The sequence below is a fragment of the Ruminococcus bromii genome (genome assembly GCF_928721825.1).
Classification (GTDB): domain Bacteria; phylum Bacillota; class Clostridia; order Oscillospirales; family Acutalibacteraceae; genus Ruminococcoides; species Ruminococcoides bromii.
The window spans coordinates 1,384,116-1,499,458 of the sequence record NZ_CAKMVP010000003.1 but is presented as its reverse complement, the minus strand read 5'-3'; the positions used below and the strand labels follow the sequence as shown (position 1 = coordinate 1,499,458).

Below are 115,343 nucleotides of genomic sequence, written 5' to 3'. Positions count from 1 at the left end.
CTTATGTGTATTGAATTTTTGTTGCAAAAATGGTAAAATTCATCAAAGAAGAAAATATTCTAAAACAGAATTATTTTTTCGACAAAAAATACTATAATTAGTTAGATATGCACAATGAGATTACTATGTATTGATTTCGGAGGCACAAGTTGAAATTAGGATTGGATATTGGCTCAACAACAATAAAATGTGTTGTGCTTGACGATGAAAACAAATTGATATACAGCACATACGAAAGGCACTATTCCCGTATTACCGAAAAGATTGCCGAAATTCTTGCGCTTGTACGAACAAAGATTGACGGCGTTGAAAATGCCGCAGTTGCTCTTTCGGGTTCTGCCGGAATGGGTGTTGCCGAGTCTGTCGGCATCGACTTTATTCAGGAGGTTTACGCAACAAGAGTTGCCGCTAATACTTTTATTCCCGGTACTGATGTTGTAATCGAACTCGGCGGTGAGGACGCAAAAATTTTGTTCCTAACAAACGGACTTGAGGTAAGAATGAACGGCACCTGCGCCGGCGGCACTGGTGCGTTTATTGACCAGATGGCAACGCTTCTAAATGTTAAGCTTGAGGATATGGACGAGCTTGCCAAGCAGCACGAAAAAACATATACAATAGCTTCAAGGTGCGGTGTGTTTGCAAAGACCGATATCCAGCCCCTTCTCAATCAGGGAGCAAGGAAGAGTGACATTGCAGAGAGCATTTTCAATGCGGTTGTAAGCCAGACCGTTGCAGGTCTTGCGCAGGGCAGAGAGATTGAAGGTCAGATTGTATATCTCGGCGGACCTCTTACATTTATGAGCGAACTGCGAAACTGCTTTGACCGCACACTCGGAACAAAGGGAATCTGCCCCGAAAATTCGCTTTACTATGTTGCAAGCGGTGCGGCTTTGTGCGCCGAAAAAACTATAGATTTTGACAAGGTTATCGAAAAAGTAAAGAACTACCGCGGCAGCGGCAACTTTGCCTTCAATCAGCCGCTTTTTAACAATGAAGAGGAGTACAGAAAATTCTGTGACCGTCACGCAAAGGCGGATGTTAAGCAGAAAGAACTCAAGGGCTACAAGGGCAAAGCCTATATCGGTATGGACGCCGGCTCAACAACCGTAAAGGGTGTTGTCCTCAACGATGACGGCGAGCTGCTGTATTCAAAATATCTCCCCTCAAAGGGAAGCCCTGTTGAAATTATGAAGGGATTCCTTGACGAGATTTACGAAATCAATCCCGAAATAAATGTTGTTTCTTCTGCCGTAACAGGTTACGGTGAGGATATTATAAAAAATGCATTTGCGGTTGATTACGGTGTGGTTGAAACAATTGCCCACTTTACCGCCGCAAAATACTTTATGCCCGATGTTGAATTTATCATTGACATCGGCGGTCAGGATATCAAGTGCTTTAAGATACATAACGGTGCAATTGACAATATTTTCCTTAACGAGGCTTGTTCATCGGGCTGCGGAAGCTTTTTGCAGACCTTTGCAAACGCTCTCGGCTATGAGATTGCCGACTTTGCAAAGCTCGGACTTTTTGCAAAGCGACCCGTTGACCTCGGTTCACGCTGTACCGTATTTATGAATTCAAGCGTTAAGCAGGCTCAGAAGGACGGCGCTACAATTGAGGATATCTCGGCAGGTCTTTCACTCAGCGTTGTAAAGAATGCCCTTTACAAGGTTATTCGTGCGTCAAGTCCCGACGAACTCGGCAGGCGTGTTGTGGTTCAGGGCGGTACTTTCCTGAACGATGCCGTTTTGCGCGCATTTGAACAGGAAATGGGCGTTGAAGTTGTCCGTCCTAACATTGCAGGACTTATGGGTGCTTACGGTGCGGCTCTTTACGCAAAGAAAAAGTCAAAAGGCATTGGCAGGAGTACGATTACCGATAAAAAGGGTCTTGATGAATTTGTTCACGAAATCAAGGTTGCAAACTGCGGTATGTGCAACAACAACTGCCGTCTTACAATAAATTCATTCGGCAAGGGCAGAAAGTTCATTGCAGGAAACCGTTGTGAAAGACCAATCACAAAGAAAGCTCCTGCAAACGATATGAATATGTATGCCTACAAGCTGAATCTTATTGATTCCTACAAGCCTGTTGAGGGCTTGAGAGGCAAGCTCGGGATTCCTATGGCGCTCAATATGTACGAGCTTTATCCGTTCTGGTACAGATTCTTTACAGAGCTTAAATTTGAGGTATTCCACTCACCGTATTCGACAAGAAAGCTTTATCAGAGAGGTCAGCAGACAATTCCGAGCGATACTGTTTGTTTCCCTGCAAAGCTTGTTCATGGACATATTCAGACTCTTATTGATATGGGTGCAGAGACAATTTTCTACCCGTGTCTTTCCTATAACTTTGACGAGCATCTCGGTGACAATCATTACAACTGTCCTGTTGTAGCCTATTATCCCGAGGTTATAAAGAACAATATGAAGGACATTCGCAAGGTGCATTTTATCAAGGAATATTTTGGTATTCACCGCCCGAATGATTTTCCGAAAAAGGCTTACGAAAGGCTTTCTTTCCATTTTCCCGACATTACTCTCAATGAAATCAGAAATGCGGCAAAGCTTGCATATCAGGAGCAGGAAAATTACAGAAAAAAGGTTATTGACAAGGGCAATGAGATTATTGCCAAGGCTGAAAAAGAGGGCAAAAAGATTTTTGTTCTTGCAGGCAGACCATATCATATTGATCCCGAAATCAACCACGGAATCGACAGACTTATCTCAGGCTTTGATGTTGCAATCGTCAGCGAGGATGTTATTTCCCCGAGAGTTGAACATTTCCGGACTCATGTTCTCAACCAGTGGACATACCACGCAAGACTTTATGCGGCGGCAAAATATGTTACAACAAGAAAGGACATGGAGCTTGTTCAGCTTGTATCCTTCGGCTGCGGTGTTGATGCGATTACAACCGATGAGGTAAGAGAAATTCTTGAAAGCAAAAATAAGATTTACACTCAGATTAAGATAGATGAAATTACGAACCTCGGAGCAGTTAAAATCCGAATCCGCAGTTTGCTTGCTGCACTTGAAAACGATTGATGAAAGGAAATTCTGTTATGGCAGAGTTGAAGTATGACAAAAAAACAGGTCGTTTGCTATTTACAAAGCAGATGAAAAAGGAATATACAATCCTTATGCCCAATATGGCGCCTATTCATTTTAAAATACTTGAAAAGGTGTTCAACTACTATGGCTATAAGTCTGATTTGCTCAACACAACAGGTCCGGAGATTGCACAGACAGGTCTTAAATATGTTCACAACGACACCTGTTATCCGGCTTTGCTGGTTATCGGTCAGTTCATCAATGCTTTGCAGAGCGGAAAGTATGATGTTCACAAGGTTGCCCTGATGATTACTCAGACGGGCGGCGGATGTCGTGCCTCTAACTACATTTTCCTTTTGAGAAAGGCTCTCAAAAAGGCAGGCTTTGAGTTTGTTCCCGTAATTTCGCTTTCGTTCGGTATGGAACACAACAGCGGCTTTTCGCTCACACTTCCTCTTATCCGCAGATTTGTCGGCGGTCTTGTGTACGGCGACCAGTTAATGTTGCTTTCAAACCAGACAAAGCCCTATGAGGTGAACAAGGGTGAAAGTATGGCGCTTGTTGATGAGTGGACGGATAAGATTTCCAATATGCTCATACAGGGCAAGGGCTACACGCTTGAAGAAATTGACGAAACCCTTGATAAAATTACAAAGTCATTCACAAAAATTGAGCTTAACAAAGTGCCGAAGGTTAAAGTCGGCATAGTTGGTGAGATTTATGTAAAATATTCCAAAATGGCTAACAACGGCCTTGAGGACTTTCTTGCAGAACAGGATTGCGAGGTTTGCGTACCCGGTCTTATGGGTTTTGCATCATTTAAGGTTGATAACCGTATTGAGGATTATAAGATGTTCGGAGGAAGCAGAGTTAAATACAAATTCTGTTCGATGCTTCTTAATTACCTCACAAAGCTTGAGGGACTTATGGTTGATGCCGCTGAAAAGTACGGCTTTGTTCCGCCACACAGATATGCTCACACAAAGGAGCTTGTAAAAGGTGTTATCGGCTACGGCAGTAAGATGGGCGAGGGCTGGCTTCTTACAGCCGAGATGATTGAGCTTGCCGATACAGGCTATGAGAATATCGTATGCACACAGCCCTTCGGATGTCTGCCGAATCATATCAACGGCAAGGGCGCAATCAGAAAAATTAAAGAAATCAGACCGAATGCCAATATCGTTACCATCGACTATGATCCGGGTGCTCCGAAGGTAAACCAAGAGAACCGTATCAAGCTGATGCTTGCTGTCGGCAAAGAGGAACTCAAGAAAAAGCTTGAGGCTGAAAAAAATGCCGAAAAATCCGAATCGTCAGAGAAGTCAGAGAAAAAGTAATTTAATATCAATGCTTATGAGTCATCGCAGAATTGCGGTAATATCAGGAAGAAAAAACTAATACAATTTTACAGGGGTTTATATTATTAAAAAGGGAAAAATAAGTGTAAAAATCGGGGGATATTATGAAAAAACGACTTAAAGGCTTTTTTCAAAGGCTTGCACGGTGGCTGAATGTGCGTGAAATGCGACAGCACAAGGTCAAGGCAGGTGTTTATATAGTGATACGGCTCATACTCGCGTTATTGATTATCTCCGGCATATTAAACGGTAAATGGGAAAATGTCATGACCTGTGCGCTGACGCTCGGTCTGTTGACTCTGCCGTTGTTTGTTGACAGAAAATTGTCGGTGGCTTTGCCGAGTGTGCTTGAAATAATCGTTGTACTGTTTGTATTTGCGGCAAATGTTATGGGCGAACTCGGTGCGTTCTACGAGAAAATCCCGATATGGGATTCGATTCTTCATGCCGTGAACGGGTTTATCTGTGCAGGCGTCGGATTCGGCTTGACTGATATTCTCAACAGAAGTGAGCGGGTGAAATTGAGCCTTTCGCCTATGTTTGTATGCCTGTTTTCGTTCTGCTTTTCAATGACAGTCGGTGTTGTGTGGGAGTTTTTTGAGTTTGGTGCGGATATGCTTTTCGGAAAAGATATGCAAAAGGACACCGTGGTTACGGTGATACATTCGGGCTTGATTTCAGGCAAGCCGAATGTGATAATGCACATCAGAGATATAACTTCAACCGTTGTAAACGGTGAAAATCTCGGCGTCAACGGTTATCTTGACATCGGCTTGATTGACACAATGAAAGACCTGCTCGTGAATTTTGCGGGTGCAATAGTTTTTGACACCGTAGGCTGGTTCTGTCTAAAGGGCAGAAGCGCAGGCTTTTTGCGGAATTTCATACCGGTCAAAAAGCAATGAAGCGTATGAATTGCTTTTTTGACCGTATAATCTCCGCTCCGTCAATCAAAACGGTTGTAAAATCAGCTTTCATTGTTTTGCAACGAAAAAGGGCTGTCACAGAATTTTTCCATTCTGCGACAGCCCTAACTATACTGTGTCACAAATTATTTACATATATAACATTACTTTTTAAAAGCCTTGAAATCCTTGATAACCTGATCGCGGTGCTTGTAGTTATCCTTTGTTTTATCGGGATTTGTCTTATCAATTGAAGCATCAGTATAAATCATAAGATAGTTCCCGTTGTCAGAAAGGTAGGCTGTAACGCTCGGAAGTCCGTAGATACTGAATGTACCGTCAGCCTTAACAGAGTTGAGAATCTTATTTGCAGTATCGTTAGTAGCTTTTGTATCGTAACGGTAAAGTTCAATTATGATATCAGTACCCGAATACTTAGCGGCAAACTTTTTGCCCTCTGCAGCACCGATAGCAGACGCGTCCATCTTAATGCTGTTATCCTTATTGTCAATGTACTGCTTTGCAACAAAATAATCAACAAGACCGTCAAGGTTATCGCTGTACTTTTGGTCGCTGACCGATGATGTCGTTGGCTGAGTGCTGTCCTCGCCATTCTGCGAAGAACTGTTACTGTCTTTATAAAGTGCGTCATTATAGCTGCAGCCTGCTGCAGTAACCGCAAGAATACCTGCACATAAAATTGCTGTAAGAATTCTCTTCATAATATTTTTCCTTTCGGTTCATTCTTTCGTTCTGTCATAAGTACAGTATATTATACCGCATATTTTCCGATAAATCAATATAAATTTCAAAAACAATAGGCAGATACCGAAGTATCTGCCCTGATTATGTCGTAACATTATTAATATCGTAAGATTTGATTATATAGAACTGTCCATTCAAATTAAGTGTGAGGCACTCACCATACAGAGTTAATTTTATCACCAAGTCAAGCTCGGGAATTCATAGTTTAGATTATATCAAACTATCTACACGAACTAAAATTAACCTACTATATACACATTGACATTTCGTCTGCCAAAGTTGACGCATTCATTATATGTGTTGTAGAAGCAGTCAACAATTGCAGTTCCTGCCATAAGCGCACCGCCTGTGTCAACGGCTGTTGCGTAGCCGTAAACAAAGCTGCCGTCTGTTGAAACAATGTAAAGCTTTGAACCGTACGGTATAATGTTCGGGTTTACCGCAACACCGCCGTGATATGCTGTTACACCTGTGGCTGTAAGTGAACCCGCAGGAGCGGTATATGCCGTCCCTGAGCCTGATACAACAGAGGAGTAAGCAACCGTGTTGCCGTTATTATCAGTAAATGTGCCTGCCGGATTGCTGACATTAGAACCTTTTGTTCCCATAAGCACAACCCTGTCAACAGGTTTTTTTGTGATTTTTTTATCGACCGTTTCGGATGACACCTTTTTGCCGTCAATATATTTGCATTTTTCCGTTACAAGAGCCTCACCCTTTTTGCCCTCGGTCTGAACCTTTGTTTTGCCAAGGTCAACATCCTTTGAATTTTTTTTGACTGTTTTAAAGTCAACCGATTGAGTTTTGGTTTCATTCTTGTAAATCACGCGTTTGATAACAATTTTGTCGGCATCTTCAATGTTGCTGTTTCTGTCAACATTAAGAATGTCATCATCAGAAAGCGTGTAGCCGAGCTCGGCAAGAACAGCACAAACATTGCCGTTTGGAGCATATACGCTGTCCGTTCTGCCATCGGCAGTAACCGAAAGCTTTTTGCCCTTGTAAATCTTAACAGTAAGATTCTTTGCAATCGGTGTTGAAAGCGCAGGCTCAACCACCTCGTCGTGCGCAGGCTTGATTCCTGTTCTCTCAAGCACATCGGCAACTGTGCCTTTTGCAAGACTTATACTGCGGCGTTTGCCGTTGCAGTCAATTTTGATTTCAACAGCCTTGAGCATTCTGCTTGTAAAACCTGTTTCATCAAGTCCTGCATAAATAATGTCGCCGTTCGCAAGTTCCACACCTTCCGATGTTACAGCCTGCTTTGCGTCTGCACTAAAATCAGCGGCAGCAGCCACCGAATAAATTGAGCCTGTAATAATTGCAGCTGCAAGTGCAAAAGTCGTTACAGAACGCAGGGGACGAAAGTTTTCTTTCTTTTTCTGCATAATAAATTTCTCCTGACTTGCAATTTTCTTAGGTTGATTTTGCATGAAAATTGCATATTTTATTCATAAACCTTCACTAAAGAGCCGACCTGCTCTTTACAGGCACACATTATAAAACTGTGTTTTGTGAATGTCAAACTGTATAGTAAGAGAAATTTTGTGCAACTTCACGATATTTTCGCCTTTATTTTCTGTATTTGCAATATAACCTTGTTTCTTCACGGGAATTATCCTGCAAATTTATATGCAATTTGCAAGAAATTCACTTTTACCGTTTCGTTACCACTTTGTAACCGTTTTGTAACTGTATTTGCATAGAGAAAAACAGCAGGCAAAACAGGCATTTTTAATACTCATAACGCAAAGAAAGCGAGAACATAAACGCCCCCACTTTCTTTAAAGATAACGCATACCATATATGATACACAAAAAATTATTACACATATATTTTGCCGCAATCGGCAAAAAGCTTCTTGTTCAATCAACATTATCGCTTAAATGCTTTTTACGGTATTCTGTAGGGGTAATGCCGTTGATTTTTTTGAACACCTTTGAAAAGTATAGCTGGTCGGAAAATCCCACTGACAGAGCGACATCTTTAACCTGAGCCGTAGTGCTGCTGAGCATAGTGCAGGCTCTTCTTATTCGGCATTGATTTATGTACCCGATTACCGATGTGCCTGTTTCTTCCTTAAAAAGGCGGTAAAGATAGGTGCGGTCAATCTGAATTTTTTCGGCAACGCTTTTTACGGTGCAGTCTGTTTCACGAAATTTTCTGTCTATATAATCTCTTGCCTGCATAACATAATTTGTTTCGGTTGATTTTCGGCTCGGATAATACTGCAGATAGTACGACAATAATATCAGCACCTTGCCGTTGGTTCGGCAGATCGAATAGGCAGTTTCGCTTGATGAATCGCTGACATCAAAATATTGAAGAAAATTATCAACAGGCAGTTCGGGAGCAATGGGACGGTTTTTTGAAAAATTGGTGCGGCTTATCATTACGGCTATTTCAAATCCCGTAATTTCAACCCATTTGTACTCAAAAATATTGTTCGGATAAGCAACGATTTTTACGCTTGTAAACGGAAAAAGCATTACGGAATTTCCTCTCTTCACAGGATATTTTACACCGTCAATAATAAAAATTCCCTTGCCTGCCGTCACAAGGATTATCACATAGGTTTCGCGCATTGCAGGCTCAATTTCAAAGCTGTCCTTTGAAAATCGCCTACCGCTTGAAACGCATATATTTGACAGTGCCTTATAATTGTCGCTTTTTTTCACAAAACCACCTCGAATACAACATTTGTCCATAATTGCATAACATATTTATATAGATTTTCGAACATCTTCGCGTTATAATTATGTTATTATACAACAATTTCACATTTTTGACAACAGGAAATTCGGAGTGAAACATATTGAATTATAAGTACGAAATAATAAATTATGACCAAAACACACCTGCCAAGGTCATGTATCTTAACCTTTCTTCGGAAACACATAAAACCGAGCTGCATTGGCACAGAGAGCCTGAGCTTGTTTATGTTATCGAAGGTCAGGCGGAATGTCCGAGAAACGGTGAAACAACCATTGTAAACGAGGGGGATTTTATCCTCTTCAACAGCGAAGATGTTCACCTTGTTCGCCCTGTGGCAGGAACAAGAGTGCGTCTTGTATGTATTCAGCTTTCGTTTGAATATATGCGAATGTTTTGCAAGTCGATTGACAGCATTATATTCGATGTTTCGATATCTCCCGAAACAAAGCAGGAGCTTATAGATGTTCTTGATGAAATTGCGGATACAAACAAAAATGACGAGTACAGCACTCTGCTTCAGATTGCCCATGTCAACAAGATTTATTACCTGCTTTTGAAGCATTGCACCTGCTTTAAGAGAGCAAGCAACAATCCGATTATCCCGCGCAGGGATTTTTCGTATGCTAAGACAGCAATCGCATATATAAATGAAAACTACAAGCGAGAGATTCCGCTTAACGAGATTTCATCGGTAGTCAATCTTTCACCGTCATATTTTTCAAAGTATTTCAAAAGCATCACCAGAGTCAGTTTTTCGGAATATCTTGCAAACCTTCGTCTTGAAAATGCAATCAACGATATGCTTGACAAAAATTCAACCGTTTCTGCCGCTGCACTTGAAAACGGTTTTGCAAATGTAAAGTCGTTCATTACACAGTGCAAGAAGGTATACGGACGTACACCGGCGCAGTATAAAAAGAAGCTTCTCAACAGATAAAATTTTAAAGGCTCAGAACTTTGTACAGGTTCTGAGCCTTTTTGCATACGGCATACAGCCGTTTCTTATTGATAAAGTTTATCATTGAAAAATTTCGCCACCATATCCCACAGCTTTTCCTGTGCAAAAAATATGTCGGCGTGTTCCGCTCCGTTAATTGCAACCAATGTGACATCGCAACCGTTTTTCTCAAGCAAATCGTGCAATTCGGCACTTTGCGAAAAAGGAACGGTGGAATCGTCTGTTCCGTGAAAAATCATAAACGGCGGTGCTGACGGGGTTACATACGAAACGGGACAACACTTCATTGCCTTTTCCTTATTGAGTGCAACATTCATTCCGAGCATGAGCGACTCCATACTTGCCGCCGAAGTTAACGGCGATTCATATGGAAATGCCGAAACATCAGTCGGCGGATAAAAGGCACAGCAAGCCTGTACCTCGCTTGAACAGTCAAGATAATTTCCGACATCAAGAGCCTTATCATTATCTAAAGCGCACATGGCAGCAAGATAGCCTCCTGCGGATTCGCCTGCAACACCGATTTTGTTTTCATCTATATTATAACGGTCTGCGTGAGCCTTGATGTAGCGAATAGCCGCTTTTACATCCTCCAACGGCATCGGATATGCCCCTTCATTGCTTGTGCGATATTCAACACTTGCAACTGCAAAGCCCTCGAGTGCCAACTTTGCAAGATAAGCAAAATGGGCAGATTTATCCAGTCTTATCCAACCGCCACCGCAAAACCACACAATACACGGGGATTTTTTGTTTTTTAATTTTGGATAAATCAAGTCGAGTTTCAAGTCTCTTGTGGTGTGTCCGAACCATGCGTCAACCTGTGCATAGGTTATGTCGGATACGGTAAAATATCTCGGCTTTTCAATTTTAAGATTCATTTCAAGCTTCATAATATTATCCCTTATCAGTTGTATTTGCGGAGCAAGCCTATATTATATGTCTCAATCTCCGAAAGGTCGCTTTCGCTGAAATAATAGTTTTCATGATACCAGCTTTGGCTCTCATAGTATTTCTGAATTGATTTTGTTTTAAAAACATATCCGTGACGGGCATAGATTTCGTTGATTGCATCCTGAGCAAGCTCTGAACCAAGTCCCATAACCTCGTTGGCGTTCAGCTTTCTGATTGATGAATCAGGCAAAATAAAATCGTTGTCATAGTTGTAATAACGGGCTGTGGGATAACGGTCACGGCTTTCCTGCTTTACCGCCTGCGTCGGAGCTTCCGTTGAAGGCACGGTGGTTTTCTTTTCTGTATCTTTAACGGTAACCGTGCATGTAGCCTTCTTTCCGTTTTCCGTTTCGCAAGTGATTATTGCAACGCCCTCATTTTCGCCGAGTACCATTCCGTTGTTGTCAACACTTGCGGTTTCAGGGTCTGACGAAGACCACACAATGTTGTCCGACGGCGCATCAACAGGCTTCACCTTTGCCTCAAGCTGAATTTTGCTGCCCTTTTTAACGGAGGTTGAACTTTCGCTTACGGTAATGCCTTCAATCTCTTTGTCAAGGATTGTCACATTACACACCCTTTTAAGACCGCTTTCACTCTCTGCGGTTACAACTGCCGTTCCTTTTGCCTTGCCTGTAACCGTTCCGTCGTCAACGGTTACAATTTTGCTGTCTGATGTTGACCAATTGATTGTGCCGGCATCCGCCCCGTCGGGCTTGATTGTAACAGAAATATGTTTTGTATCTCCCACATGAAGCTCAAGCTCTTCGTAACTGAGTGACATACTCTCTACCTGTTTTGCAAAGCACGAACACAATACAAACGGAACTATTATCAGCATTGCCAAAATCGGCATTATTTTTTTCATAAATACTCCCCCTTACATATATATGTAAAATCCGCAACAGATTCTATCAACATTCTAACCTATTTAATTCGTTTTGTAAATAAATAATCAATCTCCCTGCACAATTTTTTTTAACAGTTCTCTGCTCTTTATAAGTATTCTTCGATATTCGGTAGAAATGCACCCTGCCTTTGCAAATCTGCTCAAGGCTTTGCTGACCGTAACCCTTGATACACCTACCGTGTTGGCAATTTCTTCATGTGTAATTGCAACAGAACCGTTATGTTCGCTTTCAAGCAACAGTCCGGCAATGCGTGCGTCCGCCTGCATAAAGGTCATCGAGTCAAGCTGTGACGACAAAAGTCTTATTCTGTTGGCAAGAATTTCAAGCAATTCAAACGCAAGCGTCGGGTGCTGTGCGATAATGTCGGTCAATCGCTTTTTGTCAATCATTATAACCTCTGTGCCTGTAACCGCCTTTGCGGAGCTGACCCTCGGCTTTTTGTCAAAGAAAGCACCCTCGCCGATAATCTCGCCGCGTCTTGCCGTGTTGAGAGTTTTTTCGTTGCCGTCAACGGAGTTCATATACACCTTTACACTGCCTTTTTTAATGTAGCAAAAGCTTTGCGCCGTGTCGCCCTGAAGATAGATTATCTCATCTTTTGCGTATTTTCTCACGCTTCCCGACTGCTCAATCAGCGACTGCATATTTTCGTGAACAGCACTGTTTGTGTGTCCGTAAGCATTTACCCTTTGTTCCATAACTTACCCCCGTCTATCGGTAATAATTTCCTTAATTGTAACATAGTTTACAATCTTTTTGCAAGGTGTATGCAATAATTAACTTAAAGAAAAGGAGTGATTTATTATGGGTATGACTATGTCACAGAAGATTCTTGCGGCTCACGCAGGACTCAGCGAAGTCAAGGCAGGTCAGCTTATTGAGGCAAAGCTTGATATGGTTCTCGGTAACGATGTAACATCTCCCGTAGCCATCAATGTTTTTGAGGAAAACGGTGCTACCTCAGTATTTGACAACACAAAAATCGCAATGATTATGGACCACTTTACACCTAATAAAGATATTAAGGCAGCCACACAGGTTAAACAGGTTCGCACATTTGCAGACAAATATGATATCAAAAACTACAGAGATGTAGGTCAGATGGGCATTGAACACGCACTTCTCCCCGAACAGGGACTTGTAGGACCGGGTTGTCTCTGCATCGGTGCTGACTCACACACCTGCACATACGGCGCACTCGGCGCATTCTCAACAGGCGTCGGCTCAACGGATATGGCTGCCGGCATGATCAGCGGTAAGGCTTGGTTCAAGGTTCCGTCAGCTATCAAATTCAACATCGTAGGCAAGCCACAGGGTTTTGTAAGCGGTAAGGATGTTATTCTCCACATCATCGGCAAAATCGGTGTTGACGGCGCACTTTACAAGTCAATGGAATTTACAGGCGAAGGTCTTAAATACCTCAACATTGACGACAGACTTTGCATTGCAAACATGGCAATTGAGGCAGGCGCAAAGAACGGTATTTTCCCTGTTGACGACATCACCCGTGAATACTGCAACGGCAGATATCAGGGTGCTCCTGTCGAATACACGGCAGACGAGGACGCTGTTTATGACGAGGAGTACACAATCGACCTTTCAACTCTCCGTCCCACAGTTGCATTTCCGCATCTTCCTGAAAATACAAGAACAGTTGATGAAATCGGCGAAAAAGAAGTTAAGATTGACCAGTGCGTAATCGGTTCATGCACAAACGGCAGAATTTCAGACCTGCGTGCCGCCGCAAACATTCTCAAGGGCAAGAAGATTGCAAAGAACGTTCGCTGCATCATCTTCCCCGGTACACAGCAGATTTGGCTTGACGCTATGCACGAAGGTCTTTTTGATATCTTCATTGAGGCAGGCGCAGTTGTTTCAACACCGACCTGCGGTCCGTGTCTTGGCGGTCATATGGGTATTCTTGCCGCAGGCGAAAGAGCAATCTCAACAACTAACCGTAACTTTGTCGGCAGAATGGGTCATGTTGACAGCGAAGTTTATCTTGCAAGTCCGGCTGTTGCCGCCGCAAGTGCTGTCGCAGGCTACATCATTGACCCCGAAAAGGTATAAGAAAGGCAGGTAACAAACAATGAACGCAAAAGGTACTGTACACAAGTTTGGCGACAATGTGGATACCGATGTAATTATCCCTGCTCGCTACCTTAACACCGCATCTCACAAGGAGCTTGCGGCTCACTGCATGGAGGACATTGACGCAGATTTTGTAAACAAGGTTAAAGAGGGCGACATTATGGTTGCCGAAAAGAACTTTGGCTGCGGTTCTTCCCGTGAACACGCACCAATCGCAATCAAAGCAAGCGGTATTTCATGCGTAATCGCATCAACCTTTGCAAGAATTTTCTATCGTAACTCAATCAACATCGGTCTTCCGATTCTTGAATGTGACGAGGCGGCAAAGGATATCAAAGAGGGCGACACGGTTTCCGTAAACTTTGACACAGGCGTCATCACCAACGAAACAACAGGCAAAACATATCAGGCTGAGCCGTTCCCCGAGTTCATTCAGAACATTATCAAAAAAGGCGGTCTTATCAACTCGATTATGTAATTTGCCGATTTTAATTTTAATTTACGGCAAAACGACAGAGTGGCTGTGAGGAACGAAGTCATAAACCTCAGTTCTTCACAGCCACTTATTTTTCTATATAATATGTATAGCGTTTTTATCTGAGCCTTGTTCCGCAGTTACCGCAGAATTTCATACCGGAGCCGCATTTTGTATGGCAATTCGGACAGATGACCGCGTCGGGAGTTTCGCTTGTATCATCGGCAACAGCCTGTGTGTACGGATTTTCAAACTGAGCAACTTTCGGTATGTTGTCGGAATGTGTTTCCATTGAACCGAAATCAACGCTCTTCGGTTGAAAATCAATCGGCTGCTGAGCAGGCTGACTGTTGTTTGTCGGCATTTCATTTGTTACAGGGGCAACAGGCGGCACAGGAACATTGCTTTGCTCTGCTGTAGGCTCATAAGCCTGAGCTGCACCGAGATTTATACCCATTGTGTATTTCTTAATATACATATGATAGGAAATTGCAAGAGCAGCGAACAGTCCGTAAAAAACAGCAGACAGAACCGAATTGATTACCATAATAATAGTTGCAGCGGAAAGAAATATCGACCCAATGGCGGTATTTCCGTCAAAAGCGTTGTTGTAATGGAAGCTCGGATACTCGTCTGCAAGCTGACGAAGAAGTTCGGAAAATTCGTAGCCGTATAACTTTATATACATAGCCATAGCAATTGTTGTTGCTATTCCTACTACAGCAAGAAGAATTGAAGTTACAGCGAGAAGTATTGAACCTCTGCTTGAAAGATAAACCGTTGTAGCGCCTTTTTTGATTGAGCCGGACCACATAAGCATTGCAATAGAGTGCAGAAGTGTTATCAGAATAAACGGTGAAATAATTATTGCGAACAGCATAAAGTATGCGTCACCTAAAAAGAGCCTAACTGAAATAGCGAGTCCTGCCAATGCAAGAATAGCGATACCTGTTGCAATTATACCTATAATGGCATATATCTTTATAAGCGTTACCATACCGCCAAACGGCATAGGGTCGTTTGAACGGGATTTAACATAAAGAAAGATAAGTGCAATGCACAAGAGAATGGAAAGAGAACTGCCTGCGCCTGCTGATACAGAAATATTTGTACTGCCTGAGCCGGAGTTAAACTTAACCGTTCCGAGTATAGCAGAAAGTCCTGCCACAATTCCGCATATCAATGTAAGCGGTTTTGCAAAGAATCCTTTAAGTATCCGAATGTTCTGATGAAAAGGATAGTATGTGTTTTGGTAATTCATAAAATTTCCTCCGAAATGTTAATTTGTACTTTTATTTTATATTATTGAAAGAGAAAATACAATAGATTTTTTTGAAGCGTAGTATCATATATTTTCAGTTCGCACAACATATTGTGGTAAAAGGAAGAATTTTGTTTGAAAATCCACAAGGCAAAAAGTTTTTTGAAAAAAATTGAATTTTTTTGAAAAAAGGGGTTGACTTTTCTTGAAAAAGGTATATAATAGACAATGTTCCGCGAAGGAAAACAACAAATCCTCTTAAAACAAAAGAGAGAATCAAGTTTTTCTTGTGCAAAGTGAACATAGGACCTTGAAAATTGAACAACGAGATATAGTAAAGAAACCCGTAATGACTTTGAGGAAAGCTCAAAGAATTACAGTGAGATGTACACTAAAAAGCATCATAAATTACGGATATAGTCAGTGACATATTCGTCAATGAGCGATTAAAGCTCTGAAATTGATTTGAACGGTCGAAAGACTGTTGAGATACAAATTTTAGAGAGTTTGATCCTGGCTCAGGACGAACGCTGGCGGCGTGCCTAACACATGCAAGTCGAACGGAACTGTTTTGAAAGATTTCTTCGGAATGAATTTGATTTAGTTTAGTGGCGGACGGGTGAGTAACGCGTGAGTAACCTGCCTTCAAGAGGGGGATAACATTCTGAAAAGAATGCTAATACCGCATGACATATCGGAACCACATGGTTTTGATATCAAAGATTTTATCGCTTGAAGATGGACTCGCGTCCGATTAGTTAGTTGGTGAGGTAACGGCTCACCAAGACCGCGATCGGTAGCCGGACTGAGAGGTTGAACGGCCACATTGGGACTGAGACACGGCCCAGACTCCTACGGGAGGCAGCAGTGGGGGATATTGCGCAATGGGGGCAACCCTGACGCAGCAACGCCGCGTGAAGGATGAAGGTTTTCGGATTGTAAACTTCTTTTATTAAGGACGAAAATTGACGGTACTTAATGAATAAGCTCCGGCTAACTACGTGCCAGCAGCCGCGGTAATACGTAGGGAGCAAGCGTTGTCCGGATTTACTGGGTGTAAAGGGTGCGTAGGCGGCTTTGCAAGTCAGATGTGAAATCTATGGGCTCAACCCATAAACTGCATTTGAAACTGTAGAGCTTGAGTGAAGTAGAGGCAGGCGGAATTCCCCGTGTAGCGGTGAAATGCGTAGAGATGGGGAGGAACACCAGTGGCGAAGGCGGCCTGCTGGGCTTTAACTGACGCTGAGGCACGAAAGCGTGGGTAGCAAACAGGATTAGATACCCTGGTAGTCCACGCTGTAAACGATGATTACTAGGTGTGGGGGGTCTGACCCCTTCCGTGCCGGAGTTAACACAATAAGTAATCCACCTGGGGAGTACGGCCGCAAGGTTGAAACTCAAAGGAATTGACGGGGGCCCGCACAAGCAGTGGAGTATGTGGTTTAATTCGAAGCAACGCGAAGAACCTTACCAGGTCTTGACATCCAACTAACGAAGTAGAGATACATTAGGTGCCCTTCGGGGAAAGTTGAGACAGGTGGTGCATGGTTGTCGTCAGCTCGTGTCGTGAGATGTTGGGTTAAGTCCCGCAACGAGCGCAACCCTTGCTATTAGTTGCTACGCAAGAGCACTCTAATAGGACTGCCGTTGACAAAACGGAGGAAGGTGGGGACGACGTCAAATCATCATGCCCCTTATGACCTGGGCTACACACGTACTACAATGGATGTTAACAGAGGGAAGCAAGACAGTGATGTGGAGCAAACCCCTAAAAACATTCTCAGTTCAGATTGCAGGCTGCAACCCGCCTGCATGAAGATGGAATTGCTAGTAATCGCGGATCAGAATGCCGCGGTGAATACGTTCCCGGGCCTTGTACACACCGCCCGTCACACCATGGGAGCCGGTAATACCCGAAGTCAGTAGTCCAACCTCGTGAGGACGCTGCCGAAGGTAGGATTGGCGACTGGGGTGAAGTCGTAACAAGGTAGCCGTATCGGAAGGTGCGGCTGGATCACCTCCTTTCTATGGAGACCAAATCAGATGAAACAAGCTGGTTTAAATTCCAAGGTCAGCATTACGAAAGATTTCTTTCAAAACTCGTTGTTTAATTTTCAGGGTCCTGCCCGAGATATACGGGGGTATAGCTCAGCTGGGAGAGCACCTGCTTTGCAAGCAGGGGGTCAGCGGTTCGATCCCGCTTATCTCCACCAATAAGAATAGCGCTTGAGTCATCAAGCAACAGCTATTCTTAAAAATACGGCTTAAGAAATAACGAGCCAAAACCAATATGGGCTTATAGCTCAGCCGGTTAGAGCGCACGCCTGATAAGCGTGAGGTCGGTGGTTCGAGTCCACTTAAGCCCACCATATAGAAGAGCCGAGGTTCGGAGCAATAGCGAAGAACAACGGGACTTGACATCATCAAGTCTAAAATCTCTTCTAAAAAGCACCTTGAAAACTGAATAAAGAAGCAGATAAAGCGAGAAAAGTATTAGTTATACAGGTAAACAAACTCAAATGATAATTTGAATGCGTAAACCATAGGTAAAAAATACTACAATTAAGCTTAAGGGTAATAAGAAGATTAGTTATAAATAAACTAAAGGCTTATTAAACTGCAAAAAGAGTAATTAACATTACAAGAAAAAGAAGAACCAAAGATATCTCATAATGGTCAAGCTACAAAGAGCACAAGGGGAATGCCTTGGCACCGAGAGCCGAAGAAGGACGTGACTAACTGCGATAAGCTGCGGGGAGCCGTAAGTGGGCTTTGATCCGCAGATTTCCGAATGGAGCAATCCGGCAAGAGGAAAGTCTTGTCATCATATACTGAATACATAGGTATATGAGGGGAACCGCCTGAACTGAAACATCTAAGTAGGGCGAGGAAGAGAAATCAACTGAGATTCCGTAAGTAGTGGCGAGCGAACGCGGAAGAGGCCAAACCGAGAGTAGTAATACTTTCGGGGTTCGGACAGAAAACGGTATTGTAAAGGTTTAGTGGAATGGAATGGGAAGTCCAACCGAAGAAGGTGAGAGTCCTGTACACGAAAAGCCTGAACAGCCATCTGTATCCAGAGTACCGCCGGACACGTGAAACCCGGTGGGAATATGGGGGGACCATCCTCCAAGCCTAAATACTACTCGGTGACCGATAGTGAAGAAGTACTGTGAAGGAAAGGTGAAAAGTACCCCTGACGGGGAGTGAAAAAGAACCTGAAACCTTGTGTTTACAAGCACCGAAAGCTCATCAAAGAGCGATCGGGTACCTTTTGTAGAATGGTCCGGCGAGTGAATGTAACCGGCGAGGTTAAGCACCTAAGGTGTGAAGCCGCAGCGAGAGCAAGTCTGAAAAGGGCGTATGAAGTCGGTTGTATTCGACCCGAAACCGGGTGACCTACCCATGGTCAGGTTGAAGTAAAGGTAAAACTTTATGGAGGACCGAACCGACTCCCGTTGAAATGGTAGCGGATGAACTGTGGGTAGCGGAGAAATTCCAATCGAACCCGGAGATAGCTGGTTCTCTCCGAAATAGCTTTAGGGCTAGCCTTGAAATAGATTACCGGAGGTAAAGCACTGAATTGGCTAGGGGCCGAGAGGTTACTGAACCTTATCAAACTAAGAATGCCGGATAATCGTTTTTCAGGAGTCAGACAGTGGGAGATAAGTTTCATTGTCAAAAGGGAAACAGCCCAGACCCACAGCTAAGGTCCCCAAGTATAGTTAAGTGGAAAAGGATGTGGAATTGCACAGACAACCAGGATGTTGGCTTAGAAGCAGCCACTCATTAAAAGAGTGCGTAATAGCTCACTGGTCGAGTGACTCTGCGCCGAAAATTTAACGGGGCTAAACTATACACCGAAGCTTGGGATACATCTAATGTATGGTAGGAGAGCGTTCTGTATGGGGAGAAGTCGTAGCGAAAGCGGCGGTGGACTATACAGAAGTGAGAATGCCGGAATAAGTAGCGAGAATTAAGTGAGAATCTTAATGGCCGAAAGTCTAAGGTTTTTGGAGGAAGGTTCGTCCGCTCCAAGTAAGTCGGGAGCTAAGGTCAGGCCGAAAGGCGTAGCCGATGCACATACGGTTGATATTCCGTAACCATCTGTAATTTAAGCAAAGGGACACTTCAAAAGGGTGTGACCCGGGCGTTGGTTGACCCGGGCGTAAGGGACCGAAATTAGAGTAGGGAAGCACACTTGGCTGAAGGCGAGAAAAGCTTTGCGTATAGAAGCAGATGCCCGTACCGCAAACCGACACAGGTGGACAGGAAGAGAATTCTAAGGCCAGCGGGAGAAGGGTAGTTAAGGAACTCGGCAAATTGACTCCGTAACTTCGGAATAAGGAGTGCTCGAAAGAGCCGCAGAGAATAGGCCCAGGCGACTGTTTAGCAAAAACACAGGTCTCTGCCAAATCGAAAGATGAAGTATAGGGGCTGACACCTGCCCGGTGCCGGAAGGTTAAGAGGAGGAGTGAGAGCTCCGAATTGAAGCCCCGGTAAACGGCGGCCGTAACTATAACGGTCCTAAGGTAGCGAAATTCCTTGTCGGGTAAGTTCCGACCCGCACGAATGGTGTAACGATCTGGGCACTGTCTCAACTACCCACCCGGCGAAATTGTAGTACCGGTGAAGATGCCGGTTACCTGCGGCAAGACGGAAAGACCCCATGGAGCTTTACTGTAGCCTGATATTGGGTTTCGGAAATCTATGTACAGGATAGGCGGGAGACTGGGAAACATGAGCGTCAGCTTGTGTGGAGTCGATGTTGGGATACCGCCCTTAGGTTTCTGGAATTCTAACCTGCGGCCGTGAAACCGGTCGGGGGACATTGTCAGGTGGGCAGTTTGACTGGGGCGGTCGCCTCCGAAAAGGTAACGGAGGCGCTCAAAGGTTAGCTCAGCACGGACGGAAACCGTGCCTCTGAGTGTAAACGCAAAAGCTAGCCTAACTGCGAGGGTGACGGCCCGAGCAGTAACGAAAGTTGGAGTTAGTGATCCGGCGGTATGTGAATGGAAATGCCGTCGCTCAACGGATAAAAGCTACCCTGGGGATAACAGGCTGATCTCCCCCAAGAGTCCACATCGACGGGGAGGTTTGGCACCTCGATGTCGGCTCATCACATCCTGGGGCTGTATTCGGTCCCAAGGGTTCGGCTGTTCGCCGATTAAAGTGGTACGCGAGCTGGGTTCAGAACGTCGCGAGACAGTTCGGTCCCTATCTGTCGTGGGCGCAGGATATTTGAGGAGCTCTGTCCTTAGTACGAGAGGACCGGGATGGACGTACCTCTGGTGCACCAGTTGTCATGCCAATGGCACGGCTGGGCAGCTATGTACGGAACGGATAAACGCTGAAAGCATCTAAGCGTGAAGCCGACTCCAAGATTAGATATCCCATCGTATAACGAGTAAGACCCCTTGAAGACTACGAGGTTGATAGGCTGCGTGTGTAAGTGCCGTGAGGCATTCAGCTTGGCAGTACTAATAGGTCGAGGGCTTGACCACAAGATTTCTTTGGTCAGCTCTGTAGTATATACTTTAACCCGATTGGTCATTCCAATATGAATTTAACTAATCTTTCTTCTTAATCTTCTTTCCTTTATTCAGTTTTCAGGGTGTTTACCCTTTTATATACACCGAGTAATCGGTGGTTCATTTGAACTTTCAGCACCACATAATGTGGTGCTTTTTTGTTGCCTTTTATCCATATATTTATTGTATATTAAAACAGCGAAAGCAGAGATTTTCTCTTTGCTTTCGCTGTTTTTGTTTTTCTGTTACTTTCAATTTACTTCCGAAAATCAATTAAGATGATTTTGTCATTTTTCTTGCCTTTAGTTTATTATTTGCTTTAGTAAATACTTTGCCTTGTTCAATGAACAATTGTTGCTGTTCATTTGTCATTGAGCGGAATACACGAAGTAACTCTACTTCCGCAAGACTATTTGTTTTGTTTTCCTGTATGCCCAAAAGATAGTCTGCCGACACATTAAAATATAAGGCTATTCTTTTTAAGGTTTCAAAATCAGGCTCGCTTACACCTTGTACATATCCACCTATTGTTGACGGGGCAATATTAAGGTCATTTGCAAATTGCTTTTGTGTAATGTCAAACTCATCTATAAGCAAGCGTAATTTTTCGCTGAATTTCATAGTAATCACCCATAATTATTTTAATGGAAGATACGCAATAATGGTTAAAAATACTAAATACTAGTTGACAAAACGAGAATACCGTCGTAAAATGAAGTAAAAACATTATTGTATTTTAATTGGGGGTAGAACTATGGAGCAAAATACTGTTAATACTCAAAAATCAGAGAAAAAAGACGGTAAATTTTACAAGATTTTATGTGTATGTCTAATCTTGTTACTGCTGCTCGGTATGATTGGAGTAACTATTTATAAAGGAAATCAAAAAGTTGAAAACGGACTTTCTGCTTACGAGCTTGCTGTGAAATACGGCTACGAAGGCACTGTGCAGGAATGGCTTGATTCTCTTTCAGGCAAATCTGCCTATGATATTGCGGTGGATAACGGCTATTCGGGTACTGAAAAAGAATGGGCATCTGCACTTGAGACTGCATCAAAACAGGATGGTGCAAGCATCAAGACAGCTTCTTTCTCATCAAACGGCGAATTACTTATAACCCTGTCCGACAATTCTGTTTTAAACCTCGGCAAAGCGGTAGGCTCTGACGGTAAAAACGGTTCTGACGGCAAAAATGGCTCAAACGGTGTCAACGGTGCAAACGGCATTAACGGTAAAAACGGAACCAACGGTGCAAACGGTAAGAATGGCATTGACGGCAAAAACGGTACTGACGGAACTAATGGTAAAGATGGTGCGAACGGAAAGAACGGTATAAACGGTCAAAACGGCAAAGACGGTGCAAACGGTAATGACGGTATAGGAATTTCTAATGCAAGTATCAATTCTGACGGTCAGCTTGTTCTTAACTTTTCAGACGGAAAAACCGTTAATCTTGACAAGGTTGTCGGAATGAACGGAGCTGACGGCGTCAGCATAACAAATTCTGAAATAAATTCTGACGGTGAATTGGTTTTAACATATTCAAACGGACAGAGTTCTAATCTTGGTGTGGTTGTCGGTGCAAACGGCAAAGACGGCACTAACGGGCTTGACGGTAAGAACGGAAAAGACGGTACAAACGGTGTTGACGGTAAAGACGGTGCTAATGGTATTGCCGGTATCAGTATTGTAAAGTCAGAAATTAACTCTAAGGGCGAATTAGTTTTAACTTTCTCTGACAATGCAGTTACTAACCTCGGTATTGTGGTAGGTGCAAACGGCAAAGACGGTTCTAACGGTACAAACGGCAAGGACGGTATTAGTGTATCTAATGCAGAAATCAATTCAAACGGCGAACTTGTGCTTTCCTACTCTAACGGACAGCGTTCAAATCTTGGAAATGTAATAGGAGCAAACGGACTTGACGGCAAGAACGGAAAGGACGGAATCAACGGTACTGACGGTAAAGACGGTGCTGACGGTAGTGACGGTATCAGTGTTATTAAATCCGAAATTAACTCAAAGGGTGAACTTGTTTTGACCTATTCTGATAACACTGTTTCCAATCTCGGTGTTGTAGTGGGCGCAAACGGTAAAGACGGTAAAAACGGAGCTGACGGCAAGGACGGCACAAATGGTATAAACGGTCTTGACGGTAAGAACGGCAAAGATGGCATTAACGGTGTTGACGGTCAGGACGGAGTCGGTATTCAGAATATAATAATTAACTCAGATAACGAACTCGAAATCATGCTGACAAGCGGTGCAAAATTAAACCTCGGAAATATTAAGGGTGCCGATGGTACCAACGGTAAAGACGGTACTAATGGTTCTGACGGTAAGGACGGTATCGGAATTACCAAAACAACAATAAATTCCGTTGGGGAACTTGTTATTCAGTATTCAGATGGAACGTCTGCAAATCTCGGTACGGTAGTAGGTGCTGACGGTAAGAACGGTAAAGACGGTACAAACGGAACTGACGGTAAGAATGGTAAAGACGGTACTAACGGCAAGGACGGTATTGGTGTTGCAAAATCTGAAATCAATGCCGACGGAGAATTAGTAGTAACTTATTCAGACGGGACATCTACAAATCTCGGTGTTGTAATCGGTAAAGACGGTGAAAACGGTGCTGACGGTATAAACGGTAAAGATGGCAAGGACGGTGCCAATGGTGCCGACGGTCAGGACGGTAAAGACGGCATTGGCATTTCTGATGTAGTTATAAATTCAAACGGCGAACTGGAACTTACTTTCTCCGATTTATCAAATATCAATCTCGGCTGTATTGTCGGCAAGGACGGTCAGGACGGCAAAGACGGTACTAACGGCAAAAACGGTGTTGACGGAAAAGACGGTGCAAACGGTACTGACGGTAAAGACGGTGTAGGCATATCAAATGTTTCTGTATCCGATGCGGGTGTACTCACTGTTGAACTTACAAACGGTACAAATCTTGAATTAGGTAATATCAAAGGTGCAGACGGTATTGGCATTACAAAGTCGGAGGTTAATTCAGACGGTGAACTTGTACTGACATATACAAACGGTCAATCTACCAATCTTGGAAAAGTTGCAGGAAAAGACGGCACTGACGGTAAAAACGGTGTTGACGGCAAAGACGGTACAGGTATTGTAAATGTAACTGTATCTTCGGAGGGTGCATTAAGTGTTGAACTTACAAACGGAACTGTACTTAATCTTGGCAATATTAAGGGTGCAGACGGCATTGGCATTACAAAGTCGGAGGTTAATTCAGACGGTGAACTTGTACTGACATATACAAACGGTCAATCTACCAATCTTGGAAAAGTTGCAGGAAAAGACGGCACTGACGGTAAAAACGGTGTTGACGGCAAAGATGGTACAGGTATTGTAAATGTAACTGTATCTTCGGAGGGTGCATTAAGTGTTGAACTTTCAAACGGAACTGTACTTAATCTTGGCAATATTAAGGGTGCAGACGGTATTGGCATAACAAAGTCAGAAATTAACTCAAACGGAGAGCTGATACTTACATACACAAACGGCAACAAAGAAAATCTCGGTGTAGTTGTAGGTTCTAACGGAAATAACGGAACAGACGGCAAGGACGGTATCGGTATTAAAACAGTTACCCTTTCGTCAGACGGAAATCTCAGTATTCTTTTGACCGATAACACCGTATGCAACCTTGGCAATATCAAAGGCGAAAAAGGCGACAAGGGCGAAAAAGGTGAAAAAGGCGATAAGGGTGCAGACGGTAAAGACGGAAAAGACGGCAGGGGTATTGCAAAAACAGAACTTGTCAACGGTGAACTTGTTATCACCTATACTGACGGTACAAGTGATAAATTTAAAATTACAAACGACAGTACCTATTCGGAAGAAGCAGATGGATTGATATTTGAATTACTTTCTAATGGAACATACGGAGTCAGAGTCGGAACTGCTGCAAATAACACTGAAATCTCAATTCCTAAAACATTCAATAATAAGGATGTAACCGTGATACTGGAGAATGGATTTGCAAATTGTCAAAATCTTGTTACAATCAGTATACCTGACTCTATAATTGAGATTAGGGACAGCGGATTTAAAAACTGTATAAATTTGACTGATGTAGAACTGCCGGCTAATCTCGAATCTATAGGAAAGTTTGCTTTTAACAAGTGCAAATCACTATCTAATATCACAATTCCGCCAACAACGGAGTTTATTGGCGGATTTGCTTTCTTTCAATCTTCGTTAAGCGAGGCTACCTTTGAAGATACAGAGGGATGGATAGCCGGTATAGATAAATTCTTAGTTTATTATGTAGGAGCAAATTCAGCTGGTTCTCTTCGTTTGCGTGCTGAAGCATATAATGTATTTGATAATCCAAAACAAACAGCCTTATGCCTAACAAGTGGCGTTTCTACAAGAAGTGGATATAAATATTGGTATACGCAAGATTGGGTAAATATTTATAGAACTAAATGACAGGGGAACAGTCATAGTTTGCAATGAACAAGTCCATAAAAATGGATATTAAAAATCCGAAAGAAGCAGCAAATGAATTAAATTATAAATATTCTTTTGCTACATGGGATTATGTAAAAGAATAAAAGGGTGAGAGTTATGAATTTCGATTCAAAAAATGTTATGAGTTTTGCCATAAATGCAATTGACAGCCTTACTCGTACGGCTATGAAAGAAAAGTACGGTGATGACTGCAAAATAATGTTTTGGGAAAATACATATATCAAACATCAGATTGATAACAGAGAAAACGGCAAACATTATACAACCGAGGAACACATAAAGGCTATGGTTTACTCAATGCTCAGCAACGGCGGCAGATGGAGTAAATTCATGGAATATTTTGATATTGATACAGGCGAAATAACAGCAGTTGATGATATTTTCCGCGGCTACAATCCTGACTATATTCTTAGCTGTAATCCTGACGATTTGGCTAATAATATCATGGGTTTTACCCTTGGAAATAAATCTGTCGGAGCTCAGATGAATGCTTTGGTATTTGATAATATACCGAAATTGCTTAAGTTTGAAAAAGAGTACGGCAGTATTGATAATTACTACAATACATTTGTTGAAAAGGATACTTCCCTCAAAAGCCTTGTTAGTAATCTTGCTGACGGTAAAAGTGAAGATAAGATGACTCAAATGGCAGTTTCGCTTGTTGCCGAATATCTCAGAAATGTAGGCTATGATATAGCAAATCCTAATACCTATATGAAGAACGTTTTGGGTTGTAACGGATTGGGATTTTCCGAAAAAAAAGAAGTTCCCGATTACGAGGTGTTTGACATTATTTCAGAAACAGCAGAGCTTATCAGAAAACGCCCCGCTGAAGTTGATTATATTTTATGGTTAGCTTGTTCAGAAAATTTCATTTAGTAACTTTTTCGTGAAATTAAAGCAGAGTATATTTAACTTAATTCCCATTTTTCGTTAATTCCGATTTATGGGATTGTAGGTCAATATACTCTGCTTTTTGTATTTTATAATCGGTTTCTTTTTTTGGTGTCGGCATTAATTTTATTCGGATTATCTTGTAAAGTCGGCGACACACCGGTTATATATGGGTAGAGTTCTTCGTATGAATCAGCCTGTTCTTCGTTTTGTACAGCCGTTGGAATAAGCCCTGTGCAATCCTGATTTGAACAGGTGTTAAGCTCTAAATCACTTGGAGTTAAAATCTTTTTGTAATCGGGTACTTTGCGTTTCATCTGCACACTTCCTTTGTTATAGTGTGCATAACTACAGATAAAATATACACTATTTATGCTAAAAACTGCACCCGTAAATCAGGTGCAGTTGAATTCTTTTATTATTTCACAATAAGTTTCTTGATTTTGAACACATCGCCGTCCATAACCTTATATGTACTGCGGAGTTCGCCGTCAATTTCGGGGGAAATGCTCTGGTGAATGTACAGGCTGTCGATACCGAAATCAGCCGCACCGCCGATATCGCTGATATAGTCGTTGCCAATCATAATTGACTCGCTCTTTTCAAGTCCGTAACGGTCAAAAAGTGTTTTGAAATATTTTTCGTCAGGCTTAGAACATTCTTCGTCAGAGCTGATGCAAATGCCGTCAAAATATTTTGTCAGATCAAACATATTCAGCTCGTTTTCCGTGAATGAACGCTGTGCGTTTGAGAGAAGATAAACCTTTTTGCCTTTTGCCTTGAGAGTGTCAAGAAGATCAAGTACACCGTCATAAAGCTTGATGTACTTTGTTGAGTAGCAACGGAATGCCTCGGCAATAAAAAGTACCTCGGCTTTTGTAACCTTAACGCCTTTCTGTGTGAAAAGCTTACGGAAAACCTTTTCAATTTTAATGTCAACAACTTTTGTGTCGGGAGATTTCTTGAGAACAGCCTTTTTTTCAGCCTGAACAAGTCTGTCGTACTCCTCGTTAAGCTCGTCATAGGTGTAGTGTGCACCCTTGTAGGCATAGAGAATGGCAATTTTCTTCCACAAATCATCGTTCCATTCATCTGTATTAATGTCGATAAGAGTGCCGTATAAGTCAAAAATATAATTATTGTACATTTTTTGTCCTCCGAAACAAATTTCTAACTTTTATGTGTCTATTGTACCAGTTTTTTATCCTGATTGCAATAGCAGAATTTTTGTGTTATACTGAAGAAAACAGTATTTAATCGCATTTTTTGCATTTTTTAAAATTACGGGGTGAATTTATGACTAAAAAAGAAATTGCCGTGAACGCTGTTCATGCCTTGAAAAAAGAATATCCCGACGCAATATGTTCGCTTGTCTACAAAGATCCGTTGCAGCTGCTCATTGCAACAAGGCTTGCCGCTCAATGCACGGACGCAAGGGTTAATATGGTTACTCCTTCGTTGTTTGACAGGTTCAAAACGGCTCAAGATTTTGCTGACTCAACTCCCGAAGAAGTTGCTGAGTATATAAAAAGCTGCGGACTTTATAAGACCAAATCAAAAGATATTGTTGAAATGGCAAGAATGCTTTGTGACGATTTCGGCGGTGTTGTTCCCGATAATATTGACGATTTGACAAAACTCCCGGGAATCGGCAGAAAAACCGCAAATCTTGTGTGCGGTGACATTTTCGGTCAGCCTGCGGTTGTGGTTGATACACATTGCATACGCATTACAAGAAGGCTCGGACTTCACGATTTAAAGGATCAGAAAAAGATTGAATTTGCATTGCGTGAGCTTTTGCCGCCTGATGAAAGCAATGATTTTTGTCACCGACTTGTTCTGCACGGCAGAGCAGTCTGCACCGCAAGAAAGGCAAAATGTGAAGAATGCTGTATGAACGGATTTTGCCCGAAAAAAATCTGACAGAGGGATTTGTATGGATAAGATGAAAGATATTAAGCTGATTGCACTTGACCTTGACGGCACAACTCTTGCCGACAGCGACACCTTGAGCAAACGAACGCAAACTGCCATTGAATCTGCGATCAAAAGCGGAATAACCGTTGTTGCGGCAAGCGGCAGACCGTTTGTAATGATGCCCGACAGCGTGATGAACATTGTCGGTCTGGACTATGCGATTACCTCGAACGGTGCGGTAATAAGCAAGTGCGGTAAAACGGTTCACCGTTCGCTGATTTTACCCGATGATGTGTTGAAAATTCTCGGCGCTGTGCGTAATGACGATGTTATTCTTGAGGGATTTATTGACGGATTCACATATGCCGATGTCAGATATGTGCATAGACCGCTTGACTACGGCTGTGAGCCTGAATATTTTGAATACACCCGTTCATGCCACGGCAAGATTGTCGATATGAGAAGCTTTTTGAGCAGGCATAGAAATGAGCTTGACCTCATCAGCATTATAAGTACGGACGAAAAACTTCGCAACAGGCTGTGGAGCAGTATCGAAAAGGCTTGCAACAGCGTTGAAATTACAACTTCAACCGACCATTTTGTTGAGATTATGTCGGCAGAGGCATCAAAGGCGAAGGCACTCCTGCGTTTGTGTGACTTTTTGAATATCGGCATGGAAAATGTCTGCGCCTGCGGAAATGCCGATAACGATGCCGATATGATTGCCGAGTCGGGACTCGGTGCGGCTGTTGAAAACGCAAGTCAAAAATGCCTTGACCGTGCTGATATTGTAATCCCGTCAAATAATAACGATGGTGTTGCACAATTGATTGAGAAAATTCTTAAAAATTGATTGTAATAATGCGGCGGTACAAGAAAGGCTTTTAAAAGAACTTGGTACAGCTATAAAAATATGGTGTATGTCGGAATGATTGTATTTCTCTCAGTCTTGATAATTTCGCTCATTCTGCAAATCGGAAAATACATAACTTCGTCAAATAGTTATGGAAGGAATAAAATAGAGGAAACGGCCGATACACAACAAGGTGTATCGGCTGTCCTTTTTTGCTGTCATTTGCAATAAAAAATACCTTGAAATTATGCTTATATTGCCGTATATACCGAATTTTATTTGCGGTTATTGACTTAAGGATAATATATTGATAAGCTTAAACAAGTATGAACAAATTTGCGGCAATGTCTGCAAATACGGAGGGTAAAACAATGAAAAATGTAATCAAAAAAATCACCGCAACGGCACTTTGCGGTGTGCTTGCGGCAGGCTCGGCATTTGCTGTAAGTGCTGCCCCGAAAAGTGTCGAAAAATCTCAGGAGAGGTTTGAGGTTACAGGCGAAACACAGCAGATAAATAATAATCAGCTGTTCGTAACAACTACAGGTTACACGAGCAAAACCTCAAGACTGTACGGTGTTTTATTCAAGGACGAACATGAAAACGAATTTAAATTGATGTTTAAAAGCTGTGAGAAATATCCGAAATATATACAGCTGCCTAAGGGTAAGAAGTTTTCAAGATTTATGGCAAATGAATACAACTACGGTTTCGGAAATAGTTTTGCCTGTCATACATTTGACACAACAGGCGGAAAATATGTCAAGGTGAAAGTGAAACTGTCTGATTTTAATGGGTATTTCAATTCTGACGGTACTTTTACAGCACCGCTGAACAACGGTGTGTTAAGAACTTACGATTATAATTACTATGATTACGGAAAGGACAACAGAGGTATGCTGTTGTACGAATCATCGGGTGCGTATGCACACAGCGGCGGAGCGATTACTTCGTTTGTACCCGATAAAAACGGTTATGCGGAAATCTATGTTTCAAGAAATATCGGTGATGATGTAGAGTTAATGATAACCTGTGAAAGCGTACTGAAAAACGGTGTGTTGGGTGATGAAGGCGTAACAAGTGCTTTGCTGAGTAACTTTATCTGCGGCAATACAGACGACGACTGGATGGTTTCCGTATCTGATGCAACCGCAATTCAAAAGTATGTTGTAAATGAAAATAAATTGAGTAAGCTTCAGCTTTTTAACGGTGATGTGAATTCGGACGGTGCTGTCAATGTTGTTGACGCAACTCTTATTCAAAAATATATTGTAAGCGACAAATCATAAATCTGCATTTATAGGGAGAGAACAATGAACAAAAATATTATCAAAAAAATTACCGCAACGGCACTTTGCGGTGTGCTGGCACTTACATCTGTTGTTACGGCAAATTCAGCCGTAAAGGTTAAGGCTGTTACAGATGTCGGAAAATCCTTTACACTTGCGGACGGTCAGCTTGGGGCAACTGCATTTAATCTTGATTCCAACGACAGTGTTTATGCGGAATTCAGAAAAGAAAAAGGCGGACTTACAAAGATAGATTTTGTACCGCTTGTGAACAAGGTAAAAGCTTATAACTTTTCAAAAACCGATAAATACAATGTCATGTATTTAACTAACGGCGGTGGCGGCGGAAGTTCGTCATACAGAAATCTGTTCAGAACAGACCTTTCGGGAAAATATGTAAAAGTCAGAGTAAAGCTCCATGACCTCGACCCTAAGACCTTTTCGGAAAAAGGCACTACCAAGAGGGACAGCTACAACGGCAAATGGGAGTTCAACTACAAAACTCAGCGTTCCGGCAAGGTTACCTATTATTCATATCTCATAATTGAGAGCGGCGGCTTTATGACAGCCTGTGCTCCGAACAAGGACGGATATGTTGAATTTTACCTCAGCCGCAAGCTAGGACATGATACGGTCTATGCAACAAGCTATGGATATGAAACCGATACAGCGTCAGGCGGTGGCGGTGGTACAACAGGTACCTATATTGATAAGCTGACCATGGGCAACGCAAACGGCGACTGGTGGGTTAATATTATGGATGTTACCGAGATTCAAAAATATATACTCGGAGCTGCCGCACTTGATGACTTCGGCATATATGTGTCCGATGTAAATAATGACGGCGTTATCAATATTCTTGACGCCACACTTGTTCAGAAATATATTGTGGAAGCATACAGCTAAAATCCGAACTGTCAGATAATACACAAACAAAAAGTCGGAAAGACATTTACCTGCATATGCAGTCTGTCTTTCCGACTTTAATTTTACATTTTTAGTTATAGAGTTCTGCTCGGGCATTTTATTTTCGCCCTTATAAATACTATCTGCACGAACTGGGAACGGCGGCTCGCCGTCAGTGTCTGTATTCGTTGAGAATATCGTCAATTTCGCTCTCGCTTGAGTCCTGCTTTCTGTCAATGCCGGAAAGGTACTTATCGTAGTCAAAATCATCGTCAATGTCCTTGCCTGTTTCCTGTTGTACAGGTGTGGCTCTGCGTGCAGGCTTTGACGGTCTGCGTTCCTGTCTGTGGGGATTTTTTTCGGTTTTTCTGCTTGATTTTGTCATAGTTTCAAGCTCTTGCTTCTCACGGCGTCTTGCTTCAAGAAGCATTTCTTCTGTTTCCTGTTGTTCAGCCTTTTCTTTCTGACGGCGTTTGTCGCCGAAGGCAAGATCACCGAGAAAAAGACCGAAGATACCTGAAACAAGGTAAACAACAAGAAGAATAAGATTAGTTGAAAGTGTGCCTGAAGAAAATCCGCCGTTGTAAATCAACATACTCGGCAGATAGATGATGGGCGCGATGAGCGCAAAGAGAAAGTCAAGGCCATGCTTTGAGCAATAATGGGCGGCACAGCCGATTGCTGTAAGCGGAAATATACAATCATAAGCAACAGGTGAGAATTTCTGCATTGCTGCAGGAATGAAAATAAGCGGCAAAAGCATATAAACAACGAAAACTATTACCACATAGGGAACATATTTTTTTATCATATCTGACATAATGAGCAAACTCCTATCATTTGTTTTTATTACAGTACCAATTATACATTGATATCGCGCAAAATGCAAGGAATATTAAATAATGCGATTAAAAAGCTGATTGTAATGTGTCTGTAAAATATTTGAAAAGTGCATTTTTAATGTGTAAATCCGTTGACATAGCACACAAAAAAGAATAAAATAAATATATATGGGCTTTGCCCGAATTTTATGCGAATGAGGTGAAAACTTAATGGACGCAGACGGTAATAAAGGCGCTGTACCCGGGCGAAGTTGCAACAGAATGTGCGCTTGTGCGTTCATTTTGTTTTATTGATTTTGCTTTGTATTTTTATTTTGATTTGAATTGATTTAATTTAATACTTAGGGTGACACCGTCTTTACTTCCAATTGAATTAAAAAGGAGGAAAAGATGATGGAACAGGTTAATGTAACCCTTACCGAAACTATCAAGGTGCTGCTTGATGACAAAAAGTTCAGTACCTTGCGTGATATTCTGGTTACGATGAAACCGTATGATATTGCGGCGATTTTTGAAAACCTACAGGATGAAAAAATGCCGATTCTGTTTCGTATTCTGCCAAAAGAACTTGCGGCGGAAACCTTTGTCGAAATGGATGACGAAACTCAGGAATTTCTTATCCACGGCTTCAGCGACAGCGAACTGAAAGAGGTTGTCGATGAGTTATTTGTCGATGACGCCGTTGACCTTATTGAGGAAATGCCTGCCAATGTTGTAAAGCGTATTTTAAGACAGGCCGACAAGGATATGAGAAAGCAGATTAACGAGCTTTTGAAATATCCCGAGGACAGCGCAGGCTCGATTATGACAACCGAGTTTATTGTGCTTCGTCCCGATATGACGGCTGAAATGGCTATTAAAAGAATCAGAAGAACGGGTGTTGACAAGGAAACAATCTACACCTGCTATGTAACCGATGCCAACAACAAGCTTATCGGTATTACCACCGTAAAAGACCTTTTGCTTGCCGAAGATGACGAGCTTGTAAAGTCGATTATGGAGGAAAATGTTATTTCGGTAACTACTCTTGCCGATCAGGAGCAGGTTGCCCAGATGTTCTCAAACTATAATTTTCTTGCACTTCCCGTTGTTGATAACGAAAACCGACTTGTCGGTATCGTAACAATTGATGATGCTATTGATGTCATTCAGGAAGAGGCTACCGAGGATATTGAAAAGATGGCAGCCGTATTGCCGTCTGACAAACCGTATATGAAAACAAGCATTTTCGGTCTGTACAAAAAGAGAGTGCCGTGGCTGCTCATACTTATGCTTTCGGCAACCTTTACAAGTGCGATTATCTCATCATTTGAGGCTGTGCTTGCAAATGTGCTGATTCTCTCATCGTTTATCCCGATGATTACGGGTTCGGGCGGTAACGCAGGTTCTCAGTCGTCGGTTTCCGTAATCCGTGCGTTGTCGCTCGGCGAAATTCAGTTCAAAAGCATTTTTCTTGTGTTGTGGAAAGAATTTAGGGTGTCAATCCTCTGCGGTATTACGCTTGCGGCGGCAAACTTTGTAAAGCTGCTTTTGTTTGACCTCCACGGTCAGGAAAACGCGTTTATGATTGCCCTTGTAATTTCGCTTACGCTTGTCGGCACAATTATTATGGCAAAGCTTGTCGGCAGCAGCTTGCCTCTTTTGGCAAGCAAGGTCGGCTTTGACCCTGCCGTTATGGCAAATCCGCTTATTTCAACAGTCTGTGACTCGCTTTCGCTGCTTATCTATTTTGGTGTTGCAAAGCTGATTTTGCATTTGTGATTTTTTTAAATTGAAAGTTGAAAATGGAAAATTGAAAATTGTGGTCGGGAAGACAGTTTGCAAAATGCAAAACATTGTTTCCCGACCGTTTTTATATATATATAGAAGTTGCGTTTAAATGTAGTGGTCAGTTACAACTAAAACTTTACTTTTCGATATTGATTGAAAATTGCATTTACAAGAATTTTTCTATATATTATATATTATGTTCGTGAAAAATTTGTAAAACATAAAGTTTTAGATTTGCCGCTGTACTACAAAATAATCCAAAAGTTATTATTGTGCCAAAATATAGGCGAATATAAAAATACCAAAAATAAAACAGTCGGGCTGCAATCGTTTGCAATTTGCAAACCGGCCACCCGACAATAATTTTCCATTTTTCACTTTTAATTTTCAATTAGCAAGAGGGCAGTCACATTGTCGTGACTGCCCTCTTGCTTTTGGTGATATTCTTATTAAAATTACTTATCTTCCTGAAGTGTGATTTCAACCTCACCGTTGCCCGATGATGAGCTGTAATATTTAACCTTGATTTTGTCCCCCGGCTTGTGGGTTTCAAGAATCGCATAAACATCTGCAAAGCTTGTAATTGTTTCGCCGTCAACCTCTGTGATGATATCGCCTTCTTCAAGGCTTGTGCCGTCACACGGACCGCCCGAAACAATGCTTTGAACATAAATGCCCTGCGGAATGTTGTAATTTGATGCCTGCTCCGATGTTACCGCAATGCCCGAAATGCCGATTTTTACTCTGCCTTCGACATAGCCGTTCTTTACAAGTGTGTCAACAATGTTTTTTACTGTCTGTGACGGAATTGCAAAGCCCATACCCTCGTAAGTTTCGGAAACAATCTTTGAAGTTGTAATTCCGACAACCTGACCGTAGTAGTTTACAAGCGGACCGCCCGAGTTGCCCGGATTGATTGCGGCATCGGTCTGAATGTACTTTGTGAGGCTTGATGTTGAAAGTTTTCTGTCAAGCGCCGAAATAACACCCTTTGTTGTAGTGTTCTGATAGTCAAGACCGCCGGGATTGCCGACTACGATAATGTCCTGACCGACTTCAAGCTGTGACGAATCACCGAATGTTGCAGGAGTAAGTCCCTTTGCATCGTCCATTTTGAGAACTGCAATGTCGGTTCTTGAATCGTAGCCAACAACACCTGCCTTGTATACCTTGCCGTCAGATGTTACAACTCTGATTGCATAGGCTGTTTTGCTGTTGCCGATTACATGAGCGTTTGTAATAACATAGCCGTCTTGTGAGAAGATGATTCCGCTTCCCTGTGAAGATGCGGTTGTTGTGTCAGCCTGATCGGGAACATCGTCCGAGTAACAAAGAATGCCGACTACTGAGTCGGAAACCTTTTCGGTGGCCTTTGCGGCTGTGTAACTGCCGTTTGTTTTTGCGTCCTTTGGATTGCTTTCAAGCTTCATACCCGAATAGCTTTTGTTAGTTTTGTCGCTGTAGTCCGATTCATCGTGAGTTTTGCCCTGTGATGAGGTGTTAGGAAGGGTTTCAAACGGTGTTGTGCTGTCTTCGTTCGGAAGTCTGAACGAATTGCCCGAATCGCTTCGGTCGTTGTTTGAATCTTCTTTTATGCCAACCGAAAATCCGTATACCATCATACCGATAAAACCGATTGCGAGAAGCGAACAGAGAACGATAATCAATGCAACTATTCCGCCGTTTGTTTTCTTTTGTGGGTACTGTGCGTACATCTGCGGATTGTACTGCGAATTATATTGATTGTATGTACCGTTGTTGCCGTAAGGCGGCTGTCCGTACATGTTTTGCTGATACGGCGGTACATTCTGATTGTATCCTGTGTTGTTTTGATACTGTCCGTACTGCTGACTGTTCTGATTATACTGCGGATTCTGTCCGCTGTAGGGATACTGACCGTAACCGTACTGCCACGGCTGAGTAGAGGGATTTTGATTCTGCGGCGGAACATTTTCGTTCTGATTTGCATTGCCGGACATATTCGGTGTGTTGTTGCCGAAAGCATTACTATTGTACTGTGTGCTGCTTTGAGGCGGAACATTTTGAACCTGCTCCGTATGTGTTTCGGGTTCGGAAACGGGACTTGTCTGTTCCGTGTTCATACTATTGTTTTGTACGGGCTTTTCGGTGAACGGCTTCTGCGGTTCAAACCCACCCATATTGTTGTTGTCAAAATTGTCCATAAAAGTTACTCCTACATTTATTTGTTGCCGTGGGGTACAAACTGCGTTTGTCCTTAAGTAATGAAACAAAATTTTTTGCAAGCAAATTGCCGAAATGAACAAATATTTCGTAGGGGCGGATATCATCCGCCAGTCACTATATCGGTTGTTTTGTTATATTTATAAAACTTTGTTTGCAATAAAATATCTGTCATTACTTGCGGTCGCAAGGCTACCCCTACGGGATAGTTTACAAAAAATATTATCATACAACGCTTGACCAAAATCAAGTATTGTAATTTACAGTTATATTATACCTTTTCATAAAATGAAAATCAACCTTGTTGTGTTACGGAAGTGTGAGTTTATTTTGAAAGTTTAGTGATAATTGACTAAAACAGGACAAAATGAAGAATTTTTCGACTAATTGTTAAAATTTTCACTAAATCTTCTTTTTAGGTCTTTATATTTTCAAAAATATATTGTATAATAAACTTAAATCGGCAGGTGGGGACGCTTGTCTGCTGAAATTTTTTACAAAAGGAAGATTAAAATGCCATTAGTAAACGCTAAAGAAATGCTTACAAAAGCAAAGGCAGGCCACTATGCAGTAGGTCAGTTCAACATCAACAACCTTGAATGGACAAAATCAATTCTTTTAACAGCACAGGAACTCAACTCACCTGTTATCCTCGGTGTATCTGAGGGTGCCGGTAAATATATGTGCGGCTACAAAACAGTCGTTGGTATGGTAAACGGTATGCTCGAGGAACTCAACATCACAGTTCCTGTTGCTCTCCACCTTGACCACGGTTCATATGAAGGCGCTAAGAAGTGCATCAAAGCCGGTTTCAGCTCAATCATGTTCGATGGTTCACACTATCCGATTGAAGAAAACATTGAAAAAACAAAGGAACTCGTTGCAACTTGTAACAAGCTCGGTCTTTCACTTGAGGCTGAGGTTGGTGCAATCGGCGGCGAGGAAGACGGCGTAATCGGCATGGGCGAATGCGCAGATCCTAAGGAATGCAAAATGGTTGCAGACCTCGGCGTAACAATGCTCGCAGCAGGTATCGGTAACATTCACGGTAAGTATCCTGCAAACTGGAAGGGCCTCAGCTTTGAAACTCTTGACGCTATCCAGCAGCTTACAGGAGAGATGCCGCTCGTTCTCCACGGCGGTACAGGTATCCCTGCCGACATGATCAAGAAGGCTATCTCACTCGGCGTTTCAAAGATCAATGTTAACACAGAGTGCCAGCTTGCATTTGCAGCAGCTACAAGAAAGTACATTGAAGAGGGCAAGGATCTCGAAGGCAAGGGCTTCGATCCAAGAAAGCTCCTCGCTCCCGGTGCAGAGGCTATCAAGGCTACTGTTAAGGAAAAGATGGAACTCTTCGGTTCGGTTAACAAGGCTTAATTGTAAGTACGCAAACTTAATCTTTACAAAAATTTCAGGGACAGCAAAACGCTGTCCCTGTTTTTATGTTATGTTCGGTCAACTCGGTTGCATTATAAGACGGTTGTAAAGTCAATTGTTACATCAAAACGGATTGTAATTGTCACTTTAAAATATAAATCGGGTTGACAAATGCGATAATCGGTACTATAATAATTGTCAACCGATAAAATAATTTGGTTGACAATCTGCAAAACAAAAAAGCGGTTTTGCAAAGGAGAGGTAATTTTATGACAGAAGCAAAAACAAACAGTAAATCAAAAAGTAATGTATTAAGCCTTGTGTATATGGCGATGTTCGTCGCAATCATCACAGTGTGCGCACAGATTCAGATTCCGATGACAGTTCCGTTCACACTTCAGACTCTCGGCATCTTTATGGCGGCGGCTATGCTCGGCTGGAAAAGAGGACTCATCAGCGTTGCGGTTTATGTTCTCCTCGGCGCAATCGGTGTTCCCGTGTTTGCAGGATTCTCAGGCGGAATCGGCGTTCTCGGCGGTCCGACAGGCGGTTATATCATCGGTTTCCTCTTTACGGCGCTTATCGTTGGACTTATGACTGATTTTCTCGGCAGAAAGCTTTGGGTGCTTGCGGTTTCAATGGTTGCAGGCCTTGCAGTATGCTACATTTTCGGCACAATCTGGTTTATGATTGCAATGCATACAGACTTTGTTGCCGCACTTCTCACCTGCGTTGTTCCGTTCCTTCTTGCAGATGCTGCAAAGATTGTTGTTGCAACAGTTTTGGTGAATCGTCTTGACAAAATCGTTAAGCTTTAAGTTCAGACCGCATCACAGCCTTTGTGTGCAGTTTTTTGAAGGCAAGGGTTACAGCGATGAATTTGTCTGCGGAATGGCAAAAATAGTGTCGGTTCTTGAAAATAACAACGCAAACCTTACGCTTACGGGCGGTTGTGACGAAATTTGTTCATCGTGTCCGAACCGTGACAACGGCAGCTGCGATGTTACTGGCAAGGCGTCATGCTATGACAAAAGGTGTCTTGATTTACTCGGAATGAAAATCGGCGATACTGCCGATTGGAAAGAGCTTTCGAGAATTGCAAGAGAAAATATAATTTTAAAAGACAGGCTTTCGCAGGTGTGCGGCGACTGCAAATGGTCGCATATATGCCGTGATAAAGCCGATAAAATGAAAAGTCTTCATTAATCCTCATAGATATATCATGATAAAAGACCTCTCGATTTTCGAGAGGTCTTTTGTTAATACTCGCACTTTTGCAAGCGGCGAAACGCTCAACGATAAAAACACTCGCTCTTTAAACAAGTGGCGAAACACTCAACAGATGGATTAACAAATCCTCTGTCAAAGTTATTATAAATTATTGAAGTTAATAAATCAAGGAGTTTAATAAAATTGTATAAAAAAGCACAAACTCGTAGGGGCGTTCATCGGACGCCCGCAAGCAATGGCAGAAATATTGTGATAGAAATAAATTATATGAATGAAACAGAGTTATCGAAATGGTGTAGTGACGAACACGGTTCACCGTTACAAAATAACGCACGGCTTTTATTATGCCAAAACATATGAGCATAAACATAAAATTTCATCAGGACGGGCGGATAATATCCTCCCCTACAGAATTGTTCAAATGATGGCTATACTACGCTCGGGCATTTTTAGTTTTCTATTGTACAAACTATCTTTACGAATTGGCTGCCGAGGCACTCGGCTGAAAAAACTATCTTAATATAGAAAGTCACGCTCGGGCATTTTTAGTTTTCTATTGCACAAACTATCTTCACGAATTGGCTGCCGAGGCACTCGGCTACAAAGTTGCTTCACTTATAATTAGATAGTAACGCTCGGGTATTTTTAGTCTTCTATTGTACAAACTGTCTTCGCGAACTGGCTGCCGTGACACACGGCTATTGACTTTTGGAGGAAATTGGATTATTATTTAAACTGTATAACTTTAAGTATGCTTATTTTTAGGACAGATGATTTGTGAAGGAGTTGAAAAAAGTGCCGGATCTTTCGATAATTTTCGATATGGGTGTTGTTGCACTGCGTTTTCTTATGCCTGTTTATGCAATAATAATTGTGTACCAGTGCTTTGCCGCAATGCGCCGCCGCCGCCGTCCCGAAACTCCTTTGATTTCACTTTTGAACCCTGCAACGGGCGAGATGCTCCCCGTACTTTTCTGGGAAAATTCAATCGGCAGAAGTAAAAGCAGTGATGTAACCGTTGATGACCCGACAGTTTCAAGAAATCATTGTGTACTCCTTCGCCGTAAAGACGGTTGGTATGTAAATGATACCGATTCAAAGAGCGGCACGATGCTCAACGGCAAAAGAACAAGAGGCAGGGCAAAGGTGCTTATTGACGATACAATAACAATAGGCGGTACAAGCCTTATAGTAAAAAGAGGCGAGGAGTTCCAACAGCCGTTGCAGTCGAGCTGGTTTTTCTCAAAGGTAAGTGATAAGCCTGCAATGAAATCGTGGAAGCTTATGCTTCTTATTACATTTTTCCACTTCTTTATGTGCGTTCAGGCTATGTTCTGGAATGACGGCACAAATACAATGGCTCCGCTCGTGCTGTTCGGCGCTCTTGCGGCTGTTGAATGGGGATTCTTCTTTATCTCCTATTTTGTAATCCGCAGAGTAAATTTCGAGCTTGAATCGCTCGCCCTGTTTTTGACGGGCATAGGCGTAATGATGCTTATCAGACAGTCGGAACGCTCGGCTTATGTTCAGCTTGTTGCCGCCGCAATAGGTATGATTTTCTTCTGCATAATCATCAAGCTGATTGAAGATCCCGACAAGGTAAATAAACTCAGACTTCCGGCAATGATTTGTGCGGTCGGCCTTTTGGGCGTAACAATTGTATTCGGTAAGATTACAAACGGCGCCGCCAACTGGATTTATATCGGCTCGTTTTCATTTCAGCCGTCAGAGCTTGCAAAGATTATTTTCATCTTTATCGGCGCAAGTTCTCTTGATGTGTTGATGACAAAGAAGAATTTGCTTGAGTACATTATCTTCTCGGCAGTCTGCGTCGGCCTTTTGGCTCTTATGGGCGACTTCGGTACTGCGCTCATCTTCTTTGTAACATTTTTGCTCACAGCGTTTATGCGCTCGGGCGATTTCAAGACGATTATTCTTGCTGTTGCCGCCGCAATTTTCGGCGTAACCTTTGTCCTCAAGTTTAAACCGTATGTTGCCGACCGTTTTTCGGGCTGGCGTCATGTGTGGGAACATACTCAGGACAACCTCGGTTATCAGCAGGCAAGAGTTCTCACATATATGGCAAGCGGCGGACTTTTCGGCGTAGGTATCGGCAACGGTTTTTTAAAGCAGGTTGCCGCATCCGAAAGTGACCTTGTTTTCGGACTTGTTTCGGAAGAAATGGGAGTTATCGTTGCGTTCACACTTGCCGTGGCAGTAGGTGCAATGTTTATTTATGCAAGGGCAATTACAACCCGAAGCAGAAGTACCTTTTATTCAATTTCAGCGTGCTGTGCGGCAGGACTTTTTGTCGTTCAGCTTTCTCTCAATGTTTTCGGTGCAACCGATGTCCTTCCGCTCACAGGCGTAACATTTCCGTTTGTGTCTGCCGGCGGTTCAAGTATTATGTCTTGTTGGGGACTTGTTGCATTCATCAAAGCCGCAGACGAGAGAACTTATTCGGTAAAAAGATAAGTTTAGTAAATTGAAAACTTGTTTTTCATATATGTACTTTGGTATTAAATAAAATTAGTGCCTTTACTTGCGGGCGTCCAATGAACGCCCCTACTGATACACAGGGTGGTGTAAGGTTTGAAAAAAATACTTCGCAGAAGTACACTTATATATATAGTTGCGCTTGCGTTTATCGGCGGACTTGGCTATCTTGCCTTTGAGCTTGTAACAGGGGCAGACGATTGGGTCGATCAGGCATATAATGCGCATATAGCAGGTGACGGCGGCCTTGCACAGGCAGGAGCGATTTATGACCGCAACGGCACGGCTCTTGCACAGACGGTTGACGGTGCAAGAGTTTATAACGAAAGCGAGAGCGTAAGAAAATCTCTGCTTCATGTTGTCGGTGATGACAGCCTTAACATTTCAACGGCTGTTCAAAGTATGTATCGTTCTCAGCTGATAGGCTATAACCTTGTTTTCGGACTTAATATGCCCGAATCACTGCGTGCCTCTCACGATATAAAGCTGACAGTAGATTCCGCAACCTGTGCGGCGGCTTATGATGTTCTTGCAGCTTATAACAAAAAAGGTGCCTGTGTAATATATAACTACAAAACAGGCGAGGTTATCTGTTCCGTAAGCACCATGGCTTACGATCCGCAGGCTCCTCCCGAAATTACCGAGGACAACGAAAGCGAATACGAGGGCGTTTACCTTGATAATGTGCTTTCGTCAACCTTTACCCCGGGTTCAATCTTCAAAATCGTTACATCTGCGGCGGCAATTGAGAATATTCCCGACCTTTATGACCGCACTTGGGTTTGTAACGGAAGTGAGAACATAGGCGGAAGTGAAGTTACCTGTACGGAAACTCACGGAACGCTGACATATAAAGAGGCAATGGCACATTCCTGCAATATTGTTTTTGCAAAGCTTGCCGTTGAACTCGGAAGTGACACAATGACAAAAACTGCCGAGAAAATCGGCATTAACAGCTCCTTTGATGTTGACGGAATTAAAACCGCAAAAGGTTCATATGATGTCAGCAACGCCAATGAAAATCAGCTTGGCTGGTCGGGTGTAGGTCAGTATAATGACAAGGTAAACCCGATGCAGATGGCAATTATCTGCGGCGCAATCGCAAACGGCGGTAAGGCTACAAACCCTACCCTTATCAAAGATGAATCCATACTCTCCGCACTCGGCATAAACTACAAGAGCAGCGGACAGGAGCTTTTTTCATCCGATACGGCGGCAAAGCTTGACGATGTTATGAGATACACCGTTTCGGATTACTACGGCGACAACCTTTTCGGCGGACTTACAGTCTGTGCCAAAACAGGTACGGGTGAAGTCGGCGATGATAAGAACCCTAACGGCTGGATGGTCGGCTACTCAAAAGATGAGGACTGCCCTCTTGCATTTGCCTGTGTTGTACAGGATTCGGGTTTCGGTTTCCAATATGCAGGTCCCGTAGTTGAGACCGCAATGATTCAGGCTGCAAAAAGCCTTGGAGCGTCTGCGGTGCAGTAAATTAAAATTATATTAAAAATTATATTATTGAAAATACAGTTTGACCGATTTTTTCGGTACATTGAAAGGAAGAACCCTGATGAATTTTTTAAAAGCTATGTTCGGCAACTACAGCAAGCGTGAAGTTAAGCGTGTGCAGCCAATCTGTGACAAGGTGCTTGCACTCGAAGATAAATATGCGGCTATGAGCGAAAGCGAACTCAAGAACCAGACAACAATCCTTAAAGAAAGACTTGCCAACGGCGAAACAACAGACGATATTCTCCCCGAAGCATTTGCAACCTGTCGTGAGGCAGGCTGGAGAGTGCTTGGCATGAAGCACTTCCCCGTTCAGATTATCGGCGGTATCGTTCTTCACCAGGGCAGAATTGCCGAGATGAAAACCGGTGAAGGTAAAACCTTGGTTGCTACCCTCCCTGCATACCTCAACGCTCTTACGGGCGAAGGCGTTCACATTGTAACAGTCAACGATTACCTTGCCCGCCGTGACTCAGAGTGGATGGGCAAGCTTTACAGATACCTCGGTCTTTCGGTCGGCCTTATCTGCCATGACCTTGACAATGACGGCAGAAAAAAGGCTTATGCCGCAGACATTACATACGGAACAAACAACGAACTCGGTTTTGACTACCTCCGTGACAACATGGTGGTTTACAAGGAAAACAAGGTTCAGCGTCCGCACGCATTTGCAATTGTCGATGAGGTTGACTCAATCCTCATTGATGAGGCAAGAACTCCTCTTATTATTTCGGGTAAGGGCGACAAGTCAACAGACCTTTATGCAAAGGCAGATGCTTTTGCAAAAACTCTTAAGGTTCAGCGTTTTGCAGAACTTGACGCAAAAGAGGATATGGAGGAATATTACAAGGAACACGACATTGACTATGTTGTTGACGAAAAGCAGAAAACCGCAACGCTTACACAGAGCGGTGTTAAGAAAGCCGAAGAATTTTTCGGTATCGAAAACCTTACAGACCCTGACAACCTTACAATTCAGCACCATGTAAATCAGGCTATCAAGGCTAACGGTGTAATGAAGCTCGATGTTGACTATGTTGTTAAGGACGGCGAGGTTATCATCGTTGACGAATTTACAGGTCGTCTTATGTACGGCCGTCGCTTTAACGAAGGTCTTCATCAGGCAATTGAGGCTAAAGAGGGCGTAAAGGTTCAGAGCGAAAGCAAGACTCTTGCAACAATCACATTCCAGAACTACTTCCGTCTTTACAAAAAGCTTTCGGGTATGACAGGTACTGCTCAGACAGAGTCGGAAGAATTCCAGGAAATCTACAAGCTTGATGTTGTTGAAATTCCTACAAACAAGCCTGTTTTAAGAAAAGACCTCCCCGATTCGGTTTATAAGACAGAAAACGGCAAGTTCCACGCTGTTATTGACGCAATTGTTGAGGCTCACGAAAAGGGACAGCCTGTCCTTGTCGGTACAATTTCAATTGAGAAGTCGGAGCTTCTTTCAAAAATGCTCAAAAAGAGAGGCATCAAGCACAATGTCCTCAATGCAAAACAGCATGAAAAAGAGGCTGAAATTGTTGCTCAGGCAGGTAAACTCGGTGCGGTAACAATCGCAACCAACATGGCAGGTCGTGGTACCGATATCATCCTCGGCGGTAACGCAGAGTATATGGCAAAGGCCGCAATGCGTAAGCAGGGCTTTACAGAGGAGCTTATCGAAGAAGCTACGGGTTATGCAGAAACCGATGATGAAGAAATCATCAATGCAAGAAATACATTCAGAGAACTGAATGACAAGTATAAGGAAGAAATTAAGGGCGAGGCTGAAAAGGTAAGAGAGGCCGGCGGTCTTTACATTATGGGTACGGAAAGACACGAGTCACGCCGTATTGATAACCAGCTCCGTGGCCGTGCAGGCCGTCAGGGCGATCCGGGCGTCAGCCGTTTCTTCCTCTCAACCGAAGATGACCTTATGCGTCTGTTCGGCGGCGACAGAATGAAGATGATGATGGAGCGTATGAATGTTGCCGAGGATATGCCCATTGAGAACAAGATGCTCACAAGTATTATCGAAGGCTCACAGGAAAAGGTTGAGCTTCGTAACTTTGGCATTCGTAAGGATGTCCTCCAGTACGATGATGTTATGAACAAACAGCGTGAAATCATCTACGGTCAGCGTGATCAGGTTCTTAACGGTGAGGATCTCCACGAAACAATCCTCAAAATGGTTGAGGATACAATCGCAACTTCAATCAAGCAGTATCTCCCCGAAGGTCCTGCAGAGCATTGGAACTTCCAGAGTCTTAAGGATTACTATGCAGGCTGGCTTATCAGAGATGATTCTAAGTACGATTTCAGTCTTGAGGATCTTGAAGATATGGAACCCGAAGAGATTCAGAAGATGCTCGTTGATGATGCTCTCGAAATCTACAAGGAAAACGAAGAGCTTCTTCCCGAGGAAACAATCCGTGAGATGGAGCGTGTTTACCTCCTCAAGAATGTTGATACACATTGGATGGATCACATCGACAATATGGATCAGCTCAAAAACGGTATCAGACTTCGTTCATACGGTCAGCACGATCCTGTTGTTGAATACAGAGTTGAAGGCTTTGATATGTTTGATGAGATGATTGAAAGCATTCGTGAAGATACTGTCAAGATGATGCTCATTATGCCAAAGCGTATCTATGAGATTCAGAAAAGACAGGACGCAATTGCAGCTGCAAAGAGAGCGGCTCAGAGGGCTGCCGCAGCGGCACAGTCTGCAGCCGATGATGAAGGAACTGTTGAACAGTCAGACGCTGTAAAGCAGGCACTCCACCGTGAGCAGATTGCCCGTCCTACAGAAACCTCGGCTGACGGCACAGACACAGCCAACAAAACTATCCGTAAGGGCAAAAAAATAGGCAGAAACGATCCTTGTCCGTGCGGCAGCGGTAAGAAGTATAAGAAGTGCTGTGGCAGAGATCTTTAATATAGTGACACAGAGTAATTTTAACTGCGATTTTATGTAAACAAAACAAGTCGGGAAGACAATGCTTTGCATTTTGCAAACTGTCTTCCCGACTTTCATTTCCCATTTTCAACTTTTCATTTTCAATTTTTTAAGCATTTCCTCATGGTCGGCTTTAAGTGCTTTGATAAGCGTCAGACTGTCCCAATCTTTGCTTGTGGGAGTAATAACCGCCTTAAGCGGAACTCGTCCGACACCGCACTTATTCAGCGCTCTGATTAGCGAGTCAATCGTTTTATTCGTGAAATTGTGCATAACAATCATTTCTTCGTCAAAGCCGTCACCGTCAAACTTTTCTGCCGCAGGCTCAATGCCTTTGATGCCTGCAAGGAAACCGATAGGCTGATTGAAATCTTCTTTTTCAACCTTTTTAACCTGAATTTTCAACGGCATAAGTGCAAACTTTGCCTTGCGAAGTCTTTCGTCCGAAAAGTTGTAAAACATAGCAAGTTCTTTCATATCTTCACCGTTAATCCGTATCAAGTTTGAGAACCGCCATAAATGCCTCCTGCGGAACTTCAACAGAACCGAGCTGGCGCATACGCTTTTTACCTTCTTTTTGCTTTTCAAGAAGCTTTTTCTTACGGGAAATATCACCGCCGTAGCACTTGGCAAGTACATCCTTACGCATAGCCTTTACGGTTTCTCTGGCAATAATTTTACCGCCGATGCAAGCCTGAATCGGAATTTCAAAGAGCTGTCTCGGAATCTTTTCCTTTAACTTCTCAGCCATCTTTCTTGCCCTTGAATATGCCTTATCGGCATGAATGATGAACGAAAGCGCATCGACGACCTCGCCGTTGAGCATAATATCAAGCTTAACAAGGTTGCTCTGAACATATTCTTTAAGCTCGTAGTCGAATGATGCATAACCTCTTGTGCGTGATTTGAGCGTGTCGAAAAAGTCGTAGATTATTTCGGCAAGCGGAAGTACATAGTGTAAATCAACACGGTCGGCATCAATATACTGCATATCGACAAAAGTTCCTCGTCTGTCCTGACAAAGCTCCATAATATTGCCGACATATTCCTTAGGTGCATAGATGTGAGCGTCTGTTACAGGCTCTTCCGCCATTTGAATAAGTGACGGATCGGGGTAGTTTGTCGGGTTGTCAATCATCTCAACCGTTCCGTCTGTGCGTGTGATTCTGTAAATTACACTCGGTGCGGTTGTGATGAGGTCAAGCTGATATTCTCTTTCAAGTCGCTCCTGAATGATTTCCATGTGGAGCAGTCCCAAAAATCCGCAGCGGAAACCGAATCCGAGGGCAACCGATGTTTCGGGATCAAACGAAAGAGCCGCATCGTTAAGCCGTAGCTTTTCAAGTGCATCTTTAAGGTCACCGTATCTTGCGCCGTCAACAGGGTAGATACCGCAGAAAACCATAGGCTGTGCCTCACGGTAGCCGGGGAGCGGTTCTTCTGCGGGATTTGATGTGAGTGTAACCGTGTCGCCGACCTTTGCGTCTGCAAGAGTCTTGATTGAACCCGTGATGTAACCAACCTCGCCTGCATAAAGACCGTCGGTCTTTTCGGGGGCGGTTGCGTGCATAAGTCCGCACTCAACAACATTGAACACACTGCCCGTTGCCATAAGCTTGAATTCATCGCCCGGGTGAATCTGTCCCTCTTTGAGCCTTACATATATAATTACGCCCTTGTAGCTGTCGTAGCAGCTGTCAAAAATCAATGCACGCAGAGGAGCGTTGATGTCGCCTGTCGGAGCAGGAATATCGTGAACAACCTTTTCAAGAACTGCGTGAATGTTGATTCCTGCCTTTGCGGAAATTTTCGGAGCATCCTCGGCAGGAATACCGATTACATCTTCGATTTCCTGAATAACCCTGTCGGGGTCGGCACTCGGCAAATCAATTTTGTTGACAACGGGAACAATTTCAAGTCCGCTGTCAACGGCAAGATATGTGTTTGCAAGAGTCTGAGCCTCAATGCCCTGTGATGCGTCAACAACAAGAATAGCGCCCTCACAAGCCGCCAGTGAACGGGAAACCTCGTAGTTAAAGTCAACATGACCGGGGGTGTCAATGAGGTTAAAAAGATATTCTTCGCCGTCATCGGCTTTGTAGATAACGCTTACCGCTCTCGCCTTGATTGTAATGCCACGCTCACGCTCAAGATCCATGTCATCAAGCAGTTGCGCCTCCATATCCCTTTCGGAAACGGAGTTGGTCTGCTCAAGAATTCTGTCCGCAAGCGTACTCTTGCCGTGGTCAATGTGAGCAATAATGCTGAAATTTCTTATTTTATCCTGTGGAAAAGACAATGCTAATCACCTTTTTCTTTAATGTCTTTTTGTACTTTATTTTAATCTGTATTTAGATTTAAATCCGAGCAACGCTCTGCTTTGCTTGCAAGGAGCAGAGCTTGCGACAGAAATATCTGTACTTAGATTATAACAATTTTAACGAATAAAGCAAGCAAATTTAAAGCGTACGCAATGTGTTTGTAAACGACACAATTTGCGAAATGCTGTTGTATGATAAATTATATCATACACTAACCTCTTCTACAAGCAAAAAATCGTTGCAGTATGCGGTTTTCGGTGCTATACTGGGCATATATGAAATTGACTTGTAAAAGGAGAAATTGGTATGACAAAAGGTGAAATTGCTAAGAATAATTTTATGCAGGGCTACAACTGCGCTCAGGCTGTATTGCTTGCATTTTGTGACGATTTGGGATTTGATGAACGGACTGCTCTTATGCTGGCATCGCCGTTTGGCGGCGGAATAGGCAGAATGCGTGAGGTATGCGGTACTGTTACGGGAATGTATATGGCTTTAGGTCTTGCAAGGGGTTACAGTGACAGCAAGGATAATGCCGACAAAAAGCGTGTCTACACCGAGGTTCAGCAGCTTGCCGAAAGGTTCAAAGAGGACAACGGTTCAATCATCTGCCGTGACCTTCTCGGGATGAGAGCAAAGGCAAAGGATACCCCGACTCCGTCTGAGAGAACAGAAAAATATTATGCCGCCCGTCCGTGTCCTGAATTGTGCAGATATGCAGCGGATTTGCTTGATGAATACTTAAAGAATAAAAAAGGCTGAGGGGCGTTGCTTTGATTTGAAACTTATGCCTGCAAACAGTTGAATTTGGGAGTAAATTGTGATAAAATGTTTAAAATAGGGCATTAGTCTAATGCGGTTAATTTTGAAAATTACCTTGAAAGGGGAATTGTGATATGTGCGGCATAGCCGGCTTTATGGGACAGGTTGAAAACAGAGCCGATGTCATCAGAAATATGACAGAGGTTATCACTCACCGTGGTCCCGACTCGGACGGATTTTTTACGGACGACAATATTTCCATGGGATTTCGCAGACTTTCCATTATTGACCTCGGTGCAGGTCATCAGCCTATATACAATGAAGATAAAAGCCTTGTTCTCACATTCAACGGTGAAATTTATAACTACAAGGATTTGAGAAAAGAACTTATCGCAAAAGGTCATAAGTTCTATACAGACACAGACAGTGAAGTGCTTGTTCACGGCTTTGAAGAGTGGAAAGAAGATATGCTCCCAAAACTCCGCGGTATGTTCGGCTTTGCTATCTACAACACAAAGGATAACTCACTTTTTATTGCCCGTGACTTTTTCGGCATTAAGCCGATGCACTACACTCAGATAGGCAATGACTTTGTCTATGCAAGTGAAATCAAGAGTATTCTTGAATATCCTAAGTTTGAAAAGAAATTCAACAGAAAGGCACTTGATTCGTACCTTTCATTCCAGTATGCAGTTCCGCCCGAAACTTTCTTTGAGGGTGTTTACTGCCTTATGCCCGGTCACTACCTCTGGTACAAAGACGGCGAGGTTGAAACTACCCGTTATTTTGAGGCTCGTTTCAATCCTAATGAAGAAATGACAGAGGAAGAGGCTGTTGACAAGATTGAAAAGGTCTTTGAAAACTCCGTAAACGCTCACAAAATTGCCGATGTTGAGGTTGGTTGTTTCCTTTCAAGCGGTGTTGACTCAAGCTATGTTTCAACATATTTTGCCGACCAGAAAACATTTACAGTCGGCTTTGACTTTGGCGAAAAATATAATGAAATCAGCTGGGCAAAAAATCTCAGCGAAAAAATCGGTGTTGAACATCACACTCACCTTATTTCAAGTGAAGAATTCTGGGACGCTGTTCCGACTGTTCAGTACCATATGGATCAGCCGCTTGCAGATCCGTCATGTATCGCACTTTACTTTGTATCCCGTCTTGCAAGCCATTATGTAAAGGTTGTCCTTTCGGGTGAGGGTGCAGACGAATTGTTCGGCGGTTACACTTGCTACAACGATCCGAGAGTGTTCAAAATTTATCAGACAATTGTTCCGCATTGCATCAGAAAGGCAATAAGAGCAATCTGCAGAAAGCTCCCCGACATAAAGGGCAGAGATTATCTTATCCGTGCCTGTGACAAGCTTGAGGAGCGTTATATCGGTAACGCATTTATGTATGACTACAAGCAGAAGCAGGAGCTTTTGAAGGATCCGTCAATTGCAACACGCCCACAGGATCTTACAAGAAAATATTATTATCGTTGCCGTAAGTATGACGATGTTACAAAAATGCAGTATCTCGACATCAATATGTGGATGGTCGGCGACATCCTTCTTAAAGCCGACCGTATGAGTATGGCTAACTCGCTTGAACTTCGTGTTCCTTTCCTCGATAAGGAGGTTTTCAAGGTTGCGTCATCGCTCCCGACAAAACTGCGCTGCAACAAGCACAACACAAAGTATGCAATGCGTAAGGCTGCCGTTCGCCATATGCCTGAGGCTACTGCCGAAAAAGAGAAACTCGGTTTCCCTGTACCGACAAGAGTATGGCTTCGTGAAGAAAAGTATTATAATGTGGTAAAGACTAAGTTCAAGGGCAAAACTGCCGAGAAATTCTTCAATACAGATGTCCTTGTTTCATGGCTCGACAGTCATTTCAGCGGAAAAGAAGATAACAGCAGACGAGTTTGGACAATTTATGTATTCCTCGTATGGTATGATATCTATTTTGATGAGGACAGCGAAAAGGTTGAAAAGCCTGTAAATCACCTTGACGAACTCAAGGCTGTTGCCGAGGCGAGAAGAGAAAAGCAGATTGACGCTCCCGGTGAGGTAATTATGGCTGCCGCAGAGGAGATTGACGAAAATTACGATGCTCCGAACTTTGGCGTTGACAAGTCAAAAAAAAATGACGAATCTGCCGAAAAAGCGGAAGAATCCGTAAAAGAGGAATCTGCGGAAGATGTGACAGAGAAAGTTGAAGTCCCCGATGACGGCAATGAGCCTGCAATCGTTGAGCCTGAGGAAGAACCCGAGGTTAAAGAAGAGCCTAAAAAAGAGGAGTATGTGAACATCTCAAATCCGGAGGATAACGAGATTTACGATGCTCCGAAAAAGCCGTCAACTCCGCAGGAGCAGATGCAGATGGCTATTGACAGCATTGAAAAAAGATCAAAATATCTTGACGAGCCTAATGTAATTTCAGACGAGGCTGTTGACAATATCGTAAACTCAATCTCATTCTTTGGTGACGAGGACGATAAAAATTAATCAAAGTTATTAAAAATAACAAAATAAACAAGGGCAACCGAGGTTGCCCTTGAATTATATCAGAAAATGTTAGGAATAATTTTAACGCGCCCAAATGTGTGTTTAACGCGTCCTTAATGCGCCCAAATGTGTGTTTAACGCGCCCTTAATGCGCCCAAATGTGTGTTTAACGCGCCCTTAACGCGCCCAAATGTAATTTTAACGCGCCCTTTTAATTAAAAACAGCACCAAACAATATGTGTTCAGTGCTGTAAATACAATGAAATGAAATTTTTAAACCACCGCTCCGAGACAGAGGATGCTTCGCAGGATTTTGTATTCTTCTTCAAAGTCGGAGAGGGGGAGGGGATTTTTGCCGAGCCCCATTTCTACGGTGAGGGCAGGTCGGCGGAATTTTTCGATGAACCAATCCTTAAAGCCGCCGCCTGTGGCAATCTCCTCGGGAAAGGCTATGTTGTAGCCGCTTGCCTGTGAGAACATTGACGCAAGCCGAAAGCTCAGAACGGGTGTATGTCTGCCGAATGAGCAGTAAATTTCCCGTCCCTGACTGTGCAGAGCGATTGCCCGTTCAAAGTCAATATTACGGCAAAGTGTTGTCAGTGCCTTTGTTTCGGGTTCGCTTTCGGGATGATTTCCGCCGAATCTCGTCGGCGCAGGACACTTGATATTGTTCTTTAATTCAAGCTGTTTAAGTCTGCACCAACCCGCATTGAAGTTGTGGTTGATGTCAACTCCACGGGCGTTTGCCTGCCATTTATATGTATCGGTGCAGACCTTTTCGACAAGCGGTTTGTATTTGAATGCGGCGTCACTGCCGTGCAGGGCAATTTCCGTGCCGTCGGGATTCACGCAAGGCACAATCGTAAGTCCGCGAATGCTTAAAAAATTTCCGATTTTGTATTCGCCGACAGGATTATCGTTTTGCATAGCCTGACAACATTCTTCAAAGAATTTCAGCAAGGCAAGCACAGTGAGGTACTCCGAACCGTGAAAACCGCCGCAGTATAGCACACGATTCTTGGTGTTGCCGATGTGCAGAACATCAATACCTCTTCCGCACACGCTTTTTCCTGCAAAGCAGTGCTTGATAAATTTGTATTTCCCGCAAAGTCCGTTTATTATTTCCTTGCGCGTTTTGTAATCGGGAAAAACATTATAATCGGTCATAACAAAATCCTTTCCTTTCGATAATTCAATCTTTAAAACGGAGGCATAATTATGGAGCTTTTTGAAAAAACTCTTGACAGCAAGAAAATTTTTGACGGCAGAGTCCTGCATATAGTCCTTGACGAAGTGGAGCTTCCTGACGGTAAAAGGTCAAAGAGGGAGGTTGTCAATCATCCGGGCGGAGTATGCGTTGCCGCTCTTGATGAGGACAATAACCTTTCTTTTGTAAAGCAGTTTCGCTATCCGTACAAGGAGGTTGTGCTTGAGCTTCCTGCCGGCAAGCTTGAAAAGGGTTCTACTCCGCTTGAAAACGGAAAGCGTGAGCTTCTTGAAGAAACGGGACTTGAGGGCTACTCCTACATTTCTCTCGGTCAGGTCTATCCGTCCCCCGGATACACATCGGAAATTATCCATCTTTATGCCTGTCGGGTAAAGTCACAGGGTGAGCAAAGGCTTGACGAGGGTGAGTTTTTGAATGTTGAAAAAATCTCCCTCAACAAAGCCGTTGAAATGGTGCTTAACAATATGATTCCCGACTCCAAAACACAGATTGCCGTTTTAAAGACTGCCGCACTTTTGAAAAGCGGTAAAATTTAATTTAATCATAGGAAATATATATGCAGAATTTTACTGTTTCAGAACACGAAAAATTGAATACTGCCGTTGCTCTCGGATTTTTTGACGGACTTCACAAGGGACACCGAAGGGTTATTCTCTCGGCTGTTGAGCAGAAGAAAAACGGACTTTTGCCCGTGTGCTTTACATTTGCTCAAAGCCCGAAGGAGGTTCTCGGAAAATCTTCTAATGGTGCGCTTATGACAACGGAAGATAAGCTGAAAACGCTTGAAAGCCTGGGTATTGAACATACCTTCAGCCTTGATTTCAAAAAGCTGATGAATATGTCTGCAAAGGACTTTGTCGAGAAAATTATTTTCGGCAACCTCAACGCAAAATTTGTTGTCTGCGGTTTTAACTATCGTTTCGGAAAAAACGGCGAAGGCGATACCGATTTGCTCAAAAAGCTTTGTGATGAAAATGGCACGGAGCTTAAAGTGATAGAGCCTGAGCGTGACGATGGCGATGTTGTTTCGTCAACACTTATCCGTCTGCTTGTGAGCGAGGGAAACATCCGCCGTGCAAACAAGCTTTTGTGTTCGCATTTTGGATTTTCTGCCGTGATCACCCACGGAAAAAGACTCGGCAGAGAACTCGGCACTCCGACAATCAATCAGAAACTTCCCGAAAATCTTGCCGTGCCGAAATACGGCGTTTATGCGTCTGCCGTTACGCTTGAAGACGGAAAGGTCTATTGCGGTGTGACTAATATCGGTGTAAAGCCGACAGTCGGCGGAACGAAACTTTTGAGCGAAACATGGATGCCTGACTTTCACGGTGGTGAAATATACGGTCAGACAGCCGATGTCCGTCTGCTTGATTTCATTCGTCCCGAAAAAAAGTTTGACAATATCACCGAATTAAAAAATGCCATAACCGACAATGCAGTTACGGCAAAAGAGATTTTTGGTGAGATGTATAGATACGGAGCCTGAAGTAAGCGTAGTATTTATCTATGGTTGACATCGCAATTTCAGCTTGATACAATATGATACGAGAATACAAGGAAGTTTAAGGCGGTTAGCACTCCCGAAAGGGGGTGATATGCATGACTGAATCGGTTTTGCTGATAATTTTACTTATAGCACTCGCAGAAGTCATCAATAGCATAAAAAAATAATCGCCCGACAGCCTCAAATATCGGACGATTATTTTATATTCGTTTTAAAACTTTGGGACTAACCGCTTTTAACGGTTTTCCTTGTGTTCTTATTATATATTATGCAAAAAGCAATGTCAATATTCCATTTGAATTTTATATGGCTGAAAATGCTGAGCGGTGACGGAACTTTCCGACACCGCTTTTTTTATTTGAATTCATCATTAAGAATTTCATCAAGGTTATTGACCATTGCTGTGACGATTTCGTATGAACCGCCGTCTGAGATTGACTTCATAAGAGCGTTTATGTTTTCTTCAAAATTCTTCGGCAAGAGGGTACAATACTTTTTGCAGAGCTGAACCTGTCTTTTCTCACCGGGGTGTGTCTGACGGTTGAGTGCAAAGATAACATCAAAATAGCTTTCGAGGAATGCCGTGATTCTGTGATTGACGCTGACGATATCACCGCGCTCCTGCATTTTCTTAATCTGCCTGTCATATGACGGAAGCTTTCCGCTCAAAAGGCTGCGGTTGTTTTTGATAATAGCTCTGCGGAGATTTTCGGGATAGTCAATCTGCGCCATATCTCTGAATTTTGTAAAAGTCCCTGTCTTGTCAAAGAGAACCTTGCTGTTCCTGATGTTGTGCCAAAATGCGGTTGTATAGCCGTTAAAAGCCTTGCCGCCTTTGATTACCGTATCAATATATCCGCCGAACCTGTCAATTTCGCGGTAGATTATGTCAACAGGAGTACCGTTGTTCATAACCGTGTTGTCTTCGCTCTCCCAGTAGTGATTGCCAAATTCGGCAACGGAGCAGTATTTTCCCAGAAGATTTTCTCTTGTTTTGCCGGTCGGTATTTCTGAGCAGTAAACATAAATATCATAGTCTGAATTTTCATCGGCTTCGCCTGTTGAACGGGAGCCTCCGAGTGCGACAGCCTCAACCGCATCAAGCGACTTGAGTGCAAGCAAAATTTCTTCGAGGTTTTTATCATTAACATTGTATTCCGTAAAGTTCATAGTTTATTCCCTTTCGTTATATGGTATCATATCTTTTGTCGGATTATGCCGTAGCCTTTGCCGTTCCGTTTGAGTTTGTTTTTTCTTCAAGCACCACTCGTTTGCCTCTCCAACCGCCTTTTATCCAGCGGATAAGCACGACAACACCTCTGAAAATCTCATCTGCCGCCATAGCAATCCAAATTCCCGTAAGTCCCATTCCAAAGAAAATGCCGAGCAGCCAACCGAGTCCGACGCTCAAAATCCACATCGAAAAGATAGCAAGTGCAGTCGGAAACTTAACATCACCGGCGGCTTTCATACTGTTGATGATAACAAGGTTTGTTGTTCTGCCAAATTCTAAAATAATTGCAATGAACATAACCGTTGAACCGAGTGCGATAACCGCCTTGTCGCCTGTGAAAAGTCCGAGTGTAAATGGCGAAATCAACCAGTTTATAATTGCAACCGAGATTGAAATTATCATACCGAAACGCAAAGTTTTCAGCACCCTGCGGTATGCAAAATCGTAATCGTGAGCGCCTATGCTGTGACCCACAATAATCTGTGTTGCATTTGCAGCGGCAAGAGCAATCATATATGTGAACATTGAAAGCATATTTGCGTAGATTTTTGCGTTGATTGCAACGATACCCATTGTATTGATGAATGCCTGTAAAAACAGCTGTGAACAGTCGTAGGAAATGTTCTCGCCTGCTGTCGGAATGCCGAGTTTAAGAAGGCTTTTGAGAACATCATACGGAAACGGGCGAAGATATTTAAGGCTGAACTTGCCTTTGATAACCGTGTAGAAGTATATAACAGATGCAATTACCGCAATAACTCTGCTTCCGCATGTGGAAACAGCCGCACCCGACGCACCGAGTCCGAGAACCTGAAGCGGTCCGTAGAGCAAAAGAGCATTTCCGCAGATATTGATAATGTTCATTCCAAGACCGATAATCATACCGAAAACGGTTTTGCCGTTGCTTGCAAAAATTGAGTTAAAAGCGTTGATAAGTGCCTGAGTAAAGATTGTACCGCCGACTATTCGCATATACATATCGGATTCGTCAAGCATTGCCGCAGGCACCTGCATTGCCTCAAGCAGATTTCGGCTGAATATGAAAACAACAAGGCTGATTACAATACTCAGCACAAAGTTGAATGACAATGCAACCGTGTAAATCATATTCATCTTTTCTTTTTTGCCTGCACCAAGGTACTGGCTGACGATAATGCCGGTTGCACTTGATATAATGTTAAAGGCAAGGGTCAAAAAGCCGAGAACCTGATTTGCGTTGCCAATTGCCCCAACTGCGGTACTGTTGTAGTTTGAAAGCATAATCGTGTCAACATAGCCGAGTGAAACGCCAAGCAACAGCTGTAAGAATATCGGCCATGCAAGCTTTATTACTCTTTGATTCATAACAGAATCGTTCGGATTTTTGAGCTTTGAAGAAGTAGCAGACATAAATATACCCTCCGTTGAATAAAATGAATAATAAATTATTTGTTAATAATGCTTGTGTTTACGATTGTTTTGATAAAATAAAATCTGTGTAAATTGTGTATTGCCGCCGTTTTGACTGCTTGACCGCTGTGTATTTGAGATGTATAATCTAATTGCGGATGACTGCGAACTGTCGCAATATCCAAGCTAAGTTCAGATAACTGACTGTTATTTCAGACAAAATCAGAAAAATACAACGCAGCTGCGAATGCGAAAGGATAAAAAGTATGAATATATGTGTTTTTGGCTCATCAAGTGAGCAAATTGACAAAATCTATCTTGAATCTGCCGAGCATCTCGGCAAAAAGATTGCCGAAAAAGGCTACAACCTTGTTTTCGGTGCGGGAAAATACGGGATTATGGGTGCATCCGTCCGCGGCGCATACAACGCAGGCGGTTACACAATCGGAGTTACACCCGATTTTTTTATTGATGTGGGTGTTGTTTTTGACAAATGCTCCGAACTTATTGTAACAGATACAATGCGTGAACGCAAAGGTATTATGGAAGATAAAGCGGACGCTTTTGTAATCTGTGCCGGAGGTATGGGTACTTTTGAAGAATTTTTTGAGGTTCTCACACTAAAGCAGCTTAACAGACACTCAAAACCCATTATAATATACAATGTAAAAGGCTACTATAACTCAATGCTTGCGATGCTTGACAATGCCGTAAGTGAAAAGTTTATGACCAATGCCTGTAACAGACTCTACACGATTGCCGATACCGAAGAAGAGGTTTTCAATCAGCTCGAGAATTATGTTCCGTTCACCTACAATAAATATGGGTTTCTCAAAAAGGACGGTGAGCAGAATGGCTGACAAATGCGAATTTTGTGCAAACTTTGTGAGCGACGATGAATTTGGCGATTATTGCAGCATCAACCTTGATGAGGATGAAATGGCAAGGTTTCTTTCACAGAACACAGATTCATGTCACTATTTCCAGCTTTATGATGAATACAAAATAGTCAAAAAGCAAAATTAAATAATGCAACACAATCTTACAGTAATTTACAACAAGACAGGTTACAAATTCGTAATAACTATTTAAAATTTAATAAATGTCATTTGTTATTATTGTAAACCTAAAGTCCCTTTAAATAAAGGGACTTTTTTGTCTTCTTATGCCATTTTAAAGGGAACAATATGAATAAAGGACAAAAACTCAGAAATTTATAAAATATTGATTAAGTAATGAAAAATTAGAATATTGCACAAATGAAATGTGAAAATCTTGTGAATTCATCCAAAAATGGTGACAGTCGAAGAATTAATATTGCAAATTGTGCGTTTAGGGTATAAAATACTATTATATTTTGGCGCAGATGTGTGCTTATGAGGAGAGTGTTTGCATGGGCCTTTTTAACAGGATTATTGATAAAATGGTCAGTGATAAAGTTCCATTTAAAAAGAGAAAAAGGCTGATTGTATTTGTGGCAATCATAACCCTTCTTTCTATGACAACAGCTACGGTTGCGTGGTTCTCGGTAAACACTTTCGCGGGCGTTGACAAGCTTGACCTCAATATCAGCCTTGCCGCACAACTTAAAGTCAGTATGGAAAACCACGGCAAAGACCTTGAAAAATACGGCAAGGTAATCACAAATGAAATGATTGACGATTACCTTAAAAAGCATGGTTCAAGCCTTGAAGATACGGTGCTTGACCCTGTTACAACAAGAGAGGGTACAGAGTTCACCAATCAGCGTGGCACAGTCAGAGAGCCTAACAAGCACAGCTACCTTGAGTTTGAATGTTACTTCATCGCAACCGAGGAAATGTGGGTCCATCTCACAACCGAAAGCACAAAAGCAGGTGCTGATGACGGTACAAAGGTGTCAACAGAGTCAACCGGCGCAAAGGCTGATGTAGTAAATTGTGCAAGAGTTGATTTCACAGCTGAGGGAACAGGCAACGGCACAACAATTTATGAGCCGAACAGAAGTAATCCCGTAAACGGACAGACAACTTTTGATTTGCCGTCAGGTTCAATGGTTTACTCAAACAACACAAGGCTTTTCCATCTTAATCAGCTCGAACCTGTTAAGGTAACAGTTCGCCTTTGGATTGAGGGTAACGACCCCGAGTGTGATGACGATGTTCAGGATGCACAGCTTTCTGTACAGCTTGGCTTTGTCGGATGCGATAAGGACAATAAACCAATATCATAATTAAACAATATCCCGTAGGGGCGGTCATCGGCCGCCCGCCCTGGAGGAACTGTCATTCAACGCAGATTTCAGACAGGAGAAAAATTATGGGTTAATGAAATACGCACAATCCGACAGTTAAACGGATACAACTTTGAGGGGAGAGAAAAACTTGTTCGGAAAAAAGAAACCAAAAATTGAACAACCGATTACTCCCGAGGAGTTAAGTCGCTTAAATGATAAGAAAATGGCAGATGCCGAGATTGAACATTTTCATGTGAAAAATGATTCAATAGAGATTGTAAAATACAAAAAGCGCAGACGGCTTTTGAGCATTATCCTTTCGGTCTGCATAATCATTCTTCTTATTCTGTTCATTGTTTCAACGCTTGTAACGCAATGGGGCGACTTGATTATCAGCATTGATTCTCCTGCCGTAAAAAAAGGTATCGTGCTTAGCGAAGACGCTGACTTCAAAACTCAGTGTGCTTCACTTACTGCGAAGCAGGTTAAGGATGTTACAAACATTACATATGCATGGCTTCCTGTTGACCTTGACACAAGCAAGGACGGTGCGCACAACGGCAAAAACTATGTTGCTTATACTTTCTATTGTAAAAATAACGGAGAGGTTGAGCTTGACTATGACGCAGTGCTTGAAATCACAGGTGCGGCTAAGTCGGCAGATGAAGCAACCCGAGTTATGATTTACAAAAACGGCAAGAGCTCAATTTACGGCAAAGGTCAGTACAAAGACAGAAGCAAAGCCGAAACCGATTGTACAAAGTTTGTAAGCGATAAGGAAGTTTATAAAACATCAACCGAAAAATTCAAGGTTGGCGATATTGACAAATACACAATCGTAATTTGGATTGAGGGTAACGACCCCGAATGTATCGACGATATCCGTAACGGTCATGTAAGAATGAGAATGCTGTTCTCGGTTCGTGACGATGAAGAATCCACAGCAAAACCGTAATTTTCGGTACAGTATTACATCAACTTGGTATTATGTGCCTCGGCACTGATATAGTAAAAAATCCCTATGGTGTTTTAGGGACAAAAAATTAATTTTATTTAGGAGGAATTTCTCTATGAAAACAACATCAAGAAAGAGATTATTAATCTCTTCCGTAGCAATGCTCCTCGTGGCAATGCTCGCACTTGGTACAGCAACATTTGCTTGGTTCACACAGGATACGCGTTCTTATGCTGACAAGATTAACGTAAGAACAAGTAAAGTAAGTTCTCTCGTTCTTAGTAAGAGTGACAGAACAAACTGGCAGAGCCATATCGAGTATGACGTAGATAGAATAATGTTTCCTGCTTCTTCATCAAACGGAAGCAAGTGGTTCTATGCTAACGCTTCTGACGCTCTTTCAGGTGCAGTTGACAACGCATCAATCAAGGACGCACAGGCACCTGGCACAACAACAGCAGACTATGTATTCATTAATGAACTTAACATTAAAAACGCTGGTGCAGTTAAGGTTACGGATGTTAAGATTAAATTTAATCTCCAGGGCGAAAATAGTGACTACGCTCGTGTAGCTCTTGTTCCTATCGGTGTAGACGGTTCTGCTACTACAACTGACGGTACATTCGGTACAGGTACTGTATATGGTAAGAAAGCTACTCCTTATCAGCCGATCAGCTCACTCGCAGGCGATTTAGGTGCTTCTATTACACCATCTACAACTTATGAAGTTTCAGTTCCAGATCTTGATGTAGATAAGGCTGCTTATTATGCCCTCTATGTTTGGTTTGAGGGTCAGGATGTAGACTGTAAAGATGCTAATTCAGGTCAGAAGATTCCTAATCTCGTATTTGATGTAGAAGGTACACCTGTAGAAGAATAATTTCTTGTTTTTTCTAAACATTATTTAAAATTCAAATGCAATGGAGACCCCTTATGAAAAAAGTTGTAAAAAGAATAGTAAACATAATAATTGACATTATTGTGATTTTGATTCTGGCAGTTTCGGTTTTAATCGTTACATTGTCACTAACTTCCAAATCATCAGGGGTCCCCAATGTTTTCGGTGTTGCGCCCCTTAGTGTTCTGACAGGTTCAATGGAAGATACAATTAATACAGGCGATCTTATTTTCTGTGAGGTTACGGACGATCCTTCATATGAATATAAGAAAGGCGATATTGTTACTTTCTATAAGAATATCAACGGTAAATCCGAACTCAATACTCACCGAATTGTTGAGGTTGTTAAGGATGATAACATTACCTACTACAGAACACAGGGTGACAATAAGAAAACCAACCCCGAGCCCGATAAGGATCTTCAAACCTCTTCAACTATTGTTGCCAAATACACAGGTACGAAGATTGGCGGCGTGGGTAACTTTTTAAGCTTTATCAGAACTCAGCTTGGATTTTTCCTCTGCGTTCTGCTTCCGATGATTATTTTCTTTGTTTATGAAGCGGTTCGTGTTGTTCTCAACCTGCTTGCCTACAATAAAGAAAAAACTCTCGAAGAGGCAAAGCTTGCGGTTGATTCCGCAGAGCTTACCGAAGAACAGAAAAAGAGAGCTATTGAGGAATATCTTGCCTCCGTCGGAGAAAATCAGGACAAGGCGGAAAATGAGCCTGAAGTACAAACACCTGCTGACGGCAATAACTCCGCTGATAATTCCGATTAAGTTATGACAAATTTGTCCCTAACGCATTCATAGCGTTTATCGTAACGGTATATTTCTTTCTCAGCATCAAAGCTGAGAAAGAAATACAGTTACAGCTTACAGTAAAAACACAACAGAAATTATCAGTTAATTGCAGTGGCGAACCGAGTTCTCCCGTCTGAAATACAGATTTTCTGATAATACAAAAACAAATCATTAACACAAAACCGTTTCCGTCGGAAACGAGCGGCAGTCGCTGATTGCCGCAGTATAAGGCGATGTAATTTCGCCTAAAGAAGATGAGAGTAGATTTTTTTAAGGAGACGAAGTACCGTGGATACAGTATTTAAATTTCTTTTTGAATTTCTCGGTCAGTTTTTTGGCTCATTATGGTCAATAATCACCGGGTTATTTGGCGGAGTAGGCAATGCCTTTGATTTTTCCGCTTATGTAAACATTATTAATGCCTATACCACGGAGCTTGGCGGCCTCGCATGGGTAATTGCGATTATTGCCATTGTGCTTCTGGTAGCTGTGCTTGCACTTTGCGTATGGCTTATTGTCGTCGCTGTAAAAAAGTTTATTCGTTCGCACAGAAGAAGAAAAGATACAGATTCTCTTGTTAAAGAGGTTCAGGCACTCAACAAAGAGGTTATGAGACTTAACCTTGAAAAGGATAAGATTCTCTCTATGAAGGTTTCACAGATTGGTCTTAACCCCAACGAGATTTCAGAGCTTACAGGCGAAGAAATCGAGTCACTCAAGAACGGCGAAGAAGAGGACACAGGCGAAAGCCGTTTCTACAAGCTTACGGAAATCGACCATCTTTGGGCAGATTATGTTCCGCCGGTTTATGACAACGATATCACACTTCCCGAGTTCTGTGAGCGTTTCAGACTCTTTGCTTGTTCACAGCTTGGTCTTTACTACGATATTAAGCTTATCAGACTTTTTGTTGCTGCGTTTGCGTCTACCAGACTTATTATCCTTCAGGGTATTTCAGGTACAGGTAAAACTTCACTTGCTTACGCCTTTGGTAAGTTTGTAAACAATCCTTCAATCGTTGCTTCCGTTCAGCCGTCATGGCGCGACAGAACAGAGCTTTTCGGTTACTTCAACGAATTTACAAAGAAGTTCAACGAAACTGAGCTTCTACGTGCAATGTATGAGGCATCGTATAACGAAAACATCTATGCGGTAATCCTCGATGAGATGAATATCGCTCGAGTTGAGTATTATTTTGCCGAGATGCTTTCAATTCTTGAAATGCCGTCAAGAGATGAATGGGTTGTTGATATCATCCCGAACTCTTGGCCGTCTGACCCGAAGCATATCGTGAACGGTCAGCTCAAAATTCCGCCGAATATGTGGTACATCGGTACTGCGAATAACGATGACTCGACATTTGCTATCACAGATAAGGTTTATGACCGTGCTATGCCGATTAACATCGACACAAAGGGTGTTCCTTTTGAAGCACCTCTCACAGACTCTGTATACATTTCATACAAACATTTTGAGTACATCCTCAATGCCGCTAAGGTTCAATTTGTTGTTTCGGAAGAGAACCTCAAAAAGATTGCCCTTCTGGATGATTATGTTATTGAGCATTTCCGCATAGCTTTTGGTAACCGTATTGTAAAACAGCTTCGTGACTTTGTTCCTGCTTATGTCGGAACAGGCGGTACAGAGCTTGACGGTCTTGACTATGTTCTTGCCCGCAAGGTATTTAGAAAATTTGAGTCACTCAATCTTTCATACATTCGTGATGAAATAGATGGCCTTTGTGCGTATATTGACGAGCTTTTCGGCGAAGAAAATATGACTGAGAGCAAGGATTATCTCCGTATGCTCAAGAAGCTTGTATAATTTTAGCAATTCAGGGCGAACTCTGTTCGCCCTTTGCTTGGTGAAAGGACTTTGTCCCTTTAGCGGTAAAACTATCTGATTGGAGAAAAATCAATGGCTGATTTTGGTAAATATTTCAGAGCATATATGTATATGCAGGACATTCTGAAAAATGATTTTACTTACAATTACATAACAGAAGGCCTTAAGGACGGCGATAAGGGCGAGGATAAGCTCGACGGTAAGACCAACGAAAAGGTAATTGATATGGAATGGGTTGTTGCCATTGAGGAAACACTTCCGTACATTCAGAAAGCAATAGACGAACAGCGCCGTTTTATTAAGCAGGTTGACAATGTTGTTAGAGTTGAGCTTGCAAAAAAGATTGGACCCGAGTCTGTTAAGCACCTTTCGCAGCACACTAACTTTATCGCCAAGGTTGAGGGTGATATGGTAACGCCTAACAAAATCCTCACAATTGAGCGCGAAGAAAGCTTTGCTATTTATGAAAACCGTGTGCTTATGACGCTGATTCGCAAAGCGCTTCATTTTGTTGACGATAAATATTCAAAAATGAAAGATGTGCCGAACGACAGCTATAATAAAATTTCTATGGTTCGCCACATTGATTTTAATGAGAAAAAAGTAGATTTTAATCTTAACTATATAAATGAATCTCACGAAACTCTTGCAGATGACCTTGATGTTCTTGATGTTTCACAGCTTTCGGACTTTGACCGAATCAGAAGAATCAGAACAACCCTTAATGAGTTTTTAAACACTCAGTTGATTAAGGAAATCTCAAAAGAGCCTGAGGTTCGTCCTCCGCTCATGCAGACCAACCTTCTCAAAAAGAACCCCAACTTTAAAAGAGTGGTTGAGCTGTGGAACTTTCTCGACAGCTACAAGCGTAAAGGCTTTGAGGTTGTAAGCGAGGAATACAACGGTAAAATGACAGATACTGTTCAGCAGGATGTTTACTTTGCGATGGGATTCCAGCATTTTATGATGTCTATTGCTACAAACCCGGCACTTCGTTCAATCCTTAAGGAACAGTACGACGCTGAAAATGCACGAATTGCCGAGGAAGAATCAAAGCCGCAGAAGGCCCGCGAGGCGGTTATGAAGGCACAGCTTGATGCTGTTCGTAAAGAGGAGATGGAAATCCGCCTTCGTGAAATCCGTGAACGCGAAAAGAAAATTCTTGACCTCACGAATGAAATCAAGAATTTAAAGGTTATAATTGATCAGAAAGAACAGCAGATTCTCACTCTTAGGGGCAGGGTTTCTGCTCTTGAAGACCAACTTGAAGAGGTTAAGAAAGAGCTCCAGCAGACAAAACTCAAGTTGATGGAGGCAGAAAAGAGGATTGCCGAGCTTGAGGAAGAAAATCAGCAGTTAAAAGATACTATTGAAGAGTTGAATAAAACGATTGATGAACTCAATCAGACTATTGACACACTCAATAAAAAAATAGTAGAATTAAATAACAGAATTCTCGTGCTTGTGCAGGAGAATGCTCGTTTGCAGACAAAGGTGAAAGAGCAGGAAGCTGTTATCGCCGAGCAGAAGGCTCATATTGCAGAGCTTGAAACTCAGGTTGCCGAGCAGCTTGCCAAGATTGCCGCTCTTACACAGAGCCTTGAAAAGTGCCATGCGCAGATTGAAGAGGATAACCGCAGGATTACCGACCTAACCGAGAAAAATGAAAATCTTACGGAAACACTTCAGAATGAGCGTGTTCAGCACAGGGACACTGTCAATAAAATGAATGCCGATTTTGCTGATGAAAAGCAGCAAATGACAGATGCTCACACAGCCGAGGTTGAATCGCTCAATCATAAGATTGCGGATGCTGAGGTCGAACATAATGATTATGTTGCCAAGCTTAATGCGGATTTTGCCGCAAGGGCAAATGAAACCGAGCAAAAGCATCTTAAAGAGCTTGCAGATAAAGAAGAAACTCACAAGAAGGAACTTGTTGAAATTAAGGAAGCCAACCTTAAATCATCAGCAGCAAGCAATGCCGCTCACGCTTCTGAGCTTAAAAAGGCTTATAAGTCGGTTGACAAAAAGGTTGAGCTTGCTGAAAAAGCTTGTGAAAAGCGTATGAAAGCCAAGGTTGCCGAGGTTAAAAAAGAGGCTCAGGCTGAAATTCGCAAAGCCGAAAAGAAAGCAAGCGAAAAAATCAGCCTTGTTAAGGATGAAATTAAATCTGTCAAGGATACAGGCGATTTGTTCGTTCGTGACTATGGCTTCGGCAGTGTTGCAGTTGTTTCAAAATATGCCGACGAGCTTGTTAAGTTCGGCAAAGCTACTGTTGCAGACGAGCTTATAAACGCACAGAAAAGCGTAAGATCTCTTTGCATATGCAGAAGTAAAAAGGGTGTTGTGCTTGCAGGCTTTTCACAGAGCGGCGCAAGCGTATATAATGTTTATAAAAAGCAGGCAGATCTTACTGTTGCATTTAACGATTTGTGTTCAATGCTGAAAGGTATGAGCAATCTGCCGATTGTAATTACATTCTCTGGTGTTGACAGACCGTTTGTGATGAATTTTGAAAACATTGTAAGAGATGCAACCAAAAGAAAAACAACTGTTTTCCATAACAAAACTCTGAAAGCAAACGGATTTGTTTCAGTTTACTTTGGTAAAGAATAAGGGGCAAAAATGAAAAACTCTACTGCGCCCAACAGAAAAACGGGCAGAATGATTGCTAAAAATTTAATAGTTCTGTTCACTGTTGCACTTGCCGGCTTTTGCGGCATTCAGGCGTGGTTTACGGATAAGAGTTCAGTTGATGCCAACGGTATAAATGTTGAGTGTCAGGCACCTGACGGTATTGAAATTGCTGTTGTTGGGCACGGTGCCCCTGCTCCTACCGCATATAAAACGGGTAATATTACGCTTAGTAAAGCTAATTGCAATTTTCTTGATAAACTTCAGTTGACTGAAATAACCGGTGATGGCACATATTTTAGCAAACCGTCTTTGATTCAATCAGGCGGTCAAGCCCATGTTAATCCAGATGGAGAGTGGAGTAAGCCTACTGAAAATTTGCATTATTTGTCGTTTGACCTTTACATTCGTGCAAAATCGCAGTATAATATATCAATAGGCAAAAAATCAACAATAAAACCGGATGCTCCTCAACTCACAACTCAAGACGGTACGGGCATTAAAAATAAAAGCAAGTACGGTAATTTTTCAAGAGATTCCGTAGTTGGTGCAGTAAGATTCTCGGTTGTTGACTATAAGCAGGATCCTCCTTCTAAAAAGCTCCTGTGGTTGCCGGCTCCGAATATCTTGTTGAAGCAGGAGACTGACGAGTACACTTTGTCAGACAATATGCCAAGCGGAGTTTCGTACAGTCATGTATACTATGACACGAAAAAGGCACAACAAACAATCAGCGATTCTAAAACTGATAGTGCGTTTGTTGTGAATAAAGATGGTTTTGTTGACGGAAAATTTACCTATGAGCTTGGTAAAAACCAAACCATTGCACGACTTGAAAAGCCCTCAGGAACAGGTCAAGAAGATGATCAATTCTTCAGTGCTATGGTAACCTGTAATATGTGGATCGAGGGCGAAGACGCAGAGGCAAGACTTGCCCTTGTAAACGGAAAATTTAATGTTAATCTTGTATTGACAAAAGAGACAAAAGAAAGTTGATTTTAAAGTAGGAAAGGGGAATTTTTGATGAAGTTGAAAGATAAGTTTTGTAACTTTCTCAACGGTTTAGTTGACTCAAGACTGAATAACACAAAAAAGGTCACAACTTCATATGTTGCTCTTTTTCTTGTTTTAAGTATTTTCGCAGTATCTACTTTTTCATGGTTCACAATAAGAGATACGGCAACTATTGATTCAGATCCCTTTTCTCTTGAATCTGCTGCCGGAATGAGAGTTAATAAGGGTGAAGAAATAAGAAATACAATCACCGTAAAACAGGCAAAGCTGAAAGAAGCATCAAGTGTTGACGGTCGTAATATGTTTTTTCCTGTAGATCGCGGATACGGCGATAAAGGACAAAGCGTTGACACAAACGAAATGAAATTTCGTGAAGGCACAGTAGGAGATAAAAATAACGGATACATATACAGCGATTTTACCCTTACCGGTCAAACAGGCGGTCAGGTTGAAGTATATGTAAAAAGTTACAAAGTTCAGGTACATAATAGGAATACAAATAAAGATGAAGTTTATGACGGTGCAACACATATTACTGTTGACAACAACAGTAAGCCATCGACATATTTGGCATATCAGAATCCTTGTCCAATAAGGATTGCATTCATTAGAAACAGTGCTGAGGCTTCGACCGTTATTGATCCCACTGCAATTATTGACAACTACGCTGACGAATGTCAGGCAGTAAGTTCTGTTAATTCGCTCGGCTCGGCAACAACCACTAAAGCAAAGGGCAGGTCATTTTCCGACTACTATTTCGGTACAGGTGCTCCTCTTTTTACTCTTGACGGTCTTAAATCCCAAAACATAACCATGGTTGCGTGGCTTGAGGCAACCGGAGAGAACTGTGACGCTTACGAGGGTCAGGATGTGTCAATTACAGTTGAACTTGAAAGTAACTGGAAAGATATGGAATATGTTACTTTCGTTGACAAAACAAAAGGTGATGCTGACAATGACCAAAATACGGAACTCAGGTGGGTTGGCAATGCCGGATGTTTCCTTGTTATGACCTATTATGACGAAAACTTTCAAAATCCAAAGTCAGTAGTAATGAGTGAGTCAAAGAGTGATGGAAATAAACCTATTGAATGGATAGCTTATCTGCCAAAGGATAAAATAACAAACATATCTTTTATGCGATATAGTAAAGTAAAAGAGAAAATTAAGCTTGACGGAACTAATGATGTTGAGGTAGGCAGAATATATAATGTATGGCATACAACAGCTGATGTAAACACATGGATTGCTGCAAATAAAAGTGGCAATGGTGAAAAAGCGTTTAATTGGTCACATGAAATAAATAAAAACGGTCTTCAGACATACCGCACAGATGACGGAACTGCAACCGGAAATAAAGAAAATACCTATTATGCCGTACACGGTAACGGTTACGGCGATACCCCTACTGTTGCTGAAAATGTTGCCCCGTGTATCGGATATTGGGGTACAAAGTATGCCAACAGTTCAGGCGGCAGTGTTGAACCGACTACAACCGAACAACTGCCGATAACCGGAGAAACCTACGCGAGAGCGGATATTCAAATTGATTACAATTTATGGTTAAATGAATATAATTCATATAACGGCGGCGGAGGTCTGAGAAATCTGCTTAGTCAGAATGTTTTGGTACTAAAAGCCGTATTCGATTCAAACGGTACAGAAACCGCTTATGAAATGAAACCGCAGGGTGGCGGAGATAAGTGCGTGCTGTCAAAGACAAGCGTCAAAAGCGGTTCTCGACTTGTAAGATTTGATTTGTATGATCCTGCAAAAGAAGATCCAATAATAAGGAATTATCTAGTGCCTACAAACATTCAGCATACATTTACTGAGAGTGCGGGTTCTAACGAATATATCATATCTTATAGTTTGGTAAATCAAGGATCAGGCAAAGTTGAAAAAGCAGGCAATTGGTAAATTTAATTGATTAACACATTAAGGAGGTGTCACGATGAGAGAAAGACTTGCTCTTTTAATGGAGTATTTGAAAAACAGACTTGCATTTGGCAAGAATAAAAAAACAAGAAAAGGTTTTATACTCACTATGGTGGCACTTGTTGAAGTACTCGCCATATCGGTTGTGTCCGTTTCGGCTTGGGTTGAAACTATTTCAACAATCACAATTAAAGCTGAGGGCGCAAAAATTGACAACTATGTTTATACTAATGCCGATATTGGCAGTGGTGATGGTTATTCAAACAAAATCATTGACTTGACTAAATATTTCCGTGCTGCGGGTGGAGTGCATCTTGCTTCGGCTTCAAGTGCTGACGGTGAAAATATATTTTTTCCAATAAAGAACTCAGGTGCTTCTGAGTTTGGTGTTGGCTCTTACAGATGTGCGGATGTAAATGATAAGAATGTTAATTATATTGACTTTTCATTTAATGTAAAGGTTGATGAAACATTTAAAGCGGATCATGCAGAATTTTACCTTGATCAAGTACCTAAGATAACTATAGGTGGTGAAAATGTTTCAGGAAACCTTGTAAGAATGGCAATTACAGATACCGATACTCAAAATACGGTTGTATGCGGTTCTAATGCCGGTGACGGAAATGTTGTAAATAAAGCAGATGGCACTAACGCTCCTGAGAATGTTCAAGCTTTTAGCGATTTTGTTGTTAGTTCTGAACCTAGACCAACGGAGTTGTTTCGGGTTGATAGAGGAAGCAGTAAAACAATAAATATTAAAGTGTGGCTTCAGGATGATAAGGCGGCTACTGCATATGCCGGTAAAACTGTTTCAATAACTGACGTTAATATTGTAACTCAGAACAAAAAAGGCAATAAAGTGTATTTTGTTGACCGTACTGTAAATGATACCACAAAAAATTGGACAAAGAATGTAACATTTCAGCAGGGTAGCGGAACTTCTGTAGCGATGAAGTTTGATGCGAAGTCGCATACATATTACTGTGATTATACACCCGCCGCTGACGGTACAAAAGTTAAGTTCACCTCGGGAAGTGTTACTTGGACTACTGATATGAAGTCGCTCAATTCAGGCGACAGTATGTACTACACCGCCTATGGCGATCATAATAACAGTAACGCCGGATACGGTACATGGGGCGAAGTGATTGAAATCAGTGTTTCAAGCAAAACCGCCGATGTACTCCCTGATACAGGCAATGTTTCAAGTGTATATATGGTTCCGGATAAAAATGACTCTTACAGTAAAGTTAGAATGCCATTTACTGCTGACAAGAAAAACTGGGTCGGTTATATTGCAAAGGAAAAGGCAGACAACATGACTTTTTCTTTTACAAATAACGGTAATACATATAAAATTCCTGCTCCTAACAGAGGCAATTCAACGCTTTTTGTTGTTACTTCTGCTACAACAGGTTATTGGGATCCACCTGCTACTATTACTGTTACTGCAGGCAAGAAAGATGCAGGAGATCCTAAAGTTAGTTATGATGGTTTGACAAGTACTACAATTTCTGTAACCCCAGGTACAAAGGTTAAGCTAATAGCAAATCCTAAAAAAGGTTTCGTATTGAAAAACTGGGTAAACAGCGATACAAGTGCCGTGGCAGACGGCATTGACAGCAACGGTTATTTTACCCCGACAGCTTCTGGTAACTATAACTTTACAGCCGTTTATGTTGAGTCGTTGACATTTGAGGCTTATGTCAGAACATATGACGGTGCAAACCTTTCTGAAAGCACAAATGGCGGCTCAGTTGAAATTAAGTGTGGAAACCAAAACTCGACTGTAGATTCCAACGATGGAACACACATTACACTCAATGCTGTTAAGGGCAGCACAGTTACATATTACGCAAAAGCTAAAGACGGATATGTTTTTGACGGCTGGTACACAGATGAAGCCTGTGAGAGTATTTCGGAGAGTTCGAGCGATAAATATGAATTGGCTAATGTTGAGGTTTCCAAGAAGTTGTATGCGAAATTCAAAGTTGATACTTATACTGTAGAAGCATACACTCAGCACGGTAATAATGCTCCCTTTGATAAAGCCGGTAAGGTGTCTTTTGACAATAATAAATATGCGTCGAAAGTAACAACAACGGTAAATCGTAACGGAGAAGTAACTTTTTATGCTAAGCCTGAAAGCGGCTATGCTTTTATCGGTTGGTATGAGAGTAAAGATGCAGCAGATCCGAAGGTAGCGGTTAAAGATTGTATCTTAGATAACGGCGTCTATTCTACAAAAATGACGATACAATATTCTGATGTAAAGACATATGCACTGTATGCAAGATTTAAGGCTTTGTATACGGTAGAAGCCAAAGCGATGTACAACAACGGAAATGTTGTTACAGCCGGTACTGTACAGGTTGGCAACGAAAAAGCCGATAAAATTTCGAAAGCTCCCGTTATGGAGGGCGAAAATGTAACAGTTAAGGCAAGTGCCAATAACGGTTATAAGTTTGTCGGTTGGTATACGGACGAGGCTTGTAATAAACCGTATTTCAATGAAAACAACGCTGTTTCACCTATAACCTTAAATAATGTAAACAATGGAATCACTCTGTATGCTAAGTTTGAGTTGAAGACAAACGTTACATTTTACCTTAATGATGGAGGCTTGTGGTCAGGTGATAAGGCGAAACTTGCAGCGTATGTTTGGGATGATAATGGCAATAAGAAATGGCTTGAAGTATCTAAAACTGACTATGACAATTATTACAGCTTTGCTTTAGATAATAATCAATGGAAGCAAGTAATTTTTGTAAGATATGATCCGAGCAAAAATTTGAACGATTTCCCAACGGAAGATTGGAATGGCTATGTTTGGAATAAGACTTCTGATATAACAATTGATTACAATAATAATTGTTATGTTATAACATCTTCTCCAAATAACGGAGGAAGTTCAACCGGCTATTGGACATCATATACTCCAGGTAAGACTGCTAACATAGATATATATGTTTATACCGGAAATTGCTCGTGGTTTGACCATGATAGTGCTGTACTTGCCTATAGATTCAGCACCGATGATTCATTTAAGTCTGATTGCACTAAGGTGACTAAAGACGGAAAACCTTATTGGAAACTGAGTATTCCAACAGATAAGGATACTATTTATTTGTCAAGAGCTGCTTTGGGTGGTCACCATAATGAATTTAATACTTCTATAGATAAAAGTAAAAATTTGTTTACAGTAAATAATGATTTCAATGGTGGCGACTGGAGCACATATTAAAAATTCAACGGAGGTGAAACCATGAAGAAATCTAAATTTACACTTGTTATTGTACTCGGACTTGTACTGTGTTTGTTGTGTGGAACAACTACGACTTTTTCGTGGTTTAATCGTCCTGATGTGCAAAAGGGCGACTCCCTTTCTTGGCGCGGAGATTACAATGTGACCAACGGAGAAAATATTACTGCTGTTACTTATGTTGCTACAAAAGATGACGGCAGTGAGTATAGTACTGATCCGTTTAATTTTAGTGGTTTGACAACTGTTTCCGCCCATGAAACAAAATATTTCTGTACAGAGGTAAAGAACACGGGAAATGCACCGCAGTCAATTTCTTTGTTCCTTAATAATTCGGATAGTAACACCCTTTCTGTCGGTGTGAACAGCCCCCTCAGAACCTACAAGAGATTTACCTCCGATTCACAAACATCCTATGTTTCCAAGACACAGTGTAATGTGAATAAGAAGAATGTGTATGTTGGTTTTGTTACTGCTGATTCTTTACCCGAAAATTTGAAAGCTGACCGTAATAGTTTAAATCCCGGTGATTATTTTCTGCATTGTTGGAATGGTCAGGGCGCCGTTGAAGCAGGCGTGAATAATAGCTTTTTAAAATCAGATGTGGAATATACTCTTGCTACACCAGGTTATTCAAATTTTAAAGCTAATTATGATATTTCTTATTGTACAATCCCATATAATTATAATAATGTAAAAATGTACAAAAAGAATACAGTTGGTGGTAAAGAATGGTGCGAAGGCAGTGATAATACTAATGTAGATACATATAATACTGTATTGTGGTTTCATTGGGACAATAAATTCCGAACCGTTTATGAACAGACCAAGGTGAATGGTGAGCTTGCTAAAGCTGCCGGAATTTCAAGTTTTTATTCTAATGCAGAAGCTGTAGTAGGTAAGACATTTGATTTAAGCGCAAAGGCACAGGGTACAGTTACTTACACATCGTCAAAGACTGATGTTGCAACAGTTGACGGTAAAGGTCAAGTTATTGCCAAAAAGGCAGGCAAGACTACTGTTACAGTTACATCTACGGGTGTGTACGGTGATAAAATAACTGCAAAATGTGAGCTTACCGTAAGTGATGAACCGGCTAAAAGCTCGTATATTCCGATTGTTACGAATATGAAGATTGAAGGCAAAGCCGACAGCGATCCTGTTGTTACAAAGGTGTATTGGTATATCAAAAACGATACAGCATCCGGCGCTGCATATTCACTTGGCGATGTACAAATTTCACTTTAAAATTTTAAATTTCCAAAAGGGTTGTTTTTACAGCCCTTTTTTATTATAATTTATAATCGGCGGCAGAGAATAAAATCCGCCCGTTTTGACGAATATATACGCATTTTCGTTATATAAAATATGTTCATTAACGGATAGCTTGTGTTTGTACGAACGATTGCAATGTTACATTCGGGCGAAATATGCTTTGAATTTAACAAACTGTCTTCACGAACTGAGAACGGTGGCACACCGCCACGAATAATTACGCAAACCACAAAACAACGCTCGGGCGAAATGTGTTTTGAATTTGACAAACTGTCTTCACGAACTGAGAGCGGTGGCACACCGCCACGAATAATTACGCAAACCACAAAACAACGCTCGGGTGAAATATGTTTTGAATTTAACAAACTGTCTTCACGAACTGAGAACGGTGGCACACCGATATAAATGAAAGTAAAGACCGATATAAAGTAACGCTCGGGCGAAATGTGTTTTGAATTTAACAAACTGTCTTCACGAACTGGGAACGGTGGCACACCGCCACGAATAATTACGCAAACCACAAAATAACGCTCGGGCGGATATGTTTCGCACATTGCAAACAATCTACACGAACCGGGAACGGTGGCACACCGATATGAATGAAAGTAAAGACCGATACAAAATAACGCTCGGGCGAATATGTTTTGAATTTGACAAACTGTCTACACGAACTGAGAACGGTGGCACACCGTGGAGGAATTTATGGATAAAAATAACGATTTTGAAAATGCGGTTGAAGTGACATCTGTAACAACCGAACACCCCAAATCAAAAAATAGAATAAAGAAAAGGCATGAATCAAAGCTCCGCAAAACCCTGCGGATAATTAAAAATATAATTTGCTGGGGAGTGCTTGCAATACTTGTGCTGACCGTAATTGTGTTTATGGGTTCAAAGGTGAACGGAAAAACACCTTCGCTTTTCGGATATTCCGTGCTACGAGTTTCAACGGGCAGTATGCAGCCCGAGCTTATGATCGGCGATGTTATTCTCGGAAAGTGCGTTGACAATCCGACCGCCCTCAAGGTCGGCGATATTATCACCTATCGCGGCAGTGGACAGACCGAGGGACTTCTTGTGACTCATAAGGTTGTAGTTGCACCGTATAAAACAGCTGACGGCACATATAAGCTACAGACAAAGGGCATTGCAAACGATACTCCCGACCCGGAAATTTCAACCGAAGATGTGCTTTATATTATGGTGTGCAAGCTTGGATTCATTGACACATTGTACAACCTTTTCTTCTCACCGTGGGGACTGCTGATTTTTATTGCGGCGCTGTTGCTGATATTCATTGATGAGCTTGTCGTTATAATCCGCATACTTACGGGACATGACAAATCACCGAAGGACAGCGACATCAATGAAATTATAGACCGTTTGCAGAAGGAAAAATTGCAGCAAAAGACTGAATCCGACAACGATACAAAATCGGAAGAATAAATAAAAGCTGAATATATTTAATTTCGGACGAAAGGAAAATTCTCTTTTCGTCCGTTTTTTGTTGGCAAAAAAGACAAAGCGAAAAAATGGTAAAAATAGCTTTTATATGGGCTAAAAGCGGCTTTTTAGTTGCATTTTTGGGCGATTTGTGTTATATTTTATACGGTCAAATTTGACCGTAACATACTGATTGTGTTTAGAAATTGATATGTTAAGGGTGGTTTCATGGATTACAAATTAATAGCGCTTGACATTGATGGTACGCTGACAAACTCCCAAAAGGAGATTACTCCCCGTACAAGATATGCTCTTATGGAGGCGCAGAAACAGGGCAAGAAAATCATTCTTGCGTCAGGCAGACATCCCATAGGAATAATGCCGATTGCAAAGGACCTTGCGCTTGACCGCTTTGGCGGTTTTATTATGGCATTTAACGGCGGCAGGATTATCAACTGCGAAACAGGCGAAACTATGGTGAGCAAGCTGTTTCCGCTTGAATATCTTCCCGATATCGTAAATGTTCTTAAGGATTCAAACATTACAATCAACACCTATGATGACAGGAGAATTATCTCTGACAACAAGGTGAACGACTATACCTATGTTGAAAGGGACGTTATCAAGGCTGAAATGGTTGTTGTTGACGATTTTATCTCATCTGTAAGATTTGATATCAACAAAATTCTTCTTGCAGGCGAACCCGATGAGCTTGATAAGTATCAGAAAATTCTTGCAGACCGTTACGACGGTTTGCTTGATGTGTATAAGAGCGCGCCGTATTTTCTTGAAATTATGCCCTTTGGCGTTACTAAAGGCTCAATGCTTCCGCTGCTGCTTGATAAACTCAAAATGAAAAGGGACGAGCTTGTTGCATTCGGCGACAACTATAACGATATGACTATGATCGGCTACGCAGGCTTTGGCGTTGCAATGGGCAATGCTGAGCCTGATATTAAGAAAATCGCCGATTATATCTGCGAGTCAAATGATGAGGACGGAATTGCGAACACACTTGAAAAATATATTTTGAAGTCGTAACCGCAAGGCTTTCTGTTTTAAAAATAACTGAAAATTGAAAAGGGAAGGCTATGGGAGTGTCGTTTTCGTCAGCAATTCCGTGTTGGAATGCGTGAAATGGAAATTGATGCTCCTTTTTGTATATAATAGCCAAATTAGGGGGCTAATCTTTGGCATATCAATTTTGTAATTATTCCGTAAAAGAAAAATGAAATTTACTCTCTAAATTATAATATGATTGTATGTTATGTTGTACGAAATATAACAAAAGGAGGAAAATCTATGGCAAAAATTAAAAAATTGCTAGCATTGATTTTGTCGATTTGCGTAATTTGTACGGTATCTGTTATGTCCGTTAGTGCGGCTAATACAGATGACGACAACGACACTTCGGCATCAAGCACAATCACAGTACATTACTACTGTGAGGAAGGCACGCCCACAATCTATTATTGGAACAGCCTTCCGAAAAACATCAGCACGGAGTACCCCGGCGTTAAGATGACTTCCGAGGGAAACAACTACTACAAGTACACTTTCAACGATGTAACAAAAATCAATATGATGTTTGTTACAAACGGAAAGCAGTCTGCCGAGCTCACAAGAAACACAGGCGAGTGGTGGTATAAAAATAAAAGATGGTCAAGCAAAAATCCTGAGGATATGCAGGATTTTGACCGTGTTGACATGCGTGAAGACACAATTTATTTTGTAATCACAACCCGTTTCTATGACGGTGACACAGGTAACGATGTTCATTGCTGGGATGACTCACAGGCAAACAACCCCGACAGCGATCCCGCATGGCGCGGTGACTTCAAGGGACTTATCGACAAGCTCGATTATATCAAGGCTCTCGGATTCAGCGCAATCTGGATTACTCCTGTTGTAACAAACGCATCGGGCTACGATTACCACGGCTACCATGCAATGGACTTCTCAACAGTTGATGTTCGTTATGAGAGCGACGGCGCTACATATCAGGATCTTATTGATGCCGCTCATGAAAAGGGCATCAAGATTGTTCAGGATATCGTAGTTAACCATTCAGGTAACTTCGGTGAGGCAACTCTTGCTCCTATGTTTACAAAGGAATACGACTCAATTCAGGATCTTGCTTCTGTAGATTGCATGAAGGTTATTGAGGGAAGCGACTTTGCTAAAACATTCCCGAACTACGATGACCTTGAGCCTAAGTATCAGTATGCCGCAAGACTTAATATCATGAAGGATACTAAGGAGCTTGACTCCGGTAATCACGACACGGAAAACAACTATCACCACTTCAAAGACCTCAGCTGGGAAAGCCCGACTGTACAGACAGGTCAGATTGCCGGTGACTGCGTTGATATCAACACAGAGAATCCTACAGTTGCAGAATACCTTAACAATGTTTATAACAACTATATCAACATGGGCGTTGACGCTTTCAGACTTGATACTGAAAAGCACGTTTCAAGACTTACACTTAACCAGTATTACTTCCCGTCATGGCTCAAGACAGGCGGTAAAAACTTCTTCATCTTTGGTGAGGTTTGTACTCGTGTAAGTGAGTTCTGGAACCACAACATTCCTGCAATTTCAGCTCCGTTCTATACATGGGCTGAATCAGACAGCCAGTACATCAATTCGTTTACAAATGATCAGGCTTCAAATATTGATCTTACACTTAAGCACTATGACAGCAACGCAAGTACAGCAAATCAGCCAACATCTGATAATGTTTATCTTGACGGTCTTAAGTATCACACACCTGATTACAGCAAGGCAAACGGCACAAGCGTAATCGACTTCCCGATGCATTGGAACTTCTCAAATGCAAGCAACGCATTTACCCGTGCTTGTGAAGAAGATCCGTACTACAATGACTCATCATGGAATGTAACATATGTTGATTCTCACGACTACGGTCCTGATATGGACAGCCGTTACGATGGCGGTACACAGTCATGGGCAGAGAACCTTGATGTACTCTTTACTTTCCGTGGTATTCCGTGTCTTTACTACGGTTCTGAGCTTGAGTTCCAGAAGGGTGTTCCTATGGATGTTGGTCCTAACGCACCTCTTGCAACAACAGGTCGTGCATACTTCGGTGACTACCTCGAGGGCGACGTAACAGCTACAGACTTTGGTACATATACTAATGCAAGCGGTGCTGTTGCAAGCACACTTGAAGCACCTCTCGCTGTTCATATTCAGCAGCTCAACCAAATCAGAAGAGCAGTTCCTGCACTTCAGAAGGGTCAGTATACAAGAAGCAAGACTTATGTTGACGGTAATATGGCATTCGTTCGCCGTTACACACAGGGCGCTACAGACAGCCTTGCTTGTGTAACTATCTCAGGCGGTGCTACATTCAAGAACCTTCCTAACGGTAAGTATATTGATGCAGTTACAGGCGATGTTAAGTATGTTACAGACGGCACACTTACAGTATCTTCTGTTGGTAGGGCTAATATGAGAGTTTATGTTTGCTGTGCAGACGGTTTCACCGGCATTGACGGTCAGATCGGTACTAACGGTACATATCTCAAGTAATAAAATAATGTTGTTTTTACGGAGCAGGTTTTCCTGCTCCGTTTTTTTGTCAAAATGAAGGATTGTCATTTTTTATCCGTCAAAATTCGGGACAATTAAGGGCATATATTCGTAATACTGCGTTGCAATGAATAAGAAAACAGAAAATTATGCAAATTCTACATATAAGAGTGAAAATAGATGTGACACTTCTGCAAGAATTGTACATTTTCTTTTTTTTAAAAATGTGCTATAATACATAAAATATAGTTTCAATTTATTGTGAATTTTAAAAAGGAGTGTTTTTTATGACAAACAGCGAGTATTCGGATGTTACACCGCAGATTCATGCTCTGGCTCAGAAAATGACGCATAACTCCGTTATTGATACAGATTTATACAGTAAGTACAATGTAAAAAGAGGTCTGCGTGACCTTGACGGTAAGGGTGTTCTCACAGGTCTTACATATATTTCTACAATCACACAGAATAAGCTTGTTGACGGAAAGCTTGTTCCTTGCGAGGGTGAGCTTCGTTACAGGGGCTATAATGTAAAGGATATCGTTGACGGTATTCTTGAGGATGACCGTTTCGGTTTTGAAGAGGTTACATATCTTCTTCTCTTTGGCGATATGCCTAACGAAGAACAGCTTAAAGATTTTAAGAAGCTTCTCGTTCAGTACAGAACCCTTCCTCAGCACTTTGTTCGTGATGTTATCCTCAAGGCCACAAGTAACGATATGATGAATTCAATAGCAAGAAGTGTTCTCACACTTTTCTGCTATGATAAGAACGCTAACGATACATCAATCGACAATGTTTTAAGACAGTGTATACAGCTTATCTCCGTATTCCCTCTTTTGTCGGTTTACGGCTATCACGCATATAATCACTATCAGCGTGATAACAGCCTTTATATCCACCGTGCAGAGCCTACAATGTCAACAGCCGAGGTTATTCTGTCGCTTCTTCGTCCCGACAGACACTATACTCCGCTTGAGGCAAAGGTTCTTGATATGGCGCTCATTCTCCATATGGAACACGGCGGCGGTAACAACTCAACATTTACAACACATGTTGTAACATCTTCGGGTACTGATACATACTCGGCAGTAGCTGCGGCACTTGCATCACTCAAAGGTCCTAAGCACGGCGGTGCAAATGTTAAGGTTTACTATATGTTTGAGGATCTCAAAAAGCATGTTAAGGACTGGGAGGACGAGGACGCTCTTGAAGATTATCTTGAGAAGCTCCTTGACAAGCAGGCTTTTGATAAAAAAGGTCTTATCTACGGTATGGGACACGCAGTTTATACAATTTCCGACCCCCGTCAGCAGATTCTTCACGGTGCTGTTAAAAAGCTTGCGCTTGCCGAAGGTCACAATGATGAATTTGACCTTTATGAGAGAGTTGAAAGACTGGCTCCGAAGGTTATCGGCAGAAAGCGTAAAATCTACAAGGGAGTTGCCGCAAATGTCGATTTCTACAGCGGACTTCTTTACAGTCTTCTTGATATTCCGTGTGAGCTTTATACTCCGCTTTTTGCAACAGCCCGTATCACCGGTTGGAGCGCACACAGACTCGAGGAGCTTATCAACTGCGGCAAAATCATCCGTCCTGCATATATGAGCATTTCAGAAAACAAGGAATATGTTGATTTGAAAGACAGGTAATACGGAGAACATATTTGTTTATATATCAAACTGTCTGCACGAATAGGGAACGGCGGATCGCCCTTACAGAGTTGCAGAGGTAAATACTGTGTTACGCTCGGGAAACATATTTGTTTATATATCAAACTATCTTCACGAATAGGGAACGGTAGCATACCGTGCAACAGCAGGTTGCTTGTGAAAAATCACGCTCTGCATTATAATATAATCAAGAGGTGACGGCTATGGATACAAAAGAAATTTTATTGAAATTAAGAACAAAATCGGGTTTTTCTCAGGATGAGCTGGCTGAAAAACTGTTTGTAACAAGACAGGCGGTTTCTCGTTGGGAAAATGGCGACACGGTTCCGAATACGGAAACATTAAAACTTCTCTCAAAACTGTATAATGTGTCAATCAATACCCTGCTCGGTTCACCCCGAAAATTGATATGTCAATGCTGTGGTATGCCGTTGGAAGATGAGATTATCAGCAGAGAAAAAGACGGCTTTATGAACGAAGACTACTGCAAGTGGTGTTATGCCGACGGAAATTATATGTACAGCGATATGGATGATTTGATTGATGTCTGCGTCAAAAATATGGCTGACGAGGAACATTCCGAAAAAGAGGTGCGTGAGTATCTGTTGAGAACACTCCCGAAGCTCGACTATTGGAAAAGATATAAGGAACTCGGCGGAAACAAGGCTTTTGAGGAATTTAAAAATACTCTGATTGACGAGATAAATGCCTTGAATGTTGTGGGTATGCCAAAACTTACAAAGCTGAATGCGCTTGTCGGAAGTTATGTCAATCTTGGATACAGACTTCCGAACGGCAACAAGGTTAAGTTTTTGGATGACAACGCAACATATCTCGGAAATCAGCTTGAATGTGAGTTCGGCGGTGACAGATATTTCGGAATTGTCGCAAATACGGATTTCATCCTGATTTCAACTTATGAAGAAAACGGCAAAAATACCGAACTTGTTTTGTACAAGAAAAGATAATAAAATAACAGACAAAGAGGTGTCAGCGTTTGCGACACCTCTTTTTGCGGTTTAAATTATTGAAAAGTCAGAACAAGGTAATCCCGAACATACGCAGTATCCACAAAATAGCTCCGAAAACAGCCGATGCGGTAACACCGTAAACTATGACAGGTCCTGCAATGATGAAAAGCTTTGCACCGAGTCCTGCGATATATCCCTCGGATTTAAACTCAATCGCAGGCGAAGAAACCGCATTTGCGAAGCCTGTAATCGGAACAAGCGTACCTGCACCGCCGTGTTTTGCAATTTTGTCGTACACACCGATTGCCGTCAGCAAAATTCCTATGAAAATCAGCGTTACCGAAGTCAACGTTTTTGCATCATCTTTGCCGATGTCAAGCAATGAATAGCTGTCGGTCAAAATCTGTCCGATAAGACAGATGAAACCGCCGATGAAAAATGCCTTAGTCCCGTTCACAAAACATTTACTTTTCGGTGAATTATTTTTCACAATCGTACTGTATTCTTTTTTTGAAATCATAAAATGCCGCCTTTGTACCAAAAATAAAGTTTGTATTTATTTTTACCACATAAATTTCAATTATGTTTGAATTATCACTTTATTTTTTTTGACTGCTGTAGTATAATTATTAGTATGTACAGCTATGTAAAACGAAATGAGGGCAAAGTAATGGAGCATTATCTTGATAACAGCGCAACTACTAAGGTGTCGCAAGGTGCGGCAGAAAAAGCGTTTGAGATAATGACCGAAAATTACGGCAATCCCTCGTCACTTCATTTGCGTGGAATGTATGCCGAGCAGGAGCTTGTAAAGGCTCGAAAAGAGGTTGCCGGAAGGCTCGGTGCAACTGCCGATGAAATTTATTTCACAAGCGGCGGTACAGAGGCAAACAATCTTGCAGTTTTCGGCGTTGCCGAGGCTAAAAAACGCAGAGGCAGGCGGATTGTTGTGTCTGCCGTTGAACACAGCAGTATTATGGAATCTGCGAAAAAGCTTGAGGATAACGGCTTTGATGTTGTCCGTATTATGCCCCGTGAGGACGGCACAATTCACAAGGAAGATGTGCTTGAAAATGTTGACGAAAACACAATTCTTGTGTCTGTAATGTGCGTCAACAACGAAACGGGCGCAATTATGAATATTTCGGGTATTTTTTCCGCTGTTAAGGCGAAGAACAGCGATGTAATCTGCCACACGGACGCCGTTCAGGCTTTCGGTAAAATCTCGCTTTCCGCATCAAAACTTCATGCGGATTTAATCAGCGTGAGCGGTCACAAAATCCATGCCCCGAAGGGTGTGGGCGCAATCTTCGTGAAAAAGGGTGTACGGCTTGTTCCGCTTCACTACGGCGGTGAGCAGGAGAAAAAACTCCGCCCCGGTACAGAGGCAATTCCGCTGATTGCCGCAATGGGTGTTGCGTGCAGTGAATTTAACATAGATAAAAATTACGGTTATGTTTCAAAGCTTAACAGCTACGCAAAGGAAAAGCTGCTTAAAATTGACGGAGTGGTTCTCAACTCTCCCGAAAATGCGCTTCCGTATGTGCTGAATATCTCGGCAGGAAAAGTCAGGAGCGAAACGATGCTGCATTTTCTCGAAAATCTCGAAGTTTATGTATCATCGGGAAGTGCCTGTGCAAAGGGCAAACCGAGTTATGTGCTTGAGTCAATGAATATCGGTCGTGACCGTGCCGACAGCGCACTGAGAATCAGCTTTTCAAAGCTGAATACGGAGGAAGATATCGACGCACTTTGTGAAGGTATTGAAAAGGGACTGAAAACCCTTGCCCACAAATAGGAATAGTATGAATACATATTTAAAATAAAGGAATACATTTTATGAAGGAAATTTTACTTTTGAAAGACGGCGAAATCGTTCTTAAGGGACTTAACCGCCGTTCGTTTGAGGATGTTCTCAAAAAGAACCTTAAACACGCGTTGAGGAGTGCCGGTCGTTTTGAGATTACATCGGCACAGTCCACAATTTATGTAAAACCGCTTGATGATGATGCAGACCTTGAAAAGGCTTGCGAAATTGTTTCGAGGGTGTTCGGAATTATCGCTTTTTCAAGAGCTGCTGTTTGTGAAAAAACAATCGAATCCGTTCTTAAAACCGCCCCGAAATATCTTGAAAATCAGCTTAACAATATTAAAACCTTCAAGGTTGAGGCAAAGAGAAGCGACAAAAAATTTCCGCTCAAATCTCCCGAAATTTGCAGAGAGGTCGGCGGTGAAATTCTTTCAAAGTTTCCGCATCTCAAGGTTGATGTTCACAACCCCGACCTTGTTGTAAATGTTGAAATCCGTGACTTCGGCGCTTATGTTCACGGCGAACCTATAAGAGGAGCAGGCGGTATTCCTGTCGGCACAGGCGGCAGAGCCGCAATCCTCATCAGCGGAGGTCTTGACTCCCCCGTTGCCGCTTATATGATGGCAAAAAGAGGTATCAGACTTACTGCAATTCACTTTGCAAGTCCGCCTTACACAAGCCCCAGAGCAGAAGACAAGGTTGTCAGACTTCTCCGCAGAGTCAGCAGATATGCAGGTGATATGGTTATGTACACCGTGCCGTTCACAAAGCTGCAGGAGAAAATCAAGGACGAATGTCCCGAAGAGCTTTTCACAATCATTATGCGCCGCCTGATGATGCAGATTTCCGAAAGAATTGCCGAAAAGTACGAATGTCAGGCACTTATCACAGGTGAAAGCCTCGGTCAGGTTGCAAGCCAGACAATCGGTGCGCTTTCTTGTACAGATGAGGCGACCGATATGCTCGTATTCAGACCGCTTATTGGTATGGATAAGCAGGAAATTATCGACATTGCCTATAAGATTGACACCTACGATATATCAATTGAACCGTATGAGGACTGCTGTACCGTGTTCACACCGAAGCATCCCCGTACAAGACCTGTTCTCAAATATGTAAAAGAGGCTCAGGAAAAGCCGAATTTTGAACCTCTTGTTGAAGAGGCTCTCCTAAACCTCAAGGTCACAAAAATTTCGGCTGATGATGAATAAAACTGATTGAAAGGGGAATTGACATGAATGTTGAGATTTTTTCCTTAACGGGCAAAAATTCCGCTGACCTTTCTCAAACAAGCGGTGAAATTGCAAAAAAGCTTGAACAAAACGGCTTTTCCGTAACCAAAGTAAAAAGCGTTTCACCTTCATATTCTAAAATTATTTCTGCACTTAACGAGCTTGCGAAAAGCGAAAAAGCGCCTGATCAGGTTGTGATTGCAGAGGCTCTTACAACAAAGGACAGCACATCGTTCCGCAAAAAGTTTGCCGAGGTTGTTGCGGCATCCGAGAAGTATGAGAATACTCCCGTGCCGAAGGACTATTGGCGAAAGAGAAATCTTGATTTTCTCAATGCCAAAAAGCGTAAGGCAGACAAGGAAGAGATGGAACAGCTCAAGGACAAGTACAGAATGTTCCGCAAAAAGTCAAGAGTTTTCAGTCTTAAGGATATGGGCAGCGGTTATCGCGGCTACTGTTTTATGTACCGTGGTATTCAGGTTGCAGTTCTTCCGAAATCATCGCTTGCAGGCGAAAATCCCGATGATATGGTGTGCCTTGCTTGTATCCGCACGAGGTCTAATTTTGAAAATTCGCAGGAGGATTATCCGAACGGCTTCAGCAATCAGGAATTTGTACCTGCAAAAACAGGCTTTGTCAACAACTATATTCCTTTGCGCGGTGACGGAGCAAAGGAGGTTACACGAAAATGTGTTGTAATGGTTTCGTTCCTTGTGTTCCTTACGGCGCTTTCGCTGTTGTTCTACAATATGATTTACCTCAGCCTGAGAAATGCCGAGCTTAACGGAGAAATTCAGAGAATTGCGCACAGTGTTGATGACTCCGACACAACCCCTGCAAAGAAAAAGGACGATACAATCAACTGGGATAAGCTTTTGAAAATCAACGATGAAATTGTCGGCTGGATTCAGATGAAGGACACCCACATTGACTATCCTGTTTTGTGGCATAAGGCAGACAGCACACCGCAACAGTATTACCTTAACCACAACTACAAGAATGAGTGGGACGGTTTTGGCAGTGTGTTTGTTGACTACCGTTCAACAAAGGGTACAGACGGCAAGAACCTTGTTCTTCACTCTCACCACATTCAGGACGGTTCAATGTTCGGTGATCTTATGAAGTTCGGCGGAACAACAGGGGATCTCGATTTCTACAAAGAAGTTCCGACCTTCCGTTTTGACACCCCAAAGGGCAAGGGTACTTATAAGATTATCTCTGTGTTCAAGACAAACACTCTTACCGCACACGGCGAGTTCTTCAACTATATGATAAGCGACTTTGAAAATGACAAGGATTTTATGAACTATGTCTACAATGTTCGTATTCGTTCGCTGTTTAACTGTCCTGTTGATGTAAATGAGGATGATGAGCTTGTTACGCTTTCAACCTGTTCGTATGAGTTCACAAATTTCAGAACAGTAATTGTTGCAAGAAAGGTGAGAGCAGGTGAATCAACAAAGGTTGATGTAAAAAAGGCATCTCTCAACAAGAATGCTGTATGGCCGCAGGTTTATTATTCATCCTACGGCGGTACAAGACCGACTGTTACAGACTTTGACACAGCCTACAAAAAGGGTCAGATTACTTGGTATGACGGAGACTACGGCTTTAAAAATCAGAAAGTAACTCCGAAAACAACGGAGTCAACAACCGCAACCGACAAAAAGGGTCAGACTGTAACAAAGAAGCCACAGCCTACAACTCAGGCAAAGGTTTATTGCAATGTAACCTTCATTAACTATGACGGTTCTGTATTGTCAAAGCAAAAGGTTGAGTACGGAAAGTCGGCGGTTGTGCCTAAGACCATACCGAAAAAACCGAGTGATGAGTATTACGATTATACTTTTGAGGGTTGGGATACTACCTATGACTATACAAAGGTAACGGCTAATTTGAGCATTGCACCGAAATTTAAGGCAACGCTGAAACCCGAATACGCAAACGCACAGTAGGAGGACGGAAAATGAATTGCAGGCTTGTTTTTTTCGCTGCTCGCAAAACCTCGTTTTGCGAAAGAGCTTTGCAAAAGTCCTTTTCGGAGCTTGATCTTGAGCTTGTCAAAACCTGTTTTGCAACCGATTCCGAACAACTCGGGGTCGAGCTTACAGACGCTTTTAAAAAGCTGAATGTCGTGTTTGTTGTCGGCGGACTCGGATTTGACGATGAAAAGGGGATAAAGAGCATAATCTCGCGTGCATTGTGCGAAACCCCTGTTAATGACTGCAAAAAGCTGAAAAATGAATACGGTGACGACGGTTATGTCATCAGAGCCGCAAACCAGCTGCTTGTTCTTCTGCCCGACGAACCCGCTCAGATTGAAGAGATTATGCACGGTCCGCTTAAGAAGTATATTAAGGCAAACTCGGTAATGCAGCAGTATTAAAGCTGACAGTGAAAAGTGAACAGTTAAAAAGCTAAGTAAAACGATATAATCCCCTTAAAGCAGATTCTTGAAAAGATAAAATTTCAAGGACGCTTTAAGGGGATGTTTTTGTGTCAAAAAAGCTGTAAAATTTAAACTTGCGGCAGAAAAAGCTCAGGTTCAAATCGGGAAAAGGAGAAATTCATAATGAAGAAAAGCCGTACAAGAGAAACGGGCAAAAGACGGTGCGTATGATTTCGAACCGGAGAAAACGCCATTTGCAGCATTTATAAAATCAATTAAAAAACTCAGCCGTTTTTTGCAGGCATACATTGAATCTCCTTAACTTATGTTTATTACTCCTATTTCAACTTGATTATTGATTCTGGGGATGAATACGTGGTTGCTCAGACCTGCGCAGACAATCATTTTTGTGCCGTCAAGGTCAAATTCGCCTTTGTCATATTTCGGAAAAAGGCCCTGATTCGGAGCGATTACTCCGCCGATGAACGGCAATTGAATCTGTCCGCCGTGGGTGTGACCGCAGACAATCAAATCTATGTCGGTCTTCTTTGCATCCTCGGCAATGTATTCGGGCTGGTGGTGCAGAAGAATTGTGAAATTATCCTTTGCCTTTTCGGCAAATTCTTCCCACAGCGTTCTTGACGGAACATCGTCCTCGGGAGTGTAGAATTCATAATAAGGGTAATCGCTCATCCCGCCGATAAGCACACTCTTGCCGTTTTTGGTGAATTTTATATATTCATCGTCAAGCAATACGGCGCCTGTTGAGTCAATCTCACTTTTAAAGTCTGTGCCAAATTCGGCGGCATTGTCACGCTCATGGTTGCCAAGACAGCAGTATGTGGGCGCAATATCCGCAAGCTTTTTCAGCACGTCCTTCATCTTCGTTGTGTCGGGATCGCCACGGTTGACCATATCTCCGCAAACCGCGATAAAATCGGGATTCTGTTCCTTTACAAGCCCTGCAAGGTCTGCGTTCTTTTCACCGTACTCCTTGTTGTGCAAATCCGTGATGACGACGAATTTCAGCTTTGCGTCGTTCTTTGTGTTGTTTACGCTGTAATTTGTGATTGCAATTGTGTTGTCACAGTAAACGCCCCAAATAAATAGTGCAATAAAAATTACAAGAATTATTATTCCGATAATTATAAAAAACTTTTTCATTTAATTCACCATTCATATTTAGTATGGTATTATTTTAGGCTCGTTTTGTGCGGTTGTCAACAAATGTGTGTCGAACAAGTCTGATTATTACTGTTCCTTGTGCTTCGGTTGTCGGATTTTAAATTGATTTAGGAATTGCTTTGTTTGACATTCCTTTTGCACTGTTGTATAATGAATCATAATTGTATTTATATGTTACTCGGGAAATTTACACAAAGTTAAACAGAAGAGGTATGGGTTATGAAGAAGATTAATTTGCGTAAGATGTTTCTGGCTCTCGCAGATGTGTTTATTATCGTTGTCAGCGGTATTCTTGCAAATTACATTCTCTCACTTGTCGGTTACATAGGCACTGCTGCAAGCAAAGGACTGTTGAGTTACATCGTTATCAACCTTGTAATGTGTCTGTTTACACTTTATATAAGCGGAACATATTCAAAATTGTGGCGATACTTTAACGCAAAGGACTATATGGTGTGCGGAATTGCCGTCTTTTCGGGGTTTACGCTCGGCTTTGTAATCTCGTTGTTTTTGCAGATTCCGCAGAGAAAGATTTTTTGTATAGTATATTTCGCAATAGCCCTTGTCGGAATTCTTGCATTCCGTTTTGTTTTCAGAAAGGCTTTTCTTGACCTTACCGAGGCAGGAAGGGCAGAGGGCGGAGAGCGTACACTTATTGTGGGTGCAGGCAATGCCGGCATGATGATTATCCGTGAAATTCACAATGCGAATGAGCAGAATGATGTTAATAACCCGTCAAAAAATATTATTCCGGTATGCTTTGTCGATGATGATTTGAAAAAGCTGAATCAGAAAATCGAAGGAATCCCCGTTGTCGGAACCTGTCCCGAAATTGTTAAAATATGTGATGAATACCGCATAGACAATATTATAGTTGCAATTCCGTCATGTGAGGAAGAAGAGAAGAGGAAGATTCTTGACTACTGTTCCGCAACAGAGTGCAAAATCAAGATTATCCCTTATCTCGGTGAGCTTTTGTTTGATGACGGGCATACACAGCTTATTTCACAGGCAAAGGAAATCAAGATTGAGGATCTTCTCGGCAGAAAACCCATTGAGTTTGACCGAAAGGAGATTCATGACCTTATCAACGGAAAGGTTTGTCTTGTTACAGGCGGCGGCGGTTCAATCGGCAGTGAGCTTGTAAGACAGATTGCAAAGAATGATCCGAAACAAATTATCATTGTTGATATTTACGAAAACAACGCATATGACATTCAGCAGGAGCTTGTGCTTGAATACGGCACAAAGCTTAACCTTGTAACGCTTATTTCATCGGTTCGTGATTACGACAAAATGGAGCTTATCTTCAAGACATATCGCCCCGAACTCGTATTCCACGCTGCCGCTCACAAGCATGTTCCGCTTATGGAAACCGTTCCCGAGGAGGCTGTAAAGAACAACATCTTCGGCACATTCAATGTTGCAACCCTTGCAGAAAAGTACAAGGCAAAGAAGTTTGTTATGATTTCAACCGACAAGGCTGTTAATCCGACAAATGTTATGGGCGCAACAAAGCGTGCGTGCGAGATGATTATTCAGTACAAGGCGCAGCACAGCACCGATACCGAATTTGTAACAACAAGATTCGGTAATGTTCTCGGCTCAAACGGCTCGGTTATTCCGCTGTTTCGCCGTCAGATTGAAAACGGTGCGCCCGTTACCGTAACACATCCCGACATTATCAGATATTTCATGACTATTCCCGAGGCTGTTTCGCTTGTTCTTGAGGCAGGTGCAATGGCAAAGGGCGGTGAGATTTTTGTTCTTGATATGGGTGCTCCCGTCAAGATTACAACCCTTGCCGAGAACCTTATCAGAATGTACGGTAAGGTTCCGTACAAAGATGTTCCGATTATCTTCACGGGACTTCGTCCGGGTGAAAAGCTTTTTGAGGAGCTTCTTATGGATGAAGAAGGTCTTAAGTCAACACAGAACAAGAAAATTTTCATAGGAAATCAAATTAAAATAGACGAAACAGATATGCTGTCAAAGCTTGAGGTTCTTAAAAAGACCGCAGAAAACAATGACAGTGAAAAGACAGTTGAACTTTTGGCAGAACTTGTACCTACTTTTTGCCACAAGGTCAATGATTAACCGAAAAGGAGAAATTTTATGTGCGGTATTGTAGGTTATGTAGGACCTAAGGATTGCAGTGAGGTGCTTGTTAATGCTCTCACAAAGCTTGAATACAGAGGCTATGACTCGGCAGGTATTGCGGTTTTTGATAACGGAGAAATCAAGACCGTAAAGACCAAGGGTAAGCTTCAGGACTTAAAGGATAAGCTTGCAGAGGTCGGCACTCCGAAAGGTCATGTCGGCATAGGTCACACCCGTTGGGCAACCCACGGCGAGCCTTCGGATGTAAACTCACATCCACACAGCGGTGCAAGGGTTACAATCGTTCACAACGGTATTATTGAAAACTATATGGAGCTTAAAGACTTCCTCATCTCAAAGGGAAGAACTTTTTTAAGCGACACAGATACAGAGGTTGTTGCTCAGCTCCTCGACTATAAATACAACGGAAATCCTCTTGAAACAATCGACAGTGTAATGGCTGAGCTTAAGGGTTCGTTTGCACTCGGAATTATGTTCAAGGATTTCCCCGACAGAGTTTTTGCGGTTCGCCGTGAAAGTCCTCTTATCGTAGGCGTTGCAGAAGGCGAGTGCTTTATTGCGTCCGATGTTCCCGCAATTCTTCAGTACACAAGGGATTATTATCTTCTTGACCATGATGAAATCGTAACACTTTCACCAGACGGTGTTTCGTTTGTTGACGAACACCTTGATCCGATTGAAAAGGAACTTCAGACAGCCGACTGGGATATGGAGGCTGCCGAAAAGGGCGGTTATCCGCACTTTATGATTAAGGAAATCAACGAACAGCCCGAGGCTATCAGAACAACGATTATGCCGAGAATCAAAGAGGGACTTCCGTTCCTTGAGGAATGCGGCATCACAACAGAAACAATCAAGGATTTCAAAAATATCACAATTGTTGCCTGCGGTACTGCCATGCATGCAGGTATGGTCGGCAAGTATGTTATTGAGGATCTCGCAAGAGTTTCCGTAAATGTTGACATTGCGTCTGAGTTCCGTTACAGAAATCCGATTGTAGGCGAGGGCGACCTTGTAATCATCATTTCACAGTCGGGCGAAACAGCCGACAGCCTTGCCGCAATGCGTCTTGCCAAGCAGAAGGGTGCAAAAACTCTTGCAATCGTAAACGCAAAGGGCAGTTCAATTGCCCGTGAGGCGGATATGCTCATCTACACACTCGCAGGTCCCGAAATTTCCGTTCCGTCAACAAAGGCATACATCACACAGCTTTCTGTTATGTATCTCTTTGCCTTTGAGCTTGCTCTTGCAAAGGAAACAATCAGCACAGCCGAGTGCAAGCGACTTGTTTCGGCTCTTACAAAAATGCCTGAGGCAGTTCAGTATGTAATTGACAACTGCGAGGATACCTGCAAGTTCGTTGCCACAAAGCTTGTTGCAACCGACAGCCTGCTTTACATAGGCAGAGGTCTTGACTATGCCCTTTCAATGGAGGGTTCACTCAAGCTCAAAGAGGTTTCGTACATTCATTCAGAAAGCTATGCCGCAGGCGAGTTAAAGCACGGCACAATTTCGCTTATTGACGAGGATGTTCCGGTTATCGCCGTTGCAACTCAGACAGGTATTATCCCCAAGACAATCAGCAATGTTGTTGAGGTTAAGTCAAGAGGTGCAAAGGTTATTCTTGTTTGTACAGACGCCTGTGCAAGAGAACTCAAGGACGGTGTTGCGGATTATGTTATCGAAATTCCGCATACAGACGAGCTTCTTATGCCGATTACAGCGGTAGTTCCGCTCCAGATTCTTGCTTATTACACATCAATCAACAGAGGTATTGATCCCGATAAGCCAAAGAACCTTGCAAAATCCGTTACAGTAGAATAAAACGGTGCTTTATGTTCGGGAAGTTAGTCTGCAAAATGTGAGGGCTGAGCTGCCCGAACGGCAGTCTTGTTTTTAATTGAAAATTGAAAATGGAAAATTTTGGTCGGCGGTGTGCCGCCGCAGTTTTTTTGAGATTATAGTCAGATAAAAAAATTGCATTGATGCCAGATACGGCATTGATGCAATTTTTGCTTTATATGAAAGTTAATGCCTGTCTGTAGGGTCTTTGCCGGATAACAGTATTTTATTTTTCAAACAACTCAGGGTGCATTCTGCTGTAGTGAAAAATATACTGTTGGGCGATGCCTGCGTACTGACCGAAATCGTCACCGTTCATATTCGGGAACAGCTTTTCCATTGCCCGCTTCATCCACACATCAATCGGGAAAGCCTCAATCCTGTGCATACCGAAAAGAAGCGTGCAGTCGGCAACCTTTTTGCCGACGCCCGTAATTTTCATAAGCTCTGTTCTTGCGTCTTCATAATCAAGTGTGAAACAGCTGTTAAGGTTCACATCGCCGTTTGCAACCTTTTGTGACGCGTCAATAATGTAGCGGTTGCGAAATCCTGCCCTGAGCGGTGCAAGGTCATCGGGCGAGAGCGTGGCAAGTGTTTCCGCTGTCGGAAACGCATATTCCCCGTCGGCAAGCCGTGTGCCGAAGTTTTCGCACAAACGCTCAACTATGCCCTTGATTCGCTTGATGTTGTTGTTCTGCGAAATAATGAATGTGCAGAGCGTTTCAAACGGTTCTTGCCTCAAAATTCTTATGCCGGGGGCATACTTTGCCGCCTCGTTCAGAACGGGGTGAATTGTGCTGATTTCTTCACGGATTTTTCTGTAATCAAGTGCAAAATCAAAGTAGCTGTACCAAATATTCTTGAAATCGTCAGCCGTTGCATTTTCAATGTACATATCGGTTTTGTCAAGTTTGACGCTCACGCTTTTGCCGTAAGCAACACCGTGGAATGAACCGTCAGCCTGCGGCTTCCAACGAAAGCTCTGACCGCAGTCGAGAGTCTGCGCAAGGTCAAGGTCATGCACATCGGTTACTTTGATTTTGTTGTTAAGTTCAATACATTCCATAATTTTCACCGCCGAAATTTTCTTAATAAAGTATATCACATTCGGTAGATTTATGATATACTAAATTTTAAATTACAGCCTCATTGGGAAGCCGATGCCGGACGGTTAAGGATAAAACATTGCATTTTGATATTGACATAAAATTGTATTTGCAAAATTTCCGATGATATAATGTGTTTATAAAAAATTTGCAGGGCGTTAAGCTTTTGAGCTTCACGATACTGCAAATCGAAGGAGTGACAATATGAAAACCGATAAAGTAATAACCGCAACAGTTGAATATTTTGGAAGTGACAAGAAAAGAATTCACCATTTTCTCAAGGTTTATTCATTCGCAAAGACAATCGGCGAAAGCGAAAATCTCTCCGCCGACGAACAGGAGCTTCTTGAAATTGCCGCAATTGTTCACGACATCGGCATAAAGGTCAGCGAAGAAAAGTATAATTCTTCCGCAGGAAAGTATCAGGAACTTGAAGGACCCCGTGAGGCTGAAAAGTTGCTTGCCGCTCTCGGCTACGAAAAAACATTTATTGACAAGGTTTGTTACCTTGTGGGACACCACCACACCTATGAAAATATTGATACTTTGCCGTACCGAATTTTGGTAGAGGCAGACTTCCTTGTGAACCTTTACGAGGACGATTCAAGCCGCAGTGCAGCAGAGCAGGCATATGAGAAAATTTTCCGCACAAATACAGGAAAAAATCTGCTGAAAATAATGTTCCTCATACCCTAAAATTGTACTCATTTACCATAGTGTTTTAAGCGTGAAAAAGTGGTGTAAAAAGTATCTCAAAATGCTTGACAACGCCCTTAAAAAGTGTTATTTTAATGGTGTTGGTTATATGATTATAAAAGTGAATAAATGACAGTATACAAGGATGTATGACGATTTTTTCAAGGAGCTGACCTTACCGGGCGTCTGCTTGGAATTGAGTCGGCATTTTTTTGTGTCATATACAAAATTCAGTATTAATTATCATTATCGGAGGTTTTACAGTAATGAGAGAAGAATGGACAAATTTTGCAGGTGGCAAATGGGAGTCCGACATTGATGTCAGAGACTTCATTCAGAGAAACTACACACCTTATGACGGCGACCAGTCTTTCCTTGAAGGTCCTACAGAAGCAACAGACAAGCTTTGGGGCGAGCTTAAGGAACTCCAGAAGGAAGAAAGAGCCAAGGGCGGCGTTCTTGATATGGAAACTGAGGTTGTAAGCGGCATCACAGCTTACGGCGCTGCATATCTTGATAAAGACCTTGAAAAGGTTGTAGGTCTTCAGACAGACAAGCCTCTCAAGCGTGCATTTATGCCTTACGGCGGTATCAAAATGGCTGAGCAGTCATGCCAGATGTATGGCTACACTCCAAGCCCTAAACTCCACGAAATCTTTACAAAATATCACAAGACTCACAACCAGGGTGTATTCGATATCTACACTCCTGAGATGAAGCTTGCCCGTCACAACAAGATTCTTACAGGTCTTCCTGACACATACGGCAGAGGCAGAATTGTCGGTGACTACAGAAGAGTTGCTCTTTACGGTATTGACCGTCTTATCGAAGGCAAGAAAGAGGACTTTGCAGAAACAAACCGTCAGGGCATGAGAAGAGGCGACTTCCAGCTTCGTGAAGAAATCGCCGATCAGATTCGTGCTCTTAACGATATGAAGGAAATGGCACTTTCTTACGGCTTTGATATTTCACAGCCTGCTAAGAATGCCGCAGAAGCAGTTCAGTGGCTCTACTTCGGCTACCTTGCTGCCATCAAGACTCAGAACGGCGCTGCAATGAGCGTTGGTCGTGTATCAACATTCCTCGACATCTACATTGAGCGTGACCTTGAGAACGGTACACTTACAGAATCACAGGCTCAGGAACTCGTTGACCACTTTGTTATGAAGTGCCGTATGGTTAAGTTCGCAAGAATCGAGTCTTACAACCAGCTCTTCTCGGGCGACCCTGTATGGGCTACACTCGAAGTTGCAGGTCTTGGCATTGACGGCCGTTCAATGGTTACAAAGAACGACTACCGTTTCCTCCACACACTTGAGAATATGGGACCTTCACCTGAGCCAAACCTCACAGTTCTTTATTCTTCAAGACTTCCCGAGAACTTCAAGAAGTATGCTGCTCATATTTCAGTTACAACAAGCTCAATTCAGTACGAGAATGATGATGTAATGCGTCCTGTATGGGGCGATGATTACTCAATCTGCTGCTGCGTATCCGCAACACAGACAGGTAAGGAAATCCAGTTCTTCGGCGCAAGAGCTAACCTTGCTAAGTGCCTTCTCTACGCTATCAACGGCGGTGTTGATGAAAAGACAAAGATGCAGGTTGGTCCTGAATATACACCTATCACATCAGAGTACCTTGATTATGACGAAGTTGTCAAGAAGTATGACACAATGATGGATTGGCTTGCTCACCTCTATGTAGGCACACTTAACATGATTCACTATATGCACGATAAGTACTACTATGAGGCAGCAGAAATGGCTCTTATTGATACAGATGTAAGAAGAACATTTGCAACAGGTATTGCAGGCTTCTCACATGTTGTTGACTCACTCAGCGCTATTAAGTACGCTAAGGTTAAGGTTATCCGTGACGAGGACGGCATCGCTGTTGACTTTGAAACAGAGGGCGACTTCCCAAGATACGGTAACAATGACGAGAGAGCAGATAAGATTGCCGTTGATCTTCTTAAGACATTTATGGCTAAGCTTAAGTACTGCCACACATACAGAGATTCAGAGCCTACAACTTCTATCCTTACAATCACATCAAATGTTGTTTACGGTAAGGCTACAGGTTCACTTCCTGACGGCAGAAAAGCAGGCGAGCCGCTTTCACCGGGTGCTAACCCATGCTACGGTGCAGAGAAGAACGGTCTTCTTGCTTCACTTAACTCTGTTGCTAAGCTTCCTTATGAGTACGCTCTTGATGGTATTTCAAATACTCAGACAATCAACCCGGGTGCTCTCGGACACAACGATGACGAGCGTGTTGACAACCTCGTAAATGTTATGGACGGCTACTTTGATCAGGGCGCACACCACCTCAATGTAAATGTATTCGGTACAGAAAAGCTCATTGACGCTATGGAGCATCCTGAGAAGGAAGAGTATGCTAACTTCACAATCCGTGTATCGGGTTATGCTGTTAAGTTCATCGACCTTACAAGAGAGCAGCAGCTGGATGTTATTGCCAGAACCTGCCACGACAGAATGTAATGTCGGACAGCGCTGTTAAAGGCTTTGTACACTCAATAGAAACTTTTGGTTCAGTTGACGGTCCGGGTGTGAGATTTGTGATTTTTCTGAGCGGCTGCGCAATGCGTTGCCAGTTCTGCCACAATCCCGACACCTGGAAACACGATGAAAACACCGTGGAATACACCGCCGACGAACTGCTTAATAAAGCGCTTGCATACCGCCCATATTGGAAAAATAAGGGCGGTATCACAGTAAGCGGAGGTGAGCCGCTTTTACAGATTGACTTTTTGCTTGATTTGTTCAAGAAGGCTAAAAAGCAGGGCGTTAATACCTGTATTGACACAAGCGCCAACCCGTTTACAACAAAAGAGCCGTTCTATTCAAAGTGGAAAGAGCTAATGGAATATACGGATTTGCTGTTGCTTGATATAAAGCATATCGACAACGAACAGCACAAAATCCTTACAGGACAGCCAAACACCAATATTCTTGAAATGGCAAGACAGCTTTCCGATATGGGCAAGCCCGTATGGATAAGGCATGTTCTTGTGCCTGAAAGAAATGATAAGGACGAGTATCTTTTCAGACTTGCCGACTTTATCCGTTCGCTCAAGAATGTTGAGCGTGTAGAGGTGCTTCCGTATCACACACTCGGTGTGTACAAGTGGAAGGCTCTCGGTTATGACTATCCTTTGGAGGGCATTGACCCACCGTCAAAAGAGCGTGTTAAGAATGCGGAAATGATTCTTAACGGTGAAAAAACAAGAGAATAATTTTGTTTATAATATAAGGAACGGCAGTACCGATTTTTTTGGTACTGCCGTTTTTGTTTTGATTTTTATTTGTTATTCTGCTTTTGTTGTTTCTTCTTCAGCCAAAATTGATGAATCAAAGGTGTATTCAAAGATTTTTAAGCCGTCCTTGTTGAGAAATCGTCACAGTCGGAAGAACCGATTACTACTCAGGGACAGACTGTTCAGACTGCTCCGACGGGTGAGCCTGCAACTGTCGGTACAACCTCTGCAAATCCGACTTCGGCAACAGGCGGTGCCTCAACATTGGACAGCACTCCTTCACAGCCTGATAAAAACGGCAGTGTTCAGACAGGAGTGACAGCAACGGCTGTTATGATGCTTGTTGTAATTTCGGGCGGAGTGCTTTTTGCCCTTGCAGAGCGTAAAAAGAGAATATAACACACTGACAGCCATTTGTGCAAAGATTATCAGTTGCCTATTGCAAAATTTGTAAAAAAGATATAAAATAGAATCAGACAAAAAAATATGGCTTTTTCGCTACATTATATCAATTATGAAAGAGGTGCCAGAAATGGATAAAAACAAAAAATTATTCTACACAATTATCGGTGCAGTTTCTGCACTTGCGGCTGCCGTGGCAGCACTTCTCGCTTTAAAAAAGCACAGATGTGCAGAACAGAAGCTTATTGAGGAAATTGACGATATTGTTTCCGAAAAAGAGCCCGAAGAGGTTGCAAATGAAGAACCGCAGGCAGAAGTTACAGCCGATGAGCTTGCCGAGGAAGAATAATCAGCGGCTCGCCGTAGTATTTCATATGCAATATAAATTTGTGTCCCATGCCGGAATGTAGGGGTGGTGGCGGAGAAAGATTTTGTAGTCGGGATTCACGCTGTGAATATACAACGCAAGTCGGAAAATGTCTTCAAACCTGTGATATGCCGAAAAATTCAGCTTTGGTTTGCAGTTCTTCATAGTTTTCTGCATACCGACAAGAGTTTCCATATCCGCCCCCTCGACATCGGCTTTAATATAGCCTGCCGCCATTCCGCAGAGAATCGTATCGACTGTCGCAACCTTTGTTGCAACGCCCTTGTCGGCAATTGCGCTGTTGCGGCCTGCCTTGTTGTTGAATATAAGCTCCGTGTTTTTGCTGTATGAACCGAGCTGCCAAAGCGACACATTCGCCATACCTTTGCAATGAAGTTTCAGCTTTTCAAAATTTTTTGCGTTTGGTTCAAAGGCAATTATACGCTTGTACTTGCCGTTTGTGTAGTGCAGAAATTCGTCAATCGTGTCGCCGTTGTATGCGCCGAGGTCAACATAGCTCTCGTTTTCACCGAGATTTAAAATGTTGGCGAAAGCCTCGTCCTTGTCGGTTGTGACAGGGGGGAGGAGGTCAATTCTGCCGGTGAAGTAGAATTTCAGAATATTTTCGTAAACCTCTTTTGAAAGGTCGTCGGCAAGCAGACTGTATGCACCTTCGATTTGCTCCTTGTTTTCGTTGATAAAATCACTGTCAAAAAGTCTGTCGCCAAAAACAGGAACAGAGGGGACAAGCGTTTCGTGCTTTTCGGAAATTTTCGTAATGTGTGCCATAACATCAGGCAGTTGGCTTGCAAAGCAGAGGGCGATAATAACATCACCTAATTCTGCCTCAACATCGGAAAGCTTTTTAACCGTAAAACTGTGGAATTTTTGACCGCGCACGAAATCGTCGCTTGCAATAACGGCAGACGCTTTAATTCCGTAACGGTCAAATGCGGCAAGAACCTTATCAGCACCGTCACCCATTCCGTAAAGCACAACAGGCTTTGCGGAATTTTTTAGTTGTTCCCATACAGATATTTCGTTTTTTAAAAGTTCGGTTATATTAAACATAAGTATACTCCAATTAGTGTATATGGCATTGTAATTGTATTCGCAATGAACGCCCCTACGGGTTTGCAAAGCAAAAAAAGTATAAAAAAACGCCCACCCTATTGGGTGGACACTTTATATGTCGGCATCTCCCTATTTTTCCGGGCCGTCACCAGCCAAGTATCTTCGGCACCACTGAGCTTAACTTCTGTGTTCGGTATGGGAACAGGTGGACCCTCAGCGTCATCAACACCAACTTATTAACTTTTGTTTCTCTCTTGAGAACAGTATTGATTATACTACGGGCTGCACCAAATGTCAACACTTTTTTTAAAAAAATTTAAAAATTCTTTTAAAACCTTGAAAAGCCCGTATTTATCCCGATTTATCGCCGTTTTAACCGTCATTGAACCCAATGTATACTTGATGCGGTGAAAAATTATACATATTTTGTCACAATAAAGTGTAAAAAATAGGTTGCCGCAGTTTTTCGTAAATTATTGACTAAACGGATAAAAATGTGTACAATTAAATAGATTAGAATAGATTGGGATGTTTAGAATGAATAATGTAAATAAGTGTAAAATGCTTTTGTCATCACTCTCTGTATTCAGAGGTATAATGAACAGAAGCGTTCCGAAAGCCTTTTATGAACTTTTGCTTTCGCTTGACAAAAAGCCTGAGGAATTTCTCGGTGCATACGGCAAGCTTTGCTCTATGCTTTGCGAAAGAGGCTGTGCGGATAAGTTCGCGTTCGCAATCAGCGAAACGGCTCTTTTTGACGATAACTGTTTTGCTCGTGCCGCAACAGCAGGCAAGCAGGACGAGTTACCCGAAAATGTTATCTCTGCTGTAAAGACAGACTGTGACGCTATTTTAACGGCTGCAGAGCTCACTTCGGACGAGGTGCTTGAAGCATATGCCTATGCCGACAAAATCAAAGAGCTTATTCCGATTCTCCCAAAGTGGCAGACGGGCAAGTGCGCTCCGTGCTTTGACGGCTTTGACGGTTCACTTGACAAGCTTTCTGCTTATTATAAGGAAAACGGCTGCGGTATGTTTGCCCGTTACAAGGCATTCATCTGGCGTGACGGCGACATTCAGCCCGTTGAGCATCCTGACAGGATTGATATGGATACATTTACGGGATATGAGCGTCAGAGAAGTCAGGTTGTCAACAATACGATTTCGTTTATTCAGGGCAAGAGCTGCAACAACTGCCTGCTTTACGGTGATAAGGGTACAGGTAAAAGCTCAACAGTCAAGGCAATTGCAAACGAGTTCCGCAAAGACGGACTCCGCATTGTTGAAATGCCCAAGGACAGACTTATTGACTTTCCGCTCCTTGTTGACAAGATTGCCGCTCTTCCGCTTAAATTTATTATATTCATTGACGATCTTTCGTTCCAGCATCAGGATCAGAGCTATACAACCCTTAAAGCAGTTCTTGAGGGCGGACTTGCGGCTCGTCCCGATAATGCGTTAATCTATGCAACATCAAACCGCAGGCATCTTGTTAAGGAAAGCATTTCCGACAGAACCCACACAGTTGACGATATAAATGTTCGTGATAATATGCAGGAAAGCCTTTCACTTTCAGACAGATTCGGTCTTGCGGTTTGTTACACAGTTCCCTCAAAGAACGATTTTCTTGAAATTGTATATTCTCTCGCAGAGCAAAGAGGCGTTAAGATGACTCATGAAGAGCTTGCCCTCGGTGCGGAGCAGTTTGCACTTTCAAGAGGCGGTCGTTCACCAAGATGCGCAAGACAGTATGTTGAATCACTGTTTTGCTGATAAACCGGAGGTAGTTTATGAAAACAAAAATAATTTCAATTGCTCTTGCAGTTGCTGTAATGCTTTCGGCAGTTGCTCTTTTGAGCGGCTGTTCTGACGGAGAGTACCCCGTTGAGGTGGCAAATCTTAAAATTGAAAGTAAGCCGGAGAACATTGTTGTTCTTGACGCACCCACAGCCGATATTCTTATTGCCACAGGCTATGACAGATACATTGTCGGCAGGAGCGACGAGGTTGACCAGAAGTCCGTTGAAGTTGCTCCGAGTATGGGTTCAAGCGAAAAGCCTGATGCCGACAAGATTATAGAGGTAGGGGCAGACCTTGTTTTTGCAGGTCCGACAATTGATGAGAGCGTAAAGAACAAGCTTAGCGACAAGGGTATTCAGGTCATAAAAATGTCACACGGTGATACTCCAAAGCAGGTTGAAACAAACTATATAACGATCAGCAAGATTTGCGGCGGCACAAAAACAGGTGCAAAGAACGGTGAGGATACTTACAATGACTTGCTTGACAAGATGAACAACTACAAACAGCAGGTCAACAGCAGAAATTCAGGTATCCTTGATACTGTATGCTATTTATATACGGAAGATGATCAGCTCAGAATTATGTCAAACGGAACATACGGCGATATGCTTCTCGGCTATACGGGTGCTGTTAATGTTGCAGTAAACATTACAGACAACGCTGTTGATGTTGCAACTCTTAGGGTTGCAAATCCGAATTTTGTATTTTACGCAGATGACGCAACTCTTAAAAAGATTAAGAGTGACGCAACGCTTGCAGGTCTTGGAGCGGTAAAGAACGGAAAAATTCTTGAGGTTTCCATTGAAGAAATGTCACGCCCCGGCAATACATCTCTTGAGGCACTTGAAAAAATGGTTTACTTTATGTATCCGGATCTCAAGCCGAAATCGGCAACAGCCGAAACAACCCAACCTGCAAAAGATTCATCTGCATCGAAAACTACCGCAACAACAGCCACAACCGCAACTCAGGCGGCAACGGCTGCAAACAGCTCAAAGTCGGTTGCGGATAAATACAAGCTTACCATTACATCCGACCTTTCACTTAAGCAGGAGGATGAAAACGATACGGTTAAAGCTATGCAGCTTCGCCTTTATAACATCGGCTACATCTCCGACAAGGACAATGTAACAGGCTATTACGGCGAGGTTACAGCCGAGGCGGTCAAGAAATTCCAAAAGCGGAATGGCTTGAAGGAAACAGGTACAGCTGATAACGCAACGCTTGTACTGCTGTTTGACAGCAGTGCCAAGAAGGCTAAATAATACGGCAAATAGCTTTACAAATTGAAGGCGGAAAACGAATGCGGGCGATGTGCCGCAACTTTCCGCATTAAAAGCGGTCGCAGGGTTATTATTTGACAAGACATTAGATGAAGGATTGCACCAATGCGCGGCAAGGCGTTGGTGCAATTTTTGTGTTCACACGGCAAGACTGTCCGCACAGGCATTGAGCGGCAGTCTGCAATAATCGTAAGGTTTTTACCTGTCAGACCTTGTATTTTTTTGACAGATTATGTATAATAAATTAGATATACATTCTGAAAGGCAGTATTATTGATTCTAATTTTAGTTTCGGGGGAATATACAAATATGATGAAAACTGTTTCAAAGCGAGTTGTGACACTTGCAGTTTGTGTTGTGACGGTGTTGTGCGGTATTTTTGCGTGTGCAGGTGCAACAAATGATTATGAAATTCCGCAGATTGACGATATGACGCTTTCAATGCCTGAAGGTATGAGTGCCATTACAAGGGACAGCAAAAGTACTGACAAATATTTTTCGGTTTTCGGCATTGATTACGAAACTACAATGAAAAGCTTTGAAAACGGAAATATATATCTGCAGGGCATGGACAGTATGTCATCGGTTATTTTGACCGTGACTATGACTAAAAATGAAAGCAGCGAAAATGTTTCCAATTATGCTCAGCTTTCTTCAAGTGAGCTTGTTAATATTCGCAACAACTTTTTAAACTCCGGAGAATACAAAAGCTGTACTCCGGATCAGCAGGAAAAGGTTGTATGGCTTGTGTTTGACGCAACTGCTCAGGGCGGCAGCGGCAATGTTAAGACCTTTGTGGCAAACACGGTGTACGACGGTATGAATATCAATATTACAATGCAGAGAACAGAGGGCAATGTTACTTCTGTTGATTATGATACATTTTCTAAGATTGTGTCATCGGTGAAATTCAGCGATTTGCCGTTTTCAAAGGGAATCATTCCATATATAATTATCGGCGGCGGTATTCTCATTGTTATTCTGATTATCATTATCATTATCTTTGCTGTCAGAATCAGAAAACATAAAAGAGCAAAGAGAAACAATGCTGTTCTTGAAGAACTTGCTTCAAAGTATAAGCTTGGCGACAAGGGCGGCGATTATGATATTGATAACTTTGACGATCAGCCAAAGCCCGAAAAGCGTTCAAAGAAAAAGCAAAGATATGTTGAAGAGGCTGAAGAAGAACACGCACCGGAGGGAAAAAGATATGCTCCCGAGGTGATAGCCGATTATGACGAGCATGACGGTTCGGAGTATGATCGTTCAACCTCAGATACGGGCTATGCAAGCGACAGCGAGATTGATGAGATTATCAATTCGGCAAGAGCTTATAAAAACGAGCTTGAGCGTGAAGTATACAAAAACAATTACGGTTACGAGGAAAACAGTACTGAGGACGAAAAAAAAAAGGAGCCTACCGAAGCAGACACCTCAGAGATTGAAACCGAAAAGAATAACAAAATCGAAGAGGATAACGCGGAAACACCTGAAGAATACGAAGACATAAGTTCTTCATCGGGTCCGACACTCGTTATCCCGGAACCCGAGCACGACCTCTTTGAAACAAGCGAACCCGACGATATTGACCGTGAGGATGATGCCGATGTTGTGGATGCCGAGGAAGTTCCCGAACAAAAGCACCCGCTTGAGAAAAAGGTTGACGAGTACGCAAACATCATTTTCGGAAGCGATGAGCCTGAGGAAGAGATTGACGATGAGGAGCTTGTGAGAGCTAAGGCTAAGAAAAACAAGTTTGACAGCGGCTATGATTTCTTTGAAGAAGCTCCCAAAAAGTCAATGGGAGTTATCAAAAGCTCCGACCTCAGAGATGCCGAGGATGTTGATGTTATCGGCGAGGTTGAAAAAAAGGCGGAAACCGTCAGGAAAAATGCACTTGAAGAAGAGCATAATAAAGAAAACGAGAGTGAACCGACCGATAAACGGTCAACGGAAGAGGTTCTTGCCAATGTAGGCAAAAACATCGGTAACGCTCTCAGGGGCTTTGCAGGCGGAGTTAAGAATTTTGGCATTCATTGCGGATACTTCTGCAAGAATGTTTCGAGAATGATAAAGCGTAAGCGTGCAATTGCCAAACGCAAAAAGGCAGAGGAAGAGAGAAGAGAGAGAGAAAGGCAAAAAGCGGAGCGTGCAAGAAGGCGTGCCGAAAGAGACGAAAACGACGGACTTGTTCAGGTCCACAGCAGAACCGACCGCCGCCCACAGCAGAATCACCGCCCCTCAAACAGAAACAATAGAAGATAATTCTTTTCTTAACGGAGAAAAAACACAATGGAAATGCTAATTAAAAACGCAGTGGTTGTTTCCCCTGCCGACAATCTTAACGAAAAAGCAGATATTCTCATCAAGGACGGTGTGATTGCCAAAATCGGCAGCGGTATCACATCGGACGGTGAGGTTATTGACGCAGACGGTCTTTGTGCCGTGCCGGGCTTTGTTGATATGCATGTGCATCTTCGTGATCCCGGTCAGACTCACAAGGAGGATATTATCACCGGCTGCAAGGCGGCTGCCGCAGGCGGTGTTACAAGCCTGCTTGCAATGCCGAACACCAACCCCACAACCGACAGTCCCGAGGTTGTAAGGTATATTCTCGACAAGGCTAAGGGTGCAGACAGCCGTGTTTATGTTGCGGCAAGCGTTACAAAGGGACTCAAAAGCGAAGCACCCACAGACATTGAAGCCGTGAAGAACGCAGGTGCAATCGCACTTACCGATGACGGCAGGCCTGTTGAAAACACAAAGTATTTAAGTGACGCAATTAAAAAAGCACCAAGGCTCGGTATGACAGTTGTTGCACATTGCGAGGACTTGTTCCTTGCCGACGGAGGCAAAATTAACGAGGGCGAGGTTTCGGAAAAGCTCGGAGTCAAGGGAATCCCTGCCGGCGCCGAGGACTGCGGAACTGCCAGAGAAATTGCACTTGCCGCCGCTCTTGACGAGCCTGTTCATATCTGCCATGTCAGCACCAAAACAAGCGTTGCGCTTATTCGTGACGCAAAAAAGAGAGGTGTTAAGGTGACCGCCGAAACCGCTCCGCATTATGTTTCGCTCACGGACAGAGAGCTTTTAAGAGGCGACGCTGATTACAGAATGAATCCGCCTCTCAGAACTCAGGCTGATGTTGACGAGATTATCAACGGACTTTGTGACGGCACGCTTGATGCCATAGCAACCGACCACGCACCGCATACCCCTGAGGAAAAGGCTGATTTTGTAAAAGCCCCCAACGGTTCAATCGGTATGGAAACCTCATTTGCGGTCTGCAACACATACCTTGTTAAGACAGGAAAAATGACGCTTTCACAGCTTGTTGAGAAGATGAGTGTTAATCCTGCAAGAATTTTGAAAATCAACGCAGGCACACTTTCAGTCGGTGCAAATGCCGATGTTGTTCTTGTAAATCCCGATGAAGAATGGACAGTTGATGTCGAAAAGCTTCACGGCAAAAGCAAAAATACACCGTTTAAAGGCAGAACCCTCACAGGCAAAGTCAAAAAGACAATCCTCGGCGGTAAGGTAGTTTTTGAGGATTGAGCAAATAAAACCCGTAGGGGTGGATATTATCCGCCCGCACGGCGAGCCGCCGTGCCCCGTTCGTGCAGACAGTTTTTGATAACAAAAACATATTATGCCCGAGCGTAGCATTGCAACCGTTTGTGCAAATAAATGTAGCGGCGAACCGTGTTCGCCAATCGGTTAAAATGGCAGTCAATGACTGTCGGTAAATAAACAGAAAATTTATTTAACATAAAGGAGTTAAATTATGGCACAGAAAGGCGACCTCCTGTCGGTAAGACAGGACATCAGAGTAGTAGACGCAACAATCCGTGACGGCGGTCTTTGCAACGATTTCAGATTTGACGACAAATTTATCAAGGCTCTTTACAATGCAAATGTTAAAGCCGGTGTTGATTATATGGAATTCGGCTACAAGGCATCAAAGGAAATCTTTAACGAAGAAGATTTCGGCAAGTGGAAATTCTGTAACGATGCAGATATCAGAAAAATTGTAGGCGACAACAAGACTCCTCTTAAAATCGCTGTTATGGCTGATGTCGGCAGAACAGATTTTAAGAAAGACATTATTGCAAGAAAAGACAGCCCGATTGACCTCATCAGAATTGCAACATATATCAACGCAATTCCTGCGGCTGTTGAAATGATTGAAGATGCCGCTAAAAAGGGCTACGAAACAACAATCAATATTATGGCTGTTTCAAAGGCAAGAACCGAGGATATTACAGCGGCTCTTGAAACTCTCGGCAAAACTCCCGTAAACGCTTTCTACATTGTTGACAGCTACGGCGCACTCTATCCCGAAGAGTCAAGAAGACTTGCAGACCTTTACTGCTCAATTGCCGATAAGTACGGCAAGTCGGTCGGTATCCACGCTCACAACAACCAGCAGCTTGCTTTTGCCAACACAATCGAGGCTATGACGCAGGGCGTAAGCTACCTTGACGCAACCGTTGACGGCATGGGCAGAGGCGCAGGCAACTGTGCTCTTGAGCTCCTCCTCGGTTTCCTCAAAAACCCGAAGTATCAGGTTGCTCCTATTCTCAAAATCATTGAGGAGTACACCCACAAGTTTAAGGCTGAGGGCGTTAAGTGGGGCTACGATATTCCGTATCTTCTCACAGGTCAGTACAATACGCACCCCCGTCCGGCAATTCAGTTTGTAAAAGAGGACAGACAGGATTACTACAAGTTCTCAAACGAACTTTATGATATTATCAACAGCTAAGGTAAACAGCTTTGCGGCTGCCGTCGGCAGATAAGGAAAGCAAAATTTAATATTCCGGATTCACTAAAGCCAATTTCGAAAGAAATTGGCTTTTTGCGTTTTTTCCTATTCCCTCCGAAAACTCACATCAAATTTCCTGCCGTGTTTATTTTAATGTTCTTTCTGTATTCCTACACCGTTACTAACAGCTGTAGTTTTTAAAATCAAGTCAAAAGAATAATACTTTATATTGACAACCAAAAGAGATAAAGTTATAATTTAGTTGTAACGGTATAGAAATATACTTCGGTAAAAATTACTGTTTGAAAGGGGAAAAAGTATGAAACTCAAAAGAATCTTGTCATCATTTCTGGCTGTTGTAATGGCTTTCGGAGTTGTTTCATTGGCAACGGTTGATGAAAACGGCAACATTTTCGGAAACACACTCACCGCAGAGGCTGCGACAGAAAAGACGGCAACAAAAATGCCCGACAATGCAATCACATTCAGCAGTACCTATAGCGACGAGCTTGAAATCATTCCTGCTGCAAGCAAAAACGGTATGTATTACTATAACAACAAGGTCATTTATTTTTACAGCGTTGCAAACAACACTTTCAGAAAAATTTATGATTACAACGATAAAGGCAGAAACAAAGACACTGTTATCTGCGTTTATGCCGATGCCGAAAAAGGCAAGTTTTATATAGTATGGCTTGACTCATCAAATCGAAATAAAAAATACTATTATCTTGATGAATTTGATGTTAAGTCTGAAAAGTTTGTTTCAACCAAGGATATATCATCGCTTGTCGGAAGCAACAACCTTTCACATCCGGAATCTATTGGTGTTGACAGTCAAAACAGATATTACCTTGCCGTGTATGACAGCAATCAGGATAAGTATATTATCAATTTGATTTCAGCCGATATGAAGCTGTTGTCATCAGCTGTTGCCGGTGACGCAGTTTATAAATTCAGCGGTTTTGACAAAACAAACGGCAATTTCTATTTTGAAGGCTACACAGACTGGATTTATTGGGGATACAGCCACGATACGCAGTCGCTTAAATGCGGTAATGTAAAAAACAACAAAATAAGTATAAGCAATTATTATGTAGATATTTTATATCAGCAGTATTATACTCCGCATTATGACAATGCAGTAATGCTTACAAACGGAGATTTCGTGTGGACTTCTACCATGTCAGGTGCTGTCAGAGTGCTTGATTCGGCTAAGTTTGACATTGCCGACAAAGATTCTTCACTGCCACTCAAATTAAGCGTTTCAAGAAGCGGTTACGAAATTGAGGACAGATATGCAGACAGTATCGGCACAAGAACGGTGTATAATGCAGCTACAGGCGATTACCTTATGTATGTAAACGATAATACTATTGCTGAGCTTGATTCAGAAGGCAATAAAAAATCGACCTTCAAAACAGCTTATCCTGTTTTTGCAATGTATAACTACGGCGACAGCGTACTTGTTATTGAAAAGGATACAGACGAAAATTTTTATGTTGAAAATCTGAAATGGGCATATCCTACTAAAATCACATTGTCAAAAACTTCTGCCACAATTAAAGTCGGCGAGAGCCTTTCGCTCAAGGCAACAAGTGATTCGGTTCTTGATATTTCATTTACATGGTCAAGCAACAATAACTCCGTTGCGTCTGTTACAAAGGACGGCAAGGTTTACGGCAACAAAGCAGGCTCTGCAACGATTACAGTAAAAAGTGAAAACGGAATTACGGCAGTCTGTAAGGTTACGGTTCAGAATAAAGCAAACAATCCCGACAGCGGCGAGGTTAAGCAGAACGGTGCGTCATCGAATAATATTTCCGCAAACGATTATTACACCTGGTCATCGGTAGTAAAATCAAATCTTACCGAAAACAGCGACAAAACGCTTACAAGGGTTGAAAGCACGTCAAAAGGCGTTCTTGTTGAAAAGTATTCCGCAAACGGCAAAACCTTGATTTCAAAATCAACAATCAAAAACGAACTTCCTATTTACGGCGGTTATTTCTCGGGCAAGAATAACAACTATATTGTTTTCGGTCAGAACAACAAGGGCGAAAAGGATTCCGCAGAAATCGTAAGAATTGTAAAATATTCAAAAAGCTGGTCAAGAGTCAGCGACTGCAAAATTTACGGTTCAAATACCTTTGAGCCTTTTGAAGCAGGTTCACTTCGTATGATTGAACTTGACGGAAAGCTTTATGTTTATACCTGCCACACAATGTATGCAGATTCAAACAAATTGAATCATCAGGCAAATATGCTGTTTACCGTTGATGAAAGTACAATGAAAACCACCGATTCAATGTATGAGGTGTCAAATCTTCAGGACGGATATGTCAGCCACTCGTTTAATCAGTTCATCAAAACTGACGGAACTTATATTTACAGGGTAGATCACTCCGAGTCAAACAATATGATTATGAGCGGGCAGTATCTTACTGTTAACGGAATTACACTTTCAAGATACAACAAAAACAGTTCCTCAACAAATGTTGCGGTTACAATTCCGCTGAAATTTGATATTCACTCCGGAAACTACACGGGTGCGTCAATCGGTGGATTTGAAGTTGGCAGCGGAAATTGTCTTATTGTATATACAAAGGATATTTCATCTTCATGCAAAAGCAGAAATGCTTACATCAGTGTGACCGATGAGTACTTTAACAAAACAAATAATGTTGCACTCACGAACTATAAATCGGGTACGAAAGTAAGCTGTCGCACTCCGCAGCTTGTTAAGATTAATGAAAATCTTTTCCTCGTTATGTGGGAGGAGTATAATTCCTCAACAAATAAGGTTACAACAAAGGCAAAGACAGTTGATTCGAGTGCAAATACAGTTGCATCTGCAACATTGTCTGTCAGACTTTCGGATTGTCAGCCTGTTATGTGTAGTGACGGTACGGTTAAATGGTATGTTTCCGACAATTCTTCACCGAAATTGTACAGTATAAATCCGTATGATTTGACAAAGCGTCACGAACATACTTACACATCTGTTGTTACAAAACAGCCGACTTGTAAAGCAACAGGCGTCAGAACATATACATGCACAACCTGCGGTGCAAAAAAAACAGAAACAATCAACAAGCTTGCACATTCATACAAGCAGTATGTAACACCTGCTACAACAAGTGCAGACGGTTCAATTACTAAAAAATGCACAGCTTGCGGCTATTCGTCTTCAAAAAGCAAAATATACAAAATAACGAGCGTAAGCCTTTCTTCAACGGTGTTTACATACAGCGGAAATAACATTACACCGAGTGTAACCGTCAAAAACAGTAAGAACAATAAGCTTGTTAAAGGCAAGGATTACAAAGTTATTTACCCGACAAACAGCGTAAATGTAGGAAGATATTCCGTGAAGATTCAGTTCATCGGCAACTATTCGGGTACGGTTAATAAATATTTTGATATTGTGCCGACGGTATCAAGTCTTACAAACACAACAGGCGGTATCAAGCTTTCGTGGAATAAGGTTGACGGTGCTTACGGCTACAGAATTTATCAGAAAACTTCAAACGGTTGGAAACGAATTAAGGACACAACCGCAACAAGCTATACAGATTCGGCGGTAAGTGCAAATCAGACAAAGACTTACACAATCCGTTGTATTGACAAAAAAGGCAAAACCGTCAGCGGTTTTTATTCAAAGGGCTGGTCGAAAAAATATACACCCGTTGCTCCGACAATTTCAAAGCTTGAAAACACATCAAGCGGTATCAAGCTTAACTGGAATAAAATTACAGGTGTTTACGGTTACAGACTTTACTATAAAACATCATCAGGCGGTTGGAAGAGATTTAAGGACACAACTGCCACATCGTTCACCGATTCGGGAGTAAGTCCTAACAGAACCGAAACCTACACAATCCGTTGCATTGACAAGAACGGCAACACAATCAGCGGTTTTAACTCAAACGGTTGGTCAATTAAATATGTTCCTGTTGCACCGACAATTTCAAAACTTGAAAACACATCAAGCGGTATTAAACTTAGCTGGAATAAAGTCACAGGAGTTTACGGCTACAGAATTTATCAGAAAACCTCAAACGGTTGGAAACGAATAAAAGACACAACCGCAACAAGCTTTACGGATTCAGCGGTAAGTGCAAATCAAACCAAAACCTACACAATCCGTTGCATTGACAAGAACGGCAACACCGTCAGTGGTTACAATTCAAAGGGCTGGTCTAAGAAATACACAGCCGCAACACCGAAAATAACAAAGCTTACAAATACATCAAAGGGTGTAAGTGTGACATGGAATAAGATTGCCGGTGTTTACGGCTACCGTCTTTACAGAAAATATGACGGAGGAAGCTGGACAAAGGTAAAAGATACAACTTCAACCTCTTTCACAGATTCAGGTGCTAAAAAGGGTAAGAAGGTAATCTACACAGTCCGTTGTATTGACAGAAAAGGCAAAACGGTAAGCGGTTTCAACTCAAAGGGTTGGTCAATTACAAGAAAATAGTATAATTCACTATGCCGATTTGTAAATATTTAAAGGTGCTGTCGCATTAAGACCGCCTAAAAAGAAAAAATGACCAATCCGAGAGGGTTGCCCGTTCAACAAAACAGTGTCTGTGAAAAAACAGCCTTACAAAAACAGGAAGGCACATAACCGAGAACGATGACGGTTATGTGCCTTTTGCACGGATTTTATTATGCTAAAGCATATGAGTATAAACATAAAATTTCAAATGCTGTGTTACGGTCGGGAACAGTAAGATTTGAACTTAATAAAGCTTTATTTCCGACCGCAATTTTCATTTTTTCATTTTCGATTATCCATTTTCGACTTTCAAATTTCCGTACGCTTGGGTATTGATAGGCATAATTTACGAAAAAAGATAAATCGGTTGTAATTGCGACAAAGTTATGATACAATCATCTGAATGGTCTGTAAAAAACAATAATTGAGGGTTAGGAGATTTTATGGCGACATCAATTTATGCAAAGCCTATTAAGGCGGGGACAATTCTTAAATTTACTCTGCCGACTATTCTTATGATGGTTTTTATGTCACTCTATACGGTTGTTGACGGAATAGTCGTTGCAAACTGTGTAGGAAGCGACGCACTGTCGGCAATCAACATCGTATATCCGTTCACGCTTGTGTTTATGGCTGTGGGGTTAATGTTTTCAACAGGCTCAAATGCTATAATCGCAAAGAAAATGGGTGAGGGAAAGCAGGAGGAGGCAAACCGTCTTATGTCGGGAGTTGCAATCACGGCAACGGTCATTTCTGTTATCATTGCTGTGCTGTTCACAATTTTTGCCGAACCTATGTATATGATGTTCGGTTCAAACGAAAAGATTCTCCCATATTGCATTGATTACGGCAGCGTTATGATTCCCTACGGCTTTGTAATGTGCTGGCAGATGCTCAATCAATCGTACCTTGTAACAGCGGACAAGCCCCACATTATGCTGATTTTCTCAATACTGTCGGGTTGTACAAATATTGTGCTGGACATTCTTTTTATGGCTGTGTGGGGGATTGGAATAATCGGTGCGGGACTCGGCACAATCATCGGTATGGCTGTGGGCGCAATTCCGCTTTTGCTCTTTTTCAACAAAAAGCAAGCTCTGCACTTTGGCAAACCTGAATTTAAAGTAAAAGAAATTCTCTTTGCAATGGCGAACGGCTCTTCCGAGGCGGTGACGAACCTTTCAACAGCCGTGACAACAGCGTTATTCAATATTCAGATGATGCAATTTGCAGGTGCAAAGGGTGTTGCGGCAATAAGTGCAATTTTGTACATTCATTTTATTTTTACGGCGGTTTCGTTCGGGTTTACTTCGGGAGTTTCACCGATTATCAGCTTTAACTACGGCGCACAAAATCACGAAAAGCTGCAAAAGCTGTTTAGGCTATGTATAAAAATCACGCTGATAATTTCACTCGCAATGATTGCGGCATCTGAAATTTTTGCAGAACCGCTTGTAAGAATTTTCTCGGCGGGTGATGAGGAGCTTCAGCAGATTGCACTCGGCGGATTCAGAATTTTTGCGATCAATTATCTGTTGTGCGGAACGAATATTTTTGCATCGGGACTTTTTACCGCACTCAACAACGGCAAGATTTCAGCCGTGATTTCGGTTGCAAGAACACTTGTTTTCGAGTGTGCCGCAATGTTAATTTTGCCGATGTTTATCGGCATAAACGGTGTATGGCTGGCATTGCCCGCTGCCGAGCTTTGTGCCGTTGCAATTTCTGTTACATTCATCGTTAAAAGCGCAAGAAAGTATCACTTAATAAAAGGCTGATAACTAAAAAATAAATATTCTGCACTTGACAGGGGGACTGCCGAAAACGGTAATCTCCTTGTCTTTTTTTGAACAAATCAAAATATATACCGATTATTTTTTTGCACAGTACCTTTGACTGCAAACACATCATATCATATCGACCGTGACAAAACTATGACAAAACAACTCTTTATTCCGAAAAAATTTTTTGAAAATATTTTTAAATAAATGTATTAAAATATGCAATTTTCTCTTTTTAAGGCTCTTTAGTGGAGGCGATTTTTTATGACAAATTTCTTTATGATTCCCAACGAGGTCTTTGACCTCCAACTCAAACCTGCACAATTTGCCGTGCTTTGCTACATTATGAGGTGTTGTGACAAGTCGAATACCTGCTATCCGTCAATGCGTAAAATCGCAGAATCATGTTCCATCTCGGAAACAACGGCAAGAAAGACCATCTATGAGCTGTGCGAGAGAAACATCATTTCAAAGGCGGGCGGTTTTGCTATTGGAAAATTCGGCAAAATTCAGTCTGCACCGTATGTGTATTCGGTAAATCCCGACTTTTTTGACGAGGGCTTTGCCAGAGAAAATCTTATAGCGTCCTTTGCTTAATTTTGACTTTAATCGTTGTAGTGTTCTGTCGGTTACTAATGTTGTGCAAACTATTGTCCTGCCGGTCAACCTGTGTAATATTTTACACCCCCCTACGAAAGATACTTCACCCTTCCTCCTAAAAATTTGTATCTGACCCCTGTAAATTTTATACCCGTCCCCCTCGCCGTTTACGGACTAATAATACTAAAAGAAGAAGACCAAAAGAAAAATACTAAGAGAACAATACTAAGTGAACAATGCCGATGAGGCGAGCCGATTTGAAAACATATCGTGAATTTTTATTCAATCAGGCAAATGAGAGCTTGCCAAAAGAAAAGCACCCCGATTGAATCGGAGTGCCGTATAGTTTATTTAGATTGTCAGTTTACTTGAGCCATACAATGTCGGTATCGGTTGCAAGGTTGTCAATTCCATAAAGCACAACAACCTGTTCGGGGTTGTAGGCTGACACAAGGTCTGACACGCTTTCCTTATAATAACGCAGGTCAACCAAAACCACCTTGCTGTAATTTTCTGCAAGGAACGGCGCAAGGCTGTGCGAAAAGCTGTCCTTTATGAGAAGAATTGTGCCGTTCTTTGCGTTGGTGTTTGTAATCTCCGTGAGAGCGTGGTTGCCGTCAATAAACACGGGGTACTTGTCATCCTCTTTGAGATGGTCGGTAAAGTACATTGAACCCGAAGTTTTGATGTTTGCGCCCTCGGTAATTTTTACGGAGATATTTTTTGAAGAATTGTTCGGATTGCTCCAAATTTCGATATTATCGGGCGGAGTGAGCCAAAAACCGCTTGAAGAATATGTTGTGCCGTAAAAGCCGGGGTAGCTGTCTTTTTTCAGGGTTGAATCATCAATCGGAGTAACGCCGAGTGCCTTGCAAAGCTCCTGATAGCCCGTGTAAGCACCCTTTGTTGTCCAATGGTGGTCTGTTTTGTAGTAAAGCTGACTGCCGTTTTTGTATTCGCTCTTAAAGCGTTCACGCAAATCGACAAAGCCGATTTTATCCTTTGAAAGCGTTGAAGAAATCTTGCTTATATCCTCATCATCGTTGTATTTATCGTGGAATGTCGGAAGCACATCATCGGCAATATATCCTGTTGAGGGAACGAGCATAACCGTTGTCGGAGTGTCGATTGATTTTGCAAAGTCCGCAACCGCACCGATATTCTTATCAAGATTGTTCTCAGTCGAAACAGGCTTGTTGATAAGGTAGCCGTTTTTGCAGTTGTACACACCGCTTGCACCGTTGTTGCCCTCCGCAAGGGTGGTGTATGCGTTAATACCTACCCATGTGTTTCTCTGCGGAAACTGGTCGGCAAAGAATGTTTCAAACTCACTGCCAAACTCTCCCGAAAGCACCTTTTCAACATTGGCATCGGGGAACTTTTGCAAGTATCTTTTTTCGGAAGAACTGTAGTCGGTTTTCGGTGAAAACAAGAACCACAAAGCCATTCCGTATATGAAAATCAGAAATACAACCGCAGGAATGTATTTTCCGATTTTATTTCTGTTATCAGCAAAACGCATATATATTCACCTGACTTTTTTCTAATTGTTCACAGCCGTTTTAAAATCTGAAATAAAGGAACGGGTTGTAGCTTTGATTAACAAGGCTTGCCGTGCTGACGCCAAGGACACCCATGCAGTAGAGTGTTTCGGGAATCCACATAAAGCGTGTGTGTTCAAAGCGGTTGTAAAGCATTGCTGCAAGCGGAGTTGACGCAACAGCCGCAATAATAAGCATCGGCAGGTTGCTCATAATGAGGTTAAATGCCTGATTGCCGCAAATTCCGTTGCCGAAATTGAAAAGGTCAACCATAAACTCACCGAGCTGTCCTACATCAGTAAAGTAGAAAAGTCCCCAACCGATGATTACGATAAACAGAGTGTAAATGTGCTGAACAAATGACGGCAGTCTGTCGAGAAATTTTTTGAGTACGAATTTTTC

Annotated in this window: 83 protein-coding genes, 2 tRNA genes and 3 rRNA genes (1 of these 88 only partly in view); 63 read left to right on the top strand and 25 right to left on the bottom strand. The window is 42.3% G+C overall.

The window, feature by feature from the left end; translation table 11 throughout:
- Window positions 1-149 precede the first annotated feature (149 nt).
- The 3 genes from QDI94_RS07525 to QDI94_RS07515 all read left to right on the top strand — a co-directional run bounded on the left by QDI94_RS07525 (window position 150) and on the right by QDI94_RS07515 (window position 5,322).
- Window positions 150-3,053: an acyl-CoA dehydratase activase gene (locus QDI94_RS07525; protein ID WP_176789865.1), complete on the top strand. Its 2,904-nt coding sequence runs from the start codon at window positions 150-152 to the stop codon at window positions 3,051-3,053.
- 17 nt (window positions 3,054-3,070) lie between these two features.
- Entirely contained in the window at window positions 3,071-4,396 is a 1,326-nt protein-coding gene (locus tag QDI94_RS07520; protein ID WP_176789864.1) for a 2-hydroxyacyl-CoA dehydratase, read from the top strand.
- A gap of 125 nt (window positions 4,397-4,521) precedes the next feature.
- Window positions 4,522-5,322: a hypothetical protein gene (locus tag QDI94_RS07515; protein ID WP_101028366.1), complete on the top strand. Its 801-nt coding sequence runs from the start codon at window positions 4,522-4,524 to the stop codon at window positions 5,320-5,322.
- A gap of 164 nt (window positions 5,323-5,486) precedes the next feature.
- On the opposite strand, the gene QDI94_RS07510 is transcribed toward QDI94_RS07515, so the two are convergent.
- The 3 genes from QDI94_RS07510 to QDI94_RS07500 all read right to left on the bottom strand — a co-directional run bounded on the left by QDI94_RS07510 (window position 5,487) and on the right by QDI94_RS07500 (window position 8,765).
- Window positions 5,487-6,044 carry a hypothetical protein gene (locus QDI94_RS07510; RefSeq protein WP_278868143.1) on the bottom strand — a complete coding sequence of 186 codons (558 nt, stop codon included), beginning with the start codon at window positions 6,042-6,044 and terminating at the stop codon, window positions 5,487-5,489.
- A 282-nt stretch (window positions 6,045-6,326) separates the two neighbouring features.
- Window positions 6,327-7,475, bottom strand: a complete 1,149-nt coding sequence (locus QDI94_RS07505) for a 3D domain-containing protein (protein ID WP_278868141.1) — start codon at window positions 7,473-7,475, stop codon at window positions 6,327-6,329.
- 477 nt (window positions 7,476-7,952) lie between these two features.
- Window positions 7,953-8,765: an AraC family transcriptional regulator gene (locus QDI94_RS07500; RefSeq protein WP_101028363.1), complete on the bottom strand. Its 813-nt coding sequence runs from the start codon at window positions 8,763-8,765 to the stop codon at window positions 7,953-7,955.
- 137 nt (window positions 8,766-8,902) lie between these two features.
- Between QDI94_RS07500 and QDI94_RS07495 the strand changes: the two genes are divergently transcribed.
- A complete protein-coding gene (locus tag QDI94_RS07495; RefSeq protein WP_101028362.1) occupies window positions 8,903-9,739 on the top strand; it encodes a helix-turn-helix domain-containing protein in 837 nt (278 codons plus the stop codon).
- A 65-nt stretch (window positions 9,740-9,804) separates the two neighbouring features.
- Here QDI94_RS07495 and QDI94_RS07490 read toward each other — a convergent pair whose 3' ends face one another.
- The 3 genes from QDI94_RS07490 to QDI94_RS07480 all read right to left on the bottom strand — a co-directional run bounded on the left by QDI94_RS07490 (window position 9,805) and on the right by QDI94_RS07480 (window position 12,323).
- Complete coding sequence (locus QDI94_RS07490) at window positions 9,805-10,653, bottom strand: alpha/beta hydrolase (protein ID WP_101028361.1); 849 nt, start codon at window positions 10,651-10,653, stop codon at window positions 9,805-9,807.
- Window positions 10,654-10,667: 14 nt separating this feature from the next.
- Window positions 10,668-11,582, bottom strand: coding sequence for an Ig-like domain-containing protein (locus tag QDI94_RS07485; protein ID WP_101028360.1), 915 nt, complete (start codon window positions 11,580-11,582; stop codon window positions 10,668-10,670).
- An 87-nt stretch (window positions 11,583-11,669) separates the two neighbouring features.
- The gene (locus QDI94_RS07480; protein WP_101028359.1) at window positions 11,670-12,323 is read right to left on the bottom strand and encodes a Crp/Fnr family transcriptional regulator; all 654 of its coding nucleotides are present in this window, start codon (window positions 12,321-12,323) and stop codon (window positions 11,670-11,672) included.
- Window positions 12,324-12,429: 106 nt separating this feature from the next.
- Here QDI94_RS07480 and leuC point away from each other — a divergent pair, with 106 nt between their 5' ends.
- The gene (leuC, locus tag QDI94_RS07475) at window positions 12,430-13,695 is read left to right on the top strand and encodes a 3-isopropylmalate dehydratase large subunit (RefSeq protein ID WP_101028358.1); all 1,266 of its coding nucleotides are present in this window, start codon (window positions 12,430-12,432) and stop codon (window positions 13,693-13,695) included.
- 19 nt (window positions 13,696-13,714) lie between these two features.
- On the top strand, window positions 13,715-14,194 hold the full coding sequence (gene leuD, locus QDI94_RS07470) for a 3-isopropylmalate dehydratase small subunit (protein WP_015522977.1): 480 nt from the start codon (window positions 13,715-13,717) through the stop codon (window positions 14,192-14,194).
- Between the two features lie 115 nt (window positions 14,195-14,309).
- Here the strand turns inward: leuD and QDI94_RS07465 are convergent, their stop codons facing one another.
- Window positions 14,310-15,452 carry a zinc ribbon domain-containing protein gene (locus QDI94_RS07465; RefSeq protein ID WP_278868138.1) on the bottom strand — a complete coding sequence of 381 codons (1,143 nt, stop codon included), beginning with the start codon at window positions 15,450-15,452 and terminating at the stop codon, window positions 14,310-14,312.
- Between the two features lie 495 nt (window positions 15,453-15,947).
- Between QDI94_RS07465 and QDI94_RS07460 the strand changes: the two genes are divergently transcribed.
- From QDI94_RS07460 to QDI94_RS07445, 4 genes are all read left to right on the top strand, one after another.
- Window positions 15,948-17,477, top strand: a 16S ribosomal RNA gene (locus QDI94_RS07460).
- Between the two features lie 112 nt (window positions 17,478-17,589).
- Window positions 17,590-17,665 (top strand) — tRNA-Ala (locus QDI94_RS07455).
- A 79-nt stretch (window positions 17,666-17,744) separates the two neighbouring features.
- A tRNA-Ile gene (locus tag QDI94_RS07450) sits at window positions 17,745-17,821 on the top strand.
- Window positions 17,822-18,126: 305 nt separating this feature from the next.
- A 23S ribosomal RNA gene (locus tag QDI94_RS07445) occupies window positions 18,127-20,956 on the top strand.
- A gap of 300 nt (window positions 20,957-21,256) precedes the next feature.
- Here QDI94_RS07445 and QDI94_RS07440 read toward each other — a convergent pair.
- On the bottom strand, window positions 21,257-21,604 hold the full coding sequence (locus tag QDI94_RS07440) for a helix-turn-helix domain-containing protein (RefSeq protein WP_117847273.1): 348 nt from the start codon (window positions 21,602-21,604) through the stop codon (window positions 21,257-21,259).
- A gap of 133 nt (window positions 21,605-21,737) precedes the next feature.
- Between QDI94_RS07440 and QDI94_RS07435 the strand changes: the two genes are divergently transcribed.
- Complete coding sequence (locus QDI94_RS07435; RefSeq protein ID WP_278868137.1) at window positions 21,738-25,448, top strand: leucine-rich repeat protein; 3,711 nt, start codon at window positions 21,738-21,740, stop codon at window positions 25,446-25,448.
- Between the two features lie 138 nt (window positions 25,449-25,586).
- Window positions 25,587-26,369, top strand: coding sequence for a hypothetical protein (locus QDI94_RS07430; protein ID WP_278868136.1), 783 nt, complete (start codon window positions 25,587-25,589; stop codon window positions 26,367-26,369).
- 104 nt (window positions 26,370-26,473) lie between these two features.
- Here the strand turns inward: QDI94_RS07430 and QDI94_RS07425 are convergent, their stop codons facing one another.
- Window positions 26,474-26,701 (bottom strand): hypothetical protein, encoded by a 228-nt coding sequence (locus tag QDI94_RS07425; protein ID WP_278868135.1) that lies wholly within the window; start codon window positions 26,699-26,701, stop codon window positions 26,474-26,476.
- A 101-nt stretch (window positions 26,702-26,802) separates the two neighbouring features.
- Entirely contained in the window at window positions 26,803-27,531 is a 729-nt protein-coding gene (locus QDI94_RS07420) for an HAD family hydrolase (protein ID WP_119252149.1), read from the bottom strand.
- A gap of 149 nt (window positions 27,532-27,680) precedes the next feature.
- Between QDI94_RS07420 and nth the strand changes: the two genes are divergently transcribed.
- From nth to QDI94_RS07400, 4 genes are all read left to right on the top strand, one after another.
- Window positions 27,681-28,307, top strand: coding sequence for an endonuclease III (gene nth / locus QDI94_RS07415; RefSeq protein WP_278868134.1), 627 nt, complete (start codon window positions 27,681-27,683; stop codon window positions 28,305-28,307).
- Between the two features lie 13 nt (window positions 28,308-28,320).
- Window positions 28,321-29,154, top strand: coding sequence for a Cof-type HAD-IIB family hydrolase (locus QDI94_RS07410; RefSeq protein WP_278418739.1), 834 nt, complete (start codon window positions 28,321-28,323; stop codon window positions 29,152-29,154).
- Window positions 29,155-29,525: 371 nt separating this feature from the next.
- Window positions 29,526-30,443 (top strand): dockerin type I repeat-containing protein, encoded by a 918-nt coding sequence (locus QDI94_RS07405; RefSeq protein WP_278475147.1) that lies wholly within the window; start codon window positions 29,526-29,528, stop codon window positions 30,441-30,443.
- A gap of 24 nt (window positions 30,444-30,467) precedes the next feature.
- Window positions 30,468-31,349 (top strand): dockerin type I repeat-containing protein, encoded by an 882-nt coding sequence (locus tag QDI94_RS07400; RefSeq protein ID WP_278418743.1) that lies wholly within the window; start codon window positions 30,468-30,470, stop codon window positions 31,347-31,349.
- 172 nt (window positions 31,350-31,521) lie between these two features.
- Here QDI94_RS07400 and QDI94_RS07395 read toward each other — a convergent pair whose 3' ends face one another.
- A complete protein-coding gene (locus QDI94_RS07395; protein WP_278868133.1) occupies window positions 31,522-32,169 on the bottom strand; it encodes a hypothetical protein in 648 nt (215 codons plus the stop codon).
- A gap of 415 nt (window positions 32,170-32,584) precedes the next feature.
- On the opposite strand from QDI94_RS07395, the gene mgtE reads away from it, so the two are divergent.
- Window positions 32,585-33,952, top strand: a complete 1,368-nt coding sequence (mgtE, locus tag QDI94_RS07390; protein ID WP_101029098.1) for a magnesium transporter — start codon at window positions 32,585-32,587, stop codon at window positions 33,950-33,952.
- Window positions 33,953-34,416: 464 nt separating this feature from the next.
- Here the strand turns inward: mgtE and QDI94_RS07385 are convergent, their stop codons facing one another.
- Window positions 34,417-36,144 (bottom strand): trypsin-like peptidase domain-containing protein, encoded by a 1,728-nt coding sequence (locus QDI94_RS07385; RefSeq protein WP_278868132.1) that lies wholly within the window; start codon window positions 36,142-36,144, stop codon window positions 34,417-34,419.
- Between the two features lie 532 nt (window positions 36,145-36,676).
- On the opposite strand from QDI94_RS07385, the gene fba reads away from it, so the two are divergent.
- From fba to secA, 6 genes are all read left to right on the top strand, one after another.
- Complete coding sequence (gene fba, locus QDI94_RS07380; protein ID WP_278868131.1) at window positions 36,677-37,543, top strand: class II fructose-1,6-bisphosphate aldolase; 867 nt, start codon at window positions 36,677-36,679, stop codon at window positions 37,541-37,543.
- A gap of 269 nt (window positions 37,544-37,812) precedes the next feature.
- A complete protein-coding gene (locus tag QDI94_RS07375; protein WP_278868129.1) occupies window positions 37,813-38,361 on the top strand; it encodes a biotin transporter BioY in 549 nt (182 codons plus the stop codon).
- Window positions 38,339-38,749 carry a DUF1284 domain-containing protein gene (locus QDI94_RS07370; RefSeq protein ID WP_101029100.1) on the top strand — a complete coding sequence of 137 codons (411 nt, stop codon included), beginning with the start codon at window positions 38,339-38,341 and terminating at the stop codon, window positions 38,747-38,749. The genes QDI94_RS07375 and QDI94_RS07370 overlap by 23 nt, the downstream gene beginning before the upstream one ends.
- Window positions 38,750-39,568: 819 nt before the next feature.
- Window positions 39,569-41,248 carry an FtsW/RodA/SpoVE family cell cycle protein gene (locus QDI94_RS07365; protein ID WP_101028726.1) on the top strand — a complete coding sequence of 560 codons (1,680 nt, stop codon included), beginning with the start codon at window positions 39,569-39,571 and terminating at the stop codon, window positions 41,246-41,248.
- A gap of 117 nt (window positions 41,249-41,365) precedes the next feature.
- Window positions 41,366-42,763 carry a penicillin-binding transpeptidase domain-containing protein gene (locus QDI94_RS07360; RefSeq protein ID WP_278868127.1) on the top strand — a complete coding sequence of 466 codons (1,398 nt, stop codon included), beginning with the start codon at window positions 41,366-41,368 and terminating at the stop codon, window positions 42,761-42,763.
- Between the two features lie 79 nt (window positions 42,764-42,842).
- Window positions 42,843-45,710 (top strand): preprotein translocase subunit SecA, encoded by a 2,868-nt coding sequence (gene secA / locus QDI94_RS07355; protein WP_278868125.1) that lies wholly within the window; start codon window positions 42,843-42,845, stop codon window positions 45,708-45,710.
- A 108-nt stretch (window positions 45,711-45,818) separates the two neighbouring features.
- Here secA and QDI94_RS07350 read toward each other — a convergent pair whose 3' ends face one another.
- A complete protein-coding gene (locus QDI94_RS07350) occupies window positions 45,819-46,208 on the bottom strand; it encodes a DUF3783 domain-containing protein (RefSeq protein WP_278868124.1) in 390 nt (129 codons plus the stop codon).
- A 10-nt stretch (window positions 46,209-46,218) separates the two neighbouring features.
- Complete coding sequence (gene lepA, locus QDI94_RS07345) at window positions 46,219-48,030, bottom strand: translation elongation factor 4 (RefSeq protein ID WP_101028722.1); 1,812 nt, start codon at window positions 48,028-48,030, stop codon at window positions 46,219-46,221.
- A gap of 328 nt (window positions 48,031-48,358) precedes the next feature.
- Here lepA and QDI94_RS07340 point away from each other — a divergent pair, with 328 nt between their 5' ends.
- Complete coding sequence (locus QDI94_RS07340; protein WP_278868123.1) at window positions 48,359-48,814, top strand: C-GCAxxG-C-C family protein; 456 nt, start codon at window positions 48,359-48,361, stop codon at window positions 48,812-48,814.
- Window positions 48,815-48,948: 134 nt separating this feature from the next.
- A complete protein-coding gene (asnB, locus tag QDI94_RS07335; RefSeq protein ID WP_341460964.1) occupies window positions 48,949-51,309 on the top strand; it encodes an asparagine synthase (glutamine-hydrolyzing) in 2,361 nt (786 codons plus the stop codon).
- Window positions 51,310-51,582: 273 nt separating this feature from the next.
- Here the strand turns inward: asnB and QDI94_RS07330 are convergent, their stop codons facing one another.
- Window positions 51,583-52,476, bottom strand: a complete 894-nt coding sequence (locus QDI94_RS07330) for a M14 family metallopeptidase (RefSeq protein WP_101028719.1) — start codon at window positions 52,474-52,476, stop codon at window positions 51,583-51,585.
- Window positions 52,477-52,527: 51 nt separating this feature from the next.
- Between QDI94_RS07330 and QDI94_RS07325 the strand changes: the two genes are divergently transcribed.
- Both QDI94_RS07325 and QDI94_RS07320 read left to right on the top strand, forming a co-directional pair.
- Complete coding sequence (locus QDI94_RS07325; protein ID WP_101028718.1) at window positions 52,528-53,073, top strand: NUDIX domain-containing protein; 546 nt, start codon at window positions 52,528-52,530, stop codon at window positions 53,071-53,073.
- Between the two features lie 20 nt (window positions 53,074-53,093).
- Window positions 53,094-54,026, top strand: a complete 933-nt coding sequence (locus tag QDI94_RS07320) for a bifunctional riboflavin kinase/FAD synthetase (protein WP_101028717.1) — start codon at window positions 53,094-53,096, stop codon at window positions 54,024-54,026.
- Window positions 54,027-54,398: 372 nt separating this feature from the next.
- On the opposite strand, the gene QDI94_RS07315 is transcribed toward QDI94_RS07320, so the two are convergent.
- Complete coding sequence (locus QDI94_RS07315; protein WP_101028716.1) at window positions 54,399-55,214, bottom strand: DUF4037 domain-containing protein; 816 nt, start codon at window positions 55,212-55,214, stop codon at window positions 54,399-54,401.
- A gap of 43 nt (window positions 55,215-55,257) precedes the next feature.
- Entirely contained in the window at window positions 55,258-56,667 is a 1,410-nt protein-coding gene (locus tag QDI94_RS07310; RefSeq protein WP_101028715.1) for an MATE family efflux transporter, read from the bottom strand.
- 266 nt (window positions 56,668-56,933) lie between these two features.
- On the opposite strand from QDI94_RS07310, the gene QDI94_RS07305 reads away from it, so the two are divergent.
- From QDI94_RS07305 to QDI94_RS07250, 12 genes are all read left to right on the top strand, one after another.
- A complete protein-coding gene (locus QDI94_RS07305) occupies window positions 56,934-57,527 on the top strand; it encodes an LOG family protein (RefSeq protein ID WP_278868121.1) in 594 nt (197 codons plus the stop codon).
- Entirely contained in the window at window positions 57,520-57,693 is a 174-nt protein-coding gene (locus QDI94_RS07300) for a DUF6472 family protein (protein ID WP_169923223.1), read from the top strand. The genes QDI94_RS07305 and QDI94_RS07300 overlap by 8 nt, the downstream gene beginning before the upstream one ends.
- 367 nt (window positions 57,694-58,060) lie before the next feature.
- On the top strand, window positions 58,061-58,879 hold the full coding sequence (locus QDI94_RS07295) for a hypothetical protein (protein ID WP_278868120.1): 819 nt from the start codon (window positions 58,061-58,063) through the stop codon (window positions 58,877-58,879).
- 151 nt (window positions 58,880-59,030) lie between these two features.
- Window positions 59,031-59,837, top strand: coding sequence for a hypothetical protein (locus QDI94_RS07290; protein WP_101070993.1), 807 nt, complete (start codon window positions 59,031-59,033; stop codon window positions 59,835-59,837).
- A gap of 115 nt (window positions 59,838-59,952) precedes the next feature.
- On the top strand, window positions 59,953-60,717 hold the full coding sequence (locus QDI94_RS07285) for a hypothetical protein (protein WP_278868119.1): 765 nt from the start codon (window positions 59,953-59,955) through the stop codon (window positions 60,715-60,717).
- A 53-nt stretch (window positions 60,718-60,770) separates the two neighbouring features.
- Window positions 60,771-61,514, top strand: a complete 744-nt coding sequence (locus QDI94_RS07280) for a signal peptidase I (RefSeq protein WP_278868118.1) — start codon at window positions 60,771-60,773, stop codon at window positions 61,512-61,514.
- 312 nt (window positions 61,515-61,826) lie between these two features.
- The gene (locus QDI94_RS07275) at window positions 61,827-63,362 is read left to right on the top strand and encodes a hypothetical protein (RefSeq protein ID WP_101028709.1); all 1,536 of its coding nucleotides are present in this window, start codon (window positions 61,827-61,829) and stop codon (window positions 63,360-63,362) included.
- 93 nt (window positions 63,363-63,455) lie between these two features.
- Window positions 63,456-66,002, top strand: coding sequence for a coiled-coil domain-containing protein (locus QDI94_RS07270; RefSeq protein WP_278868116.1), 2,547 nt, complete (start codon window positions 63,456-63,458; stop codon window positions 66,000-66,002).
- A gap of 48 nt (window positions 66,003-66,050) precedes the next feature.
- On the top strand, window positions 66,051-67,016 hold the full coding sequence (locus QDI94_RS07265) for a hypothetical protein (RefSeq protein ID WP_278868114.1): 966 nt from the start codon (window positions 66,051-66,053) through the stop codon (window positions 67,014-67,016).
- Window positions 67,017-67,043: 27 nt separating this feature from the next.
- Complete coding sequence (locus QDI94_RS07260) at window positions 67,044-68,954, top strand: hypothetical protein (RefSeq protein ID WP_278868113.1); 1,911 nt, start codon at window positions 67,044-67,046, stop codon at window positions 68,952-68,954.
- Between the two features lie 34 nt (window positions 68,955-68,988).
- Window positions 68,989-72,216 carry an InlB B-repeat-containing protein gene (locus tag QDI94_RS07255; protein WP_278868112.1) on the top strand — a complete coding sequence of 1,076 codons (3,228 nt, stop codon included), beginning with the start codon at window positions 68,989-68,991 and terminating at the stop codon, window positions 72,214-72,216.
- A 21-nt stretch (window positions 72,217-72,237) separates the two neighbouring features.
- The gene (locus QDI94_RS07250; protein ID WP_278868110.1) at window positions 72,238-73,482 is read left to right on the top strand and encodes an Ig-like domain-containing protein; all 1,245 of its coding nucleotides are present in this window, start codon (window positions 72,238-72,240) and stop codon (window positions 73,480-73,482) included.
- Between the two features lie 50 nt (window positions 73,483-73,532).
- Here the strand turns inward: QDI94_RS07250 and QDI94_RS07245 are convergent, their stop codons facing one another.
- On the bottom strand, window positions 73,533-74,063 hold the full coding sequence (locus QDI94_RS07245; protein WP_278868108.1) for a hypothetical protein: 531 nt from the start codon (window positions 74,061-74,063) through the stop codon (window positions 73,533-73,535).
- A gap of 148 nt (window positions 74,064-74,211) precedes the next feature.
- Here QDI94_RS07245 and QDI94_RS07240 point away from each other — a divergent pair, with 148 nt between their 5' ends.
- The 5 genes from QDI94_RS07240 (at window position 74,212) to QDI94_RS07220 (ending at window position 81,151) form a co-directional block, all read left to right on the top strand.
- Window positions 74,212-74,955: a signal peptidase I gene (locus QDI94_RS07240; RefSeq protein WP_101028703.1), complete on the top strand. Its 744-nt coding sequence runs from the start codon at window positions 74,212-74,214 to the stop codon at window positions 74,953-74,955.
- Window positions 74,956-75,180: 225 nt separating this feature from the next.
- On the top strand, window positions 75,181-75,993 hold the full coding sequence (locus tag QDI94_RS07235) for a Cof-type HAD-IIB family hydrolase (protein ID WP_278418778.1): 813 nt from the start codon (window positions 75,181-75,183) through the stop codon (window positions 75,991-75,993).
- 261 nt (window positions 75,994-76,254) lie between these two features.
- Window positions 76,255-78,510 (top strand): alpha-amylase family glycosyl hydrolase, encoded by a 2,256-nt coding sequence (locus tag QDI94_RS07230; RefSeq protein ID WP_278418781.1) that lies wholly within the window; start codon window positions 76,255-76,257, stop codon window positions 78,508-78,510.
- A gap of 287 nt (window positions 78,511-78,797) precedes the next feature.
- Window positions 78,798-80,162, top strand: coding sequence for a citrate/2-methylcitrate synthase (locus QDI94_RS07225; protein WP_215639003.1), 1,365 nt, complete (start codon window positions 78,798-78,800; stop codon window positions 80,160-80,162).
- 224 nt (window positions 80,163-80,386) lie between these two features.
- The gene (locus QDI94_RS07220) at window positions 80,387-81,151 is read left to right on the top strand and encodes a zinc ribbon domain-containing protein (protein ID WP_278868105.1); all 765 of its coding nucleotides are present in this window, start codon (window positions 80,387-80,389) and stop codon (window positions 81,149-81,151) included.
- Window positions 81,152-81,218: 67 nt separating this feature from the next.
- Here QDI94_RS07220 and spoVAC read toward each other — a convergent pair whose 3' ends face one another.
- Entirely contained in the window at window positions 81,219-81,674 is a 456-nt protein-coding gene (spoVAC, locus tag QDI94_RS07215; protein ID WP_278868103.1) for a stage V sporulation protein AC, read from the bottom strand.
- A 150-nt stretch (window positions 81,675-81,824) separates the two neighbouring features.
- On the opposite strand from spoVAC, the gene QDI94_RS07210 reads away from it, so the two are divergent.
- From QDI94_RS07210 to QDI94_RS07195, 4 genes are read left to right on the top strand one after another with little or no spacing between them, the layout of a single operon-like run.
- Window positions 81,825-82,952 (top strand): cysteine desulfurase family protein, encoded by a 1,128-nt coding sequence (locus QDI94_RS07210; RefSeq protein ID WP_278868102.1) that lies wholly within the window; start codon window positions 81,825-81,827, stop codon window positions 82,950-82,952.
- 41 nt (window positions 82,953-82,993) lie between these two features.
- Complete coding sequence (gene thiI / locus QDI94_RS07205) at window positions 82,994-84,175, top strand: tRNA uracil 4-sulfurtransferase ThiI (protein ID WP_278868101.1); 1,182 nt, start codon at window positions 82,994-82,996, stop codon at window positions 84,173-84,175.
- A 23-nt stretch (window positions 84,176-84,198) separates the two neighbouring features.
- Window positions 84,199-86,151 (top strand): class B sortase, encoded by a 1,953-nt coding sequence (gene srtB, locus QDI94_RS07200; RefSeq protein WP_278868099.1) that lies wholly within the window; start codon window positions 84,199-84,201, stop codon window positions 86,149-86,151.
- 11 nt (window positions 86,152-86,162) lie between these two features.
- Window positions 86,163-86,582, top strand: coding sequence for a hypothetical protein (locus QDI94_RS07195; RefSeq protein WP_278475169.1), 420 nt, complete (start codon window positions 86,163-86,165; stop codon window positions 86,580-86,582).
- A gap of 321 nt (window positions 86,583-86,903) precedes the next feature.
- Here the strand turns inward: QDI94_RS07195 and QDI94_RS07190 are convergent, their stop codons facing one another.
- Window positions 86,904-87,749, bottom strand: a complete 846-nt coding sequence (locus QDI94_RS07190; protein WP_278868096.1) for a metallophosphoesterase — start codon at window positions 87,747-87,749, stop codon at window positions 86,904-86,906.
- A gap of 240 nt (window positions 87,750-87,989) precedes the next feature.
- On the opposite strand from QDI94_RS07190, the gene QDI94_RS07185 reads away from it, so the two are divergent.
- A complete protein-coding gene (locus QDI94_RS07185; RefSeq protein ID WP_278868094.1) occupies window positions 87,990-89,867 on the top strand; it encodes a polysaccharide biosynthesis protein in 1,878 nt (625 codons plus the stop codon).
- Between the two features lie 18 nt (window positions 89,868-89,885).
- Complete coding sequence (gene glmS / locus QDI94_RS07180) at window positions 89,886-91,715, top strand: glutamine--fructose-6-phosphate transaminase (isomerizing) (protein WP_176791043.1); 1,830 nt, start codon at window positions 89,886-89,888, stop codon at window positions 91,713-91,715.
- A 244-nt stretch (window positions 91,716-91,959) separates the two neighbouring features.
- Here the strand turns inward: glmS and QDI94_RS07175 are convergent, their stop codons facing one another.
- A complete protein-coding gene (locus QDI94_RS07175; RefSeq protein ID WP_278868090.1) occupies window positions 91,960-92,799 on the bottom strand; it encodes a DNA-3-methyladenine glycosylase family protein in 840 nt (279 codons plus the stop codon).
- A gap of 244 nt (window positions 92,800-93,043) precedes the next feature.
- Between QDI94_RS07175 and QDI94_RS07170 the strand changes: the two genes are divergently transcribed.
- From QDI94_RS07170 to QDI94_RS07150, 5 genes are all read left to right on the top strand, one after another.
- Window positions 93,044-93,535, top strand: a complete 492-nt coding sequence (locus tag QDI94_RS07170) for an HD domain-containing protein (RefSeq protein ID WP_278868088.1) — start codon at window positions 93,044-93,046, stop codon at window positions 93,533-93,535.
- A 266-nt stretch (window positions 93,536-93,801) separates the two neighbouring features.
- Window positions 93,802-96,039, top strand: a complete 2,238-nt coding sequence (gene pflB / locus QDI94_RS07165; RefSeq protein WP_278868086.1) for a formate C-acetyltransferase — start codon at window positions 93,802-93,804, stop codon at window positions 96,037-96,039.
- Window positions 96,039-96,794: a pyruvate formate-lyase-activating protein gene (gene pflA / locus QDI94_RS07160; RefSeq protein ID WP_278868084.1), complete on the top strand. Its 756-nt coding sequence runs from the start codon at window positions 96,039-96,041 to the stop codon at window positions 96,792-96,794. The genes pflB and pflA overlap by 1 nt, the downstream gene beginning before the upstream one ends.
- A gap of 285 nt (window positions 96,795-97,079) precedes the next feature.
- Window positions 97,080-97,214 carry a hypothetical protein gene (locus QDI94_RS07155; RefSeq protein WP_278868082.1) on the top strand — a complete coding sequence of 45 codons (135 nt, stop codon included), beginning with the start codon at window positions 97,080-97,082 and terminating at the stop codon, window positions 97,212-97,214.
- A gap of 133 nt (window positions 97,215-97,347) precedes the next feature.
- Window positions 97,348-97,566: a hypothetical protein gene (locus tag QDI94_RS07150; RefSeq protein WP_101028685.1), complete on the top strand. Its 219-nt coding sequence runs from the start codon at window positions 97,348-97,350 to the stop codon at window positions 97,564-97,566.
- A gap of 21 nt (window positions 97,567-97,587) precedes the next feature.
- Here QDI94_RS07150 and QDI94_RS07145 read toward each other — a convergent pair whose 3' ends face one another.
- Window positions 97,588-98,655: an FkbM family methyltransferase gene (locus tag QDI94_RS07145; RefSeq protein ID WP_278868079.1), complete on the bottom strand. Its 1,068-nt coding sequence runs from the start codon at window positions 98,653-98,655 to the stop codon at window positions 97,588-97,590.
- A 119-nt stretch (window positions 98,656-98,774) separates the two neighbouring features.
- Window positions 98,775-98,891: ribosomal RNA gene (gene rrf, locus QDI94_RS07140) — 5S ribosomal RNA — on the bottom strand.
- A 304-nt stretch (window positions 98,892-99,195) separates the two neighbouring features.
- Here rrf and QDI94_RS07135 point away from each other — a divergent pair.
- The 8 genes from QDI94_RS07135 (at window position 99,196) to QDI94_RS07100 (ending at window position 113,397) form a co-directional block, all read left to right on the top strand.
- Window positions 99,196-100,431, top strand: a complete 1,236-nt coding sequence (locus QDI94_RS07135) for an ATP-binding protein (protein ID WP_278868077.1) — start codon at window positions 99,196-99,198, stop codon at window positions 100,429-100,431.
- 17 nt (window positions 100,432-100,448) lie between these two features.
- Window positions 100,449-101,726 carry a peptidoglycan-binding protein gene (locus tag QDI94_RS07130; RefSeq protein WP_278868075.1) on the top strand — a complete coding sequence of 426 codons (1,278 nt, stop codon included), beginning with the start codon at window positions 100,449-100,451 and terminating at the stop codon, window positions 101,724-101,726.
- Between the two features lie 327 nt (window positions 101,727-102,053).
- Window positions 102,054-104,009: a hypothetical protein gene (locus QDI94_RS07125; protein WP_278868073.1), complete on the top strand. Its 1,956-nt coding sequence runs from the start codon at window positions 102,054-102,056 to the stop codon at window positions 104,007-104,009.
- Window positions 104,010-104,036: 27 nt separating this feature from the next.
- Window positions 104,037-105,302, top strand: a complete 1,266-nt coding sequence (locus tag QDI94_RS07120; RefSeq protein WP_278868071.1) for a dihydroorotase — start codon at window positions 104,037-104,039, stop codon at window positions 105,300-105,302.
- 229 nt (window positions 105,303-105,531) lie between these two features.
- Complete coding sequence (locus QDI94_RS07115; protein ID WP_101028679.1) at window positions 105,532-106,512, top strand: aldolase catalytic domain-containing protein; 981 nt, start codon at window positions 105,532-105,534, stop codon at window positions 106,510-106,512.
- Window positions 106,513-106,831: 319 nt separating this feature from the next.
- The gene (locus QDI94_RS07110; protein ID WP_278868069.1) at window positions 106,832-110,998 is read left to right on the top strand and encodes an Ig-like domain-containing protein; all 4,167 of its coding nucleotides are present in this window, start codon (window positions 106,832-106,834) and stop codon (window positions 110,996-110,998) included.
- A gap of 464 nt (window positions 110,999-111,462) precedes the next feature.
- On the top strand, window positions 111,463-112,797 hold the full coding sequence (locus QDI94_RS07105; protein ID WP_278868067.1) for an MATE family efflux transporter: 1,335 nt from the start codon (window positions 111,463-111,465) through the stop codon (window positions 112,795-112,797).
- 267 nt (window positions 112,798-113,064) lie between these two features.
- Window positions 113,065-113,397, top strand: a complete 333-nt coding sequence (locus tag QDI94_RS07100; RefSeq protein WP_101028217.1) for a helix-turn-helix domain-containing protein — start codon at window positions 113,065-113,067, stop codon at window positions 113,395-113,397.
- Between the two features lie 367 nt (window positions 113,398-113,764).
- On the opposite strand, the gene QDI94_RS07095 is transcribed toward QDI94_RS07100, so the two are convergent.
- Both QDI94_RS07095 and QDI94_RS07090 read right to left on the bottom strand, forming a co-directional pair.
- Entirely contained in the window at window positions 113,765-114,922 is a 1,158-nt protein-coding gene (locus QDI94_RS07095; RefSeq protein WP_278418900.1) for a DHHW family protein, read from the bottom strand.
- A gap of 40 nt (window positions 114,923-114,962) precedes the next feature.
- Window positions 114,963-115,343, bottom strand: partial view of an MBOAT family O-acyltransferase gene (locus QDI94_RS07090; protein WP_278868065.1) — the final stretch only. It continues 1,014 nt past the right edge of the window; only the last 381 of its 1,395 coding nucleotides appear in the window; its start codon lies beyond the right edge, outside the window; the stop codon is at window positions 114,963-114,965.

Bases quoted from the DNA above. Each gene is read 5' to 3' on its own strand.
- QDI94_RS07520 (WP_176789864.1), top strand. From the start codon at position 3,071: ATGGCAGAGTTGAAGTATGACAAAAAAACAGGTCGTTTGCTATTTACA.
- QDI94_RS07515 (WP_101028366.1), top strand. From the start codon at position 4,522: ATGAAAAAACGACTTAAAGGCTTTTTTCAAAGGCTTGCACGGTGGCTG.
- QDI94_RS07510 (WP_278868143.1), bottom strand. From the start codon at position 6,044: ATGAAGAGAATTCTTACAGCAATTTTATGTGCAGGTATTCTTGCGGTT.
- QDI94_RS07505 (WP_278868141.1), bottom strand. From the start codon at position 7,475: ATGCAGAAAAAGAAAGAAAACTTTCGTCCCCTGCGTTCTGTAACGACT.
- QDI94_RS07490 (WP_101028361.1), bottom strand. From the start codon at position 10,653: ATGAAGCTTGAAATGAATCTTAAAATTGAAAAGCCGAGATATTTTACC.
- QDI94_RS07485 (WP_101028360.1), bottom strand. From the start codon at position 11,582: ATGAAAAAAATAATGCCGATTTTGGCAATGCTGATAATAGTTCCGTTT.
- QDI94_RS07480 (WP_101028359.1), bottom strand. From the start codon at position 12,323: ATGGAACAAAGGGTAAATGCTTACGGACACACAAACAGTGCTGTTCAC.
- leuC (WP_101028358.1), top strand. From the start codon at position 12,430: ATGGGTATGACTATGTCACAGAAGATTCTTGCGGCTCACGCAGGACTC.
- leuD (WP_015522977.1), top strand. From the start codon at position 13,715: ATGAACGCAAAAGGTACTGTACACAAGTTTGGCGACAATGTGGATACC.
- QDI94_RS07465 (WP_278868138.1), bottom strand. From the start codon at position 15,452: ATGAATTACCAAAACACATACTATCCTTTTCATCAGAACATTCGGATA.
- QDI94_RS07440 (WP_117847273.1), bottom strand. From the start codon at position 21,604: ATGAAATTCAGCGAAAAATTACGCTTGCTTATAGATGAGTTTGACATT.
- QDI94_RS07435 (WP_278868137.1), top strand. From the start codon at position 21,738: ATGGAGCAAAATACTGTTAATACTCAAAAATCAGAGAAAAAAGACGGT.
- QDI94_RS07430 (WP_278868136.1), top strand. From the start codon at position 25,587: ATGAATTTCGATTCAAAAAATGTTATGAGTTTTGCCATAAATGCAATT.
- QDI94_RS07425 (WP_278868135.1), bottom strand. From the start codon at position 26,701: ATGAAACGCAAAGTACCCGATTACAAAAAGATTTTAACTCCAAGTGAT.
- QDI94_RS07420 (WP_119252149.1), bottom strand. From the start codon at position 27,531: ATGTACAATAATTATATTTTTGACTTATACGGCACTCTTATCGACATT.
- nth (WP_278868134.1), top strand. From the start codon at position 27,681: ATGACTAAAAAAGAAATTGCCGTGAACGCTGTTCATGCCTTGAAAAAA.
- QDI94_RS07410 (WP_278418739.1), top strand. From the start codon at position 28,321: ATGGATAAGATGAAAGATATTAAGCTGATTGCACTTGACCTTGACGGC.
- QDI94_RS07405 (WP_278475147.1), top strand. From the start codon at position 29,526: ATGAAAAATGTAATCAAAAAAATCACCGCAACGGCACTTTGCGGTGTG.
- QDI94_RS07400 (WP_278418743.1), top strand. From the start codon at position 30,468: ATGAACAAAAATATTATCAAAAAAATTACCGCAACGGCACTTTGCGGT.
- QDI94_RS07395 (WP_278868133.1), bottom strand. From the start codon at position 32,169: ATGTCAGATATGATAAAAAAATATGTTCCCTATGTGGTAATAGTTTTC.
- mgtE (WP_101029098.1), top strand. From the start codon at position 32,585: ATGGAACAGGTTAATGTAACCCTTACCGAAACTATCAAGGTGCTGCTT.
- QDI94_RS07385 (WP_278868132.1), bottom strand. From the start codon at position 36,144: ATGGACAATTTTGACAACAACAATATGGGTGGGTTTGAACCGCAGAAG.
- fba (WP_278868131.1), top strand. From the start codon at position 36,677: ATGCCATTAGTAAACGCTAAAGAAATGCTTACAAAAGCAAAGGCAGGC.
- QDI94_RS07375 (WP_278868129.1), top strand. From the start codon at position 37,813: ATGACAGAAGCAAAAACAAACAGTAAATCAAAAAGTAATGTATTAAGC.
- secA (WP_278868125.1), top strand. From the start codon at position 42,843: ATGAATTTTTTAAAAGCTATGTTCGGCAACTACAGCAAGCGTGAAGTT.
- QDI94_RS07350 (WP_278868124.1), bottom strand. From the start codon at position 46,208: ATGAAAGAACTTGCTATGTTTTACAACTTTTCGGACGAAAGACTTCGC.
- QDI94_RS07340 (WP_278868123.1), top strand. From the start codon at position 48,359: ATGACAAAAGGTGAAATTGCTAAGAATAATTTTATGCAGGGCTACAAC.
- asnB (WP_341460964.1), top strand. From the start codon at position 48,949: ATGTGCGGCATAGCCGGCTTTATGGGACAGGTTGAAAACAGAGCCGAT.
- QDI94_RS07330 (WP_101028719.1), bottom strand. From the start codon at position 52,476: ATGACCGATTATAATGTTTTTCCCGATTACAAAACGCGCAAGGAAATA.
- QDI94_RS07325 (WP_101028718.1), top strand. From the start codon at position 52,528: ATGGAGCTTTTTGAAAAAACTCTTGACAGCAAGAAAATTTTTGACGGC.
- QDI94_RS07320 (WP_101028717.1), top strand. From the start codon at position 53,094: ATGCAGAATTTTACTGTTTCAGAACACGAAAAATTGAATACTGCCGTT.
- QDI94_RS07315 (WP_101028716.1), bottom strand. From the start codon at position 55,214: ATGAACTTTACGGAATACAATGTTAATGATAAAAACCTCGAAGAAATT.
- QDI94_RS07310 (WP_101028715.1), bottom strand. From the start codon at position 56,667: ATGTCTGCTACTTCTTCAAAGCTCAAAAATCCGAACGATTCTGTTATG.
- QDI94_RS07305 (WP_278868121.1), top strand. From the start codon at position 56,934: ATGAATATATGTGTTTTTGGCTCATCAAGTGAGCAAATTGACAAAATC.
- QDI94_RS07300 (WP_169923223.1), top strand. From the start codon at position 57,520: ATGGCTGACAAATGCGAATTTTGTGCAAACTTTGTGAGCGACGATGAA.
- QDI94_RS07295 (WP_278868120.1), top strand. From the start codon at position 58,061: ATGGGCCTTTTTAACAGGATTATTGATAAAATGGTCAGTGATAAAGTT.
- QDI94_RS07285 (WP_278868119.1), top strand. From the start codon at position 59,953: ATGAAAACAACATCAAGAAAGAGATTATTAATCTCTTCCGTAGCAATG.
- QDI94_RS07280 (WP_278868118.1), top strand. From the start codon at position 60,771: ATGAAAAAAGTTGTAAAAAGAATAGTAAACATAATAATTGACATTATT.
- QDI94_RS07270 (WP_278868116.1), top strand. From the start codon at position 63,456: ATGGCTGATTTTGGTAAATATTTCAGAGCATATATGTATATGCAGGAC.
- QDI94_RS07265 (WP_278868114.1), top strand. From the start codon at position 66,051: ATGATTGCTAAAAATTTAATAGTTCTGTTCACTGTTGCACTTGCCGGC.
- QDI94_RS07260 (WP_278868113.1), top strand. From the start codon at position 67,044: ATGAAGTTGAAAGATAAGTTTTGTAACTTTCTCAACGGTTTAGTTGAC.
- QDI94_RS07255 (WP_278868112.1), top strand. From the start codon at position 68,989: ATGAGAGAAAGACTTGCTCTTTTAATGGAGTATTTGAAAAACAGACTT.
- QDI94_RS07250 (WP_278868110.1), top strand. From the start codon at position 72,238: ATGAAGAAATCTAAATTTACACTTGTTATTGTACTCGGACTTGTACTG.
- QDI94_RS07245 (WP_278868108.1), bottom strand. From the start codon at position 74,063: ATGTGCGAAACATATCCGCCCGAGCGTTATTTTGTGGTTTGCGTAATT.
- QDI94_RS07240 (WP_101028703.1), top strand. From the start codon at position 74,212: ATGGATAAAAATAACGATTTTGAAAATGCGGTTGAAGTGACATCTGTA.
- QDI94_RS07235 (WP_278418778.1), top strand. From the start codon at position 75,181: ATGGATTACAAATTAATAGCGCTTGACATTGATGGTACGCTGACAAAC.
- QDI94_RS07230 (WP_278418781.1), top strand. From the start codon at position 76,255: ATGGCAAAAATTAAAAAATTGCTAGCATTGATTTTGTCGATTTGCGTA.
- QDI94_RS07225 (WP_215639003.1), top strand. From the start codon at position 78,798: ATGACAAACAGCGAGTATTCGGATGTTACACCGCAGATTCATGCTCTG.
- QDI94_RS07220 (WP_278868105.1), top strand. From the start codon at position 80,387: ATGGATACAAAAGAAATTTTATTGAAATTAAGAACAAAATCGGGTTTT.
- spoVAC (WP_278868103.1), bottom strand. From the start codon at position 81,674: ATGATTTCAAAAAAAGAATACAGTACGATTGTGAAAAATAATTCACCG.
- QDI94_RS07210 (WP_278868102.1), top strand. From the start codon at position 81,825: ATGGAGCATTATCTTGATAACAGCGCAACTACTAAGGTGTCGCAAGGT.
- thiI (WP_278868101.1), top strand. From the start codon at position 82,994: ATGAAGGAAATTTTACTTTTGAAAGACGGCGAAATCGTTCTTAAGGGA.
- srtB (WP_278868099.1), top strand. From the start codon at position 84,199: ATGAATGTTGAGATTTTTTCCTTAACGGGCAAAAATTCCGCTGACCTT.
- QDI94_RS07195 (WP_278475169.1), top strand. From the start codon at position 86,163: ATGAATTGCAGGCTTGTTTTTTTCGCTGCTCGCAAAACCTCGTTTTGC.
- QDI94_RS07190 (WP_278868096.1), bottom strand. From the start codon at position 87,749: ATGAAAAAGTTTTTTATAATTATCGGAATAATAATTCTTGTAATTTTT.
- QDI94_RS07185 (WP_278868094.1), top strand. From the start codon at position 87,990: ATGAAGAAGATTAATTTGCGTAAGATGTTTCTGGCTCTCGCAGATGTG.
- glmS (WP_176791043.1), top strand. From the start codon at position 89,886: ATGTGCGGTATTGTAGGTTATGTAGGACCTAAGGATTGCAGTGAGGTG.
- QDI94_RS07175 (WP_278868090.1), bottom strand. From the start codon at position 92,799: ATGGAATGTATTGAACTTAACAACAAAATCAAAGTAACCGATGTGCAT.
- QDI94_RS07170 (WP_278868088.1), top strand. From the start codon at position 93,044: ATGAAAACCGATAAAGTAATAACCGCAACAGTTGAATATTTTGGAAGT.
- pflB (WP_278868086.1), top strand. From the start codon at position 93,802: ATGAGAGAAGAATGGACAAATTTTGCAGGTGGCAAATGGGAGTCCGAC.
- pflA (WP_278868084.1), top strand. From the start codon at position 96,039: ATGTCGGACAGCGCTGTTAAAGGCTTTGTACACTCAATAGAAACTTTT.
- QDI94_RS07150 (WP_101028685.1), top strand. From the start codon at position 97,348: ATGGATAAAAACAAAAAATTATTCTACACAATTATCGGTGCAGTTTCT.
- QDI94_RS07145 (WP_278868079.1), bottom strand. From the start codon at position 98,655: ATGTTTAATATAACCGAACTTTTAAAAAACGAAATATCTGTATGGGAA.
- QDI94_RS07135 (WP_278868077.1), top strand. From the start codon at position 99,196: ATGAATAATGTAAATAAGTGTAAAATGCTTTTGTCATCACTCTCTGTA.
- QDI94_RS07130 (WP_278868075.1), top strand. From the start codon at position 100,449: ATGAAAACAAAAATAATTTCAATTGCTCTTGCAGTTGCTGTAATGCTT.
- QDI94_RS07125 (WP_278868073.1), top strand. From the start codon at position 102,054: ATGATGAAAACTGTTTCAAAGCGAGTTGTGACACTTGCAGTTTGTGTT.
- QDI94_RS07120 (WP_278868071.1), top strand. From the start codon at position 104,037: ATGGAAATGCTAATTAAAAACGCAGTGGTTGTTTCCCCTGCCGACAAT.
- QDI94_RS07115 (WP_101028679.1), top strand. From the start codon at position 105,532: ATGGCACAGAAAGGCGACCTCCTGTCGGTAAGACAGGACATCAGAGTA.
- QDI94_RS07110 (WP_278868069.1), top strand. From the start codon at position 106,832: ATGAAACTCAAAAGAATCTTGTCATCATTTCTGGCTGTTGTAATGGCT.
- QDI94_RS07105 (WP_278868067.1), top strand. From the start codon at position 111,463: ATGGCGACATCAATTTATGCAAAGCCTATTAAGGCGGGGACAATTCTT.
- QDI94_RS07100 (WP_101028217.1), top strand. From the start codon at position 113,065: ATGACAAATTTCTTTATGATTCCCAACGAGGTCTTTGACCTCCAACTC.
- QDI94_RS07095 (WP_278418900.1), bottom strand. From the start codon at position 114,922: ATGCGTTTTGCTGATAACAGAAATAAAATCGGAAAATACATTCCTGCG.